The sequence below is a fragment of the Pseudomonas sp. 37 R 15 genome, assembly GCF_900004865.1.
Classification (GTDB): Bacteria; Pseudomonadota; Gammaproteobacteria; order Pseudomonadales; family Pseudomonadaceae; genus Aquipseudomonas; species Aquipseudomonas fluorescens_AM.
The window spans coordinates 1-112,513 of record NZ_CVTV01000013.1; the positions used below are offsets into that span (position 1 = coordinate 1).

Genomic DNA, 112,513 nt, shown 5'->3' on the forward strand with positions numbered 1-112,513 from the left:
TGTACGGGTCAACCACATGGGTTACAAAAAAGTGCACTCACATAGGTGACACTTTGATTGAGACATAACCGTTCTTTGCATCTCTCGCATTCACATGGCCCAAGATCACAGGACCGAAGATTACATTCCATACCCCATCACCGATCATCTCCATTCCGATGGTCTGGTGACAAAGTAGATTGCCAACATAAACCCGCATGCCTCCTCGATTGATGATTCCGCTACTGTCGGCCAGGTAACTCTCAATATGACTCGCATAGATCATTTCCGGTAGCGTCTCTGGGTACATTCGAGTTGAAGGCGTATAGCAAGCAGCAGGCGTTTTCTGGCCAAGCGCCTCATGTCCACGCTCGTAATTGTAGTGCTGCAGGAAGCGATCAAAGTGTCGCTGCTGGGCTTCCCACGCAATTGCCGACGGGTGAGGTAATGTACTTTTCAGCGTCCGGTGCATGCGCTCATGCCGCCCATTCTGATCTGGGCGACCTGGCTCGATCCTCTCAGGAATGATCCCAAGTCTCATCCACCAAATCGACAGCTGTGACAGCCCTGCACGACTGGTGCTGGCAAACGGTATCCCATTGTCAGTACGAATACGCTCTGGCAGGCCGTATTCGCGAAAAACCCTTTCGAAGGTTTGCTGGGTTTCCTTCAGATTGGTGCTGCTCATGCTCTGGCACGCCAGCAAAAACCGGCTGGCATGATCCATGATCGTCAGCGGATAACACCAAATCCCTGCTCCGGTCAGGTATTGGCCCTTGTAATCAGCGCTGAACAACTGGTTGGGATTTTCTGCCTTGCGTAAAGGCTTGGGATACACAGCCACCCGTCGGCGCAATGGCTTGGGGGTAATCAAATCAGCTGCCTTGAGAATGTTGTAAATGGTCGTCTTCGAGGGCGGATCCTGATCTGGGAAACGCTGCATGAGGCTATTCTGAATCTTTTTCGGGCCGGGGATCGTCTCGCCACTTAAGCGAAATTCAACGATTGCCTGTTTCACAGCCAAGGGCACCACGTAGGTTTGGTTGTGGCGGCAGCGGCTACGTTCATCAAGCCCACTCGGGCCCTCTGCCTCGTAACGCCTGATCCACTTATACCCAGTCTTGCGGCTGACCTCATAGTCCCGGCACAGCTGGCTAAGGCTGTGCTTCTGGGACAGGTAATCGGCAATGAACATTACTTTAAGGTCCATAGGTTTCAGCTCTTTCCAGGGCATGGTCAGATCCTCGCGAAATCGACCCTGCCAGTTAAAAACTGTTACCTATGTGCGTGAACTGATTTGTAACCCATGTGGGTGAGTCATACCCAAGAGCCTTTTTGGTTACTTTTGGGGCTCTTTTCCAAAAGTGACCCGCTGTAAAAGCGGAACCCATAGCAGCCGTTACGCAGAAACGGATATGTACTCGTTCCAATCCAGCATCCTGGTCGGCCCAGAGGCCGCCATCGGGGGCAAGCCCCCTCCCACAGGGTATCTGCGCTTAACTGACTGCATTGGGGGCAAGCCCCCTCCCACAAGGTATCTGCGCTTAACTGACTGGCATTGGGGCAAGCCCCCTGCCACCAGGGTTCTGCGTCAGGCTTCAGATCGAGACGAAGAAGAAACTCGCAATCAGCGCCATCCCCACCACCCACACCAGCGAACGCAACATCGCCCAGTCCGCCAGGTAGCAAATGATGTACAGCAGCCGGCTGGTGATGAACAACACTGCCAGCACATTGATCGTCACCAGCTCGGCCGTGCCGGCCAGGTGGGCGATGATCACCGCCGCCGCAAAGGCCGGGGTGACTTCAAAGCTGTTGAGTTGCGCATTGTGGGCACGCTTGGCAACGCCTTCGACCGTGTCCAGGAACGCGCGCGGGTCGTGATTATGGCGCGGCCCGAACTTGCCTCCACTGAACTTGGCCACACCCGTACACAGGTACGGCAGAAAGATCGCAATCAACACACACCAGAAAGCCACTGTCATCAGTCATTCCCTTTTTAGATTTATCAAGGCAGTCAGAGCTTCATCACCCACGTGCCGATCAGCCCCACCCACAAGCTAAGAGCCGTGGCCGACCGAAAGGTTCTTTCAGGTAATCGCACCTGTTTATACTAAACGACATCGCGACGCACGCTGTGCACCTCTATTTCCCCGCCCCAAGGACCCCGGATGCTTGAACTTGTTGCCGCCTTCATCTGCCTCACCACCCTGCTCACCTATGTGAACTTCCGTTTTATCGGCCTGCCGCCGACCATCGGCGTGATGGTCACTGCGCTGCTGTTTTCGCTGATCCTGCAAGGCCTCAGTTTTATCGGCTACCCCGGCCTGGAAGAGCGCATCCAGCAACTGATCGGCCAGATCGACTTCGGCGATTTGCTGATGAACTGGATGCTCTCGTTCCTGCTGTTTGCCGGCGCGTTGCACGTCAACTTGAACGACCTGCGCAGCTATCGCTGGCCCATCGGCCTGTTGGCGACCTTTGGCGTCTTGATCGCCACCGTGGTGATCGGCAGCCTGGCGTACTACATTTTTGCCCTGTTCGGCTGGCACGTGAGCTTCCTGTATTGCCTGCTGTTCGGTGCGCTGATCTCGCCCACCGACCCGATTGCGGTGCTGGGAGTGTTGCGTACCGCCAATGCCTCGAAACCGCTGAAAACCACCATCGTGGGCGAGTCGCTGTTCAACGACGGCACAGCGGTGGTGGTGTTTACCGTGCTGCTGGGCATCGCACAGTTGGGTGAAACACCGACCCTGGGCGCCACCGCAATGCTGTTCGCCCATGAGGCGATTGGCGGCGTGGTATTCGGCGGGCTGATCGGTTACCTCGTGTACCTGATGATCAAAAGCATCGAGCAACACCAGATCGAAGTCATGCTGACCCTGGCGCTGGTGATTGGCGGCTCGGCGATGGCTACCGAATTGCACGTCTCGGCACCGATTGCGATGGTGGTGGCCGGCCTGATCATCGGCAACCTGGGGCGCAAGCTGGCGATGAACGACATGACTCGGCGCTATCTGGACGGCTTCTGGGAATTGCTCGACGACATGCTCAACGCCTTGCTGTTCGCACTGATCGGCATGGAACTGCTGCTGTTACCCTTCAACTGGCTGCACGTATTGGCGGCCAGCTTGCTGGCAGTGGCCATCCTGCTGTCACGCCTGCTGACCGTGGCCCCCGCGATCCTCCTGCTGCGACGCTGGCGCACGGTCCCGCGCGGCACTATCCGCATCCTCACCTGGGGCGGGTTGCGCGGTGGCGTCTCGGTAGCGCTGGCCCTGGCATTGCCGCTGGGCCCGGAACGTGACCTGCTGCTGAGCATCACGTATATCGTGGTGTTGTCGTCAATTCTGCTCCAGGGGTTGAGCATCGGCCGGGTGGTGCGCAAGGTTGCCGACCCGGCTTAAGGCGGCGTCCAGGCCACTGCGCTTCTAGCTGCCGAGCAGTAGCCCAAGCAAATGCCGCATCGCCGATGGGCGGTGCGGCGTCGAATCATGCAACACCACAAGGTCACGCGAGTAGCACCGCCCTCCAGCGACCGGCAGCACACGCAACCCATCCAGTGCCATGCCGGCCCATTGCGGCACCAGCGAAACCCCCATTCCCTGTGCAACCAGCATCACAATGGTTTCCAGCGCATCCAACTCGCATACCACTTTCGGTTCAAAAGCCCGCTCATCAAGATAACGCTGGGCAATCTGCCCGCCCCAGGCCCGAGCGTCATAGCGAATGAACGGCTGCTCGCGCATCAGCGTCTCCACCGGCTGCGCGCAAAGACTGGCCGAGGTGATAAGAATGAGCGGCTCAGCCTTGAGCACCACCAGCGTCAAGGATTTTGGCGGCTGAAAAGGTGGCCTCACCAGAATCGCCGCGTCCAGCTCGCCGGTCAGCACTTTTTCATAAAGGCTTTTGGAATCGCCGGGAGTGATCGTCAGCTTCAGCGCGGGGGCCGACACCGCCAACCGCTCAATCAGGCGTGGCAGCACGCCAGTCAGTGCCGTTGATATCGCGCCAATCTTCATGTCCCCCGCTAACGCATCGTGCGCCAGATCGCTCTGCAGCGCCTGCACCTGCTCAACGATCAAACGGATTCTAGGCATCAGCGCCAGACATTGGTCCGAGGGGCGCGCCGCGTGCGCCGTGCGCTGTAACAACGTGCACCCTAACGCTCGTTCAAGGGCCTGGATGCGTTGGCTGATGGCCGCAGCAGTGCGATTCTCCCGGCGTGCAGCTGCTGCAATCGAACCGGTCTCAACCACCGAAATCAGGCTTTTAAGAAAGCGCACGTCCATAATTTTTCCTTTCGCTCAGCGCAACGCGAAGCTGTTTTACCCCGTCGTGCGGCCTGATTACCCTGGATGCTCATTGACTCGGGAAGCCCCCATGAACAGACCCTTTCACGCTGCATATCATGTTCGTGACCTGGACCAAGCGCGGATTTTTTATCGAGATGTGTTGGGTTGCCATGAAGGCCGCAGCGCCGACACCTGGATTGATTTCGACTTCTTCGGCAATCAGCTCTCTCTGCACCTGGGCACGCCCTTCAGCACGACCCGTACCGGCCAGGTCGGAGAGCACAGCGTGTTGATGCCGCATATCGGCGTCGTGTTGCCGCTGGATGAATGGCTGGCGCTGGCCGAACGCCTGACCCAGCTGGGCACTGCCTTCGAAATCCCCCCGGTGGTCCGGTTTGTGGGCGAAGCCGGCGAGCAACGCACGATGTTCTTTCTAGACCCCAGCGGCAACCCCATCGAAATCAAGGGATTCAAGGATTTCAACAACCTGTTCCACCCCTGAAATTCCCGCCCCCAAAACAATAAATAAAGGGATACAGCATGCGTACAAATACATCCTCCAGCCTGGTAACCCGCATCATGATAGGTCTCGCCGCCGGCGTGATCGTCGGCGTCCTTCTCAATCAGTTCCCGGAGCACAAGACCTGGTTTATCGACAACCTGCTGCAACCCGCCGGGGACTTGTTCATTCGGCTGATGAAGATGATCGTGGTGCCGCTGGTGTTCGCCTGCATGGTTGTCGGCATCGCCGGGGCGGGCAGTACTCGCGCCCTGGGTCGCGTCGGCCTGAAGACCTTCACGTACTTCTTCACCATTACCAGTATCGCCATCGTGTTCGGCCTGATCGTCGGCAATCTATTGCAGCCCGGCGTCGGCGCCGACTTCAGCAGTACCCTGCAAGCTCCGGTATCAGGCCTGGCCAGCGCCAGCGAGACGCAAAACCTGGGCCGAACCCTGGCCAACATCGTGCCGGACAACATCGTGTCAGCGATGTCGCAAGGCAAGCTGCTATCGGTGTTGTTCTTTGCCATCCTGTTCGGTTGCGCGTTATCACTGCTGCCGGCCCCGCAGAAAGCCCCTCTGGTGGCTGTGATGCAGGCAGTCTCGGACACCATGTTCAAAGTCACTCATCTGGTCATGCATTACTCACCCATTGGCATCTTTGGCTTGATCGCTGTGACAGTGGCCAGTTTCGGGCTCAGCGCTTTACTGCCCCTGGCCAAGCTGATCGGCATCACCTATGTCGCCGTGGCATTGTTTGCAATCTGTGTTCTAGGAGTGGTAGCGCGTGTCGCCGGAGTGGGCCTTTTTCACTTGATACGCGAAATCCGCAGCGAATTGTTGCTGGCGTACAGCAGCGCCGCGTCGGCCACGGTGATGCCGCAGCTGATCGAGAAAATGGAACGTTACGGCGCCCCCCGCTCGATCACCAGCATGGTCATCCCACTGGGGTACTCCTTCAACCTCGATGGCGCATCTCTGTTCGCTGCACTTGGCACATTGTTCATTGCCCAGGCCTACGGCATCGACCTCAGTCTTGCGGACCAGGCGATGCTGGTGCTGATCATGGTACTGACGTCAAAAGGGGCGGCGGGCGTGCCGGGCTTCATGTTCATCATCCTGACGGCAACCCTGACGACAGCGGGGTTGCCGGTGGAAGGCGTGGCGATCATCGCGGGCGTCTACCGGCTGATGGACATGCCGGTCACGGCGCTCAATGTGTTGGGCAATGCACTGGCACCGCTGGTCATCGCGCGCTGGGAGGGCCAGCTCGAAGCGCCGCGCAGTGACGCGCCGGCAAAGCCCGCCACTCCACCCTTGCAGGCGTGAAACACGCATTGATCATTTATCCTGTGCCGAATCGGAATGCTCCTTGGGGAGTTTACCGGGCGCCTGTTTACCCGAACTGGGCGCCTGGCCTTCACTGCGAATCTGCGCATGGCTGATCAACGCAAAGATAAAGCTGCCACCGATGATATTGCCGGCCAGGGTCGGGCCGGCGAATACCAGCCAGAAGTCATGCCACGACAGTTCGCCGGCAAACACCAGGTACGACACTTCCGCCGAGCCCACCACGATGTGAGTGAAATCGCCCAACGCCATCAGGTAGGTGATCAGGATGATGATCCACATCTTGGCGCTTTCCATCGACGGGATCATCCACACCATGGTGGCGATCATCCAGCCAGAGACGATGCCTTTGGCGAACATCTGGCCGGTGTCGTTTTCCATGATCTTGCGCCCGATTTCGAGGAAGGCCATGTCGGTCTTGGTGTCGAATATCGGCAGGTGCAGCATTACATAGGCCACCAGCAGGGTGCCACACAGGTTGCCCACCAGCACCACCGTCCACAGTCGCAACAGGCGCCCGGCATTGGCCAGGGTCGGTTTGCTCATCACCGGCAACACGGCGGTGAGGGTATTTTCGGTAAACAGCTGCTGGCGCGCGAGGATCACCGCCAGAAAACCCGCGCAATAGCCAAAGCTGGCGATGACCTTGAACGCTTCGCCGTCCGGCAGGCGTGAGTTGAGCAATCCCATGGCCATCAGCGACAGACCCATGGTCAACCCGGCAGCCAGGGCAGACCACCACAACGCCGCGACGCTGCGCTCCAGCTCCTGGTCGCCTTGAGTACGAATGATTTCATGCAGCACCGCCGCGCGGGGCGGCTGGTTTTTGTCTACGTCCTGCTGCTCTTCCTGCGACAGGTTGGGGGTTTTGCCTGCTTCGTCGGTGGCCATGATTATCCGGAGTCCAAGGGGGGCGTGTAGCTACGACACGCGGCCACCGTGGCTGTTCAGTGCCCAGGCAACTTAACCGGAATTCTCCAGGCCTGGGCCATTTCCACCGTGGTGGAACCGGACGCTTTATCCCAGGGTTTATTACGTGCTTTGTAACTGTCGCCGAGGGTGCCGAGCACACGATTGAACTCGGTGGGCGTGGTAGCCCACGCCAAGTCTTGAGCCGTACGCTGGAGCAGTTCGACATTGGCGCCGGGTTGGCCAGGCCGAAACAACGAAGGGTAGATCACCTCCCGCGTGAAGTTGTCTGCTTTCATCGCAATATCGCGCGCGCCCATCTGAGCGACAGCGCCGACAATGACTTTGGACACCGGCGGCGCACCGCCAGCGATCTGCCTGGCCGCCATTTGCAGCAACTGCTGAAAGTTACGCTGATCGGCGACATTGAGACGCCCTGCCAACCAGTCGACTTGCTCAGGCCGTCGTACAAGGGCATCCAGGTTGCGCAGCGCTGATAAAATTTGCGGCGTAAACAGTAGCGTATCGTGGGTCTGATTCGCTTCGGTGATCGCCTCATCCAGCACTTGCAACGCCTGCTGCGCATTGCTTCTGAACGTCAGCACATCCGCCGCGGCCGGGTCTTTTTGCAGCGCCGACTGTACGCTGGCGAGCAGTTGATCATCCATGGCCAACACGGCGTCATGCAGTGATTGAAACGCATGATGCCCAAGCGCTGTAGAGCGGCGTTCCAAATGCGTCTCTACCGCTTGACACGCCTTGGCCTGCAGATTTTGTTTTTGCTCATCCTGCATCGTGAAGTTGACGGTACCGCCGAGCAGGCCGCGAAAATCACCTTTTTCAGTCTTCAGGGGCAAAGTAACGATTTGATCGGCAAACGCTTCGAGCTTTTTCTCCTGGAAGGCTTCAGCAGCCGAATGTTCGACGCCGATGACGCGGTCAGCCACGCTGCTGAGAAAGCTGCCACTTCGCGCCGGTGTCTCGCTGACGCTGGACTCAAACTTGACGATCAACGCTTCAGGCTTGTTCAAGGGACTGTCAGCAAATACCTTCTGCACCACACCCGGCGCCGGGGTATTGAGCAATAAGCCACCGTCCTTGAACGCGGTGATTTCACCTGCGGCCTGGAAGCCATGACCTTGTTCCACGGGGCTTTTGAACACCACCGGCAAGGAACCGGAAATATGCGCCGCCCGAGCGATGTCCATCTGCGGGGTCAAGCTGGCATTGAACACCACCAACTGCGGGCGCCCAGCAAACATACCGGTACCGGTGATGCTCAGTTGCTTGATCGCGGGGATATGACGGTTCAACACCTCAAGGTCACCAAACGTCGGTGCGCCGCCGGCACTCAACTTGTCGGCAATCTTCATCACTTCAGCAGGCCGGGTTTCCCGAGGGCTTTGCGCGATATGCGCAAGCAGCGACCGGCGCGACTCATTTCGAATCAATTCCTCCAGAGGACAGGCTTCAGTTTGCAGGCGCGGCAACAATGTCACCAACAGCTGAGACACATTACCGACGGGGCCGGGTAACCGGCCAATGAGTTTGCCAAGTGTGGCACTGGCGTCCTGCATCCACGCCGTCACGGCATCCTTGCTATTGAGCAGGCTCGGCAGATCAATGCTATCGGACAACTTATCGAAGGCTGCCGCCCCCATACCACTGGCGATCAACGCCGCCGAAATCGCGCCGGCGGATGAGCCGCAAGCCAGTTGGATACCCTGCAGCTTTCCCGCTTGCTCAAGGGCCTGCACCACCCCCGAAAAAGCGATGCCCTTGGCCCCTCCGCCGCTGAGCACCAGGCTTGTGACAGGCGCAGCCGACAAAATCACTTCGACCCGCCCCAGGTCATCGCGCAGAAGCGTCACGTTGCGTTCGCCCACCCCTTCCAACAGAGGCGTCTTGGCGCTGGACTTGGCCGCAGACTGATCCTCTTTATCCAATAAGTGCTGAATCTGGGCACTTGGACTGAACACTTTCATACACAGGCTCTCCGTTGGGTGTGAGCCTGAGTGATGAAAGCCTCTCGCGACGATCCGTACGGAATGATTTGGTAAAGCAAATCACACCGCTACGTTGTCACTCGGAAAGACTGTCGTCCTTGAACTGATCCTTCACGTACTTGATTTCGGTACGACCATGAGGCGCAGGCAGGCCATCTTCACCGAGGTTGACGAAGACCATTTTCTCTACGGTCAGGATGCTCTTGCGGGTGATCTTGTTGCGCACTTCACAGGTCAGGGTGATGGAGGTGCGACCGAACTCGGTGGCGGTGATGCCCAGCTCGATGATGTCGCCCTGGCGCGAGGCGCTGACAAAGTTGATTTCGGAAATGTACTTGGTCACCACGCGCTGGTTGCCCAGTTGGACGATAGCGTAGATGGCGGCTTCTTCGTCGATCCAGCGCAGCAGGCTGCCGCCGAACAGGGTGCCGTTGGGGTTGAGGTCTTCGGGTTTTACCCATTTGCGGGTGTGGAAGTTCATAGGAGGCGGACTCTGAGGTGTTTTAAAGATATATTTCCCCCCTAGCTTCAAGTTTCAAGCTACAAGCTGCAAGTAAAAGCCGATTCGCTTTAAACTTGCCGCTTGCAGCTTGTCACTTGCGGCTCAAAGAAAGCTATAATCGCCCCCGATTTGGAACGGCCACCACCGTTCTCCCGCCACCTGTCCGAGGGGCGCTGCAGCAGGCTTGGCCTGTCAGGCTCGGATGGGGCGTTGTCCGGCCTGGTTTTGCAGCTGGATACTAAACGCACAACGGCGCCCATTCGCACACTACGAATGGAGGCTCTTCATGAGCGCTGTCAACACGCCTGCAGATTTCACCGACTACAAAGTCGCCGACATGTCCCTCGCCGCCTGGGGCCGTCGCGAAACCTTTATCGCCGAATCCGAAATGCCAGCCCTGATGGGCCTGCGTCGCAAGTACGCCGCCGAGCAGCCGCTCAAGGGCGCGAAGATTCTCGGCTGCATCCACATGACCATCCAGACCGCCGTGCTGATCGAAACCCTGGTTGCCCTGGGGGCCGAAGTGCGTTGGTCGTCCTGCAACATTTTCTCGACTCAGGACCAGGCCGCTGCCGCTATCGCCGCCGCCGGTATCCCGGTATTCGCCTGGAAAGGCGAAACCGAAGAAGAGTACGAGTGGTGCCTGGAGCAAACCATCCTCAAGGATGGCGCGCCTTGGGATGCCAACATGATCCTCGACGACGGCGGCGACCTGACCGAGCTGCTGCACAAGAAATACCCGCAGATCCTCGACCGCGTCCACGGTGTGACCGAAGAAACCACCACCGGCGTGCACCGCCTGCTGGACATGCTGGCCAAGGGCGAGCTGAAGATCCCGGCCATCAACGTCAACGATTCGGTGACCAAGAGCAAGAACGACAACAAGTACGGCTGCCGTCACAGCCTCAACGATGCGATCAAGCGCGGCACCGACCACCTGCTGTCGGGCAAGCAAGCCCTGGTGATCGGCTACGGCGACGTGGGCAAGGGTTCGTCCCAGTCCCTGCGTCAGGAAGGCATGATCGTTAAAGTTTCAGAAGTCGACCCCATCTGCGCCATGCAAGCCTGCATGGACGGTTTCGAAGTGGTGTCGCCGTTCATCGACGGCGTCAACGACGGCACCGAAGCGAGCATCGACAAGGCCCTGCTGGGCAAGATCGACCTGATCGTCACCACCACCGGTAACGTGAATGTTTGCGATGCGAACATGCTCAAGGCCCTGAAAAAACGTGCCGTGGTGTGCAACATCGGTCACTTCGACAACGAGATCGACACCGCTTTCATGCGCAAGCACTGGGCATGGGAAGAAGTGAAGCCGCAGGTCCACAAGGTTCACCGTACCGGTGCTGCCAAGTTCGACCCGCAGAACGATGACTACCTGATCCTGCTGGCCGAAGGCCGCCTGGTTAACCTGGGCAACGCCACCGGTCACCCAAGCCGCATCATGGACGGCTCGTTCGCCAACCAGGTACTGGCGCAGATCTTCCTGTTCCAGCAGAAGTACGCCGACCTGTCGCCTGCCCAGAAAGCCGAGCGCCTGACCGTGGAAGTACTGCCGAAGAAACTCGACGAAGAAGTGGCCCTGGAAATGGTTCGCGGTTTCGGCGGCGTTGTGACCCAACTGACCAAGACCCAGGCCGACTACATCGGCGTGACCGTTGAAGGTCCGTTCAAGCCGCACGCTTACCGCTACTGATAAGCCTGCTCCCCCTGTGGGGAGCTGGCTTCAAATGTGGGAGGGGGCTTGCCCCCGATGCGGTGGGTCAGTCGATATATTTACTGACTGACCGACCGCATCGGGGGCAAGCCCCCTCCCACATCGAAGGTGTACACACTCCGCAATTCTGAGTTTCAAAGGGTATTACCATGTCCCAAGACCGTCGCTACAGCTTCGAGTTCTTCCCGACCAAGACCGATGCTGGGCATGAAAAATTGATGGCCACCGCCAAGGTGCTGGCCAGCTACAACCCCGACTTTTTCTCCTGCACTTACGGCGCCGGCGGTTCGACCCGTGACCGCACGATCAACACCGTGCTGCAGCTGGAAAGTGAAGTCAAAATTCCCGCCGCTCCGCACTTGTCGTGCGTGGGCGACAGCAAAGCCGACCTGCGCGGCCTGCTGACCCAATACAAGGCCGCCGGCATCAAGCGCATCGTCGCCCTGCGTGGCGACCTGCCGTCCGGTATGGGCATGGCCAGCGGTGAGCTGCGCTACGCCAACGACCTGGTGAGCTTCATCCGCGAAGAAAGCGGCGATCACTTCCATATCGAAGTGGCGGCCTACCCGGAGATGCACCCCCAGGCGCGCAATTTCGAAGACGATCTCAAAAACTTCGTACGCAAGGCCGACGCCGGCGCCAATAGTGCGATCACCCAGTACTTCTTCAACGCCGACAGCTACTTTTATTTTGTCGAGCGTGTACAGGCCATGGGGGTGAACATCCCGATCGTGCCGGGCATCATGCCGATCACCAACTACAGCAAGCTGGCGCGCTTCTCCGACGCCTGCGGTGCCGAGATCCCACGTTGGGTGCGCAAGCAGCTGGAAGCCTATGGCGACGACGTCAAAAGCATCCAGGCATTCGGTGAGCAGGTCATCACCGAGATGTGTGAGCAATTGTTGCAAGGTGGCGCGCCAGGGTTGCACTTCTATACCCTGAACCAGGCAGAACCCAGCCTTGCCGTCTGGAACAACCTCAAGCTGCCACGCTAAGGCTTGTCCGGTTGTGCCAAGGCCCTCAAACGAGGGCCTTTGTCGTTTTACGTGACCCACGGAATCCCGCAGTCCATGAATACAGTGCCCTCCACTTCCCGTCCGCAGCTGGTCTACCTGGTCTTCGGCGCCGAGACCTACCATCAGGAAGCGGTATTCAGCATTGCCAGCGCGTTGGCCTTCCTGCAAGACGCCCCCGATGCGGCCATGGACATTCAGGTATTCAGCGACAACCCCGAACCCTATCGCCTGCTGCCGGTACGTGTGCGCCCGCTGGACGAGGCCACTCGCAAACGCTGGAGCGAGCCCCACGGTTATCATTTCCGCACCAAGCACGTGGTACTGCGCCAGGTACTGGAAGAGTCCGAGGTGGCGTTGCTGATCGACACCGACACGTTTTTTCACCGCTCTCCCCTGGCCTTGTTCGAGCGCGTACAGCCGGGCACGCTGCTGTGCAACGCCTTCTACACCAAGTACGGCGACAACCACGAAAGCATTCTCTACACCGCGCTTTACCAGCGCCTGCTCGACATGGGCGTGGCCGACGACGACATGATGACCCTCAACTCCGGCGTGATGGGCCTGACCCAGCAGGACGCGCACATCCTCGACCGCTCCATCGAGTTGATGGATGAACTGTTCCCCCATGCCCAGGGCGCCTACACCCTGGAAGAGTTCTGCCTGTCCATCGCAGCCTATCGCACGGTCAACGTGCGCGAATGCCCGGACCTGATCCACCATTACTGGAGCCGCAAGCAGCTGTTCCGGGCCAAGGTCAAGGCCTGGATCACCAAGCACGCCGCAGCGCCCATCAGCGCGCTGGCACTGGCCGACACGCGCCAGGTCTCCGCCCACCTGCCGCGCCCGCCGCGCTTGCAGCGCATGCTGTACAAGCTGATTACCCTGCTGCTGCCCAGGCACCAGCAGCAGTTCATTCGCGAAATCCTCTACGGTTGCTACGAACACGAAAACGAGTTCGACCAGGCCTGTGGCCCGGTTTGGTGGGACAAGGCGCGACAAAACCAGGAAGAGCGCCAGAAGCGTCCGCTTGATGCGCACCAGCTCGAACACTGGTTCGCCAATCCGGTGGTGCGCCTGATTCTCGGCGAGCGGCGTGCCGCAATCCACGCCCACTTGATGGACGCACCAACAAAATAAGGCGGCCCGCCAAAGCGCGCGCCAGAGCTTCTCTTTATGCCGGGAGCGTCGTAACCTCCGGGTATGCCCGTCATTTTCAAGTTGTTGATCGCTGCGCTTGTCACTTGCCTGAGCCTGGCCGCTCATGGCGAGAAATTGCGCATTGTCACCGAGCCATGGGCGCCCTACGTCTACGACGACAACGGCACCATGCGCGGCCTGGACTATGAAACCACGGTGATCGTGTTCCAGCGTCTCGGTGTGGATGTGCAATGGCAGTTCCTGCCGTGGAAGCGTTGCCTGGCCATGCTCGACCAAGGCCACGCCGACGGCGCACTGGACATTTTCCACAGCCACGAGCGCGACGCTTCGCTGCTCTACCCCAGCGAACCCCTGTCGGCAGTCGAGTTCGTCCTGTTCTACGCCAACGAACGCCCCCACCCCGCCGAAACCCTCGACGACCTGCGCGGCCTGACCGTGGGCGTCTCGCCCGGCTATCTGTATGGCGAAACATTCAGTGCGTCCGATGCCTTCGCCCGTGAACCCGCTCCCAGTCATGAAGCCAACTTCGGCAAGCTCATGCTGGGGCGCATCGACATGGTGGTCACTGACCGTCGCGTGGGCCAGCATGTGATCAAGGAGTTGGGTCTGGAAGACAAGGTCAGCCAGGCGCCCGTGGTGGTCAGCCGCCAGCAACAGTTTCTCGCCGTTCGCCGTGGCGCGGGCATGGACCTGCTGGTCCAGCGCTTCGCCGCTGAACTCAGGCGTTTCAAGCAAGAGCCGGCCTATGCCGCCTTGAGCGCCAAATACGGCGGTATCCTTGCGCAAACGGTGCCGATCAGCGCGTCCGAATACACCGTTGAGCAGCAGGAAAGCAGCGCGCAGTGATTGCTCTGTTATACTCCGGCCTTTCCGCCAGGCTTACGCCCGGCCGCTCGGGTCTTGAAAAAGGCACCCAACCCCGCTACAGCGCAGCTTTGCAGCCCGCGCGAGCCGGTGGAGTGCCCGCCAGACGCAGCAGGACCGGACGGGATTACGCTCCCCTAAGCGCCATTCACGCCCGGCAAGATTATCCCTTTGGGCCAAGCCCTAACTAAAACAGGATTACTCATGTCCTTTGCTTCCCTCGGTCTCTCCGAGGCTTTAGTCCGCGCCATCGAGGCGGCGGGCTATACCGAGCCTACTCCGGTGCAACAGCGGGCCATTCCCGCCGTGTTGCAAGGTCGCGACCTGATGGTTGCGGCGCAGACAGGTACCGGTAAAACCGGTGGTTTCGCCCTCCCGATTCTGGAGCGGTTGTTCCCCAACGGTCACCCGGACAAATCCCAGCGTCACGGCCCGCGTCAACCGCGTGTACTGGTCCTGACCCCCACCCGCGAACTCGCCGCCCAAGTGCACGACAGCTTCAAGCTGTATGCCCGCGACTTGAAGTTCGTCAGCGCCTGCATCTTCGGCGGCGTCGGCATGAACCCTCAGGTTCAGGCCATGTCCCGTGGTGTCGACGTGCTGGTGGCATGCCCGGGCCGTTTGCTCGACCTGTGCGGCCAAGGCAGCGTCGATCTGTCCCACGTGGAAATCCTCGTGCTGGACGAAGCCGACCGCATGCTCGACATGGGCTTTGTCCATGACGTGAAAAAAGTGCTCGCCCGCCTGCCGGCCAAACGTCAGAACCTGCTGTTCTCGGCAACGTTCTCCCAGGACATCACCGCCCTGGCCGGCAAGTTGCTGCACAACCCGGAACGCATCGAAGTCACGCCGCCGAACACCACGGTCGAGCGTATCGAACAACGCGTCTTCCGCCTGGCGGCCAGCCACAAGCGCTCGCTGCTGGCGCACCTGATCACCCACGGTGCCTGGGAACAGGTGCTGGTGTTCACCCGCACCAAGCACGGCGCCAACCGCCTGGCCGAGTACCTGGACAAGCACGGCCTCACCGCCGTCGCCATCCACGGTAACAAGAGCCAGAACGCGCGCACCAAGGCCCTGGCTGACTTCAAGGCCGGTTCCGTACGCATCCTGGTCGCCACCGATATCGCCGCCCGCGGCCTGGATATCGACCAACTGCCGCACGTGGTCAACTTCGAGCTGCCAAACGTCGATGAAGACTACGTGCACCGTATCGGTCGCACAGGCCGTGCCGGGCGTTCGGGCGAGGCCATTTCCCTGGTCGCGCCGGACGAAGAAAAACTGCTCAAAAGCATCGAGCGCATGACCAAGCAGAAAATCGCCGACGGCGACCTGATGGGCTTCGATGCCAGCGCTGTGGAGGCCGAAAAGCCAGAAGCGCGCGAGCGTCCGGACGTACGCAACCCCCGCAACCCACGCGGTCCGAAGGGCGATGGCCCGAACGGCGGCGGTGGTGGCGGTGGCCGTCGCGACAAGGGCAAGGACAAGGGCAAGGAAAAAACCGCGACCAGCAGCCGTGGCGAACGCCCGGCCCGCGAGCAGAAGCCGCGCGAAGGCACCCCGGCCCGCGAACAGCGCCAGCCGAGCCAGCCGCCACGCGCTGCAGCCGATCGTGCTCCGGACGAATTCCTTGATGACGATGTGGATAACTTCGGTAACCGCGTCGACTACGTGCCACAGGCCAAGCCTGCACAGGGCCGCGGCCGTCGCCCAGGCGCCCCGGCACAAGGCGCAGGCGCAGCCGCTCCACGTGGTGGTCAGCCACAAGGCGCCCGTCAGAATGGCCCGCGCAACAGCAGCGGCGGCACCACCGGTACGCCGCCAGCCAAGCGCAGCGGCCCACGCAACGGTGCCCCGCGTGACGGCCAGGCCCGTCGCGAGGACTCGCGCAGCAACAACCGCCGCCCGGCCCGTGACGAGCAGCCACGTTCGTCCGAGCCAGCGGTGCAAAACCCGCGCGGCGGCCCGGCGCCGAAGATTATCCACAAGGAGTCGAAAGCGGATCGCTTCCCGACACCCGAGCAGTTGGATCAACTGCCTGGCCGTCCTCGTGGTGAAAAACCAGCGCTGCTGACTCGCAACCGCTGAGTTTCAAAGCGCCATAAAAAATGCCCCGCCTCTTTCGAGACGGGGCATTTTTTTATGAGCTCAACAAACCGAATGTGGGAGGGGGCTTGCTCCCGATAGCGACATGCCAGTCAGCCTGTTGATACTGACACACCGCTATCGGGGGCAAGCCCCCTCCCACACTGAACGCATTGTCAGGCAGAAATTACTTCTGCTTCACGCCTTCCAGCGTGATGTCCAGGTCGACAGTCTGCGAAGTCGGGCCTGGGCCTTTCACGCCGAAGTCGTTCAGGTCGATCGTAGTCTTGGCGTTGAAGCCGGCACGTTCGCCGCCCCATGGATCCTTGCCTTCACCGTTGAAGGTGGCCTTGAAGGTCACCGGCTTGGTCACGCCGTGGAAGGTCAGGTCGCCGGTCACGTCAGCTGTCTTTTCGCCGGTGGGTTTAACGGCGGTGGACACGAACTTGGCGTCGGCAAACTTGGCCACGTCGATGAAGTCTTTGCTGGCGATGTGCTTGTCACGTTCAGCGTGGTTGGACCACAGGCTGGCGGTTTTCACGTCGACGGCGATTTTGCTGGCTTCAGGCTTGGTTGCGTCCCAGCTGAAGGTGCCATCCCAGTCCTTGAAGGTACCGTGGATATAGCTGTAGCCCAGGTGGCTGATTTTCCAATCGATGAAGGCGTGCTGGCCTTCCTTGTCGATCTTGTAGTCAGCAGCCATTACCTGCCCGGCGGACAGCAGCGCGGTACCGATTGCCAGAGCGGCGAGTGTCTTCTTCAACATGCTTTCTATTCCTTGTGAGTCGAGGTTGAACATCAGGCTTTGCGCCCCAGCATTCGCGTCAGGGTCACATCACGATCGATAAAATGGTGTTTCAGTGCCGCCACGCCGTGCAAGCCGGCGAACACCACCAACACCCAGGCCAGGTAGAAATGCACCCAGCCGGCGGTATCTGCCTGGTCCGGTAGACCGGAAACCACGGCAGGAATTTCAAACAGGCCAAACACCGGGATACCGACACCGTCTGCGGTGGAAATCAGGTAACCGGCAATCATCACGGCAAACAATCCGAGATACAGGAACGCGTGACCAAACGCGGCGCCGATACGGGTCAAGCGACTGTAGCTGGTCAACGGCGGGGGCGGCGGGCTGACCAGGCGCCAGACAATGCGTACCAGCATGATCGCGAACAGCGTAATGCCAATGCTCTTGTGCAGGTCCGGCGCGTCTTTGCGCCAGGCGCTGTAGTAATCGAGGCCGACCATCCACAGGCCCAGGGCGAACAATCCAAACACCACCAGGGCCACGCCCCAGTGCAAAACCATGCTGACCCAACCATAGCGGGCCGGTGAGTTGCGTAGCTGCATGTACTTAATCCCGTAAGAACTGTGCCCAAGACTAGCGTTTTACCTATCGAATTAAAGCGGAAAATTTCGCTTTGAAATATCGAGAAATACGATCTGGAGGCTATGCATAATAAATTAACAAGGGATTAAGACTATTCCCAGGAAACGTGACAGACCGTCCTGTATTTACCGCGAATTTCCCCACAATGGCTTGTGACCCACGTCACCATTGCATAGGCTTGCGCGATTGTTTCACCTGCGCAGGCCGCAGGACCGCTTCGAGGAGATCACCGATGGGCTTGAATAACCAGTGGATGCAACGCGACCTCGCGGTGCTGTGGCATCCCTGCACCCAGATGAAAGACCACCAGCAACTGCCCCTTGTGCCGATCAAGCGCGGTGAAGGCGTATGGCTGGAAGATTTCGAAGGCAAGCGCTACCTCGATGCCGTCAGTTCCTGGTGGGTCAACGTGTTCGGCCACGCCAACCCGCGCATCAACCAGCGCATCAAGGACCAGGTCGACCAACTGGAGCACGTGATCCTCGCCGGTTTCAGCCATCAGCCGGTGATCGAGCTGTCCGAGCGCCTGGTGGCAATGACGCCCGCAGGCCTGACCCGCTGCTTTTACGCCGACAATGGCTCGTCGTGCATCGAAGTCGCGCTGAAGATGAGCTTCCACTACTGGCTCAACCGTGGCCTGCCGAACAAAAAGCGCTTCGTCACCCTGACCAACAGCTACCACGGCGAAACAATCGCGGCGATGTCGGTGGGTGACGTGCCGCTGTTTACCGAAACCTATAAGGCGCTGTTGCTCGACACCCTCAAGGTGCCGAGCCCCGACTGCTACCTGCGCCCCGAGGGCATGAGCTGGGAAGAACACTCGCGCACGCTGTTCCTGGCGATGGAACAGACGCTGGCCGAGCACCACGACAGCGTCGCCGCCGTGATCGTCGAACCGCTGATCCAGGGCGCCGGTGGCATGCGCATGTATCATCCGGTGTACCTCAAGCTGCTGCGCGAAGCCTGCGACCGTTACGGCGTGCACCTGATCCACGACGAAATCGCTGTGGGCTTTGGCCGCACCGGCAGCATGTTCGCCTGCGAACAGGCCGGCATCCGCCCGGACTTCCTGTGCCTGTCCAAGGCCCTGACCGGCGGCTACCTGCCGCTGGCCGCCGTGGTCACCACCGATGACGTGTACGACGCCTTCTACGACGACTACCCGACCCTGCGCGCGTTCCTGCATTCCCACAGCTACACCGGCAACCCGCTGGCGTGCGCGGCGGCACTGGCGACCCTGGATATCTTCGAAGAAGACAACGTCATCGAAAACAACAAGGCCCTGGCCCAGCGCATGGCCAGCGCCACGGCGCACCTGGTGGACCACCCGCACGTGTCGGAAGTGCGCCAGACCGGCATGGTGCTGGCCATCGAGATGGTGCAGGACAAAGCCACCAAGACCGCTTACCCCTGGCAGGAACGCCGTGGCCTGAAGGTGTTCGAGCATGCCCTGGAACGTGGCGCGTTGTTGCGACCGCTGGGCAGCGTGGTGTACTTCCTGCCGCCGTATGTGATTACCCCGGAGCAGATTGACTTCCTCGCCGAAGTGGCCAGCGAAGGGATTGATATCGCCACTAACAGCAAAGTCAGTGTGGCGGTGCCGAAAGATTTTCACCCAGGCTTCCGCGATCCGGGTTGATTGCCTAAACCTTTGTAGGAGCGAGCTTGCTCGCGAAGGCATTCCAAGCGCATCGCTGCGTCGGATGTACGTTTTTCGCGAGCAAGCTCGCTCCTACCTACACCTCTTCAGAGAACAGAAATGAGACTGTCCCGCTTTTTCACCGACACCCCGCTGAGCCTCGGTGACCATGAGTTGCCGCAAGCCCAGGCGCATTACATCAGCCGTGTGTTGCGCATGGTCGAAGGCGACGCCGTGCAACTGTTCGACGGTTCCGGCCAGGAGTTTCTCGGCAGCCTGCTGGAAGTCGGTAAAAAGCGCGTCACCGTGCAACTGACGCAAAGCTTCAACGGCCAGGCCGAGTCGCCACTGCATATCCACCTCGGTCAGGGCCTGTCCCGTGGCGAGCGCATGGATTGGGCGATCCAGAAAGCCACCGAGCTGGGCGTCAACGCGATCACGCCGATTTTCAGCGAGCGCTGCGAAGTGCGCCTCAAGGACGAACGCGCCGACAAACGCCTGCTGCACTGGCGCCAGGTGGCGATCAGCGCGTGCGAGCAATGCGGGCGTTCGACAGTGCCGGCGATTCACCCGCCGCTGTTGCTGGCCGACTGGCTGAAACAGACCGAGGCCGACCTCAAGCTGGTCCTGCACCCGGTGGCCGAGCCGATGGTCAGTCATGCCAAGCCGTCGAGCCTGGCCTTCCTGATAGGGCCTGAGGGTGGGCTGACCGACGGCGAAGTCGACACCGCCCAAGGCGCCGGCTTCCACGCTGCCCGCCTCGGCCCACGGGTGTTGCGCACCGAAACCGCGCCGGTGGTGGCGCTGTCCGTGGCCCAACAGTTGTGGGGCGACTTCTGACCCTGCCGTGTAAACCCAATCAAAAATGTGGGAGGGGGCTTGCCCCCGATGGCGGTGAATCAGTCAACTTATAGGTAGCTGACCGACTGCTATCGGGAGCAAGCCCCCTCCCACAGTTGGATTGGGTTAGCACTTCTTACTCCACCGGGTCGCTGACCGGCTTGGCGATAATCGCCTTCAACTCGCTGGTCATCGGGAATTCCAGGTTCAAACCCTTGGGCGAAATCGCATACGCCTGTGTGCCCAACAAAAGCCCCAGGGTGCAGCCGGTCAACAGGATCTTTTTCATTGTTATTCTCCGTTGGTTCGCGGGGTAGAGACTCAAGCAGCGCAGGGGGCCAGGCCCTGCATGTCAATGGAAGGCGTGCGCTGATCGATCAGTTCGGCCAGCAGTTGGCCGCTGCCGCAGGCCAACGTAAAGCCAAGGGCGCCGTGGCCAAGGTTCAGCCACAGGTTGCGATAGCGACTTGCACCGATCAGCGGCACCCCCGTCGGCGTGGCAGGGCGCATGCCAGCCCATTCGACTGCGTGGGTGTAGTCACCGGCCAGAGGAAATGTCTCCAGGGCCTGACGTTTCATCAGGGCCAGACGTTTGGGTTCAAGCCCCGTGTCGAAACCAACGATATCCACCATGGCCGCGACCCGCAATTGCTCGCCGATACGTGCGTAGACGATCTTGCGATCATAGTCGGTAATGCTCAGGTTCGGCGCCCGGTGTTGCGCGCCAATCGGCACGCTCAGGCTATAGCCCTTGAGCGGATACAGCGGCAGCGCCAGCCCCGGCAAGCCCAATTCGGTGCTGCGATGCCCGGCCGCCAGCACCAGTTGCTCCACCGGCATCACTTCGCTGCCCAACTCGATGGCCTGCACTGCACCGTCGGCATGGTGGATCCCGGTGACCTTACGCCCGAGCCTGAACGTGCAGCGCCCCGAAGCCTCCAGCCGCGCTGCCAGGCGTTGGCAGAAAGCATGGCAATCGGCGACTTCCTCGTTCGGTGTGTAGATACCGCCGACAAAATCACCCGCCGCCAACGCCGGCTCCAAGCGCGCACAATCGCGCACGGACAACACCTGCTGCTGCAACATGTCCGTGACCTTGCTGCGCGCCTGCTCGAAGGTATTGGCATTACGGAACGTCACCAGCTTACCGTTACGTCGCCAATCGAAACCTTCCAGGCGATCATCGATGCGCCAATGCTGCAATGTGGCCTGGCTCAAGGATGCGAGGCGCAATAAGTGCGCGGCGTTGCGCCTATTCACCGAACCCCGGCAGGCGGCCATAAAGGCTCCCATCCAGCGCCATTGCTGGGGGTCGAGCCGTGGGCGCAGTTTCAATGGCGAGTCACGGCGCAGCAACCAGCCAATCGCCTGCAGCGGCACGCCTGCATCCGCCAGCGGTGCGACATAGCGATAGGACAACTGCCCGCCATTGGCGAAGCTGGTTTCGCTGCCCAGTCTGTCGCGCGCGTCGATCACCGTCACTGCATGGCCAGCACGCACCAGTGCATACGCGCTCGCCAAACCGATCACTCCACCCCCGATGATGCAAACCTGCGCGGCCATTCCCGCCTCCCGCCGTTGATTCAAGAAAGCTCAAGCGTAGAGGCAGGTGACAGCTCACCGACAATGAATAAAGATGGGTCACCTATAAACAAAGGTTATGGACTCGCCATGCGCTTGCGTCATATCGAAATCTTCCAGGCCATCCGCCAGACGGGCTCCATCAGCGCCGCCGCGCAGTTGCTGCATGTCTCGCAACCGGCGGTGACCAAGGTGTTGCAGCACGCCGAACTGCAGTTGGGCTTTGCACTGTTCCTGCGGGTACGCGGCAAATTGCAGCCCACGCCGGAAGCCCTGGCGCTGGAAAGCGAAGTCGAGAAAGTCACCGCAAGCCTGCAAGGCGTGCGGCGCCTGGCTAACAGCCTGCGCCGCGAACCTGGGCAGAGCATCCGTATCGGTGCGATCCCGGCGTTGGCGCTGTCGCTGCTGCCGCCGTCAATCCTGGAATGGAAGCGCGATTACCCGGACATGGCCTGCGAGCTGTCCAGCGACCATAGCCGCGAACTGGTGCAGAAGCTGTTGATGCGCGAGATCGACCTCGCGCTGACGCTCAACTTCTCCGGCCATCCGGGGCTCACGACCCAAGTGCTGGCCAACGGCGTGCTGGTGGCGTTGGCGTCCGAGGGTTATTGGCCGGAAGCCGAACGCTATCAGCCCCTGCCGTTGGCCGAGCTGGCCGGAGCGCCGTTGATCGGCCTGTCCAGCGCCGACCCGCTGGCAGCGAAGCTGGGCAGTCACCTGGAAAATATCGACCCGCCGCCACGGGTGACGATCTCGGTGCAAACCTATTCCCTGGCACGTGCGATGGTCGAGTCCGGCGCCGGTCTGACCGTGATCGATCCGTTCACCGCGCTGGGTGCCTCAACCGCCACCACCCAGATCCGCACGCTCACCCCACCGCTGCCCATCACCCTCTACGCCCTGACCCGCGCCAATGAGCCACCACCGCATATGCTGGCCAAGCTGCTGGAGATTTTCGGCAGTCGCGCCTGTGAACTATTGGCACGTCTCTAACAACACCGCAGATCCAGTGTGGGAGGGGGCTTGCCCCCGATAGCGATAGATCAGCCAGCACCTGCATCGACTGACTTCCCGCCATCGGGAGCAAGCCCCCTCCCACACTCAAAGCACGTAATGCATGATCGCCACAAAATGCAGCAGGCTGCCGCCGATCACAAACAAGTGCCAGATCCCATGGGAATGGCGCAGGCGGTCCTCCAGGGCAAAAAAGATAATGCCCACGGTGTACAGCACCCCGCCCGACGCCAGCCAGATAAACCCCGCCGTGCCCAACGCGGCGAGCAGCGGCTTGACCGCCACCAGCACGATCCAGCCCATCACCGCATAAATCACGATCGACAGAATGCGCGCCTCGGAACGCGGCTTGATCTCCTGCAAAATGCCGATCACCGCCAGCCCCCACACAATCCCGAACAGCGTCCAGCCCCACGGCCCGTGCAGCGTCACCAGGCAAAACGGGGTATAGCTGCCGGCGATCAACAGGTAGATCGAAAAGTGATCGACCTTCTGCATGATCTCTTTTCGCCGCCCCCGCACGCTGTGATACACCGTCGAGGCGCTGTACAGCACGATCAGCGTAAAGCCGTAAATCGCCACGCTGACGATCTTCCAGGGGCTCCCATCCAGGCTCGCCACCACCAGCATCCACACGGCGCCAATGCACGCCGCAACGGCACCGAGCAAATGGCTCCAGGCGTTGAATCGTTCTCCGTGGTACATCTGTCACCGACCTCCTGTAACCCCAAGCACATGCGGACAAGCGTCCTGCCTTGCGCATCAGAGTGCAAGCGCGTTATGACGTTCCGACGACGCCGCGCCGTTTTGCGGGCACAATCGAGGTCATGCGAACCAGAGCCACGGCCATGTTGATCGACGAAGAATTCACCCTCAAAAAGCTGGAAATCTTCCTGGCGTTCATGCGCACCGGCAACCTGGCCCGCGCTGCCGCCGAGTTGCAGACCAGCAACGTCAGCGTGCACCGCGCCATTCATTCGCTGGAAAATGCCCTGCGCTGCCCGCTGTTCAAACACGAGGGCCGCAACCTGACGCCGCTGGAAAGCGCCTATGTACTTGAAGAGCGCGCGCAGAAGCTGGTGGCCGACGTGGTCGACAGCGTGCGCCTCACCCGCGAAGCCGCCGGTTTCTCCGCCGAACGTTTCAAGCTGGGCTCGCTGTATTCGCTGACGGTCAAGACCGTCCCGCAACTGATCATGGGCCTGAAAATCCGCCGCAGCGAACTGAATATCGACCTGATCCTGGGTTCCAATTTCGACCTGCTCTACAAGCTCAAGAACATGGAAGTGGACGCGATCCTCATCTCCCTCGACGAGCACGCCAACGACCCGGACTGTGAGCAGATCGCACTGTTTTGCGACGACATCTTCCTCGCTACCCCGGCCGATTCCCCGTTCGACCGTGAGCGGCAAATCGACCTGGCCGACGTGCGCGATGCCACCTTCATCACCCTCACCCAGGGCTTCGCCACCCACCAGGACGGCAACCGGGTATTCAAGCAGGCGGGGTTCGAGCCGAAGGTGGCGATGCAGGTCAACGACATCTTCACGCTGCTGAGCATGGTCAGCTCGGGGGTGGGTTATGCGCTGTTGCCGGGCAGGATCGCGGCGGTGTACGAAAACCGCGTGAAGCTGATACCACTGCAGCCCAGGTATCGGTTGCAGCAGCATATCGGCGTGGTGTTCCTGAAGGCCAAGGAGCGCGATCCGAATTTGCTGGCGCTGTTGGCGGAGTGTCGGATGTATGCCAATCGCCAGGCCTGAGACCGCTATCGGGGGCAAGCCCCCTCCCACGCTTGACCGCGTTCCAACATGAGAATGCGGTCAACATGTGGGAGGGGGCTTGCCCCCGATGGCGCCCGACCAAACACCGCCGCCTCCAAAACTACCCGACCAATCCCCGCACGATGAAGTACAGCAACGAAGGCCCAAGCAGGCAGCCCAACCCGGTATGAAACGTCGCCGTCAGCGCGCCATACGGCACCAACCGCCGATCCGTCGCCGCCAGCCCCGCCGTTACTCCGCTCACGGTGCCGGCCAAGCCCCCGAACACCATCGCCGAGCGCGGGTTGTCCAAACCCATCCAGCGCGCCGCCACCGGCGTGCCGACCATCACCAGAATCGCCTTGATCAACCCGGTGGCAATCGACAGCGCCATCACATCCGAGGTCGCGCCAATCGCCGCACCGGTCACCGGGCCGACGATGTAAGTCACCGCGCCCGCCCCGATGGTGGTCATGCTGATCGCATCGCGATAGCCGAAGGCCCAGGCCATGCTCGCACCGACGATGAACGGCAGGATCGTACCCAGCAGCAGGGCAATCACGCCGATCATGCCGGCTTTGCGCGCCTCGGTGGCCTGCACTTCAAACGCCGTGGCGACGATGGCGAAATCCCGCAACATCGCGCCGCCCATCAGGCCGATACCGGAGAACAGTGCCAGGTCCGCCAGGCCCTTCTGCCCGCCCGTGAGCGTGCCGCCGACCCAGGCCAGCACCAGACCGATGACGATGGCAATCGCCGAGCCATGGATGCGCCCGAACGTCAGGCGCTTGGACAGCACCACCGAAATCCACATCACCACGCCCACAAAGGCGAACGCGGTGACCAGCCCGTTGTGTTCCAAACCTTTTTCGATGAGGTCCCACATATCAGCGACCTCCTGCAGCGAGGATCAGCGGCTCTTCGGGCGGCAAAGGCTCACCCTTGTGCGTGCGGCTGATCAGGGCAATGGTGCAACCACACACCACCACCGAACCGATGGCCGCCAGCACCGCAACCGGGCCGCCGTGCAATGCGGTGACCACGTTCTGTTGCGCGGCCATCGCCACGACCACGGGGATGTACATGGCGCCCCAGAAACCCACGCCCATCTCGCAATCCTTGGTCATGCCGCCGTGCTTTTGCATCCACAACCGCGCGCAGATCAGCAGGATCATCGCGATGCCCACGCCGCCCACATTGGATTTGACGCCCAGCAACACGCCGAGCATATCGCCCATGATCACGCCCGCGAGCGTGCAGATCGCCAGCAATGCCACACCGTAAATAATCATTGTTGTTGTCCTCAAAGTGCTCGATCGAAATTTTTGTTGTTGTGCTTCGAAAGCCTTGGGTCGTGCTTTATCGGTGGCGGCGCTCCTCCTCTTGCAGCAGCGCCTGCAAGGTATCCAGGCGTGCGCCTTCGCAGGCGATCACCGTGCCTTGTTCGAAGACGCGGCGTGACAGGCCGGTGAGCACCGCGCCCGGTGGCAGTTCGATCTGCAGGCGCACGCCGCGCTCGTAGGCGCTTTGCACGGTGCCGCGCCAGTCGACGACGCGGCACATGTTGAAGGCCAGGTCATCGCGCAGGTGCAGGGGGTTGTGAATGGGCCGCGCGCGCGTGCTGCTCAGGTAGGTGACGCGCGGCGCCTTGAGCGGGACGAAGGCCTGGGCGAGGACCTTGGCCGGTGCGTCCAGCAAGGCGCAGTGGGACGGTACGCTGACGGCCAGGCGCTTGGCGATGCCGTTGCCCTTGATGCGTTCGGCGACACGCTTCATCGCCGCGTCGCTGCCGGCAATGACCGTCTGGTTATCGGCATTGATATTGGCCAGGTACACCGGGGTCTGCGGGCTGTGGATTTCGGCGAGCAATGTTTCGACGGTGGCTAACTGCGGGCCGATGATCGCGGTCATTCCGTAGCCTTGTGGATAAGCGCTTTGCATCAGTTCGCCGCGCAGACTGACAAGTTTGATTGCATCGGCAAAGTCCAATGCGCCGGCGATGACAGCGGCGGGATAGGCGCCGACGGACAGGCCCGCGACGTAGTCCGGTGTGTGCTGCAACAGACGCGCATGCGCCACGCCAGCGATCAACAGGCAGAGCTGAACGGCGCGCGTCAACTCAAGGGCCTGTGCCGAATCGAGCCGGCGCACGTCTTCACCCAGGGCAGCGCTGGCCTCGTCAAGGACCTCGACGGGCAGCGACTGGAGCATGCCGACTCGCTGGGCGCCCTGCCCCGGAAATACCAACAGGCTGCTCATGCCACCGCCTGCCAGGGGTCGACGACAAGGTGCGCCCCGTTGGCCGTTTTCAGCAGCACTCGGCGGGAAGCGCCCGCCCATTCACGCAAGGCGACAGCGCCGACGGGGGTTTGCAGTTGCAGGTCGACGGTGCACGGTGCGCTATCGAGCATCGCCAATAGCGCGTGCGCCTGCTGACGCTCAAGCGGCTCGGGGGTGCGCAGGATCAAATCCAGATCGCTCGCGGCATGCAACGCTTCGATGCCGCTGGCCAATTCGAAGCCGGCACTGCCGCTGACGCCCCAGTCGTTATGCGCCAACAACGGCCGCAGTTGATCGAGTGCCCGCAGCGCCGGCAAATCCCGTGGCGAGGTCGCGTCCCGCAAAGCTTCGGGGGCCACACGCCGTTGTACCGCAGCAATGGGCATCTGCGCGGCAAAGCGCTGCTCACGCAAACGCCCCCGCACACCGACCGCCACATGGCCCGGCTCGACGATGGCGCGGCGCACCACCACCGGGTGGCCGGCGCTGAGCGCATCCACCACCCAGCCGGGCGCATCGGCGCGCAGATGCGCCGGGGTCATGCCCCAGAGCAGGTCGTGGGCGTTCACCATTGCTCCCGCAGCAACTGGCGCACGTGGCTGGACGCCGCACGATTGGACGCCCCCAGGCGCCCGCTCAGATCGGCGCTATCGATATCCTTGATCGCATTCACCAGGCAATCGCTGACCCGTGCCACATCGTCCGCCGTTGGCTGTTCAATCTGGCTGACCGTCAACGTCTCCCACAGCAACCCAAGGCTGGCATAGCTGGCGATGTCATACGCCATCGGCGGCACGCTGGCGGCCAGGGCTTCAAGCTCTTCGACGCTGCGCAGGGTGACCCGCGCCGCCGAGGCCTTGCCCATGGCATGCACCATCACGCCGGGGTCGCGCAGGGCAATCAGGCGATTGGCCTGGTAACCGTGGGCGAGGAACGCGCCGGACATGGCCTTGCCCACCAGCAGCGCAATCACCGGGTGCCCGGCCAGACGGGCGCGGGCGTAGCTGTCGGCGGCGGCGGCCAGGGCTTGATGGATGCCGAGGGCTTCTTCACGGCGGCCATAGGCTTGGCTGGGCACGTCGACGATAGCGATCAGCGGGCGTTTGTCGCCCCTGGCGATAGCGTCATCGACGGCCTTGGCGAGCCCCCAACCTTCCAGCAAGCCGACTTCGCCATTGCGTGCGCGCGCAAAGCGGTTGTTCGGGTCGGTGACCACCGCGAGAAAGCGCACGCTCTGGCCGTTCAATTGGCCATCGGCGACCTGGAGCGAGTCGGGCAGCCCTTGTACCGGCGTCGCACCGGTGCTCAGCGCGTTAAACCACTGCAAACCTCTCATGAGCGTTCTCCCTGATACAGCGCGCGCACCGTCGCCGGGTCGATCTGCGGCGTAGCGTCCAGCTCGGCCAGGCGCGCCAGATAAAAATCAGCGCGGCGGCTACGTTGTTGTTCGGGCGCGCCTTGCTGCAACAGCGCGCTGACGGTCTGCTGGATATGCACCACATCGTCGGCCACATAACGGTCGGCCAAACCACTGTTGAAGCGCTGTTCGCCACCCGTAAGGCTCCAGATAAACGGACGGTCGCGGGAGTCGTATTCGTCCAACCCGGCTTCCTGTTCGATCACCTGCGGGCCGTTCAAGCCCAGGCGCGCTTCACGGGTGACCACCAGATAGCTGCACAACCCTGCGGCAATGGACATGCCGCCGAAGCACCCCACACTCCCCGCCACCACGCCGATCACCGGCTGGTACTGGCGCAGATCGACAATCGCCGCGTGAATATCGGCAATGGCGGCCAGGCCGAGGTTGGCCTCCTGCAAGCGTACGCCACCGGTTTCCAGCAGCAGCACGGCGCGGGTCGGGATGCCGTTGCGGTTATCTTCAGCGGCCAGTTCCAGCGCTCCGGCGATCTTCGCGCCGCCGACTTCACCGAGGCTGCCGCCCTGGAAGTTACCTTCGATAGCGGCAATCACCACCGGCAGACCGGCAACGCTGCCTTTGGCGATGACCACCCCGTCATCCGCCTGGGGCACGACGCCCTGGCGGCTGAGCCACGGCGACATGACACGTTGAAATGGGTCGATCAGCTCGCGAAAGGTGCCGACATCCAGCAACGCCTTGGCGCGCTGCCGAGCACCGAGTTCAACGAAGCTGTGTTTGTTGAGCCAATCAGTCATGGCCGATCTCCTCGAAGCCTTGCTCCAGGCGCAAACGCACCACGCCGGGCGTGGCGCCGAAATCGTGGATATCAATGTTCAAGGCCGGTGGCGTCTGTTCCTGGAAGATGCGTTCGAACAGGTGCTGCCAACGTTGCTCGGCGCCATTGACCGAGGTTTGTACCTGGATGGTCAGCGTGCCGGCGGTGCCCGGTTCCAGCAGCACTTCAAGGTCGCCGGAGCCGACGCACCCCACCAGCGCACGGCCTTTTGGCGGCTGCCCGGCGGGGAATTCAAAGGATAGGGTTTGCATCACAACGCTCCGTCGAGGCGGTCGATAAACAGGCAGGCGGCCAACAGGTCGGCGGCACCGCCGGGGGAGGCATTCAGGGCCAGCAGTTGTTGGTCCAGCGCGTGCAGTTGGCGGCGGCCGGCCAGGGTTGCACTGCCGCCGGCGTCGAGCACGGCCTGGGCGCCCTGTTGCAGGGTGGTCAGGCCTTCGTAGCCGGCGCGGTAGAGCACGCAGGTGTCGGCCAGTTCGGTCATGATCGCGAGCAAGGCGTCCAGGCGTGCGTTCTGTTCTCCGGCGTTTTGCCGGCGGCTCTTGTGCAATTGCGGCAGGCCACGTTGCGTCACCGCGGGGAAGCCCAATTGCGCTTCTTCACGGGCACCGCGAGCGCCGTAACGTTGAGCGACCAGGACGCCGTGGCTCAGGGTTTGTGGCGCATGTCGGTCGTTGAGCAAGGCTAATCTGGCCGCGTTCAGCGTAACGGCGCCAGGGTCCAGGGCCGCTGCGGCGGTGAGCAGACCGAGTGCCCAGATCGCGCCGCGATGAGTATTTACGCCATTGGTGGTAATGAGCATCGCTTGCTCGCCTTCGCGGCCAATACGGCCGAGGGCTTCGCGCAGAGGCAGGCCGATTTCGCCGATTTCAAGCGCGGCCTCGGCCATTTCCTTGAACATCGGCCACAGCGACAGCGCCGAGGCGTGCATCAAGCCCAGGTGCAAATCGGTGTGAGCGCCGTTGCCTCGCCGGTCTACCAGGGCAGGTTTGGGCGACAAATCCGCTTCATCGATCAGCGCATCGACCGCCATATCCGCCAGGCGATCGGCCAGGCTCACTTCATGCAGTTTGAGGGCGCGCATCTACCAACTCCTGAATTTGGCGGGTGGGTTGTACAGGCCGCCGGACCAGTCCACCAGGTCGGCCACGCTCTTGGCGGCCAACAGCTCGCGGGTGGCGTCGGTGCGACGAATGCCAAGGTCTTCGGGCAGCGCAATCAAGCCTTCGCGGCGCATGCGGGCGGTGTCCTTGGGGTTGTGGCGCATACCGATGGCAGTGACCCCGGCGACGGCAGCGATCATTGCCTGGCGTTCTTCCAGGGAACGCGCCTTGTACAGGTAGGCGATGCCTTCTTCGGTGAGCAGGTGGGTGACGTCGTCGCCGTAGATCATGATCGGCGCCAGGGGCATGCCGCTTTTACGCGCCACTTCCACCGCGTCGAGGGTGTCGACGAAGGTGGGTTTGCCGCCTTCCTGGAAGGTCTCGACCATTTGCACGACGAGTTTTTTGCCGCGCTCAAGCAAGGCTTCCGGCGCGTCGTCGTGGCGCATGTCCAGCCAGGCCGGTGTGCCGTGGCGGCGACCGCGTGGGTCGTGGCCCATGTTCGGCGCGCCGCCAAAGCCGGCGAGGCGGCCACGGGTCACGGTGCTGGAATGCCCGTCACCGTCCACTTGCAGGGTGGCACCGATAAACAGGTCCACCGCGTACTGGCCGGCGAGTTGGCAGAACATGCGGTTGGAGCGCATGGAACCGTCGCGGCCGGTGAAGAACACATCCGGGCGTGCGGCGATGTAGTTTTCCATGCCCAGTTCAGTGCCGAAGCAATGCACGCTTTGCACCCAGCCGCTTTCAATCGCCGGGATCAGCGTGGGGTGCGGGTTGAGGGTCCAGTTGCGGCAGATCTTGCCCTTCAGGCCCAGGGATTCGCCGTAAGTGGGCAGGATCAGTTCGATGGCGGCGGTGTTGAAGCCGATGCCGTGGTTGAGCGACTGCACATTGTGTTTTTCGTAGATGCCACGGATCGCCATCATCGCCATCAGCACGTGTACCGGCTTGATATGACGTGGGTCACGGGTGAACAGCGGCTCGATGTAGAACGGCTTGTCGGCCACCACCACGAAATCCACCCAGCTGGCGGGGATGTCCACGCGCGGCAAGTCGGTGACGTCGTCCACCAACTGGTTGACCTGCACAATCACGATGCCATCGCTGAAGGCAGCCGGTTCGATCAGCGCGGGGGTGTCTTCGGTGCTGGCGCCGGTGTAAATGTTGCCGGCGCGGTCGGCCATAAAGCCGGCCGAAAGCACCACGTTGGGAATCAGGTCCACCACCAGGCGCGCATAGAGTTCGATGTAGGTATGGATCGCGCCGATTTCCAGCAGGCCGTCTTCCAGCAACTGGCTGATGCGCAGGGATTGGGTGCCGGCGAAGGAGAAATCCAGCTTGCGCGCGATGCCTTTTTCAAACAGGTCCAGGTGCTCGGAACGCCCGACACTGGGCATGATCATGTGCAAATCGTGGAGCTTTGCGGGGTCGGCCTTGGCCAGGGAACGCGAGAGGAAGTCGGCCTGCTTCTGGTTGTTGCCTTCCAGCACTACGCGGTCGCCGGGGAGGATCAGCGCTTCAAGGGCCTCGACGATCTTGTCGCCGGGCAGCACCGCCCCGTCTGCAAACTGTTTGACCAGCCCGAGCCGCCGCTGCTTCTCGTCGCGCCGCCGCGTCCAGCGCGAGTCGGGGGTGATGGTTGTTGTCATGGTTGCTCCACGGGGGGGTTGCTGTCGTGGGGCTTTACCTTAGGAGTGATTCTTGGGGCCATCAATCAAGCTGGGCAGCAAACCGTTACGCCTGGAGTAACGAAGACCAAAATGTGGGAGGGGGCTTGCCCCCGATGGCGGTGGGTCAGCTGATAAATAGGTGGCTGATACACCGCTATCGGGGGCAAGCCCCCTCCCACATTTGATCCGTAGCGCCTGCTAGATAGCGGTCCCAGAAAGGGAACGATCAGTCCCTGATTGGGACCGTTTCAAGAAGCTGGGGACGGGCTGACTTGCTCCAATGCTCTATCGACCAACAATTGCCCCAACTCTGCCATTTGCTGAATCCCGAGCATGATGGCGCGCTGGGAGGTGTCCAGATCGAAGGCCAGGCGCGCGGGCCTCTCATCACAAGTTCATGCACGGCCCAAAATCTTGCAGGAAAAGTCCGAGAGCCAGCTCATCACAACACCATCATCACCTTGACCTTCCCCAGGCCTTCCAGTGCATAACTGTGGTACTCATAGACTCTTCCCTGAATAACCAGCTGCAGGGCCCCCCCGTCATTATTGACTTGGACATCCGGCTCTTTTGTTTTGAGAAAAGGAGGTGCAGACACTAATGCGCTGAGTATTTCCTGATCACTTCCCAAATCCTTATGCACGTAATACCTGTAGGAAAACCCCACCGTCGCGCCACCTTGGCTATCTCGCGCACCATAGATCGACATACCGTTGCCCAGGGAATGCTTCAACACCACTTCATCCAGATCCGGTGTGCCAGGCGACAGGATCCAACTGCCGCCGATATAAATCAGGCAGACCACAAGCAGACAATTACGCAGAACAGGCATGAGGCGCTCAGTGGCCTTGCGAAATGGCATATTCAATACCTCTTCTTATCCAATAATATTAGTCCCGAGGGTCATCACCAAAAGGCTCACCGCCGCACCATGATTCAAAATCCGGCGGCATTAACAGTACAGCCATTTGCGGATCCTTGCTGGCAGTGAGGAACGCAGAAACTAACCACTCCACTCCGGCCTGAACACCCGCCTAATCCAAATCAGAACTCGCCTACAGCAACTCCATCCTATTCCGACATACCGCCCATTTATGGTTGTCGATGCAAAGTGCCTACGACTTATGTCAGGCCGAGCATCGGGAGCAGCCGGTGATTGAGCGATTTGCGCGGATTGATTGAGAATGGAGAAAGTGGGAGGGGCTTACCCCCGATAGCAGTGGGTCAGCTAACACATTTCTGGCTGATACACCGCTATCGGGGGCAAGCCTCCTCCCACATTTGCTCAGTAGCGCCTGAGAAGTTCATGCACGGCCCAAAATCTTGCAGGAAAAATCCGAAGGCCACCCGCAGTCTGTCAAACACCGATACTTTAATGTGGGAGGGGGCTTGCCCCCGATGGCAGTGGGTCAGCCAGAGTTTTATCAACTGACACTCTGTCATCGGGGGCAAGCCCCCTCCCACAGTGGATCTTCATAGGGCTCAGGCTCAGGCCAGGCCGGATTCGGCCAGCAGCGCTTCAAGCCCCATCAGGTCCGGCACCTTTGCCACATGTTCTCCCACTTGCACCGCCGCCAGTTCCAGCGGGCACAGCGGGACGTCCACGTAGCTCAATTCGCTGTCGAGTTTGTACGAGCGCGGTATTCCCTGGATTACCAGTGCGATGAACTTAAGCGTCGGCCGCCCGCCCAAGGCGTTCAACACTACGATCCGCGAGCGTTCGCCGGTCACACTGGCTTCGCCGCACACGGCTTCGAAGCTGATCAAGGGTATGTGCCGATCCCGCCAGGTGACTTGGCGCAGGTACCACGGCGGTGCATCACTGGCCGGTTCGCCGCGTTGGAAGTCGATCAGTTCGGCCACCGCGACATTCGGCAGGATCAGATGACGGTCAGCCAACGGCAGCAACAGCCCGGTGAGTTGGCTCGCGCGGTGGTCAAGCATGGGACTTGCTCCAGTAAGCGATGCTCTCCAGCAAGACCGACTCCTGGTACGGCTTGCCGAGGTAGTCGTTGACGCCGATGGCCATGGCGCGGTCGCGGTGTTTCTGGCCGGTGCGCGAGGTGATCATGATGATCGGCAGGCGCATCAGGCGCGCGTCGTTGCGCACCTGGATCGCCACTTCAAACCCGTCCATGCGCGGCATTTCGATGTCGAGCAGCATCAGGTCCGGGGTGTGTTCTTCAAGTAGGGCGAGGGCGTCGATGCCGTCCTTGGCGGTCAGCACGTTCATGCCGTTGCGCTCCAGCAGGCGGCTGGTGACTTTGCGCACGGTGACCGAATCGTCCACCACCAGCACCAGCAGCGGACGCTTTTTCAGCGGGTCGTTGAGGGTCAGTGGCGTGTCCACCGACTGCGCCGGCAAGGCCGGTGGCCGCGCGCGGATGTGCGCCAACAGGTCGATGATCAGCACCACGCGCCCATCGCCCAGGATCGTCGCGCCGGACAAGCCCTGCACCCCGGCAAATTGCGGCCCCAGGCCCTTGACCACGATCTCGCGCGTCCCCGCCATGGCATCCACATGCACCGCCACATGCCGCTCGTTGCACTGCATCAGCAACACCGGCACCGGCTGGTACTGGCCGAGCAGCTTGGGGCGACTGACGGTGTGCAACAGGTCGCCCAGGTAAAACAGTTCGTAGCGTTGGCCGGCATATTCATAACGCGGCGGATCCTGCTGGTAATGCCCCGCCAATTCATGGGGCAGCACACGTACCAGGCCTTCGATGGTATTGAGCGCAATCGCATATTGATCGTCCGCGCATTGCACCATCAGGGCGCGATTGACCGACACGGTAAACGGCAGGCGAATCCTGAAATGCACCCCCACACCCGGGATCGAGTCGATCACCATCGAGCCACCGAGTTGGCGCACTTCCTCATGCACCACGTCCATGCCCACGCCGCGTCCGGAAATCTGGGTGATCTTTTCCGCAGTGGAAAATCCCGGTTGCAGGATGAACTGCAGCACGTCGCGGTCGCTGATCTCTTGATTGGGGTCGAGCAGGCCGCGCTTGATCGCCTTGCGGCGTACGGCTTCAAGGGGCACACCAGCGCCGTCGTCGCGCATGTCGAAGACGATATCGCCGCCTTCGTGGGTCAGGTCCAGGCTGATGCGCCCCCTCTGCGGCTTGCCCGCTTGCAGGCGCACCTCGCGGGACTCAAGGCCATGGTCGACGGCGTTGCGCAGCATGTGTTCCAACGGCGCCGCCATACGCTCCAGCACGTTGCGATCCATCTCGCCCTCGGCATTGCCGACCACGAAATCCACGTCCTTGCCCAGCTCATCGGCCACCTGGCGCACGATGCGCTTGAGGCGCGGCAGCATGCGCTCGAACGGCACCATGCGCGTGCGCATCAGGCCTTCCTGCAATTGGGTGTTGATGCGCGCCTGTTGCTGCAACAGGTCGTGGGCGTCCTGGTTGCGGCGCTCGAGGGTTTCCTTGAGGTCGAGCAAATCGGAGGCGGATTCGGACAGCGCGCGGGACAATTGCTGCAATTGCGAATGGCGATCCATTTCCAGCGGGTCGAATTCCTCGTAGCCCAGGCGCTCGGCCTCGGCCTGCTGGCGACTGAAAAGACCGCTCTGGGTTTCGCTGTCGAGGCGGCGCAGTTGGTCGCGCATGCGCTCGATGGTGGTTTCCACTTCCGTGAGCGCGGTGCGCGCATCGTTGACCTGCTGCTCGATACGGCCACGGAAGATCGAGGTTTCGCCGGCCAGGTTGACCAGATCGTCGAGCAGTTCGGCGGAGATCTTCACCATGTCGGCAGCCGGATCGACCACCGCTTCCGCCTTAGCCGCCGGCAACGCCACCGGCACCACCGACTCTTCGCTTGGGTGCACCAGGCTCTTGATGCGCTCGATCAGCTTGTCCACCGAGCCTACCGGCAAGCCGTCCGCCACTGCATCGATCATCTGCGCCAGCCGGTCGTGGCAACCCTGCAACAGCGCGAACAGTTCGGACGACGGCGCCAGCAGCCCGGCGGACAGCCCCTCGTAGAGAAACTCCAGCTCGTGGGCCAGGTCGCCAATCGGGCCGATCTCGACCATGCGTGCGCCACCCTTGAGGGTGTGCAGGTCACGCAACAGGGTTTCGACTTCCTGGCGATTGCCGGGCTCGGCCTGCCAGCGCAGCAATGCACTGCCTGAACTGTCGAGAATATCGGCGGCTTCCTCGAGGAAAATATCCAGCAGCTCGGGGTCGGCGCCCCAGGGTTGCGGCGCAGCAACCGGGGCCGCCGAAACGCTGCTCTGGCGCAGTTCGCGCAACCTGGCGACCAGTTCGACACTGTCGCTCAAGGGTTGCTGCCGGTGCAGCTCGTCAAGTTGCAAGGCCAGGCGTTCATGACTGGCCATCAGTGCCTGGGACAGCTCGGTGGAATAACTGTAGCGACGGTCCACCAGGCCCTCATAGACGCATTCCAGCTCCTGGGCCAGATCGCCCACCGCGTCGATTTCGGCCATGCGCGCGCCGCCCTTGAGGGTGTGCAAATCGCGCTGCAACGAGGACAACGGCGCCATGCCATCGGGCTCCAGCAACCAGCGCTTGAGGGATTGCCCGGCGCTGTCGAGGATATCCACGGCCTCTTCAAGGAAGATGTCGACTATCTCATCGTCCATCGCCGTGTGCCGGCTCAGTTGCTCGGTCGCGGCGCCCAGCTCGGCGATGCTCGGGGCGCGGCTGCCGTGACTTTTGATCAGGCCGGTGGCGGACGGATCAAGGGCGTCATCGAGCAATTCGCGCAGCGCCTGGACCCGGGCCGGCGCCGGGCTGATTTCCTGCCCGGCTGCCAGTTGGTCGAGCATGGTGATCAACGCTTCATGGGCCTGCTCGGCCTCATGGAAAAACCGCTCGCTGACCGCCAGGCTGCTCTCTTCTACCGCGCCATAAAGGTCGAGCAAGGCTTCGCACAATTGATCGATAGGGTGCAGGTCGGCGAGGTGCGCGCCCTCGCCCAGGGTGGTCAGTTCGTCGAGCAGCGCGGTGAGTTCCTGGCGCTCGCCGGGGTGTTGCTGCCAGCGACGCAGCAGGCTTTCGGCGTCAAGCAGGATGTCCATGCCCCGGGCCAGGAAGTTGGTGATCAGGTGCGGATCGCGCTTGATGTGCAGGCCGGTGCTGGGGGCGTTGAGCAGTGCTTCGAGCTGTTGGTCCAACAGGCTTTGGGTGCGCTTGATCAAGTCCGCCGCGCCCTTGATCGGCGCCAGGGGATTGCTGTCCAGTTCGCGTAGCCCGCGCTGGAACACGCCTTCGGCTTCCAGCAACAGCTCGACTTCATCCAGGTCCAGCGGCAGACGATGCGCCTTGTATTCGCGGGTCAGATGGTCCAGCGGACGTGCCAGTTCAGCCATCGGCAACACGCCGGCCATGTAGGCGCTGCCCTTTAGGGTGTGCAGGGCGCGTTGCAGTTCATCACTGACTTGCAGCGGCACGTGTTCGGCGGCCTGTTGCAGGAACTGGTTGAGGCTGTCCAGATGGCTCTGGGCTTCGTTGCGGAAAATCTCCAGCAGCATCGGGTCGTGAGGCTCGACAGCCGCTTCCTGGGCGCCGCTGGCCAACGCGTGGGCGCGGGCAGCGAGGGCGTCGACCTCATCGCGCTGACGCTGTTGACCGGTGGCGAAGTCGGCGATCAGCGCCGGCAGCAGCGCCACCGCCTCATCCAGCACCTGCTGCACATCGGGGCCGATCGCCACGCTACGCTCCAGCACGCGGTTGAGCAGGTTTTCCACGGCCCAGGCCAGTTCGGCCACGACCAGGGCGCGGACCATGCGACCGCTGCCTTTCAAGGTGTGGAAGGCACGGCGCATTTCGCCCTGGGCGGTTTTGTCCGCGCAGTCGGGCAAATAACGGTGCAGCACCTGAAGGACTTCATCGGTCTCTTCGAGGAAGACTTCGCGCAACTCGTCGTCAATCGGCGCTTCATCGAGGGGAGGCGGCAGCAGACTGCCCGGACGTTGCAGGGCTGGCGGGTTGAGACGCGAAGTGGGGCTGGCCAGCGCATCGAACCGGGATTGGCTTGGCGCGGTGTCGCCGGACAAGACCCCCTCGGGTGCAGCCAAGGCCTGGCGCCAGGGTTTTTCCAGCGGCAGATAGCCCAGCTCACTCAGGGCCTGAGTAGCCAGTTCCAGGACTTTTTCCCCTGCTGCGTCGGAGTCCTGGAGCATGCGTTCCAGGTAGTATTCAAGGCTGCTGATCACGTCGGCAAAGCGCGCCAACTGCGCCTCACCGGGCGCGGTGTCGTTGACCATCAACTGCTCATCGACGTAATCGGTACACCCGCGCATCAGGCTCGCCGCGCGCGGCAGTGGAATCATCGCCAGTGCGCCGCGCACCTGGCTCAACAGCTCAGGCAGGGATTCGAGGCGCTGGCGGTCCCAGTCGGCCTCGATGCAGTCGATCACCAACTCCTTGGCCTGGCGCAGGCACTGGCAGGATTCGCGGATCACCAATTGGTGGATCTGGGTCAGGTCAGTGGTCGGCAGACGGCTGTCTTCACGGCTTTGCGGTTCGACGGTACCGACCATTCCGGCCAGCGTGGCCTCGACGTATAGCAACGCCCCGGCGACGTCCATCAATACGGCATCACTGGGTTCGCGCTGCCCCTGGACCAGGCTCAATACCACGGCGAGCTGGTCGATGATGACTTTGCGCGGCTGGCCGAAACCGAGCACCGCCAGGGTGTCGGCGATCTGGCGCAGCGGCGCCAGCAGCGGGTCAAGGTCCTGGGTGTGCTGGCGGTCGCTGCGCACGAACAGATCGAGGCGCTCCTTGACCCGTACCAGCTCTTCGCACAATGCGCCGAGTACCGAGCCCATGGCATTGCGGTCCGGCTCGGCCAGGCGCGCGCGCTCGGCATCGACCACGGCACTGTCGGGCAAGGCCTCATCCAGACCGTAGCGTTCCTTGAGACTTTGCATGCGCGGCGTCGGCCGAGTGACTTTGGCGACGTAGAACAGCAGGCTCTTGAGCAATTCATCCGGCGCCGGCTGGTTGATCCCGCCGATGCCCTGCGCCAGCAGGCGCTTGAGTTGCTTACCGCTGGCCTTGAGCAGGCTGCGCAGTGCCGGGCTGTTGGCGATCACGCCCGTCAGCATGCCTTCGACCAGCGCCGAGGTGACCTGCCACAGCGGCAACAGCGGCGCGCCCTGGCACAGCGCCTCCAGGCGCGCGAAGACCCGCGCCATGTCTTCCAGGTTGCTCGGGCCGTGGTCCTCGCGCAGCAAGCCGGCCAGGGCTTGTTGCAGCAATGCGTGCCATTGGCGCAATTGCGGGTGAAGGTCCGGCGGTGTGCGTTGAGTCAGTGCCTCATCGGGCAGCGCCGCGATGGTCAACAATTGTGGGCTGAACAGGCTGGTCTCCGACAGCAGGCTTTCACCGCGGGCGCTGCGCAGGTCGTTGAGCAGCGGCAACACCACCAGCGGCAGGTCGCGACGGGCGCTGTGCACGCGGTCCAGGTACAGCGGCAATTGGCCGAGGGCTTGTTGCAGCAGGCGGATGCTTTCGTCGCGCTGGCCGACGTGCCCGGCCTGCAGCGCGAGGGCCAGGGCTTCGATCTCTTCAGCCAGCAGGGCCGCGCCGTAGAACTCGACCATCTGCAGCGCGCCATGTACCTGATGGATACCGGCCAGGCACGCATCAAGGGCGTCGCCGGTTTCAACGTAAGCGTCCAGCGCCGAACGGGCCTGTTTCAGGGTTTCGGCAATGTCGCCCTTGACCCATTCGAGGGCCACGTAGTCGTGCCGATCAACCATAACTGCTCCGCTTGGAATTCATGGGTTGCTGGTCTCTCACAACAATGGAGAACCAATGTGGAGGGGGCTTGCCCCCGATGGCGGTGTGTCAGGCGACCAGCTTTTGACTGTTGGACTGCAATCGGGGGCAAGCCCCCTCCCACATTTGGAGCGCATTTCAGTCATCGGTCTGCCTGGCTGCCGGCAGGGTAAAACCCGACACCGACCGGCGCAACTGACTGGCCATTTTTGCCAGGTTACCAATGCTTTCGGCAGTCGCCGTGGAACCCGACGACGTCTGCGTGGTGATCTGCTGAATCACATTCATCGTCAACGAAATCTGCCCCGCCGATGAGGTCTGCTGCTGCGCCGCATTGGAAATGCTCTGGATCAGCGCCGCCAGGGTTTTCGACACGCCTTCGATCTCTTCCAGCGCCACTCCGGCGTCCTGGGCCAGCCGCGCACCGCGCACCACTTCGGTAGTGGTCTGCTCCATGGAGATGACGGCTTCGTTGGTATCGGCCTGGATCGCCCGCACCAGGGTTTCGATCTGCCGGGTGGCGGCCGAGGAGCGCTCGGCCAGCCGTTGCACTTCATCGGCCACCACCGCAAAACCGCGCCCGGCATCCCCGGCCATGCTCGCCTGGATAGCCGCGTTCAGGGCGAGGATGTTGGTCTGGTCGGCGATGTCGTCGATCAGGCTGACGATGTCGCCAATCTCCTGGGACGATTCACCCAGGCGCTTGATGCGCTTGGCGGTGTCCTGGATCTGTTCGCGGATGTTGTCCATGCCGTGGATGGTGTTGTGCACCACCTCATTGCCCTTGTTGGCAATCTCCACCGAACGCTCCGCCACCGCCGAGGACTCGGCGGCGTTGGCCGACACCTGATCGATGGACTGGGCCATCTGGTTGATTGCGGTGGAGGCTTCGGCGATCTGCTGGGCCTGATGCTCCGAGGCCTGGGCCAGGTGCATGGCGGTGGCCTGGGTGTCCTGCACCGCGCCGGCGACTTGCCCGGCGGTGAGGTTGATGGTGGCCACCAGGTCGCGCAGCTGGTCCACCGAATAGTTGATCGAGTCGGCAATGGTGCCGGTGAAATCTTCGGTGACCGAGGCCGTGACGGTCAGGTCGCCGTCGGCCAGGTCTTCGATTTCGTCCAGCAGGCGCATGATCGCGTTCTGATTGCGCTCGTTCTTTTCGGCGGTTTCGCGCAGCTGGCGGTTGGTCTCGCGCACCATCACCAGGCCGATCAGGATGATCGAGGCCAGCGCCAGCAGCCCCAGCACATAGCCGCCGAGCGTATCCAGGCTGCGCCCGCCGGCCAGGTTCTCGAAACCGGTGGCCAGGTGCGAGGCTTCATCGAGCAGGGTTTGCGACAGGTTGAAAATGTTGCTCGCCGACGCGCGTACCTGAAACAACTGCGGCGAGGTTTCGAGAATTTCATCCACGGAACCCGAGACGAATTCGAACAGTTCGGCGATCTCCGCTAACCGCGCGCGGGCGTCAGGGTCTTCGACCTGGGTGATGCGCAGGCCAGGGTTGCCGTTGAGCATGCCATTGAGCACCACGCCAAAACGATTGGCGTCGCGACCAAAGGCATCGGCGGCCTGCACGGCGGTTTCGTCGCCGGCGAGCACGGTATTGACCGCCCCCAGGATGCGCTCGGCCAGCAGTGACTGACGCTGGGCCAGCGCCACCTGGCTCGCGGGGGCGCCGCGCTGGAGCAGGATGTCGACGACTTTCTCCGACTCTATCTGCAACTGCGGCACGGTTTCGGCGAGGGTGGCGGCCACCTGGTGCAACGACAGTACGGTCTGTTCGCTGGCCAAAATGGCGTCAGTGTTTTTCAGCAGGGCTTCCCAGTCGGTCTGCACCGCGCGCATCTCAGCGCGTACGGCACTGGGCGCGGCCGGCAGGCCGGTTTGCGGGTCGCCTTTTTTCAGGTAGCCCCAGCGCTGGGCGAAGTCGTTGCGCGCCTCGCCCAGCAGCTTGAACGCGGCCGCCTTGCCGGCGGCGGCTTCGGTGGCGTTCTTGGCGATGCGCTGGGACAGCACCCGCAGTTCGCCCGCGTGGCCGATGTACTGTTTGTCGTAGGTGGACTGGGTGTTGAGGTACGCGAAGTTGGCGAACAACAGCATGATGAACACGATCAGTGCAATAAACAGCACGATGATCTGCGACCGGCTGCGCGAGGCAGCCTGAGGCTTGGGCGTGGTTACGGTGCTCATGCGGCCACATCCATGAAGCCCGGAGCCTGGGCCAGGGCGAAGGGGCTGAAGACCTGCCACTGCGGATCGCCATCGAACTGGCCCTGGATAAACGGCGCGCCGGAGGCGGTATTCGCCATCCACGCGTCGAGTGCAAAATGTTGCATGCCCACCACCTCGTCCACCAGCAACCCGACAAACAGATCGTTGTATTCCACCACCAGCACCCGCCGCTGCTTGCGCGCCTTGGACAGTTCCTGGCCGAGAAACCCGCCCAGGTCCATCACCGGCAACAAACGCCCGCGCAGGTTGGCCACGCCCTTGACCCAGGGCTTTACCCCAGGCATCAGGGTGCAGCGCGGCTCATGCAACACCTCGGCGACTTCGCCCATGGGCGCCACATACCAGTGCTGCCCCAGGCGAAAGCCGATCCCGCTCCAGCGTTGCAGGCGGGTTTCCTGGGACGGCAGGTCGGCGGCCAGCAGGCGGCAGCGGCGGTCGATGTCCAGCAGCAGCTCAAAGGCGGTTTGCGACTCGGTCATGATGGCGTGCCGTCAACCGGCCAGCACCTTGTTCAGCGTGGCGATCAGGGTTTCTTCGTCCACCGGCTTGGTCAGGTAATCCTTGGCACCCTGGCGTGCGCCCCAGATCTTGTCGGTTTCCTGGTCCTTGGTGGTGATGATGATGATCGGGATACCGTTGGTTTCCGGCTCCTTGGACAACTGGCGCGTGGCCTGGAAGCCATTGAGCCCCGGCATCACGATGTCCATCAGTACCGCGTCGGGCTTTTCCTGGCGGGCCAGGGCCACGCCGTCCGCGCCATTTTCGGCCTTCAATACCTGGTGGCCGTGCTTTTCCAGCATGCCGGTCAGTTTGTACATTTCGGTCGGCGAATCGTCGACGATCAGAACACGTGCCATGGTTTTCCCCACTACATTGGTCGGCGCCGGCCCTCGGGGGCGGCGTCAGTGTGCTTGTTCTACTGCGGCGAAGGCAGGCACATAGGCCTTGATCGCACCCAGCAGTTCTTCCTTGCTGAAAGGCTTGGTCAAAAACTGATCGACCCCCACGGTACGCCCCTTGGCCTTGTCGAACAGGCCGTCCCTGGAGGACAGCATAATCACCGGGATCGACTTGAATGCCGGGTTGTTCTTCACCAGGGCACAGGTCTGGTAGCCATCCAGGCGCGGCATCATGATGTCGACAAAGATAATGTGCGGGTGATGATCCACAATTCGCGCCAGGGCATCGAAACCGTCGATGGCCGTGATGACCTCGCACCCCGTGTTCTTCAACAGCGTCTCGGCGGTGCGGCGGATCGTTTTCGAATCGTCGATCACCATCACTCTCAAGGCGTTGGAATGCTGTTCCATAGTTGCTCTACCATCGCCACAGCGAATCGGTTTTCGGTGTGTACTGCCTGATGTGTCACAGGATGAGCCCCGCAGGCCTTGGAATTCAAGGGCTGCTGCGCCGTGGCAGTCTTTTTAGCACAGTCTCCGGGCGCAATCTATCGAGGCACTCGCCTGGTGGTTTTTCCTTGACCCGCAACAGCCGCAGCGCCACTCTGACGCCACTTTTATGCGCCCCAATTTGCCAGAGGAAATAACCCATGAGCGTTCGCGTCGGCATTGTCATGGACCCTATTGCCAGCATTTCCTATAAAAAGGACAGCTCGCTGGCCATGCTCCTGGCCGCCCAGGCCCGCGGCTGGAGCCTGTTCTATATGGAACAGCGCGACCTTTACCAGGGCGATGGCGAGGCCCGTGCGCGGATGCGTCCGTTGCAGGTATTCGCCAACCCCGAGAAGTGGTTCGAACTGCAGGATGAAATCGACAGCCCCCTGAGCGATCTGGACGTGATCCTGATGCGCAAGGACCCGCCGTTCGACATGGAATTCGTGTATTCCACCTACCTGCTGGAGCAGGCCGAGCGCGCCGGCGTATTGATCGTCAACAAGCCGCAAAGCCTGCGCGACTGCAATGAAAAACTGTTCGCCACGCTGTTTCCACAATGCACGCCGCCGACGGTGGTCAGCCGCCGCGCCGATGTACTGCGCGAGTTCGCCGCCAGGCATGGCGATGTGATCCTCAAGCCGCTGGACGGCATGGGCGGCACCTCGATCTTCCGTCACCGCGCAGGCGACCCGAACCTGTCGGTGATCCTGGAAACCCTGACCGCGCTGGGCACCCAGCAGATCATGGGCCAGGCCTACCTGCCGGCGATCAAGGACGGCGACAAGCGCATCCTGATGATCGACGGCGAGCCGGTGGATTACTGCCTGGCACGCATCCCGGCGGCCGGCGAGACCCGTGGCAACCTGGCGGCCGGTGGCCGTGGTGAAGCGCGACCGCTGTCGGACAAGGATCGTTGGATCGCCGCCCAAGTGGGCCCGACCCTTCGCGAAAAAGGTTTGCTGTTCGTAGGACTTGACGTAATCGGCGAGAACCTCACCGAAATCAATGTCACCAGCCCGACCTGTATTCGCGAGATTGATAACGCATTTGGCACCAATATCGGGGAAATGTTGATGGCTGTGATTGCCGAAAAGCTGCAAGTTGCAAGCGACAAGCCGCAAGTTTGAAGCAGACCGCGTTTAAGCTTGTAGCTGCAAGCCGGCCGCAAGCTTAAGGCAAACCGCGTTTAAGCTTGCAGCTTGTAACTTGTCGCTTGAAGCTAAAAACCAACATTGCGCTATCATGCCGAACCCCGATACAGGTGATGTTGGTTTTATGCCTCTGCCGTCCGAACTGCCCCCCGAACTCTCCCACAGCGGCGTGCGCCCGGCTGATCGGCTCGGATTTACCCTGTTTCTGGCGGCGCTGGTTCACCTCGCACTGATTCTGGGCGTGGGTTTCACGATGGTCGAACCCAAACAGATCACCAAGACCCTGGAAATCACGCTTGCCACCTTCAAGAGCGATAAAAAGCCCGAGAAGGCTGACTTTCTCGCCCAGGAAAACCAGCAAGGCAGCGGCACCCTCGACAAGAAAGCCGTACCCAAGACCACCGAAGTGGCACCGTTCCAGGACAACAAGGTCAACAAAGTCACCCCGCCGCCGGCCCCCAGACCGGAAGTCAAACAGGCTACGCCCAAGGCTGCCGTGACCACCGTTGCGCCCAAGCCGCAAAAAGCTCCTACCCAGCGCGAAAAAACCAAAACCGAGCCCAAACCCGAGCCCGTCAAGCCTGCGCCGACATTCGACAGCGCGACGCTGTCCGACGAAATTTCCAGCCTGGAAGCCGAATTGGCCCACGAACAGCAGCTCTACGCCAAGCGCCCACGCATCTACCGCTTGAACGCCGCCTCGACCATGCGCGACAAAGGCGCCTGGTATAAGGATGAATGGCGCAAGAAGGTCGAGCGCATCGGCAACCTCAACTATCCGGAAGAGGCGCGCCGCCAGCAGATCTATGGCAATTTGCGCCTGCTGGTGTCGATCAACCGCGACGGTTCGCTCTATGAAGTGCAGGTGCTGGAGTCATCCGGCCAGCCCTTGCTGGACCAGGCCGCCCAGCGCATCGTGCGCCTGGCCGCGCCCTTTGCGCCCTTTACCGGCGACCTGAACGACGTGGACCGCCTGGAAATCATCCGTACCTGGAAATTCGCCAGGGGCGATCGGCTGTCCAGCAACTGACTCCGGCACTTTCCTTCACTGTAGGAGCGAGCTTGCTCGCGAAAAACGCATAGGCGGCGCGGACTACCTGATAGCACTGCGTCATCGTTAACGACCTTCGCGAGCAAGGGCTAGCCGCCCGCCTCGCTCCTACAGAAAAGCAGACGGCGCTCTATTAGGGTCACGCTCAGCTTGTCAGTTCGCCCCTCCGACGCCACACTAGCGGACATGAAAAATGTCAGCCCGACCTACCTCAAGCACCACTTCCTGATCGCCATGCCCCATATGGCCGACCCGAACTTTGCGCAGACCTTGACCTACATCGTCGAGCACACGGCCAATGGTGCCATGGGGTTGGTGGTGAACCGCCCGCAGGAGCTGAACCTGGCCGATATCCTTGAGCAACTGCGCCCGGAAATCGATCCTCCCGCCAGTTGCCAGGGCGTACCGATCTACATCGGCGGGCCGGTGCAGACCGATCGCGGTTTCGTGTTGCACCCCACCGGGCCGAAATTCCAGGCCACGGTGGACCTTGAGGGCGTATCCCTGTCCACATCCCAGGATGTGTTGTTCGCGATTGCCGACGGCGTCGGCCCTGAACAAAGTGTGATTACCCTGGGATACGCCGGTTGGGAAGCCGGGCAACTGGAGGCCGAACTGGCCAGCAATGCCTGGCTGACCTGCCCCTTCGACGCCGACATCCTGTTCAACACCGCCAGCGAACTGCGCCTGGAAGCGGCCGCCGCCAAGCTGCGGGTCAACCTCAGCCTGTTGACCAGCCAGGCGGGGCACGCCTGATGGCTTTGCGTCTGATCCTGGGATTTGACTACGGCACCAAGCAGATCGGCGTTGCGGTCGGCCAGGTCATCACCGGCCAGGCCCGCGAGCTGTGCACATTGAAGGCCCAGAACGGCGTGCCGGACTGGAACCAGGTCGAAGCCCTGATCAAGGAATGGAAGCCCGATGCAGTCGTGGTCGGCCTGCCCTTGAACATGGATGGCACCCCCAGCGACATGTGCCTGCGCGCCGAAAAGTTCGCCCGCCGCCTCAACGGCCGCTACAACCTGCCCTTCTATACCCACGATGAACGCCTGACCACCTTTGAAGCCAAGGGCGAGCGACGCGACCGTGGCGGACAGAAAGGCAGTTACCGCGACAACCCCGTGGACGCCATCGCCGCCGCCCTGTTGTTGCAGGGCTGGCTGGATGAAAACACCGCTTTATTTGAATCCTGACCCGCCGCGATCCTGTGGGAGCGGGCTTGCCCGCGAAGAACGTTAACGATACCGCGTGAAGGCTGGATGAACGCGGTGCCCATGAGTTTTTCGCGAGCAAGCTCGCTCCTACACACTTAACAAGGAGCCACCATGAGCCTGCCCAATCCCGCCGAACTGATCAGCCAGATGGCGTTACACCTCAACGCGCACCTGGAGCATCGTGCCATCAGCGAACCGCGCTTCATTGGCATCCGCACCGGCGGTGTGTGGGTGGCCCAGGCCTTGTTGGAAGCGCTGGGCAGCGATTCGCCCCTGGGTACGCTGGATGTGTCCTTCTACCGTGACGATTTCAGCCAGAACGGCCTGCACCCGCAAGTGCAACCCTCGGCCCTGCCGTTCGAGGTCGAAGGCCAGCACCTGGTGCTGATCGACGACGTGCTGATGAGCGGCCGCACCATACGCGCAGCCATGAATGAGCTGTTCGACTACGGCCGCCCGGCCAGTATCACGCTGGTGTGCCTGCTGGACCTGGAGGCTGGCGAATTGCCGATCAGCCCGGATGTGGTTGGCGCGACGCTGTCTTTGCAAGCCCACCAGCGGGTAAAATTGTCCGGTCCCACGCCGCTCGAACTCGAACTGCAAGACCTTGCCCTTTAAACCGCCTTGTAAAGAGTCCCCGCGATGACGCCTCTAGATGCCAAGCGCCCGCTGCAGCTCAATGCTCAGGGCCAGTTGCAACACTTCCTGTCCCTCGATGGTTTGCCCCGCGAACTGCTCACCGAAATCCTCGACACCGCCGACTCGTTCCTCGAAGTCGGTGGCCGGGCGGTGAAGAAGGTCCCGCTGCTGCGCGGCAAGACCATCTGCAACGTGTTCTTCGAGAACTCCACGCGCACCCGCACCACCTTTGAACTGGCGGCGCAGCGGCTGTCGGCTGACGTGATCACGCTGAACGTGTCCACCTCGTCGGCCAGCAAGGGCGAAACCCTGCTCGACACCCTGCGCAACCTGGAGGCCATGGCCGCCGACATGTTCGTGGTCCGCCACGGAGACTCCGGCGCCGCGCATTTCATCGCCGAACACGTGTGCCCGAATGTGGCGATCATTAATGGCGGCGACGGCCGCCACGCCCACCCGACCCAGGGCATGCTCGACATGCTCACCATCCGTCGGCACAAGGGCGGCTTTGAAAACCTCTCGGTGGCCATTGTCGGTGACATCCTGCACTCGCGGGTCGCGCGCTCGAACATGCTGGCCCTGAAAACCCTGGGCTGCCCGGACATTCGTGTGATCGCCCCGAAAACGCTGCTGCCCATCGGCATCGAGCAGTACGGCGTGAAGGTCTATACCAACATGGCCGAAGGCCTCAAGGATGTGGACGTGGTGATCATGCTGCGCCTGCAACGCGAACGCATGGCGGGTGGCCTGCTGCCCAGCGAGGGCGAGTTCTACCGCCTGTTCGGCCTGACCACCGCGCGCCTGGCCAGCGCCAAGCCGGATGCGATCGTGATGCACCCGGGCCCGATCAACCGAGGGGTGGAAATCGAATCGGCGGTGGCCGACGGCCCGCAGTCGGTGATTCTCAACCAGGTGACCTACGGCATCGCCATCCGCATGGCCGTGCTGTCCATGGCCATGAGCGGGCAAACCGCGCAACGTCAATTCGAGCAGGAGAACGCCCAGTGAAGCTCAGCATTCTCGGCGCCCGAGTCATCGATCCGGCCAGCGGCCTGGATCACGTTACCGACCTTCACCTGGACGCCGGCAAGATTATCGCCATCGGTGCCGCGCCCGCAGGCTTCAGCGCAGTCGAAAGCATCGACGCCAAAGGCCTGATCGCAGCGCCTGGGCTGGTGGACCTCAACGTCGCCCTGCGCGAGCCGGGCTACAGCCGCAAAGGCAACATCACCAGCGAAACCCGCGCCGCCGCCGCCGGTGGCGTAACCAGCCTGTGCTGCCCGCCCAACACCAAGCCGGTCCTGGACACCTCGGCGGTCACCGAGCTGATCCTCGACCGCGCCCGTGAAGCGGGCAACTGCAAAGTGTTCCCTGTGGGCGCGCTGAGCAAAGGCCTGGAGGGCGAGCAACTGGCTGAACTGATCGCCTTGCGCGACGCCGGTTGCGTGGCGTTCAGCAACGGCCTGGAGAGCTTTCGCAGCACGCGCACCCTGTGCCGGGCCCTGGAATACGCGGCCACGTTCGACCTGACGGTGATCTTTCATTCCCAGGACCGCGACCTGGCTGAAGGCGGCCTGGCCCATGAAGGCGCGGTGGCCAGCTTCCTCGGCTTGCCGGGCATCCCGGAAACCGCAGAAACCGTGGCCCTGGCCCGTGACCTGTTGCTGGTGGAACAAAGCGGCGTACGCGCGCATTTCAGCCAGTTGACCAGCGCCCGCGGCGTCGCCCTGATCGCCCAGGCCCAGGCCCGTGGCTTGCCGGTGACGGCGGACGTGGCGCTGTACCAGTTGATCCTGACCGATGAGGCGCTGATCGACTTCTCCAGCCTCTACCACGTGCAACCGCCGCTGCGTACCCTGGCCGATCGTGAGGGTTTGCGTGCGGCGGTGAAGTCAGGCGTGGTCTCGGCGATCTCCAGCCACCACCAGCCCCACGAGCGCGATGCCAAGCTGGCGCCGTTTGGTGCCACCGAGCCTGGCATCAGCAGTGTCGAGTTGCTGCTGCCGTTGGCAATGACCTTGGTGGAGGATGGCCTGCTGGACCTGCCTACGCTGTTGGCCCGTCTGAGCGCGGGCCCGGCCGAGGCCTTACGCCTGCCGGCGGGTAAGTTGACGGTGGGTTCGGCGGCGGACCTGGTGCTGTTTGACCCGGCGAGTTCCACGGTGGCCGGGGAACACTGGCTGTCCAAAGGCGAAAACTGCCCGTTCATCGGCCACAGCCTGCCGGCCACGGTGCGCTACACACTGGTGGATGGGCGGATCAGCTACCAGGCTTGAGACAGCCCTCAAGTGGGCACAGTAAATGTGGGAGGGGGCAAGCCCCTTCCCACATGTGGTTCTCTATGTGGCCGAGAGATCAGCGTCCGCCATTGCGCTCGGCATTGCGGATCGAAACCTGGCTGTTCAACGTCCAGAAGTCGTACAGCACCCCAATCAGGAACAAGCCGCCGGTCAGCAGGTAGATCAGGCCGGTGATCCATTTGCCCTGGTACATCCGGTGCACGCCGAACACACCCAGGAACGCCAACAGAATCCAGGCCACGTTGTATTCGATGGGCCCGGCGGTAAAACGCAGGTCGGCTTCACGGTCCATCGCCGGGATCAGGAACAGGTCGATCAGCCAGCCAATACCCAGCAGGCCGAAGGTGAAAAACCAGATCGTCCCGGTGACCGGTTTGCCGTAATAAAAGCGATGCGCTCCGGTGAAACCGAAAATCCATAGCAGGTAACCGATCACCTTGCTGTGGGTGTCTTGCTGCGAAGCAACCTGTTGATAGGTGTTCATGAAGGACCTCTTTTCACTCAATAGATAAATTTGTTCATTTTTTTTGTGACTTTTTTACGGGCGCCCGACGCACGGTAAATGGTATCGTTCTGCCCTCAAACCCTTATGCCACCTGACTTGTGTAGGACAATTGCGGCTAATCGTCGCGTTTTTTCCGAATTTGCCCCCAAGGTTCAGTCGACAAACGGCCTGAGAACAGCACAAAAAGCTGTTATAAAGTTGCGCGCAAACCCATATGAGCCACGCCTAATGCGACCATTTATCAAGACATGGCTAACCATTTGCCTATTAATGCCACTGGCCGCCCACGCCACCAATCGTGAGCAACGTCTTCCAAACGTTAACGGTTTTACTCCCAAAGTTCATAGCACGCCCAGCACCGCCAAATCGGCAAAGCCCACCGTCAGCCGCCCGACTCAACTGAGCAAGGCCCACGGCAAAGTGCTTTCCACCCAGCTGGGCGTGAACACCAAGCAGAGCAGCAATGTCCTCAGCCGCGCCGTGAACGTGCTCGGTACTCCTTATCGTTGGGGCGGCAGCAGCCCAAGTAAAGGGTTCGACTGCAGCGGCCTGGTAAAATATGCATTCAACGACGTCAAGGCGGTGGATTTACCGCGTACGTCCAACGCCATGGCGGCCGGCCACGGCTTGAAAGTCGATCGCAAAGACCTGAAGCCGGGCGATTTGCTGTTCTTCAAGCTCAAGAGCCGCCAGGTCAACCACGTTGCCATCTATCTGGGTAACGACCGCTTTATCCACGCGCCGCGTCGCGGCAAGTCGGTGAGCATCGATACACTGAAAAAGCCGTTCTGGGACAAGAACTATGTGATCGCCAAGCGGGTGCTGCCCAAAGAGCAGAACAACACCCTGCGGATCGTGCAGCGCTGATTCCAGGCTCAAATGCAGTAAATGTGGGAGGGGGCTTGCCCCCGATGGCAGAGTATCAGTCAACAAATTCATTGGCTGATACACCGCTATCGGGGGCAAGCCCCCTCCCACATTTGTTTTGTGTTGGTCTTGCGAGCTATATATCTGCCGGCACCCTCGCCTTTTCCCGCGCCTGCTCCTGACTGATCACACCCTCGCTCACCAGCGCCTTCAAGCTCATGTCCAGCGTCTTCATCCCCAATGCACCACCCGTCTGGATAGCCGAGACCATCTGCGCCACTTTGTCTTCGCGGATCAGATTACGAATAGCCGGCGTGCTCAGCATGATTTCGTGAGCCGCGACACGTCCGCCGCCGATCTTCCTGACCAGCAACTGAGAGACCACCGCCTGCAACGACTCCGACAGCATCGAGCGGACCATGGCCTTTTCGCCGGCCGGGAACACGTCCACCAGCCGGTCTACCGTCTTTGCCGCCGAGGTGGTGTGCAAGGTGCCAAACACCAGATGCCCCGTCTCAGCGGCCGTCAGCGCCAGGCGGATGGTTTCCAGGTCACGGAGTTCGCCCACCAGGATCACGTCCGGGTCTTCGCGCAATGCCGAGCGCAGCGCCACCGAGAAGCTGTGGGTATCGCGATGCACCTGGCGCTGGTTGATCAGCGCCATTTTCGGCCTGTGGATAAACTCGATGGGGTCTTCCAGCGTGAGAATGTGCTGGCGTCGATGCCGATTCAGATAATCGATCATCGCCGCCAAGGTGGTGGACTTGCCTGAGCCGGTGGGCCCGGTCACCAGCACCAGGCCGCGCGGCAGCTGCGCGATACGCTGGAATACCTCGCCCAGGCCAAGGCTTTCCAGGCTCTGGATGTCGCTGGGAATAGTGCGAAACACCGCCCCCACTCCCCGCTCCTGCTGGAACACATTCACGCGAAAGCGCGCCACGCCGGGCAGCTCGAAGGCAAAGTCTGTTTCAAGAGATGTTTCGAAATCCTTTTGTTGGTGCTGGTTGAGCAAAGGGCTCAATAAATCCGCTACCTGCGACCCGGCCAGCACCGGGCAATCCAGCGGCCAGACCTCGCCATCGATGCGCAACATCGGCGCAAGGCCGGCCGACAGATGCAGGTCGGAAGCGCCACGGCGCACGCTGGCAGTCAGTAATTCAGTGATATCCATAGGGCTTTCCATTTCCAGTAGAATGCCGCGGACTCCATATCCACGGGCGCAACTTGAATGTCGACGATAGCAGACAACATCGGCTTGGTTAGCCAGCGCATCCGCGCCGCCGCCGACGCCGTGCAGCGTGACGCAAGCGGCATCCACCTGCTGGCGGTGAGCAAGACCAAACCGGCGCAAGCCGTACGCGAAGCCTATGCCGCAGGGATGCATGATTTTGGTGAAAACTACCTGCAGGAAGCCTTGGGCAAACAGGCGCAATTATCCGACCTGCCCTTGAGTTGGCACTTCATCGGCCCCATTCAATCGAACAAGACTCGCGCGATCGCCGAGAACTTCGCCTGGGTGCATTCCGTGGACCGCCTGAAAATCGCACAACGCCTGTCCGAACAACGCCCTGTCGACCTGCCTGCGCTGAATATCTGCATCCAGGTCAACGTCAGTGGCGAAGCCAGCAAGTCCGGCTGTACGCCCGCCGACCTGCCGGCCCTGGCCAACGCCATCAGCGCCCTGCCGCGCCTGAAGCTGCGGGGCTTGATGGCGATCCCCGAACCGACTGAAGATCGCGCTGCGCAAGATGCAGCGTTCGCCGCGGTGCGCGAGCTGCAAGGCAGCCTGGCCCTGGCGCTCGACACACTTTCCATGGGCATGAGCCACGACCTCGAGTCGGCCATCGCTCAAGGCGCCACCTGGGTGCGGATCGGTACCGCGCTGTTTGGTGCCCGTGACTACGGCCAGCCGTGAAATGGCTGACGTTCATTTAGCTAAGGACCTGTCATGAAAGACATGCGTATTGCCTTTATCGGCGCCGGTAACATGGCGGCCAGCCTGATCGGCGGCCTGCGGGCCAAGGGCCTGGAAGCTGCGCAGATTCGCGCCAGCGACCCGGGCGCCGAGACCCGTGCCCGTGTCAGCGCCGAACACGGCATTGAAACCTTTGCCGACAACGCCGAGGCCATCGAAGGCGTCGACGTGATCCTGCTGGCGGTCAAGCCCCAGGCCATGAAAGCCGTGTGCGAAAGCTTGCGCCCGAGCCTGCAGCCTCATCAACTGGTGGTGTCCATCGCTGCCGGTATCACCTGCGCCAGCATGAACAACTGGCTCGGCGCCCAGCCGATCGTACGCTGCATGCCGAATACTCCGTCGTTGTTGCGCCAGGGCGTGAGCGGTTTGTACGCCACCGCCGACGTCAGCGCCGCGCAGCGTGATCAAGCCCAGCAACTGTTATCCGCTGTGGGCATCGCTCTGTGGCTGGAGCATGAGCAGCAACTGGACGCGGTCACCGCCGTTTCCGGCAGCGGTCCGGCGTACTTTTTTCTGTTGATCGAAGCCATGACCGCCGCCGGCGTGAAACTGGGCCTGCCCGCCGACGTTGCCGAGCAACTGGCCGAGCAGACCGCCCTGGGCGCCGCGAAGATGGCGGTGTCCAGCGACGTGGATGCGGCCGAACTGCGCCGCCGGGTAACGTCCCCGGGCGGCACCACACACACCGCCATCGAATCGTTCCAGGCCGGGGGCTTTGAAGCCCTGGTGGAAAAAGCACTGGGTGCCGCGGCACATCGTTCAGCCGAAATGGCCGAACAACTGGGCAAATAGTCGTCCCTTACCAAGGTAATCAAACATGCTCGGAATCAATGACGCTGCCGTCTTCATCATCCAGACCCTGGGCAGCCTGTACCTGCTGATCGTGCTGATGCGCTTTATCCTGCAACTGGTGCGGGCGAACTTCTACAACCCGCTGTGCCAGTTCGTGGTCAAGGCCACCCAACCCCTGCTCAAGCCGCTGCGCCGGGTGATCCCGAGCCTGTTCGGGCTGGACATGTCGTCGCTGGTACTGGCACTGCTGTTGCAGATCCTGCTGTTTGTGGTGATCCTGATGCTCAACGGCTACCAGGCCTTCACGGTGCTGCTGCTGCCATGGGCGCTGATTGGCATTTTCTCGCTGTTCTTGAAGATCATCTTCTGGTCGATGATCATCAGCGTGATCCTTTCCTGGGTCGCACCGGGCAGCCGCAGTCCGGGCGCCGAGCTGGTGTATCAGATCACCGAGCCCGTATTGGCGCCATTCCGTCGCCTGATCCCGAACCTGGGCGGGCTGGATATTTCGCCGATCTTTGCGTTCATCGCGATCCAACTGATTCAGAGCTGGGTGATTCCGCGTTTGGCGTTCTATGCGTTCATGCCTAAAGAGCTGTTCGGCCTTATCTGAAATGCGCTAAAAAATGTGGGAGGGGGCTTGCCCCCCGATCGCGGTGGGTCAGTTACAAATAAGCTGACTGATCCACTGCTATCGGGGGCAAGCTCCCTCCCACATTTTGTATCCGTCTACTGATGCAGGCCATTGCTTGCCGCTGGGTCCCCCGCTCTTTAGACTTACGCCTCATTTAAACGAGAGCAGGGTCGATGCCAACTGCCTTCCCCCCCGATTCCGTTGGACTGGTCGTGCCTCAAGTGGCGCACTTCAGCGAACCGCTGGCCCTGGCCTGTGGCCGTTCGCTGCCAGCCTACGACCTGATCTACGAAACCTACGGCCAACTGAATGCCACGGCGAGCAACGCCGTGCTGATCTGCCACGCCTTGTCCGGCCACCATCACGCCGCGGGCTTCCACAGCGTCGACGAGCGCAAGCCCGGCTGGTGGGACAGCTGCATCGGCCCCGGCAAGCCCATCGACACCACTAAGTTCTTCGTGGTCAGCCTGAACAACCTCGGCGGCTGCAACGGTTCCACCGGTCCCAGCAGCCTCAACCCGGAAACCGGCAAGCCCTTCGGCGCCGACTTCCCGGTGCTGACCGTGGAGGACTGGGTGCACAGCCAGGCGCGCCTCGCCGACCTGCTGGGCATCGACCAATGGGCCGCCGTGATCGGCGGCAGCCTGGGCGGCATGCAGGCCCTGCAATGGACCATCACCTACCCGGATCGCGTGCGTCATTGCCTCGCAATCGCCTCGGCCCCCAAGTTGTCGGCGCAGAATATTGCCTTCAACGAAGTGGCGCGCCAGGCCATCCTCACCGACCCCGAGTTCCACGGTGGTTCGTTCCAGGAAGCCGGTGTGATCCCCAAACGCGGCCTGATGCTGGCGCGGATGGTCGGGCACATCACCTACCTGTCCGATGATTCCATGGGCGAAAAATTCGGCCGTGGGCTCAAGAGCGAAAAGCTCAACTACGACTTCCACAGCGTCGAGTTCCAGGTGGAAAGCTACCTGCGTTATCAGGGCGAGGAGTTCTCCGGGCGTTTCGACGCCAATACCTACCTGCTGATGACCAAGGCGCTGGACTACTTCGACCCGGCCGCGAACCATGACGACGACCTGGCGAAAACCTTCGAGCACGCCACGGCCAAGTTCTGCGTCATGTCGTTCACCACCGACTGGCGCTTCTCGCCGGCGCGCTCGCGCGAACTGGTGGACGCCCTGATGGCTGCGAAGAAAGACGTCTGCTATCTGGAGATCGATGCACCGCAGGGCCACGACGCCTTCCTGATTCCCATCCCCCGTTACTTGCAGGCGTTCAGCAATTACATGAACCGAATAGCGCTTATATGAATTGCTTACGCTTTGGGAGAACGCCATGAGAGCCGACCTGGAAATCATCCAAGACTGGATCCCCGCCGGCAGTCGCGTGCTCGACCTGGGCTGCGGCGATGGCGAGTTGCTGAGCTGGCTGCGCGACAACAAGCAAGTCACCGGCTACGGCCTGGAAAACGACCCGGACAACATCGCCCAGTGCGTGGCCAAGGGCATCAACGTGATCGAGCAGGACCTGGACAAGGGCCTTGGCAACTTTGCCAGCAACAGCTTCGACATCGTGGTGATGACTCAGGCGTTGCAAGCGGTGCACTACCCGGACCGTATCCTTGACGAAATGCTGCGCGTCGGCCGCCAATGCATCATCACTTTCCCCAACTTCGGTCACTGGCGCTGCCGCTGGTACCTGGCCACCAAGGGTCGCATGCCGGTGTCGGACTTCCTGCCGTACACCTGGTACAACACGCCGAACATCCACTTTTGCACTTTCGAAGACTTCGAAGCCCTGTGTGGCGAGCGTGAAGCCAAGGTGATCAACCGCCTTGCCGTCGATCAACAGCACCGCCACGGCTGGGCGAGTAAGCTATGGCCCAACCTGTTGGGCGAAATCGGTATCTACCGGGTCAGCAGTCCTGGCCTGACCGACCACAAGATTGCCGTCTAATCATTATCAAGAGGGACGCTCATGAATCGTCTGGCTGTTTTTCTACTGACCGCCTGCCTGGGCGCCAACGCCGTGGCTGCGGACGCTATCGACGCTAACCGCAAGAAAGATTTCGGCGATATCACGGTTCACTACAACACCTTTACCTCCAGTTTTCTGCCACCCGAGACCGCTCAAGACGTCGGCATAGTGCGCAGCAAAGAGAAGGGTTTGATCAATGTGACGGTGATCAAGGGCGTCACACCGGTCGCAGCCCAGGTCACCGGTACCATCAAGGACCTGGGCGGCAAAAGCGAGATCCTGACCTTCAAGCAAATCGAAGAGAAAGGCGGGATCAGCTACCTCGCGCCCTATTCGGTGACCCAGCGGGAATACAAGACGTTTACCATCAACGTTGAAACCGGTGGCAAAGCCCACGGCTTCCAATTCAACCAAGAACTGTTCCCGGCCGAATGATGAAGCTTACCCAACTCGTACTGGCCAGCCATAACGCCGGCAAACTCAAGGAACTGCAGGCCATGCTCGGTGAATCCGTGCAACTGCGTTCGATTGGCGAGTTCAGCCAGGTAGAACCGGAAGAAACCGGCTTGTCGTTCGTCGAGAACGCCATCCTCAAGGCGCGCAACGCCGCACGTATCTCCGGCCTGCCGGCCCTGGCGGATGACTCGGGCCTGGCGGTGGATTTCCTCGGCGGCGCGCCGGGCATCTATTCGGCACGCTACGCCGATGGCAAGGGCGACGCGGCCAATAATACCAAGCTGCTGGACGCCCTCAAGGACGTGCCCGACGCCGAGCGTGGCGCACAGTTTGTCTGCGTGCTGGCCCTGGTGCGACACGCCGATGACCCGCTGCCGATCCTGTGCGAAGGCTTGTGGCACGGGCGTATCCTGCATGCCGCCAGCGGTGAGCATGGCTTTGGCTACGACCCACTGTTCTGGGTGCCGGAGCGCAACGTCTCCAGCGCCGAATTGAGCCCGGCCGACAAGAACCAGATCAGCCACCGCGCCCGCGCCATGGCGTTACTGCGCCAGCGCCTGGGCTTGAAATGACCCAGAACACCTCTGCGCAGCCGCTGATCCACGGTGGCGCGCAAACACCCCGGGCGGCCTTGCCTGTGCTGCCGCCCCTGGCGTTGTACATCCACATTCCGTGGTGTGTGCGCAAATGCCCGTATTGCGACTTCAACTCCCATACCGCAAGCAAAGTATTGCCGGAAGAAGAGTACGTGGACGCGTTGCTCGCCGATCTCGATCAAGACCTGCACGCCGCCCATGGCCGCAAGCTGAGCTCGATCTTCTTCGGCGGCGGCACGCCCAGCCTGTTCAGCGCTGACGCGCTGGGGCGCCTGCTCAAAGGCGTGCAAGCGCGCATCCCGTTTGCCGGCGATATCGAAATCACCCTGGAAGCCAACCCAGGCACCTTCGAACAAGAGAAGTTCGTGGCGTACCGCAAGCTGGGGATCAATCGCCTGTCCATCGGGATCCAGAGCTTCCAGCAAGAGAAGCTTGAAGCCCTGGGCCGTATCCACAATGGCGACGAAGCGGTGCGCGCCGCTGGTATGGCGCGCCAGGCCGGGTTCGATAACTTCAACCTGGACTTGATGCACGGCCTGCCCAACCAGTCCCTTGACGACGCCCTGGGCGACCTGCGCCAGGCGATTGCGCTCAAACCGACGCACTTGTCCTGGTACCAACTGACCCTGGAACCCAATACCGTCTTCTGGAACCAGCCGCCCGCGCTGCCCGAAGACGATACGCTGTGGGATATCCAGGAAGCCGGCCAGGCGCTGCTCGCCGAGCACGGCTACCAGCAATATGAAGTGTCGGCCTACGCCCAACCGGGACGGCCGGCGCGGCATAACCTCAATTACTGGAGCTTTGGCGACTTCATCGGTATCGGCGCCGGCGCCCATGGCAAGCTCAGCCACCCCGACGGGCGCATCGTACGCACCTGGAAAACCCGCGCACCTAAGGACTACCTCAACCCGGCCAAAAGCTTCCAGGCCGGGGCGAAAGAGCTGACCAACGAAGAGCTGCCGTTCGAGTTCCTGATGAACGCCCTGCGCCTCACTGAAGGGGTCGACGCCAGGCTCTATGCCGAGCGCACCGGGCTTGACCTGGCGAGCCTCGACGAAGGGCGCCGCGAGGCAGAACAAAGTGGCTTAATGCAGGTCGAACCGTCACGCCTGGCGGCGACCGACCGCGGGCAACTCTTTCTCAATGACCTGTTGCAGACGTTTTTGAGCTGACGCTTTTTAAGGAAATCAAATGGACCTGGTACTCGACCTGCTCGCCACCGTATCCCGCTGGAGCCGTAGCAACCTGTCGGAAATCTCCCTGGCCCTGGTCGGCTGTCTGCTGGTGCTGTTCGGCGCCGACATCAAGGGCTGGGTCGAAGCCCGCCTGGGCAGCATTGCCGGTGCGTTGCGCGTGCCCTTGATGGCCCTGCTGTGCATGATAGGCAGCGGCGCGGCGTTGATCTACGCCACACCGTGGATTGTGCGAGGGCTGAGCCAGTTCAATAACTACAGCCTGGCGCCGGTGTTGGTGGTGGTGCTGGTGTTGATCGGCGTAGTCGCCGACCGCCGCTGATCTCAAGCCCAACACAAAACCAACTGTGGGAGGGGGCTTGCCCCCGATTGCAGTGGATCAGTCATCCAATCTTTGACTGATACACCGCTATCGGGGGCAAGCCCCCTCCCACATTTTTACTGCATTTCAAATTCGAAGCGGGTCTCAGGCCAGCTTCTCGAACTTCAAATCCCACACCCCATGCCCCAACCGCTCGCCACGGCGTTCGAACTTGGTGATCGGGCGCTCCGCCGGGCGCGGTACGCATTTGCCGTCTTCGGCCAGGTTGCGGTAGCCGGGGGCGACGTTCATCACTTCCAGCATGTAGTCGGCATACGGTTCCCAGTCGGTGGCCATGTGCAGGATGCCACCCACTTTCAGCTTGCTGCGCACCAGTTCCGCGAAGGAAGCCTGGACGATGCGACGCTTGTGGTGACGGGCCTTGTGCCAGGGGTCGGGGAAGAACAGCATCAGCCGGTCGAGACTGTTGTCGGCGATGCAGCGGTTGAGCACTTCAATCGCGTCGCAATCATAGACCCGCAGATTGGTCAGGCCCTGAGTCAGCACGCCGTTAAGCAACGCACCGACGCCTGGGCGGTGCACTTCCACACCGATGAAATCCTGCTCCGGCGCGGCCGCAGCCATTTCCAGCAGGGAATGCCCCATGCCGAAACCGATTTCCAGGGAGCGCGGGGCCGAACGGCCGAATACCTGGTCGTAGTCTACCGGCGCGTCGGCCAGCGGCAATACGAACAGAGGCGTGCCTTGCTCCAGGCCCTTTTGCTGGCCTTCGGTCATGCGACCGGCGCGCATCACAAAGCTCTTGATGCGGCGGTGCTTGGACTCGTCGCCCGCTTCCAGGGTGTTCGGCGTTTCGTTTGATTCAGTCATCAATAGCTCTTACTTGATCAGACCATCCAGCGGCGAAGAGGCGCTGGCATAGAGTTTTTTCGGCATGCGACCGGCGAGGTAGGCCAGGCGGCCCGCGACGATTGCGTGTTGCATGGCCTGGGCCATCATGATCGGTTGCTGGGCATGGGCGATGGCCGAGTTCATCAGCACCGCGTCGCAGCCCAGCTCCATGGCGATGGTGGCGTCGGAGGCCGTGCCCACGCCCGCGTCCACCAGCACCGGGATTTTGGCTTCTTCAAGGATGATCTGCAGGTTATACGGATTGCAGATACCCAGGCCGGAGCCGATCAAGCCGGCCAGCGGCATTACCGCAATGCAGCCGATTTCTGCCAGCTGGCGCGCGATGATCGGGTCATCGCTGGTGTAGACCATCACGTCAAAGCCTTCCTTGACCAGGGTTTCAGCGGCCTTGAGGGTTTCGATCACGTTGGGGAACAGGGTTTTCTGGTCGGCCAGCACTTCCAGCTTCACCAGATTGTGGCCGTCGAGCAACTCACGGGCCAGGCGGCAGGTGCGCACGGCTTCGATGGCGTCATAGCAGCCGGCGGTGTTCGGCAAAAAGGTGTAGCGCTGCGGCGACAGCACTTCGAGCAGGTTCGGCTCGCCCGCGATCTGGCCAAGGTTGGTGCGACGCACGGCGAAGGTAACGATGTCGGCGCCCGAGGCTTCGATGGCCAGACGGGTTTCTTCCATGTCGCGGTATTTGCCGGTGCCGACCAGCAGACGGGACGGGTAGGTACGACCGGCCAGGACGAAGGGCTTGTCGCTACGAACGATGCTCATGGGAAATCCTCGTAATGGGGTGAGGTTCTGCAGAATGCGTTACAGCCGGGGCGACTAGCCGCCGCCGATGGCGTGGACCACTTCGACCTGGTCACCCTCGCTGAGCGCGGCGCCTTCGTGCTGGCTGCGCGGGACGATATCCAGGTTGAGCTCCACTGCGACGCGACGCCCGGTCAAATCCAGGCGGGCCAGCAGGGCCGCAACGGTTTCACCGTCGGGCAGATCAAGGGGTTCGCCGTTCAACTGAATGCGCATGCCACGGGCCGCCATCGTTTTTAGGGGCCGGCATTCTAACGCGATTGGGACCTGAAGGTCAGCTCCAAGCGTCAAGCGGTCAAAGCTGCAAGCGCCACGCCGCCAAGCCCAGGAAGAACCAGCCGAGCAGGAAAGCCAGGCCGCCAAACGGCGTGATGATGCCCAGCTTGCTGATCCCGGTCATCGTCAACACATACAGGCTGCCGGAGAACAGCAAAATACCGACGACAAACGAAACACCCGCCCAGGTGACCAGTCGCCCGGGAATATGCGCGGCCAGCAGGGCCACCCCAAATAAAGCCAGGGTGTGCACCAGTTGATAGGTCACGCCGGTATGGAAGATCGCCAGGTAATCGGCGCTCAGGCGGTTCTTCAGGCCGTGGGCGGCGAAGGCGCCCAGGGCGACACCGGTGAAACCGAAAAAAGCAGCCAGCATCAGAAAGCTACGCAGCATGAGGAACTCCAGTCAGACTCATCGGGCAGGGTCTGTATAATGGCCCGCTCAACGGGTTCGGCCAAGCCATCTCTATGCTGCGTGTCCTCTTCAAACGCTTTCTCAACGTCCTGAAATGGTTCGCCATCGGCAGTGTGCTGCTGGTGCTGCTGTTTCGCGTCGTACCGCCGCCGTTCACTGCGTTGATGGTGGAACGCAAGGTCGAATCCTGGATCGACGGCGAGCCGATTGACCTGCAGCGCAGCTGGGTGCCGTGGGACGAGATTTCCGATGACCTCAAAGTGGCGGTGATGGCCGGTGAAGACCAGCGTTTCCCGCAGCACTGGGGCTTTGACTTTGGCGCGATCCAGGCAGCGATCCTGCACAACGAACGCGGCGGTTCGATCCGGGGAGCCAGTACGTTGAGCCAGCAGGTGTCGAAGAACCTGTTCCTGTGGACCGGGCGCAGCTATCTGCGCAAGGGCCTGGAAGCCTGGTTTACCGGATTGATCGAAGTGCTATGGCCCAAGCAGCGCATTCTTGAGGTGTACCTCAACAGCGTGGAGTGGGATGAGGGCGTGTTTGGCGCAGAAGCGGCGGCGCGGCATCACTTTGGCGTGAGCGCCAAGGGGCTCTCGCGGCAGCAGGCCAGCTATCTGGCGGCCGTATTGCCGAACCCGCGCGTCTGGAGCGCCAGCCATCCGACCGCCTATGTGGCGCGGCGCGCGGCGTGGATTCGCCAGCAGATGAGTCAACTGGGCGGCGAAGGTTATCTGGTTGAGCTGAACAACTCCCGCAAGGCCCCCTGGTCCGACTGACACAACACACAAACAAATGTGGGAGGGGGCTTGCCCCCGATAGCAGAGTATCAGTCGACATCTAAGTGACTGTTCCACTGCAATCGGGGGCAAGCCCCCTCCCACATTTTGACTCAGTGCTGCCAGCAGGTTTAGGCGGCGATCGACAGCTTCAGCTTGTTCATCGCGCTTTTCTCAAGCTGACGGATCCGCTCGGCCGACACGTTGTACTTCTGCGCCAGGTCGTGCAGCGTGGCTTTTTCTTCCGCCAGCCAACGCTGGTAGAGAATGTCACGGCTGCGGTCGTCCAGCACTTCCAGCGCTTCGTGCAGGTTGTGATTGGAGTTGTCGCTCCAGTCGGCATCTTCCAGTTGACGCGCCGGGTCGTACCGGTGGTCTTCCAGGTAATTGGCCGGCGATTGGAAGGCGCTGTCGTCGTCTGCTTCGGCAGCCGGGTCGAAGGCCATGTCATGGCCGGTCAGGCGGCTTTCCATCTCGCGCACTTCACGGGGCTCCACGCCGAGGCTTTCGGCCACGCGGTGGACTTCCTCATTGTTCAGCCACGCCAGGCGTTTTTTCTGGCTGCGCAGGTTGAAGAACAGCTTGCGCTGGGCCTTGGTGGTCGCCACTTTCACGATGCGCCAGTTGCGCAGGATGAACTCGTGGATTTCCGCCTTGATCCAGTGCACGGCAAACGATACCAGGCGCACGCCCATTTCAGGGTTGAAGCGCTTTACAGCCTTCATCAGGCCGACGTTGCCTTCCTGGATCAGGTCAGCCTGGGCCAGGCCGTAGCCGCTATAGCTACGGGCGATATGTACGACAAAACGCAGGTGGGCGAGCACCATCTGCCGAGCCGCCCCCAAATCCTGCTCATAGTAGAGACTCTCGGCCAGTTCACGCTCCTGCTCGGGCGTCAGCAATGGAATGCTGTTTACCGTGTGCACATAGGCTTCCAGGTTCGCACCCGGGACCAAGGCATAAGCAGGTTGCAAAGAAGTGGTCATACGAAAAAACCTCCGACTCACATAACTCGTGCAGTTCAGCACTGCGAAAATTGACCGGGGAACCGTAGGAAAAGTTCCCTAAACTGCTGACAAGGTCAATACAAACGAAACTACATTACCCTGACATTAACTATTTCGGTGCCAGCTCACGTAAATGCCGTGCGACCGCAATCCACGCACCGATATACCCCAACAGCACCGCACCAAGCAAGAGGCTCAGGCCATCGGCTACCGGCACGCCAGCCAGGGCAAAATCGCTGCCGTACAAGCCGGCCAGCCCGATAACCGCATCGTTCAGCCAGTCCAGGCCAAAAGCCAGCAAGCCCCAGGACAAAACCCCGGCACCGAAGCCATAAAGCGCGCCCATGTACAGAAAAGGACGACGCACATAGCTGTCCGTGCCGCCGACCAGTTTAATCACTTCTATCTCGGTGCGGCGGTTTTCAATATGAAGACGAATGGTATTACCTATCACCAAAAGTAATGCAGACACCAGCAACACCGTCAAACCGAACACGAAGCGGTCGCCCAGCTTGAGGATCGCGGCCAGGCGCTCTACCCAGACTAGATCAAGTTGGGCCTGTTGCACCTTGGGCAGCTCTGCAAGTTTCTGTCGCAGGGCTTCCAGGGCCGGCTTGTCCACCTCATTCGGTGTCACCAGCACCACGCCCGGCAACGGGTTCTGCGGCAGCTCCTTGAGCGCCTCGCCGAGGCCGGATTGTTGCTGGAACTCCTCAAGTGCCTGGTCGCGGCTGATGTATTCGGCCTCCGCCACGCCCGGCATGTTCTTGATATCGTCGCGCAGCGCTTCGCCTTGCTGGGTGCTGGCATCCAGGTTCAGGTACAGCGAAATCTGCGCTGCGCGCTGCCAGGAACCGCCCAGGCGCTCGACATTATTAAGCAGCAACGACAAGCCCATCGGCAGGCTCAGGGCCACGGCCATCACCAGGCAGGTGAAAAAGCTGCCGATCGGCTGCTTGCCCAGGCGGCGCAGACTGTCGAGCAGGCTGGCGCGGTGGCTTTCGATCCAGGCACGCAACAGGGTGCCAAAGTCCGGGCCGTCGTCATCGTCGCGCTTTTTCTTTTTCGGTTGCGGGTCGGCCGGTTTCGGCGCCACGCGTTCGGATACTTTAGGGCTGCGTGTTGCACTCATACGCCGGCCTCCCCGTCACCGATCAGGCGACCGCGTTGCAGGGTCAGCATGCGGTGGCGCATGCGGGCGATCAGGGCCAGGTCGTGGCTGGCGATCAATACGCTGGTGCCCAGGCGGTTGATGTCTTCGAACACCCCCATGATCTCGGCCGCCAGGCGCGGGTCGAGGTTACCGGTGGGTTCGTCCGCCAGCAGCAAGGCCGGGCGGTGGACGATGGCGCGGGCGATACCCACGCGCTGTTGCTGGCCGGTGGACAGGTCGCCGGGGTAGAGGTCGGTCTTGTCCGACAACGCCACGCGCTCCAGCGCCGAATCCACCCGTTTGACGATCTCGGCCTTGGACAGTCCTAGAATCTGCAGGGGCAAGGCGATGTTGTTGAACACTGTGCGATCAAACAGCAACTGGTGGTTCTGGAACACCACGCCGATCTGACGGCGCAGGAACGGGATCTGCGCATTGCTGATGGTGGCCAGGTCCTGGCCCGCCAGCAACAGCTTGCCGGTGGTCGGCCGCTCCATGGCCAGCAGCAGGCGCAACAACGTGCTCTTACCGGCGCCGGAGTGACCGGTTACAAACAAAAACTCGCCCCGCCGTACTCGAAAGCTCAGCTCATGCAAGCCCACATGCCCGTTGGCGTAGCGTTTACCGACCTGTTCGAATCGAATCATGAACGCTCCCGCTCGGCAAACAGTGCCTGTACAAAGGGTTCGGCTTCAAAAGTGCGCAGGTCGTCGATGCCTTCACCGACGCCGATGTAACGAATCGGCAACCCGAACTGTTTGGCCAGGGCGAAAATCACACCGCCCTTGGCCGTGCCGTCGAGCTTAGTCAAGGCCAGGCCGGTCAGTTGCACCGTCTGGTTGAATTGCTTGGCCTGGCTGATGGCGTTCTGGCCGGTACCGGCGTCCAGCACCAGCAGCACTTCATGGGGGGCATCGGCGTCGAGCTTGCCGATCACACGGCGGACTTTCTTCAGCTCTTCCATCAAGTTGTCTTTGGTGTGCAGGCGACCGGCGGTGTCGGCAATCAACACATCGATGTTACGGGCCTTGGCGGCCTGCACGGCATCGAAGATCACCGAAGCGGAGTCGGCACCCGTGTGCTGGGCGATCACCGGGATCTTGTTGCGCTCACCCCACACTTGCAGCTGCTCGACGGCAGCGGCACGGAAGGTGTCGCCGGCGGCGAGCATGACTTTCTTGCCCTCGCCCTGCAGCTTTTTGGCCAGCTTGCCGATGGTGGTGGTCTTGCCGGCGCCGTTGACGCCCACGACCAGGATCACGAAAGGTTTCTTCTGCGTAATCACCAGCGGCGCTTCAACGGGTTTGAGCATGGCGGCCAGCTCGGCCTGCAGGGATTTGTACAACGCGTCCGCGTCGGTCAGCTGCTTGCGCGCGACCTTCTGGGTCAGGCTCTGGATGATGACGGCGGTGGCTTCCACGCCCACGTCTGCGGTGAGCAGGCGGGTTTCAATGTCTTCCAGCAGCTCGTCATCGATGGTCTTTTTGCCGAGGAACAGGCTGGCCATGCCTTCGCCGATACTGGCGCTGGTTTTGCTCAGGCCCTGTTTAAGGCGGGCGAAGAAGCCGGTTTTACTGGTTTCGGCGGGTGCGGCGGGCTCTTCGATGACCGCAGGCACGGCAACTGCAGCTGGCACTTCAGCAGGGATTTCAGCAGGCATTTCGACTGCTGGGGGTGCCGTGACGACAACCTCTACCGGCGGCGCCACAGGAATGGGCGGCGTCACGTGTTCAGCCTGCACATCCTCAACCAGTGCCACCGGCTCCTCGGCTACCGGCAGCTCCAGCCACGGTTTGTGCTCGGGTTCAGGTTCAGGTTCAGGCGCAGGTTCTGCCTCGACCACCGGCTGCAACACCGGCTCCGCAATCGGCAACACCACCGGCGCCGGTGTTTCGGCAACCGGCTCGGCTTCTACTCTAGGCTCAGGGGTAAGTTCGGGTTGAACCTGCGGCTGTTCGACGACGGTTTCCTGCGGCTTTTTGCGCAGCCATCCGAACAGGCCTTTTTTCTCGCCAGCCGCAGCTGGGGTCTTCTTGTCGTCGTTGGAACCAAACATGGAGACGGCTATCTCAAGGTAGCGACGCGCCAAGCGGCGCTTCGGTAAATAAAATTCGATGCGTAACAGACTGTTTTTTAGCCAGCTCGTTCATGCGCAACATTTTGAAGGCCTAAATAGAGCCTTAACAGGACAGCCACAGTGGCCGTCCCTGAGTCGGATCAGTATCCTAGCACCTCCTCGCCCGCCGACGCTAAGACCAAGCGGGCAGTCCAACAGGTTAAAAAACGAATGAATGCTCTAGCCCGCCGCGCCGCAGGCCTGCTGCTCAGCACAGTTTGTCTGCCCCTTTCAGCTTTGGCTGCCGATCCACAACCCACCCACGAATTCACCCTCGACAACGGCCTCAAGGTCGTCGTGCGCGAAGATCATCGTGCGCCGGTGGTGGTTTCCCAAGTCTGGTACAAGGTGGGCTCGAGCTACGAAACCCCGGGCCAGACCGGTTTGTCCCACGCCCTGGAACACATGATGTTCAAGGGCAGCGCCAAAGTCGGCCCCGGCGAAGCCTCGCTGATCCTGCGCGACCTGGGCGCCGAAGAAAACGCGTTCACCAGTGACGACTACACCGCGTACTATCAGGTGCTGGCCCGTGACCGCCTGGGCGTGGCCTTCGAACTGGAAGCCGACCGCATGGCCAGCCTGCGCCTGCCGGCCGATGAGTTCAGCCGCGAAATCGAGGTGATCAAGGAAGAGCGCCGCCTGCGCACCGACGACAACCCGATGTCCAAGGCCTTTGAACGTTTCAAGGCCATGGCCTTCCCGGCCAGCGGCTATCACACGCCAACCATCGGCTGGATGGCCGACCTGGAACGCATGAAGGTCGAGGAACTGCGCCACTGGTACCAGGCCTGGTACGTACCGAACAACGCGACCCTGGTGGTGGTCGGCGATGTCACGCCGGGCGAGGTGAAAGCCCTCGCCCAGCGCTACTTCGGCCCGATCCCCAAGCGCGACGTCCCTCCCGCCAAGATTCCGATGGAGCTGGCCGAGCCCGGCGAGCGCCTGCTGACCCTGCACGTGCAAACCCAGTTGCCGAGCGTCATGCTCGGTTTCAATGTGCCCGGCCTTGCGACGGCCGAAGACAAGCGCTCGGTCCAAGCCCTGCGCCTGATCTCGGCCCTGCTCGACGGCGGCTACAGCGCGCGTATCTCCGAGCAGTTGGAGCGCGGTGAAGAACTGGTCTCCGCCGCCTCCACCAATTACGACGCCTATACCCGCGGCGATACCCTGTTCATGCTGAGCGCCACGCCTAACCAGCAGAAGAAAAAGACCGTCGCCCAAGCCGAAGCCGGCCTGTGGCGCCTGTTGGAAGAGCTCAAGGCCAAGCCGCCTACCGCCGAAGAACTCGAGCGCATCCGCGCCCAGGTAATAGCAGGCGTGGTCTACCAGCGCGACTCCATCACCAGCCAGGCCACGGCCATCGGTTCGCTGGAGACCGTCGGCCTGTCGTGGAAGCTGATGGACACTGAGCTTGCCGACCTGCAAAGCGTGACCCCGGAGGATATCCAAAAGGCGGCGCGCACTTATTTCACCCGCGAACGTCTGAGCGTCGCCCATGTTTTGCCTGAGGAGACCGCTCATGAGTGACCGCAAAAGCAGCCGCCTGATTCTGCCCGGCCTGATCGCCGTTACCCTGATCGCGGCCAGTGCCGTGTATTTGCTGCGCCCGAGCGAGTCCGTTGCCAGCCCGGCGCTGGACAAGGCTCAATCGGCCAGCAAGCTGCAATCGCTGGCTGAGCTGGACGGTAAAGCACCGACCAACCGCAAGCTCGACGTACAGACCTGGACCACCGCCGAAGGCGCCAAGGTGCTGTTCGTCGAAGCCCATGAATTGCCGATGTTCGACGTGCGCATCCTGTTCGCCGCCGGCAGCAGCCAGGACGGCAACGTGCCGGGACTGGCCTTGATGACCAACGCCATGCTCAACGAAGGCGTGCCGGGCAAGGACGTCAGCCAGATCGCCAGCGGCTTTGAAGGCCTGGGCGCCGATTTTGGCAATGGCGCCTACCGCGATATGGCCCTGGTGTCCCTGCGCAGCTTGAGCGACAGCGACAAGCGCGAGGCCGCACTGGCGCTGTTCGATGATGTGATCGGCAAGCCGACGTTCCCCGCCGACTCACTGGCCCGCATCAAGAACCAGATCCTGGCCGGCTTCGAATACCAAAAGCAGAACCCCGCCAAGCTGGCAAGCATCGAGCTGTTCAAGCGCCTGTACGGCGACCACCCGTATGCCCACCCAAGCGAAGGCACGCCTGAAAGCGTTCCGGCGATTACCGTGCAACAAATGCAGGCATTCCATGCCAAGGCCTACGCGGCGGGCAATGCCGTGATCGCGGTGGTCGGCGACCTGACCCGTGCCGAAGCCGAAGCCATGACTGCCAAGGTTTCTGCCGCGCTGCCCAAGGGCCCGGCCCTGGCGAAGATTGCCCAGCCGACGGAACCAAAGGCCGGCCTGAGCCGTATCGAGTTTCCGTCCAAGCAAACCCACCTGCTGTTCGCGCAGTTGGGCATCGACCGTGCAGACCCGGATTACGCAGCCTTGTCCCTGGGCAACCAGATTCTCGGCGGCGGTGGCTTCGGCACCCGTCTGATGAGCGAAGTGCGCGAAAAACGCGGCCTGACCTACGGCGTGTACTCCGGTTTCTCGCCGATGCAGGTGCGTGGCCCGTTCATGATCAACCTGCAGACCCGCGCCGAAATGAGCGGCGGCACCCTGCGCCTGGTTGAAGAGGTGGTGGCCGACTACCTCAAAAACGGCCCCACCCAGAAAGAACTCGATGATGCCAAGCGCGAACTGGCCGGCAGCTTTCCGCTGTCCACCGCCAGCAACGCCGATATCGTCGGGCAGTTGGGGGCCATGGGTTTCTACAACCTGCCGCTGAGCTATCTTGAAGATTTCATGAAACAATCCCAGGCGCTGACCGTAGAGCAGGTCAAGGCTGCAATGAACAAACACTTGAGCGCCGACAAGATGGTCATCGTGACCGCCGGCCCGACGATTGCGCAAAAGCCACTACCGCCCCCCACTGATAAACCCGCCGAGCAGCCGCTCGGGGTTCCGGAGCATTAATGGCCAGTTCATCTCGCCCGAAAAAACCTGTCCACAACGTGCATAACGGTGTGGGCCAACTGCGCATCATTGGCGGTGAATGGGGCAGCCGCAAGCTGAGCTTCCCCGATGTCGTGGGCCTGCGTCCGACGCCGGATCGCGTGCGCGAAACCCTGTTCAACTGGCTGGCGCCGTACATCGGCGGCGCCAAGGTACTTGACCCGTTTGCCGGCAGTGGCGCGTTGTTCCTGGAGGCGCTGTCCCGTGGCGCAGCCCAGGCACAAGCGCTGGATGCGAGCAATGTGGCGGTGTCCAGCCTCAAGGAACACTTGGGTACCTTGCGCTGCACCAATGGCCAGGTCCAGACCGCCGACGCCTTGCGCTACCTGGAAACCCAGGCTGCCAGCGAATACGACGTGGTGTTCCTCGACCCACCGTTCAACCAGAACCTGCTGCCGACCGTGTGCACGCTGCTGGAAGAACGACAGTGGCTGGCGCCGGATGCATGGATCTACACTGAAAGCGAAACCGCGCCGTCGACGCTCGGCCTGCCGGGCAGCTGGCGCCTGCACCGGGAGCAGAAATCCGGGCGGGTGTATTACGCGCTGTGGCACCGCGCCCTGTAAGAGCGAGCTTGCTCGCGAAGGTCGAACAGGCGACACGGGCTGCCTGATAGCGCTGCGTCATCGTTAACGTTTTTCGCGAGCAAGCTCGCTCCTACAGGAGTGCAGGCAAGCTCGTCCGGCAGCGAGTATTTCATGACTCCCTCTGTGGACCGCTTCAAACCCGCCTTCGGCCTCGGCAACCCCCACTTGCAGACACTGTGGGGGCCGCTGTGGCGCCCGACCACCCACATCGAGCGCCAACGCGAACGCCTGTGGCTGGAAGACGGCGACTTTCTCGACCTCGACTGGCACGGCCCCCACGACGTGCAGGCGCCGCTGGTGCTGGTGCTGCACGGGCTGACCGGTTCGTCCAATTCTCCTTACGTGGCCGGTTTGCAAAAAGTGCTCGCCGCCCAAGGCTGGGCCAGCGTGGCGTTGAACTGGCGCGGTTGTTCGGGCGAGCCGAACCTGTTGGCTCGCAGCTATCACTCCGGTGCCAGCGAAGACCTGGCGGCGGCGATCGCCCATCTGCGCGCCAAGCGACCTTTGGCGCCCGTGTATGCGGTGGGTTATTCCCTGGGCGGCAACGTGTTGCTCAAGCATTTGGGCGAAACCGGTGCGGCTTCGGGGCTGCAAGGCGCGGCGGCGGTATCGGTGCCGTTTCGCCTGGACCAATGCGCGGATCGCATCGGGCTGGGGTTTTCGCGGATCTACCAGAAGCACTTCATGCGCGAGATGCTGGCGTATATCCGCGTCAAGCAACGCCAGTTTCTGCAGGACGGGCGGCAAGACGGATTGAAAGCCCTGGAAGCTTTGGGTTCGCTGGAGAAAATGCGCACGTTCTGGGATTTCGACGGGCGGGTCACTGCGCCGCTGCACGGCTTCCAGAGCGCCGAGGATTATTACCGCAAGGCGTCGAGCCGCTACTATCTGGGCGCTATACGCACGCCAACCCTGATTATCCAGGCAGCTGATGATCCGTTTGTGTTTGCCCACAGCCTGCCCGAAGCCGGTGAGCTATCAGACTGTACGGAGTTTGAGCTGTTGGCCCAGGGTGGACATGTGGGATTCGTAGAGGGTTCGCTGAAACGCCCCGGCTACTATCTGGAACGCCGCATCCCCCAATGGCTACTGGCACAACACGGATAAAAAATGTGGGAGGGGGCTTGCCCCCGATAGCGGTGGGTCAGTAACAGATGTACTGACTGACACACCGCTATCGGGGGCAAGCCCCCTCCCACATTTTGATTGGGTTTGCAGATCTGGCCTTTAGTCGCCTGTCGCAATGTCACGAGCAGGATCCGTAATCCACTCACTCCACGAGCCCGCATACAACTTGCCCAGCGGGTACCCCGCCAAACTCAGCGCAAACAGGTTATGGCACGCCGTCACCCCGGAACCGCAGTACGCCACCAACGCCTGCGCCGGACGCCCCTGCAACTGCGCAGCAAAACGCTGCCTGAGCTGTTCAGCCGGTAAAAAGCACCCATCGCTGCCCAGGTTTTCATTGAATGCCGCGCACTGCGCGCCGGGAATATGCCCGGCAATCGGGTCGATGGGTTCTACTTCGCCGCGAAAACGCGCCTGGGCGCGGGCATCGATCAAGGTCATGCCCGGTTCGCCCAGGCGCTTTTTCAACTCATCGGCATCCAGGAACAGTCGATTATCCGGCGTAGCGGAAAAAGTGCCGGGTTCGACCACCGGCGCATCCAGGCTCAATGGGAAGCCCGCCGCATGCCAGGCCTTGAGACCGCCGTCCAGGATAAACACGCCATCGCGCTTGCCGAGCCAGGCCAGCAACCACCATGCCCGAGCCGCGTAGGCCCCTGGCCCATCGTCATACAACACCAGGTCGGTATCAGCGCTGACACCCCACGCCTGCAATTGCTCGATAAATGCGTCCGCCGCGGGCAGCGGGTGACGGCCGGTCACACCCTTGATCACCGGGCCGCTGAGGTGGCGCTCGAGATCGGCATATTGCGCCCCTTCGATATGCCCTTCGGCATAGCTGCACAGCCCGTAATCCGGGTCTTCCAGGGCAAAGCGGCAATCGAGGATCACCAGCCCGGCCGTCTTCTGGCGCTCGGCCAATTGTTGGGGGCTGATCAATTGGGCGAGCGGCATGACTGACTCCTGTGCATACAAAGGGGAAAGGTCCTACTTCACTTCTTCCAGTGCCTGGTTCAACGGCACGTAAAACTCTTTGAACAACGCATCCACCGCTGCTTTGGCCTGGGGCGTGACAAAACCCGCCTCAAGCACCAGCACCTGGTATACCCCACGCTTTATGGCTTCGGCGCTTAAATGAGTGGAGTTTTCATTGGTGGTGCACAGAAACCGCACCCAGGAGGTGAGGATAATCCAGGCATTAAGGGTCAGGGCTTCGGTTTGCACCGGGTCCATCGTGAGAATGCCGGCGTCGACAAAGCCCTGGTAGATCGCCCCGCCCTGAATCAGGCAGCGCTGGGAAAACCGTCGGTAGCCAGTGGCCAGCTCCGGGTCGCTCTCCAATAAATGCTCGAGATCGCGGTGCAGGAAGCGGTAGCGCCACATGCCGGCGAGTACGGCCTGCAGGTAAAAACGCTTGTCTTCCACCACCATCGCGCGCCCCTGGGGCGGGCGTAGGAAACTGTCCACCAACGCTTCGTATTCGCGAAACAGCACGGCGATGATCGCCTGCTTATTGGGGAAGTGGTAGTACAGGTTGCCCGGGGAAATTTCCATATGGGCAGCGATATGGTTGGTACTGACACTGCGCTCGCCCTGCTGGTTAAAAAGCTCCAGGCTGGTTTGCACGATGCGCTCGCTGGTCTTTACTCGTGGTGCCATAGGGATCAGCTTCCAAACACGGGATGGGGCATCTTACGGCCTATGCCGGTCAGGTTAAATCCAGATGTTACTGCAATGTTATTTGACAACTTAGAGCAATAACTCTAAAAATCCAGGCAGACCTATAACAATCGGGATCGCGCCATGTCTGCCAACGTTGCCTACCTGCAAGAATCCCAGACGCTGGATCATCTCCAGGACCTGTTCGAAGCGCAACGTCGCGCCTATGCCGCCAACCCGATGCCGCCGGCCGCGCAACGCCAGCAATGGCTCAAGGCCTTGCGCGATTTGCTCAGCGATGAACGCCAGGCGCTGATCAACGCGATCAGCCAGGACTTCAGCCATCGCAGCGCGGACGAAACCCTGTTTGCCGAGCTGATGCCCAGCCTGCATGGTATTCACTACGCCAGCAAGCACCTCAAAGCTTGGATGAAACCTTCCCGCCGCGCTGTAGGCATTGCCTTTCAGCCCGCGTCGGCCAAAGTCATCTACCAGCCGCTGGGTGTGGTCGGCGTCATCGTGCCGTGGAACTACCCGTTGTACCTGGCCATCGGCCCGCTGGTCGGAGCCTTGGCCGCCGGCAACCGGGTCATGCTCAAGCTCAGCGAATCCACGCCGGCCACCGGTGAACTGCTCAAGGCATTGCTGGCCAAGATCTTCCCCGAGGATCTGGTGTGCGTGGTGCTCGGCGAAGCCGAAGTCGGCATGGCGTTTTCCACGTTGCGTTTCGATCATTTGCTGTTCACCGGGGCCACCAGCATCGGCAGGCATGTGATGCGTGCGGCCGCCGAACACCTCACGCCGGTCACCCTGGAACTGGGCGGCAAATCACCAGCCATCGTCTCCGCCGATGTGCCGCTCAAGGATGCTGCCGAGCGTATCGCCTTCGGCAAGGCGTTGAACGCCGGGCAAACCTGCGTAGCACCGGACTATGTGCTGGTGCCGGAGGATCGTGTGGAAGGCTTCGTCGAGGCTTACTCCCATGCGATTCGTGAATTCTATCCGACCCTGGCCGACAACCCGGACTACACCGCCATCATCAACGAGCGGCAACTGGCCAGGCTCAATGCCTATGCCAGGGACGCCACCGACAAGGGCGCCACGCTGATTGCGCTGTACGACCAGGGCCAGGCACGGCGCATGCCTCACAGCCTGCTGCTGAATGTGAGTGACGAGATGACGGTGATGCAGGATGAGATCTTTGGTCCGCTGTTGCCGATCGTGCCCTATCGCGGCATTGATCAGGCCTTTGCCTACATCAACCAGCGCCCGCGTCCACTGGCCCTGTATTACTTCGGCTACAACAAGAGCGAACAGAACCGCGTGCTCCACGAGACCCACTCCGGCGGCGTGTGCCTGAATGACACCCTGCTGCAGGTGGCCCAGGATGACCTGCCGTTTGGTGGCATCGGCCCTTCTGGCATGGGCCATTACCACGGTCACGAAGGTTTCCTGACCTTCAGCAAGGCCAAGGGCGTGCTGGTCAAGCAGCGTCTGAACGCGGCGAAGTTGATCTATCCGCCCTATGGGAAATCAATCCAGAAACTGATCCAGAAGCTGTTTATCCGCTGATAACCGCCACCACCGGGACAATAAAAACAATGAACCCCAGCCTGACTGATTCACCTGCACTGTCGCGGCGCGGCGTCTTGAAAATCGGCCTGTGCGCCAGCGCCTTCCTGGCCACCGCCGGGCTGGGTGCCAGCCTCAGCGGTTGCTCGAGCAGCACGCCGGCGAGCGGCTTTGCGATGTTGCGCGCCAGTGACTTGCCGTTCCTGCGCGCGGTAATCCCGGTGCTGCTGGAAGGCGCGGCCAGCGCCCAGGCCGTCAGCGCGGGGATTGAAGACACCCTGAAAAAGCTCGACTACAGCCTTCAGCACCTGTCGCCGGAGATGTTCAAGCTCACCCAGCAGCTGTTCGACGTGTTGAGCATGGGCATTACCCGAGGACCGTTGACCGGCATCTGGGGCAGTTGGGAAAACGCCGGCAGCGAGCCGATCCGCAACTTCCTGCACCGCTGGGAAAACAGCTACCTGAACCTGCTGCGCATGGGCCAGGGCTCGCTGCTCAAGCTGGTGATCATGGCCTGGTACTTCCGGCCGGAGTCCTGGGCCCATTGCGGCTACCCCGGCCCGCCGAAGATCTGATCTGCATCCCTCACAATAAAAAGAGACGACCCTGATGCCCGTACCCGATCTGTTCCGCGACGGCCTGGCCCGTGGCTGGAAAACCCACAATGGCGCCGCCCTCGACAATGACCTGACCCTGGAAGCCGACGTGGCCATCATCGGCAGCGGCGCCGGTGGCGGCACCACGGCGCAAATTCTCAGCGCCGCCGGCTACAAGGTGCTGTTGATCGAAGAAGGCCCACTCAAGACCAGCAGCGACTTCAAGCTGCTGGAAGACGAAGCCTATGCCAGCCTGTACCAGGAAGGAATCGGGCGCATGAGCAAGGACGGTGCGATTACCATCCTGCAAGGCCGGGCGGTGGGCGGCACCACGCTGATCAACTGGACCTCCAGCTTCCGCACCCCCGATGCCACCCTCGCCCATTGGGCCAGCGAATACGCAGTGAAGGGCCATAGCAGCGCCGAGATGGCGCCGTGGTTCGAGACCATGGAACAGCGCCTGGGCATTGCGCCGTGGGCCCTGCCGCCGAATGCCAACAACGACGTGATCCGCAAAGGCTGCGAAAAGCTCGGCTACAGCTGGCACGTGATCCCGCGCAATGTGCGCGGCTGCTTCAACCTGGGTTATTGCGGCATGGGCTGCCCGGTCAACGCCAAGCAATCGATGCTGGTGACCACCATCCCCGCCACTCTGGAGAACGGCGGCGAGCTGCTCTACCTGGCGCGCGCCGAGCGTCTCACCTATAGCGGCGACACAATCAGCAGCCTGGAATGCGTGGCCATGGACGAACGCTGCGTGGCGCCTACCGGGCGCAGGATCAGCGTGAAGGCCAGACATTACGTACTCTCGGGCGGCGGCATCAACAGCCCGGCATTGCTGATGCGCTCCGACGCGCCCGACCCCCATTCGCGGCTGGGCAAGCGCACCTTCCTGCACCTGGTGAACTTCTCCGCCGGGTTGTTCGACGAAGTGATCAATCCGTTCTACGGCGCGCCGCAGTCGATCTATTCCGACCACTTCCAGTGGCAGGACGGCACTACCGGTAAAATGTCCTACAAGCTAGAAGCGCCGCCCTTACATCCAGGGCTGGCAAGCACCTTGTTTGGCGGCTACGGGGCGCAGAACGCCCTGGACATGAGCCGATTGCCCCATACCCACGCCATGCTCGCGCTGTTGCGCGACGGGTTTCATCCCGACAGCCCTGGCGGCACAGTGGAACTGCGCGGTGACGGTACGCCGGTGCTCGACTATCAGGTCTCGCCCTATGCCTGGGACGGCCTGCGCAGAGCCTTTCACAGCATGGCCGAGATTCAGTTCGCGGCGGGCGCCAAATCGGTCAAGCCCCTGCATCACGACGCCCGCTACGTGAACACTTTGGCCGAGGCGCGTAACGTGATTGACGGTTTGAACCTCGAGTTGCACCGGACCGCCCTGGGCAGCGCCCATGTGATGGGCGGCTGCGCCATGGGCGAAGACCCGAAAAACGCGGTAGCCGATAGCCTCGGGCGCCACCACCAACTGCGTAACCTGTCGATTCACGACGGTTCGCTGTTTCCCACCAGCATTGGGGCAAACCCCCAGTTGTCGGTGTATGGATTGAGCGCCCAACTGGCGTCAGCCTTGTCCGAACGTCTGAAAACAGCGTGAAAAACCGTTCGATTCACGGCATTTATCTACATAAGTCGACTTGGCCGACCGGGATGGCTGCGATACCATCCGATTCCCCAACGGACTCCGCCAGGACGACGCGATGAACCGAGTGTTGTACCCAGGTACCTTCGACCCGATTACCAAAGGCCATGGCGATCTGGTCGAACGCGCCTCTCGCCTGTTCGACCATGTGATCATCGCGGTAGCCGCCAGCCCCAAGAAAAACCCGTTGTTTCCCCTGGAACAACGCGTGGAGCTGGCACGTGAGGTCACCCGGCACCTGCCTAATGTAGAAGTGGTGGGCTTTTCGACACTGCTGGCACACTTTGCCAAGGAGCAGAACGCCAATGTGTTCCTGCGTGGCCTGCGCGCGGTGTCGGATTTCGAATATGAATTCCAGCTGGCCAACATGAACCGACAACTGGCGCCGGACGTGGAAAGCCTGTTCCTCACACCGTCGGAACGTTATTCGTTCATTTCCTCGACGTTGGTTCGCGAAATCGCCGCTTTGGGCGGAGATATCACCAAATTCGTGCACCCGGCCGTCGCAGACGCGCTGACGCTGCGCTTCAAGAAGTAAGACCGCTCACTCGGCGCCCGCTCGCACTGCGGGCGCCAATGCGGCACAATTGCGCGCATTCGTTTTCAGATGCCTTGGCTGACAGCCCTGGCAGGAGTTCTCATGTCCCTGATCATCACCGACGATTGCATCAATTGCGACGTCTGCGAACCCGAGTGCCCGAACGCTGCGATTTCCCAGGGTGAAGAGATCTACGTGATCGACCCCAACCTGTGCACCCAGTGTGTCGGCCACTACGATGAACCCCAGTGCCAGCAGGTGTGCCCGGTGGATTGCATTCCGCTGGATGAGGCGCATCCCGAGACTGAAGAGCAGTTGCTGGAGAAGTACCGCAAGATTACCGGTAAGGCCTGAGGTTCTTCACTGCCTGTAAGGGCCTCATCGGGGGCAAGCCCCCGATGGCTATAGCCGCCCTTACACAGCAATCAGCTCTGACACTTGGGGCAAAACACACTCGCCCGCTGCCCCAGCAGCACATTGCGCAATTCGGTCCCGCAGACCTTGCACGCCTCGCCGCCCCGGCCATACACGAACAGTTCCTGCTGGAAATAGCCCGGCTGCCCGTCGCCGCCAATAAAGTCGCGCAAGGTGGTACCGCCCCGCTCGATCGCCGCAGCCAGCACGCGCTTGATTTCAATCGCCAGCCTCAGGTAGCGCGCCCGCGAGATACCGCCCGCTGCGCGACGCGGATCGATGCCCGCCGCAAACAGCGCTTCGGTCGCATAGATATTGCCCACGCCCACCACCACTGCGTTATCCATGATGAACGGCTTCACCGCCATCGACCGTCCACGGGACTGCTGGAACAAGCGTTCGCCATCAAACAGCGCGGTCAACGGCTCGGGCCCCAGGCGGACCAGCAGCTCGTGATTATGCGGGTCCTGGCTCCAGAGCATTGCGCCAAAACGCCGGGGGTCGGTGTAGCGCAGGGCCAGGCCGGACTCCAGCTCGATGTCCACATGTTCATGCTTGGCCGCAGGCATGCCGACTTCCACCAGGCGCAGGTTGCCCGACATGCCCAGGTGGCTGATCAAGGTGCCCACTTCGGCGTTGATCAACAGGTACTTGGCTCGCCGCTCCACCAGCACGATGCGCTGGCCGGACAGGCGCACATCGAGGTCTTCGGGGATCGGCCAGCGCAGGCGACGCTCACGCACCACCACACGGCTGACGCGCTGGCCCTCCAGGTGCGGGGCAATCCCGCGCCGGGTGGTTTCGACTTCTGGTAACTCAGGCATGTGTACCTCGGGAAGAAAGGCTCAGTGCGCGCCCAGTTCGCGGATCGACAACTTCATGCTTTCGAAGTCGTAGTCCGACAGGCCCACGTAATCGAGCACCAGGTGGCTGATCGCATCCCACTCATGGTCAACGGCCTGATTGCCCAGCACGCGACAGGACGAACAGATGTGCTCGGCCATTTTCAGGATCGCCAGCAGGTTTTTAAGCACAGGGTTACGCGACGACTCATCGCTGAAAATCGCCAGGGCATTGTGGTGATTGGCGATGGCGTCGGTCACATGCTCCGGCAGGCGCCAGGACTTGGCGGTGTAGTAACCCACCACCGCATGGTTGGTGTTGAACGCGTTGTTCTCGGTGTCGACCACGCGGCAATCCGGGCCGGCATTGGCGTAGGCCTGCTCCAGCACCGTCATGTAGTTCGGGAACCGCTTGAGCATCAGCGGCACGCCGCAGTCGTGGAACAGGCCCAGGGCATAAGCTTCGTCAACCGCCTGGGAGCCGGTGCGCTTGGCCAGGCTCAGGCACGTCATTGCCACATCCTGGGCGGTGTCCCAGAAGCGGTTGAGCGTGACAATGGTGTCGTCGCTCATCTCGCCCTTGATCGACAGCGCATTGATCAGGTTGATGACCGAGCGGCTGCCCAGCAGGTTCACTGCGCGCTGAATCGAGGCGATCTTGTTGCTCAGGCCGTAATACGGCGAGTTGACGATCTTCAGCAACGCGCCGGACAGGCCCGGGTCCTGGGCGATCAACCGGGCGATCACTTCCAGGTCCGGGTCGGGCATGTACTGCTCCATCTGCAAATCCACCATGATTTGCGGCTGGGGCGGCACGCTGATGCCTTGCAGGACCTGCTGGATCTGTTCGGCGGAAAGCTCTTGGGACATAAGTACACACTCTGGGCTAGGTGTGGATTCTACCCTTTAAGCAGACCGGGCCGACACCCAATTGCCCGATTGAAACCGGACTAAATGTGGGAGGGGGCTTGCCCCCGATTGCGGTATCTCAGTGAAAGATGAACTGACTGATCCACCGCTATCGGGAGCAAGCCCCCTCCCACATGTCCGGCGGCGCGGTCAGTAACGACACAACAGGGTATACTCCCGCTCTTTTTTCCGGAGCGACGTCATGTCCCTGCCAAGCCTGCGTCTCAAAGCCAACGCCGATCGTCGTTTGCGCAACGGCCACCTGTGGGTCTACAGCAACGAAATCGACGTGGCCGCCACCCCACTTCACGGCTTTCAGGCAGGCGACCAGGCTATCCTGGAAGCGGCCGGTGGCAAGACCCTGGGCATCGTGGCCATGAGCCCGAACAACCTGATCTGCGCCCGCCTGCTGTCGCGTGATATCAAATTGCCGCTGGACAAGTCGCTGCTGGTGCACCGCCTGAACGTCGCCCTGTCCCTGCGTGACCGCCTGTTCGACAAGCCGTTCTACCGCCTGGTCTATGGCGACTCCGACCTGCTGCCGGGCCTGGTGGTCGACCGTTTCGGCGATATCCTGGTGGTACAGATCGCTTCGGCGACCATGGAAGCCCATAAAGAGGACGTAATCGCGGCCCTCACCCAAGTGCTCAAGCCCAGCGGCATCCTGTTCAAGAACGACTCTGCCGCGCGCGACGCCGAAGGCCTCAACCGCTATGTCGAAACCGTCTTCGGCCTGGTGCCGGAGTGGGTGGCACTGGAAGAAAACGGCGTGAAATTCGAAGCCCCGGTGATCCAGGGCCAGAAAACCGGCTGGTTCTACGACCACCGCATGAACCGCGCCCGCCTGGCGCCGTATGCCAAAGGCAAGCGCGTGCTCGACCTGTACAGCTACATCGGCGGCTGGGGCGTGCAAGCCGCCGCTTTCGGCGCCAGTGAAGTGTTCTGCGTCGACGCGTCGGCCTTCGCCCTCGATGGCGTGGAGCGCAACGCCGCGCTGAACGGCGTCGCCGAGAAGATGACCTGCATCGAAGGCGACGTCTTCGAAGCCTTGAAAGAACTGAAAGCCAGCGAAGAACGCTTCGACGTGATCGTCGCCGACCCACCGGCCTTCATCAAACGCAAAAAAGACATGAAAAACGGCGAAGGCGCCTACCGCCGCCTGAACGAGCAAGCCATGCGCCTGCTCAGCAAGGACGGCATCCTCGTCAGCGCCTCGTGCTCCATGCACCTGCCCGAAGACGACCTGCAAAACATCCTGCTCACCAGCGCCCGCCACCTGGACCGTAACATCCAGATGCTCGAACGCGGCGGCCAGGGCCCGGATCATCCGGTGCACCCGGCGATTGTCGAGACGCGGTATATCAAGAGCATTACGTGTCGGTTGCTGCCCAATAGCTGATTAACATCTGAATGGGGGATCCAAAATGGATCTCCCATGATTTCATTACATCTAAGCCATTCAACCCGACCGTATTTTACCGACTGCCTATTAAACATAGAACAACTATCCCACGCCACTTCGTAGTACCAATCCGACAAAAAAACTCGAATACTCCTACGCGTTTTTTTCTTGAAATTTCATCATTAAATCCTATTATTCAATTGTCACCGATGACGGCGACACTTTAATTAAATATAAAATTGAAAATAAGGAGATCCAAAATGAAAAATATCAAACTGGAAACTTCCCACATCGCCAACTTGGCTTTCTTGGTAGCATTGAAAGCCCGCTAAGCAACTAAAACGCTGGGGAGTGCCGGCTACCCAGCGTTTTTTTCCGCTCCGCACGGAGGCAGTGCAATGCATATAAACCCTTATATATTTATACTCCCCAAAACACCTACAGTGATAGTTTGGAACTATAAAAATCACAAACAATACGAGCTTAATCTAGAATACTCAGCACGACTCACCAAACTGATAAACGATCCAAAAATCTTCGATAATTCAAACCCAATAGACACTCAGCTATTAGAAGCCGAAATTTTGACAGACACACCTTCTACGCCAATTAATTGGGGCTGGGATGAGTTATCAAAAATTTTCCATATTGGCACCAAAAACATACCTTGTGATCAAGTGCCCGAAAACGCTGATGAATGGGCGAACATCTACCTAGACCATTGTAAAAAAACATTATCAACGTCTCCCCCTCCAGCCCGAATTCACACACACAAAGCTGACACTCTATTAATTCGTTTACCAACACCTGTTAATCTGTCAGAAAAATCACTTCAAAGTGCATTATTCACTCGAAAAACCTGTCGTACATTCACAGGCGAGTCCGTGGACTTGCAAACCATAAGTACAATACTTTATTTATGCTTAGGGCACTTAAAAGAAAGAGCCTATAATATTGATGAAAGTGTTGCGAAAGGACTTGAAGCGCGAAGGAGTAGCCCTTCCGGTGGAGGACTGAACGCGTGTGAAGGTTTTCTTTATGCTAAAAACATAGATGGATTGAAACCCGGCATTTACGCTTACAACGCACCCGACCACACTCTAAGCACCGTTAATACGCAACTGAATACAGCATTGGGACAAGTGCTTTCAGGACAGCACTTTATTAACGACCTCCCGACAGGTCTTTTCATTACCTGCCGATTTGACAAACTCTGGTGGAAATACGAGCACTCACGAGCTTATCGAATGGCTTATGTCGAAGCTGGCCATATTTCACAAACCTATCAACTCGTCGCGACAGCAATGGGATTGAACACTTGGTTAACGGGCGCACTTACGGACAATCAAGTTGAATCCTTATTAAGAGTTGAAGAAAACAACCCTGAACAAGTTTTATTTTTTGTCGGGTGCGGTAAAAGCGACGGACAAGTGATGTGCAAGGAACTAAAATCGCTGCTAAACAGCTGAGGGGAGAAATTATGGTTGAGCCGCTCATCGATTCTGGCCTGTGGAAAAACAGCTTCACTCTTGGGGACTGGAACACCCGCGCATCAGTACGAGCCAGTGATTACCAATACAAGTTGCCTCCAGATCTAGAAAAACAACTGGAGTCAAGAGATTGGTTCCCTCCCGCTCTACTTCCCTATCTTAGGCATCCTGAAGTCAGATTAGCCGATAAAGCCATCACTAAACGTCTTTGCGCTAATCACTTAGTAAATTTCCTGAACTACACAACACTACTTGAACACCGGATTGTTAATCGCTCCGTAGAGATAATAGTTCATGACGAGCTCGAATTTGCGATACCTTCTCGTATGAAAACGGCAGCACTGCAACTTTACACTGATGAAGGTTATCACGCGCTATTTTCCTACCAGCTTGCCGAACAAATTAGTGAGTTTTATGGCACAACTACTCCATCGACTATGCACAGACGAATAATAAAACTCAATCAATTAATCGACACCACCCCGGATGAGCAGAAATCGATCACATGGCTTCTAGTTGGTTTCGTATCGGAAACGATTATTGCAAAGGACCTACGTGACGTTTATCAAAAAACTTTAGTCTGCTGCGTTCAGGAGATGCTCAAAGAGCACCTAGCTGACGAGGCCCGGCACAGTCGCTATTTTAGCGAGGTTTTTCATTATCTGTGGCTTCAAATGAGTGACGAGCAACGCATCTCATCTGGCAGACAGCTCTTAGATATTATCCTGATCTTCTTTGAAACGGATCAAAAATGGCTCGAATGGAGTTTACGAAGCGTGCAATTAAGTGAGACCGCTGTCAAGCAAATCCTGACCATGATGGCTGACCCGCAGGCCCATATTCTTCGCGCTCGCGAAGGTGCTAGCCCCACATTTCAAGCTTTGAAAAAAGCAGGTTTTTTTAAACAACCTAAGATTCGTCAACTGTTCTCAAACATGGCGCTTATAGATGAATAAGACACGTACCGCTGTCGGTGACAAAAAAAGACAAAGATCGGCGATCATTCTATTAATGACTATGGTGTTACTTGGTGTTTTTCCTCTGGATGTCTTACTCCCTTCTTTTCCCGCACTAGCTGAACACTTTCATAATAAGCCTTCGGACATTGCGTTCTCTATCAGCCTTTTTGCTATCGGCATCTCCCTATCACAACTTTTAATCGGGCCACTCTCAGATATCATAGGCCGCAAGGGGTTATTGATTGGAGGGATGGTTGTAGCCATTGTAGGTGCCACCGGTTGCGTATTCTCGACCGAATATGGGTGGTTTCTGATATTTCGAATGGTCCAAGCCATCGGTTGCGGCTCCTTCGTACTGTCACAGGCGTTGGTTCAGGATATGTTTGAAGGTAAAGAAAGAGACCAACTGAGGATCCTGATGATCACGGCAAGCGGAGTTTTTATCTCAGTATCCCCTCTACTTGGTAGTGTACTGCAACAGTTTCTTGACTGGCCTGGGAGCTTTTTTCTTTTTATCGCATTGGCCCTTGGTGTTTTGTCAAAATCGTTTTTTTTATTGGATGATTATCACGTAACTCATCACCCGAATGGAGAGATTTTCCGCACTTATCAACGGGTACTCAGCAACCGCAGTTTCGTCGGTTACTGGCTAATTGCAGCAATTGCTTTCGCCTGCCACTTTTCATTCATCGTCATATCACCGCTCATCTTCATGGATCAGTTGCAGCTATCCACTTATGAATTCTCACTAACCTTGCTACTTTACGGCGCGGCCTATATTGCTGGCGGCATCGTAGCTCGCATACTCGCTAATAGGCTGGCGCCCAAGGTTCAAATCGTGCTCGGTTTGGCCCTGATTTTTTGTTCTGGGCTATTGATGCTCTTTTTTTCCAGCACTTTTGAGCTTTCAACGATGACAGTATTAATCCCAATGATCGTCTGCACCACCGGAACTACCATTTGTCGGCCCATCGCTACCTCTAAAGCTATGGACGTGTTTCCGGAAAATGCAGGCACCGCGGCGTCGGCAGGGAACACTTTAATTTTTATACTGGGTGGATTGATTAGCGCATTGATCAACATGAGTACAGATAACCCGCAGATGACCCTGGCATTAGCTTTTTTGCTGCTGAGTACAGCGGCCCTCGTGTTGAATTCATTGATTTCACGTCGCCTGGAATTGCTGAACGTCGGTTGAACCCGCCAATACACATGCGGCCATTCCCTCCAGCCGCCAGCGGTGTAGAATCGGCCCTATTCATCGCCAGTCATCCCCCGGCGGGTTTATGAGCTCGAGGCCCAAGCACGCGGCGATCCCGCGACGCGAGTGGCAACTTCCGGACACACGGCCATTTTCTGAGTGTTCCAGACGTCAATAGAAGCTCACTCCCTTTTGATACCGATTAGCCGCCCGGAGTGCTCCAATGCCTGATTACCGCTCGAAAACATCCACCCATGGCCGCAACATGGCCGGCGCCCGCGCATTGTGGCGTGCCACGGGGATGAAAGATGACGACTTCAAGAAGCCGATCATCGCGATTGCCAACTCGTTTACCCAGTTCGTACCCGGCCACGTCCACCTCAAGGACCTGGGCCAACTGGTCGCCCGCGAGATCGAACGCGCCGGTGGCGTGGCAAAAGAATTCAACACCATCGCCGTGGACGACGGCATCGCCATGGGCCATGACGGCATGCTGTATTCGCTGCCGAGCCGCGAGATCATCGCCGACTCCGTGGAGTACATGGTCAACGCCCACTGCGCCGATGCCATTGTGTGCATCTCCAACTGCGACAAGATCACCCCCGGCATGTTGATGGCCGCCCTGCGCCTGAACATTCCGGTGATCTTCGTCTCCGGCGGCCCGATGGAAGCCGGCAAGACCAAGCTTGCCTCCCATGGCCTGGACCTGGTCGACGCCATGGTCATCGCGGCCGATTCCAGCGCGTCTGACGAGAAGGTCGCGGAATACGAGCGCAGCGCCTGCCCGACCTGCGGTTCGTGCTCCGGCATGTTCACCGCCAACTCGATGAACTGCCTGGTGGAAGCCCTGGGCCTGGCCTTGCCGGGTAACGGTTCCACACTGGCCACCCACAGCGACCGCGAGCAACTGTTCCTGCAGGCCGGCCGCACCATCGTCGAGCTGTGCAAGCGTTACTACACCGAGAACGACGAGTCGGTGCTGCCGCGCAACATCGCCAACTTCAAGGCCTTCGAAAACGCTATGACCCTGGACATCGCCATGGGCGGTTCCACCAACACCATCCTGCATTTGCTGGCCGCCGCCCAGGAAGCCGAGATCGACTTCGACCTGCGCGACATCGACCGCCTGTCACGCCACGTGCCGCAACTGTGCAAGGTCGCGCCGAACATCCAGAAGTACCACATGGAAGACGTGCACCGCGCCGGCGGGATCTTCTCGATCCTGGGCTCCCTGGCCCGTGGCGGCCTGCTGCACACCGACCTGCCGACTGTGCACAGCAAGTCCATCGCCGAAGGCATCGCCAAGTGGGACATCACCCAGACCGACGACGAAGCCGTGCACACCTTCTTCAAGGCAGGCCCTGCAGGCATCCCGACCCAGACCGCGTTCAGCCAGTCGACCCGTTGGGACACCCTGGACGACGACCGTGAAAATGGCTGCATCCGCAGCGTCGAGCACGCCTACTCGCAAGAAGGCGGCCTGGCCGTGCTGTATGGCAACATCGCCCTCGACGGTTGCGTGGTGAAGACCGCGGGTGTGGATGAGTCCATCCACGTCTTCGAAGGGCGCGCCAAGATCTACGAAAGCCAGGACAGCTCGGTGCGCGGCATCCTCGCCGACGAAGTGAAAGAAGGCGACATCGTGATCATCCGCTACGAAGGCCCGAAAGGCGGCCCGGGTATGCAGGAAATGCTCTACCCCACGTCGTACCTCAAATCCAAAGGCCTGGGCAAGGCCTGCGCCCTGCTCACCGACGGCCGCTTCTCCGGCGGCACTTCGGGCCTGTCCATCGGCCACGCTTCGCCGGAAGCCGCTGCCGGTGGCGCGATTGGCCTGGTGCAGGATGGCGACAAGGTGTTGATCGACATCCCGAACCGTTCGATCAACTTGTTGATCAGCGATGAAGAACTGGCGGCGCGTCGGGTCGAGCAGGATAAGAAAGGCTGGAAGCCGGTGGAGAAGCGTCCACGTAAAGTGACCACTGCACTGAAGGCTTATGCGCTGCTGGCTACCAGCGCAGACAAAGGCGCAGTGCGCAACAAGGCAATGCTGGATGGGTTGTAAGTTTTAATCTGCCTTCGCCCAATCGTTGTCACGACAGAATGCCCCGCACACGCGGGGCATTTTTATACAGTCGCCTGACGTATCTCGTCTCTTGCACTGACATCAGGAACGCTTTCACCGAATCGCCCACCAACCGAGACGATCGACTTGGCTAAAAGGTGGAACAATGAAAATACTGGACGGCGTTTCTTCAGCTGAAGTGTGGCCCCAAGAACTCCCCCCCTCTCCACTTCAGCGTTCTCAAAACGGCATCAGGCGGTTATGCCCTGACGAGAAGGCCGCCACCTTGCTCGGCAAAACCATCAGCCCTGAAACTGCATTTCGGATGAGGGAGATGGTCACGGTGGACAGTCGAGGCATGATCACCAAGGTTCACGCCAAGCACTTGTCGAGCAGAAACTTTACAGACATCGCCGGTGCAATCACCTCTCCCCTGACTCATCGACCACAGCCTGCCGATGAGCTGATAAGGACACCCAAGGAAGTACTGCTGGCGTTGACGCTGGCGGTGGCAGAGTCGGCACTGGATGCCGCTGTCAAAACACCTATCATCGAGAACCTGAAAGCAAGCTGGCTGGGTAACGAAAGTTCAAAAGAAATTACGCACGCTCTTATTGAGCAGCTTCAGCTCGAACTGTCATCCGAACCGGAAAAAAACCAGGCATTGATCGCGCAGATAGAGACGATATCGACTACCTTGGAAAAGGAGTTCTATATCACCAAGCGCAATGACAATTACTATGGGCGCCTGTTCGATACGGCCTTTTCGGAATACGTTATTCATCATCCCTCGCCGGAATCGCACACTATCAATGAGATACTGACGCGCACACTGCTAAAGGACTTCAATAGTTACCACCCCTCCACGCAACACGTTCTGTGCGAGGACATCCATCGGCGGATGCGGGCTGACCCACCCGGCTGGCGCGAGCAGATCAGCGAATCTCAAAAGTTCCTTCAGAATCCCGAGCCGCAGAACTTTGCCGCCATGCTGCATAGCAGCGACCCGCATGCCATTGCGCTGACCTTGTCGCTGGCGGTGAAATATATGCTGGCGGCCCCCAACTTAAACCCCCTGACCAACGTGGCGACACAGCACTATGGGAATGTCATCAACGACCAGCGGCAGCTGATTAAATCTCTCAAAAATAGAAACTTTCGCAGCGACCAATATGGGCTGTTGCTACCTCATCAATCAGCGCCCCACCAACAGACCCATCTGCCGGGTACCCTGGGCATCAGGCCTATCGACCGTTATCAACCTGCCACACTGGGCATAACCTCACACAATCGAGCCGCGCTGCACGCCGAGCGCTCAATCGGCATCGGCATGTCCGGCAGCACTAACCTGTTGAACCATTTATTTAAAAAACTGGCCGAGGACGGCCAGGTATTCTCCATGGAACATGCGAAAGCCCTGACCGCCGCCTATCTCACCTTCAGTGGAGGCCACTCCCTTAACGAAGCCTATACGGTGTTTTCGTATGACGATAAGAAAGACTTCACACCCCTATGTTTCAATCAGCTGGCAAGTGCGGACCACTATAATGCCGACGCCGTGAATCACGCGTATCAGAACGTACTTGAAGCCTGCAAATTATTAAACACGTCGCGCTCTGGGTAGTAATGTTACAGGTGCTGTTTTAACGCTTAACATCAATGCCCCGCACTGGGCTGCGGCAATTTTTTTGCCTGAAAAATCACACTGACAAACACGATCAACGGTGGGTGGGGGCCTGCCCTTGATAGGGGCGTGTCAGCCAAGGATGAACTGACTGGTCGACCGCCATCGGGAGCAAGTCGAATCGTCGCCCCCCCCCTCCCACATTGTATTGCGCCCTGCCTGCTACTGGATGTCTTCCGGTTTGACGATCACCCAGTTCTTGTCCGCCGTTACCGGCAACCCTTCCTTGGCCTGCGCTGCCGCGTGCTTGGCGATCATGCCGTTAAGTTGGGTCATGTATTTGTCCTTGCGGTTGATCCATAGGTGAATGCCGCCCTTGGCCACATCCACGTCGTGGAAAAGCATGTAGCCATCGCTGGTCGGCGTGTCGCCGCCAACAATCACCGGTTTCTTCCATTCGTCGATATAGGTGAGGATCGCCGCGTGCTTGCCGGCCATCCAGGTCGCCGGGGTCCATAGGTAAGGCGTCAGTTCCAGGCCGAGGTTGGCCTTCTCGTCATACTTGCCGGCGGCAATCTGTTTGCGCGCGGTGGTCAGTTCGCCTGTGGTGCGGTCCTTGAGCAGGGTGGTCACACCGATCACATTCTCGGGTTTGACGTTGTAGCCGTACTTCGGGTCGGCGGCGACCATGCGCACCAGTTCCTCGGAGGCGGCGGTCATCACGTACACCTCGATGCCGTTCTCCATCAGCTTGTTGTACAGCTCGGCCTGGCCGGTGAAGACTTTCGGTGGCGGCACCTCGGACGTCTTCACCGTGTCGCCTTCAAAATAGCTGACGGGCACGGGTTTGCCGGAGGCCATCAACTCGTCAACCTGGACCTTGAGTTCCTTGAGAGTAAACCCGGAAAACACCTGGGCCACCCACGGGTAGCACACCATGTCGTCCACTTCGCAGAGGCGATAGTAGTAACTGAACAGGCTTTCCTTATGGTCGGGGGTGTCTTTGAACGGCATCAGCTTGAGCGACGGATCGAGGCTGTCGCGGGTGATCAGGCCCTTGTTTTCCATGTACGGCAGCAGGGACTCTTCAAGGTCGTAGCGGTAGCTGGTGTTGTCCATGTCGAACACCGCGAAGTTACCCTTGTTGGCATTGGCGGCGATCATCTCGTTCAACTGTTTGGCGGCGGGCGCCGGCCAGTGTTTCAACTCGGTGGCGGCGAACGCCTGGCTGGCAAGCCCGAGGCAAAGAGCGGCGGCAAGCAATTTCGGCGCGAGCTTCATAAGCGTTTCTTCCTGAATGAGAGACATCGACGCTAACAAATCCCTGTGACAGTTCCCGTGTCGAGCCCGACCCTGTGCGTCCTGATTCCGCCACAGTCGTATGTCAGAGCGTCAAACGCTTATTCCAAAAACGACAGTGGCCATTCCATATCGGTATTAAATCAATATATTTCAAGCTGTTAGGCTTCCCGGTTCGCAATCGCAGGCTCACGCGATTGGCTGCCTTCTCAACGGAGCTTCAATGAATCTTCCCCTGATTCTCAACTTACTGGTGTTCGTGGCCCTGTTGCTGGGCCTGGCACAAACCGGCCGTACGAACTGGAGCCTCGCCAAGAAGGTGCTGTTCGCCCTGGTGCTTGGCGTGGTGTTCGGCGTGGTGCTGCACGCCATCTATGGGGCCGGTCACCCGGTGCTCAAGGCCTCCATCGGCTGGTTCGACCTGGTCGGCAATGGCTATGTGCAATTGCTGCAAATGATCGTGATCCCGCTGGTGTTCGCCTCGATCCTCAGTGCCGTGGCGCGCCTGCACAACGCCTCGTCCCTGGGCAAGATCAGCTTCCTGACCATCGGCACCCTGCTGTTCACCACCGCGATCGCAGCGCTGATCGGTATCGGCCTGACCAACCTGTTCGGCCTGACCGCCGAAGGGCTGGTCGCCGGCACCCAGGAAATGGCGCGCCTGCAAGTGATCCAGAACGATTACGCGGGCAAGGTCGCCGACCTGAATATCCCGCAATTGCTGCTGTCGTTCGTGCCGGCCAACCCGTTCGCCGACCTGGCCCGGGCCAAGCCGACGTCGATCATCAGCGTGGTGATTTTCGCCGCGTTCCTGGGGGTTGCCGCGCTGCAACTGCTCAAGGATGACGTGGAAAAAGGCCAGAAGGTGCTCAACGCCATCGACACCCTGCAAGCCTGGGTGATGCGCCTGGTGCGCCTGGTCATGAAGCTGACCCCGTACGGTGTGCTGGCGCTGATGACCAAGGTGGTCGCCAGCTCCAACCTGCAGGACATCATCAAGCTCGGCAGCTTTGTCGTAGTGTCGTACCTGGCCCTGGGCCTGATGTTTGTGGTGCATGGCCTGTTACTGTCGCTGGCCGGGGTCAATCCGCTGCGCTTCTTGCGCAAGGTCTGGCCGGTACTGACCTTTGCCTTTACCAGCCGCTCCAGCGCCGCCTCGATCCCCTTGAGTATTGAAGCGCAGACCCGCCGCCTGGGTATCCCGCAGTCCGTTGCCGGTTTCGCCGCGTCGTTTGGTGCGACCATCGGCCAGAACGGCTGCGCAGGCCTCTATCCCGCGATGTTGGCGGTGATGGTCGCGCCGACCGTCGGCATCAATCCGCTGGACCCGCTGTGGATCGCCACGCTGGTAGCGATTGTGACCCTGAGTTCGGCGGGTGTGGCGGGCGTGGGCGGTGGTGCGACCTTCGCGGCCTTGATCGTACTGCCGGCCATGGGTTTGCCGGTGTCACTGGTGGCGCTGCTGATTTCCGTGGAGCCGCTGATCGACATGGGCCGTACGGCGCTGAACGTGAATGGCTCGATGACGGCAGGGGCGATTACCAGCCAGATCATGGGGCAGACGGATAAGGCGCTGCTCGATGCCGATGAGCATGCTGAATTAGCGCAAGTCTGATAGACCGCTATCGGGGGCAAGCCCCCTCCCACATTTTGATTTGTGAATACATTCAAGTGTGGGAGGGGGCTTGCCCCCGATGCTTTTAACCTTTTTCCCAGACTTCGAAGTTGTAAGCCGGCTTATCACCGTCGGCTGGGTTCTGCAGATTCGACACCAACGTCCATTGGTTCGCATCAAACGCCGGAAACCACGCATCCCCCTCCGGGCTCAACGCCACCCGCGTCAGGTACAGACGATCCGCCTGCGCCAGCCCCTGCGCATACAACTGCGCGCCACCGATCAACATCAGCTCGTCCACGCCCTGGGCCTTGGCCCATTCCTCAGCGCGCGCTATCGCCGCCTCCAACGACGGAAAAACTTCCGCACCTTCGAGCGCCAGGTCGGTCTGACGGCTGACCACAATATTCAGCCGCCCCGGCAATGGTCGGCCCAGGGAATCCCAGGTCTTGCGCCCCATGATGATCGGCTTGCCCAGGGTGGTGGCCTTGAAATATTTGAAATCCCCCGGCAAATGCCAGGGCATGCTGTTGTCGACGCCGATCACGCGGTTTTCACCGAGGGCTGCGATCAGGCTTAAAGGGAGAGTTTTTTTCATGGCCACGAGCATACCAGAGCCCCGCGCAGCTTTCCCCAACAGGGCGCACAGCGGTTATGCTCCAACCTCACGAACACAACAGGATGGCGCGTGACTGCACTGAACCCGCTGCACACACTCTGGCTGACCGAAGCCGTGCGCCTGCGCGAAGAACACGCCGGGCCCCTGGAGGACCTCGAAGCCAACCGGCTGGCCCGCACGGGCGGCGGTGATTTGCCGACGCGCATCGTGCATCGCGCGCTGCACCTGGCCGAACGCGATGGCCTGACGGGCGCGCTCACTCGCTGGTTGCAAGGCGCGCGCCTGGCCCTGGTACTGCTGGCGATAGTCGCGGTTATCAGCGGCGCCGGCCTGGCGTTTGCCGCGCTGGGCAATGGCCTGGCGCCGGTGAATGTGTTCTGGGCCCTGGGCAGCCTGCTCGGCCTGAACCTGATTGTGCTGCTCAGTTGGGCCCTGGGCCTGGTGTTTGCCGGCGAACACAGTGCCAGCCTCGGTCGCCTGTGGCTGTGGCTCAGTGAAAAACTCGCCCGCGACGCCAAGGCCGCGCAACTGGCGCCGGCGCTGCTGCTGTTGCTGCAACGCCAGAAACTCAACCGCTGGGCGGTCGGTGTGCTGGTCAATAGCCTGTGGTTGCTGGCGCTGCTCAGCGCGATGGTGATTTTGCTGATGCTGCTCGCCACCCGGCGTTACGGCTTTGTGTGGGAAACCACCATACTCGGTGCCGACACCTTCATCGCCGTCACCCAGGCCCTCGGCACCCTGCCCGCCCTGCTCGGTTTCACTGTACCGACAGTTGAAATGATCCGCGCCAGCGGCGATTCCGCCCTGAATATCGAAAGCGCCCGCCAAGCCTGGGCCGCCTGGTTGGTGGGCGTATTGCTGGTCTACGGCCTGCTGCCCCGGCTGATCCTCGCCCTGCTCTGCCTGTGGCGCTGGAAGATCGGGCGTGCGGCGTTGCGTCTGGACCTCAACCTGCCCGGCTACGCCCAACTGCGCGAACGCCTGATGCCCAGCAGCGAGCGGCTGGGCGTCAATGATGCGGCGCCGGAACACCTGCACCACGTGACCGGAGGCGTCAGCGAGCTGCAAAGCGATGGCGCGCTGCTGGTCGCCATCGAACTGGACGACCAGCGTCCCTGGCCACCCAAAATGCCCGGCAATGTGAAGAACGCCGGCATCCTCGACAGCCGCGAATCGCGCAACAAACTGCTGGAGCAGATCACGCGCTTCCCACCCGCGCGCCTGGCCATCGCCTGCGACCCACGCCGCTCGCCCGACCGCGGCAGCCTGGCGTTGATCGCCGAACTGGCGCGCAGCGCCACCGCCACGCGCGTGTGGCTGCTGCAAGCGCCGCCCGGCCAGGCGCTGGACGCCGAGCGCCTGGGCGACTGGCACAGCGCGCTGCAGCAACTGGAACTGCCCTTCGCTGACTGCGCGCCGCTGAACTGGCTGGAGACAGGTCATGACTAAACCGCTGAAGCTCGCCGTGGTCGGCCATACCAATGTGGGCAAGACCTCGCTGCTGCGCACCCTGACCCGCGATGTCGGGTTTGGCGAAGTCTCCCATCGCCCCAGCACCACGCGGCATGTGGAAGGCGCACGCTTGTCGGTGGACGGCGAAGCCTTGCTGGAGCTGTACGACACCCCCGGCCTGGAAGATGCCATCGCCCTGCTCGACTACCTGGAACGTCTGGACCGCCCCGGTGAACGCCTCGATGGTCCGGCACGCCTGGCGCGGTTCCTGGAGGGCAGCGAGGCGCGCCAACGTTTCGAACAGGAAGCCAAGGTGCTGCGCCAACTGCTGGCCTCGGACGCGGGCCTGTATGTGATCGATGCCCGCGAGCCCGTGCTGGCCAAGTACCGCGACGAGCTGCAAGTGCTGGCCAGTTGCGGCAAACCATTGCTGCCGGTGCTCAATTTCGTCAGCAGCGCCGACCACCGCGAACCGGACTGGCGCGAAGCCCTGGCCCGCCTCGGCCTGCATGCGCTGGTGCGTTTCGACAGCGTGGCGCCGCCGGAAGATGGCGAGCGCCGATTGTATGAAAGCCTGGCCCTGCTGCTGGAAAGCGCACGACCGCAGTTGCAACGGCTGATCCTTGATCAGGAGGCCCAGCGCCAGGCCCGCCAGCAAAGCGCCGCGCGCTTGATCGCCGAATTGCTGATTGACTGTGCCGCCTGCCGCCGAAGTGTGGTGACCGAAGATGAACCCCAAGCCATCAGCGATTTACGCAAGGCCGTGCGCCAGCGCGAGCAAAAGTGTGTTGAGGCTCTGCTCAAGCTGTTCGGCTTCCGCCCGCAGGATGCCGCCGCCAGCGACCTGCCGCTGCTGGATGGCCGCTGGGGCGATGATTTGTTCAACCCCGAAACCCTCAAGCAGCTCGGTGTGCGGGTCGGGGGCGGGATTGCCGCAGGCGCAGCGGCCGGTGCCGGTGTCGACCTGCTGGTCGGAGGCCTGACCCTGGGCGCTGCCGCCCTGGCCGGTGCAATTGCCGGCGGCGCGCTGCAAACGGCGCGCAGTTATGGCAGCCGCCTGCTGGGCAAGATCAAAGGCCAGCGCGAGCTGACTGTGGATGACAGCGTGCTGCGCCTGCTCGCCCTGCGCCAGCGCCAGTTGCTCAAGGCCTTGAACCTGCGCGGGCATGCGGCGATGCATAGCATCAAGGTCGATACCCCCCAGGACAAGACGTGGCGCGAAGGTAAAATGCCGGAACCGCTGAACAAGGCCCGGGCCTATCCGCAGTGGTCGTCGCTCAACGCCCACGCCAAACTGAGCCAGACGGAACGTCAGGAGCAGGTCGAAGCATTGTCCGCCCTGCTTGAAGACCCCGTGCTGGCGCCTTGAGGCGTGGCGTCTCGCGGCGCAATGGCCACATCAAGTCCCGCTGACGCGTTGGTCGTACCATTTGAACGCCAGGAAGTTACGGCACATCGAGCTGACCAATGCCTTGTCAGCCCTGTCGATCACGCCGTTTCTATCCATATCGGTACGGCTGAAAGACTCCAGCACCCCGTTACCGTCGGCATCATAGCCAGCAGCCTGGTACGCCAGCGTGGCTTTGCGCACCGGGCTGCGGCGGTCCAGGAAGTTCAGTTGAACGCCGCTGGGCGGACTCTCCTGATCGTCCTGGATCGCGGCAATGACCAGCGTACGCTGCCGACTTTCCCCCCTGTTGAACCAGTGCAATTGCAAAAAGGTATTAGCGAACGCCTTGAGCAGGTAACTATCAATGACATTGCTTTGCCCGTCGAAATTAATGTCCCCGGCGAATTGGAAATCCACCGCTTTATCGGCATTCATATCAACAGCCACCGCTTCATGGCATAACTGATCGATGCCATCGGGGGAGCTTTCATAGAAATGCAGAATCACGGTGTCAGCCAGGCCGTTGCCACCACGATCCTGGGCGGTGGCTTTTAAATAACGCATCAGTACGGCTCCGTTGATCAGAGCAAGCACCTTACTGAGCGCTGCAATGTTGATTCCAGACGCTGCGTCCGCGTCCACCGTCTGAATTGCGCCAATCTCTTGAAGGCAACCAAAAACCGTAGTGCCTTGGCCCTCATGGTGACACCGTTCCCCACAACGCTGCGATGTTTCGCTCGGCCAGCGCCGGCCCCACACTCATGCCTACGCCGGTATGCATGAGCACAACATTGAGCCCCGCAGCCACCTGCAAGACCGAGAACGGCGCCGGCCCACGCGAGCCATACACGCCCTGCCAACGCTCCACCACCTGGATTTTGCAGCCGAGGGTCTGCTCGGCCAGCTCGATCAGCCAGTCATCGACCTGCTCGGCGTTGAAGGGCGATGCATCGCTGCCATAATCGTGGGAATCGCCGATGATCAAGTCGCCATGGGGCGTGGGGCTGATCAGCAGGTGAATCCCGTGCGCCTGCAGGTGCGGCGTTTCGCGCAGGATCTGCGCCTGTACCGCGGCGGCCTCGGGCAAGTCGGCAAACGCACCGTAATGCACGCAGCTGAGGCCGGTCAGCAAGGCATGTTGCAGGTTCAGGTCATGCGCCGGCCGTGCCCGCAGCATTTGCAGGCGGCAGACTTGCGGGTTGAGTGCGGCCATCGATTCGGCCAGCAGGGTCTGGTAGTCGTGACCGGAACACACAATGATCTGCTCGCCGCGAAAACGCCCCGCCGTACTGTGCAACTGGCCCGGCTCGACATCATGCACCAGGGTGGAAAAGTGAAACTCCACGTTCAGCGCTTGCGCCAAATAGTTGATCAGCGCCGGGATCGCTTCGCGCGAATAGAGTTGCTGGTCGTCCCTGCCATGCAGCGCGGCGCGGTGATGGCGGAATTGGCCAGCGTACAGGTCATTCAAGGCCGCGCCTTGCAGCAGCTCGACGTTGTAGCCGTGCTCGCGGGCACGCCCGAGGCAAAAGGCTTCGAGCAGATGCGCTTCGGCTTCGGTACGGGCGAACAGGTAGGCGCCATTGCGCTTGAGCGCAAACCCGGCCACCTGCGCCCAATGCCCCCAGATATCGCGGCTTTGCCGCGCAAGATCGAGCATCGGCCCCGGCGGCTGGCCGGTGACCAGCGCCTGGCCGAAGTTGCGCACCGAAGCGCCCAATGGTGTGGCGCTGCGTTCGAAGACCTTGACCTTGAGACCGCGTTTGGCGGCAGCGTAGGCGTGGGAGAGGCCGAGGATGCCGGCGCCGACAATCAGCAGGTCGCTGTGGTGTGTCATGTAGTGATGTCCTGTTTTCAAGACCGCTATCGGGGGCAAGCCCCCTCCCACATTTGAACCGTGTTTGCAGATCAAGAGTGGGAGGGGGCTTGCCCCCGATGAGGCCATCAGCCCAAACCGAGAAATTACTGACCCGCCACCTTCTCCGACTTCCCGTCATAACGCTTGCGCCACTCAGCCAGGATGCTGTCGCGATTCTTCGACGCCCACACAAAGTCGTTCCTGATCAACCGTTGCTCATAGTCGGCCGGCAATTCGGTCTGCGGCTTGGCGATCCCCGGTTGGGCGAGCACGGCGAAATTGTCCTTGTACAGCGCCATCGCCGCCGGGCTTGCAGAGAAGTCCGCGAGTTTTTTCGCAGCCTCGGCATGGGTCGTGCCCTTGATCACCGCCGTCGCTTCGATCTCCCAGCCCAGGCCCTCTTTCGGCAGGATGATGTCCAGCGGTGCGCCCTGGCGCTTCAACTGCACGGCCGGGTATTCAAACGAAATCCCGATCGGGAACTCACCGGATGCCGCCAACTTGCACGGCTTGGAGCCGGAGTGAACGTACTGGCCGATGTTCTGGTGCAGGTCGTCCATGTACTGCCAGCCCTGCTTCTCACCGAAGGTCTGCAACCAGGCGCTCACGTCCAGGAAGCCGGTGCCGGAGGAGGCCGGGTTGGGCATCACGATCTTGCCCTTGTACTCAGGCTTGGTCAGGTCCTGCCAGCTCACCGGTTTGCTCAGGCCCTGCTTTTCGGCCTCCACCGTGTTGAAGCAAATGGTCGCAGCCCATACATCCATACCGACCCAGGCCGGCGGGTTGGCGGTGTCGCGGTAGTTTTTGCCGATCTTGTCCAAATCCTTGGGCGCGTAGTTGTCCAGCAGGCCTTGCTGGTCGAGTATCGCCAGGCTGGAGGCGGCCAGGCCCCAGACCACGTCAGCCTGTGGGCGGTCTTTCTCGGCCAGCAGCTTGGCGGTGATGATGCCGGTGGAGTCGCGCACCCACTTGATCTCGACGTCGGGGTTGGCCTGTTCGAAGGCCTTTTTGTAGGTCTTCAACTGTTCGGCTTCGAGCGCCGTGTACACGGTCAGCTCAGTCTTGGCAAAGGCATTCAGGCTCAATGCAGTGAGTACGGCAGCGACCAGCGCCAGGGGTTTGAACATGGAATACCTCCTTTGAAGGATCATTGCCCGGGCGCGGTCTGGCGCCAGGCCTGGGAGCGGCGCAAGGCGCCACGTGAAGCCCACGCCAGCAGCAGCGAGACACCGCCAGAGGTGAACAGAATCAGGGTCGACATGGCCGCCGCGCCGCCCACATTGCCGGCGTCGTCCATGTTCAATACGGCGACGGCGGCGAGGAGGGTGTCGGGGCTGTAGAGAAAGATCGCAGCGGAGACGGTGGTCATTGCCGACACGAACAGGTAACGCAGAATATCCAGCAACGCGGGCAGGCAGATCGGAACCGTCACTTTCAGGTAATGGCGGTAGAGCGGCGCCTTGAGGGACAACGCGGCGGCTTCGAACTCGGCGTCCAGCTGGCGCAGTGCGGTGGTGGCGGTCATTTGTGCAGTGGTCAGGTAGTGAGCAATGGTGCACACCACCAGCAGCGCCATGCTGCCGTAGAACACATGCAGCGGGTTGCCGCCGAGGTTGAAAAAGAACACGTAGCCCAGGCCGAGCACCAGGCCCGGCACGGCCATCGGCACAAAGCTGAGCAGGCGCAGGGCCAGATTCAGGCCCGTTTGGCCCTTGGTCTTTTCCATCAAATAGGCGCCGGTGAAGATCAGCACACTGCCGATCAGCGCCGTGCACAGCGCCATGGTCAGGCTGTTGCGATAGGCCAGCCAACCGCCGCCGGCGGTGTCTTCGAACTGATAGTGGTTGAGCGACAGCGACAGGTTATAGGGCCAGAATTTGACCAGCGAGGAATACACCGCCATGCCGAACACCAGCAGCAGCGCCGCGCAGATCAGCAGCACGATTGCCAGGTAGCAGCCATCCCTTGGACGCGACGGCAGCGGTTGAAAGACCTGGGCACGGCCGCTCATGGCATCACCGTGACGGCGGCGCAACCACGCATCCACGCCAAAGCTGAACAGCGCCGGCAACAGCAGCACCATGCCGATCAACGCGCCACGCCCGAATTGTTGCTGACCGACCACGGCCTTGTAGGCTTCCAGTGCCAGCACCTGGTAGTCCCCACCTACCACCACCGGCACGCCGAAGTCGGTGATGGTCAGGGTGAACACCAGGCAGAACGCCGCGAACACCGCCTGGCGCGTGGCCGGCCAGGTGATGCTGCGAAACGCCCGGGCGGGGCTGGCGCCCATGCTGGAGGCGGCGTCGAACAAGCGCGCATCCGCCAGCGACAAGGCGGACAGCAGAATCATCAGGGCGTGTGGGAAGGTGTAAATCACTTCGCCCAGAACAATGCCCCAGAAGCCGTAGATATTGTCCGAGAGCAACCCGCGCAAGAGCCCCTGGTTGCCGAACAGATACACCAACGCGATGCCCGGTAACATCGAGGGCGCCATCAATGGCAGCAGCGACACGCCGCGCCAGATGACTTTGCCGGGAATCAAGGTGCGCTGCAGCGCGTAGGCAAACAGATAGGCCAGCGGTACGACGATGGCCGCTACGCTCAAGGAGACTTTCAGGCTATTGCCCAGCAACCAGTGGAAATTGGCGCTGGTCAGCAATGCCCGTGCGGCGATCAGGCCACCGCCCTGCCCGGCTTCACTGCTCAAGCCACGCCAGAAGATCGCCAGCAGCGGCAGCAGCACCGCCACCACCAACAGGCCCAGCCAGAGCCATTTGCCGCCGACCACGAAGAGGCGGTCGCCCCACTCGGCGCGAGCCATCTGACGCGGCAGCGGCACGCTCATGACCGCAGCCATCTCAGGCAAACACCTGCAGGCTGCGCGGCGGCAACGCCACCCAGATATCCTGGCTGCCCAGGCGCGGCATGTCGTGTGGCGTAAGTTCGGCCAGCAATGCGTGGCCCGGTAGCTGCGCCAGTTCGAAGCTCATGCGGCAGCGGTTGCCCAGAAAAGTGATCTCGCGGACCTTGGCCGCAAACAGGTTTTCTTCATGCACCGGCGGATTCACGCTGATGGCTTCCGGTCGGCAGAACAGGCGCCCGGATGTGGCCATGCCGGCGTCGTCGGCCAGACGCATATTCAGGCCACCGACCTGGGCGTGGCTGGCGCTGTTGCGGCTGAACGGCAACCAATTGCCCTGGCCGACAAACTCCGCCACGAACGGCGTGGCCGGGCGGTTGTAGATATCCTGAGGCGTCGCGTATTGCTCGACCTTGCCGTTGTTCATCACGGCGATACGGTCGGCCATCAGCATGGCTTCGTCCTGATTGTGGGTGACCATCAGCGTGGTGATGCCCAGGCGTCGTTGCAGTTGGCGCAGTTCGGTGCAGAGGTGCTCGCGAACCTGGGCATCGAGGGCGGACATCGGTTCATCCAGCAGCAATAACGAAGGTGCCGGTGCCAGGGCACGCGCCAGGGCTACTCGCTGCTGTTGCCCGCCGGACAATTGGCCGGGGTATTTCTTTTCGCTGCCGAGCAGGCCGACCAGTTCAAGCATCTGCCCGACACGCTTGCGCACCTCATCGCGGCCGCTGCCGGTAAGGCCGTAGCCGATGTTCGCTTCTACGGTCAGGTTGGGAAACAGCGCGTAGGACTGGAACAAGATGCCGTAGTCCCGCGCCTGGGGCGGCAGCCGGGAAACATCGCGGTCACCCAGGTAAATTTCGCCGCCGTCCTGGCGCTCAAGGCCGGCGATGCAGCGCAGCATGGTGGTCTTGCCGCAGCCGGACGGGCCCAGCAGGCACACCAGCTCGCCGGCGGCGACATCCAGCGACACGTTGTCCAGCGCGGTAAAGGCGCCGAAGCGTTTCTGGATGCCGCGCACCTTCATCGGTGCGCCGGGGTGGGTCAGGGCTGTGTGCATGGTGGCGCCTCATCGAACGGATGAAGGCCATGCTAGGGGCGGAATACTTCGCTGATGTGGCAGAAGGGCAAAAGGGCGTGATAGGGGTATTGGTGGATTTGGGTTGTGCCTGATCTACCGCTATCGGGGGCAAGCCCCCTCCCACATTTTGACCACATTCTCATGTTGGAACTCGGTCAACTGTGGGAGGGGGCTTGCCCCCGATAGGCCCTCAAGCCAGTCACAACACCTGAAGTGGCGACATTTCCTGAGCCAGGCCAAGGAAAGCCGCCGGCAGTCGCGCACCTTTGCGCTCCTTGAGGCAGTACAGATACTCCGGAATCTGCGGCGCATTCTCAAGGGTCAGCACCTTCAGCTGTGGATCATGCGGCACTTCCTGTCGCGCAATGATGCTGATGCCGATATTGCGCAGCACCGCCTCGCGGATCGATTCACGACTGCCGATTTCCAGCAGCGGCCCATAGCTGACGCCAGCCCCCTGGAGCATGTCTTCCGTCAGCCTGCGGGTGGTGGACCCCGCTTCACGCATCAGCAGCGTATGCCCGGCCAGCGCAGTCAACGGCACATGATCAAGCCTGGCCAACGGATGGTTGCGATGCACCGCCAATACCAGAGGATCAGTGCCCAGCACGCGGCGCACCAGACGGGAGTCTTCCAGCAATTGCGACGAGGCGGCAACGTCAACGCGGTAGTCGTCCAGCGCTTCGAGCACCTGCTGGGAGTTGCCGATTTCCACCGACACTTCCACTTGCGGCAGGCGTTCGCGAAAGGCTTTGACCAGATCGAGAATGTAGTACGGCGCCGTCGCAGCAATGCGCAAGGTACCTTGAACCTGGCCGTTGTTACGCAGGAAAAACTCGATATCCGCTTCCTGTTGCAACAGCGCCTTGACCATCGGCAACAGCCGCGCGCCTTCATCGCTCACCGTCAGACGGCGACCGCCACGGTAGAACAGTTCAACGCCGTATTGGCTTTCCAGGTTGCGAATCTGGGTGGTGACCGTGGGCTGGCTCAGGCCGAGTTTTTTCGCCGCCTGGGTGATGCTGCCCAGGCGGGCGACCTTGTAAAACGCCTTCAGCTCAGCACTCAGCACACCGCCCTCTCATCGTCTATTTGCGCAACAGGCGCAGGCCATTGAACACCACCAGCAGGCTGACGCCCATGTCGGCGAACACCGCCATCCACATGGTCGCCATGCCCAGGAACGTGACCGCCAGGAAAATCGCCTTGATCACCAGCGCCAGGGCGATGTTCTGCTTGAGGATACTCGACGTTTGCCTGGAGAGCCGGATGAATGCGGGAATCTTGCGCAGGTCATCGTCCATCAATGCCACGTCGGCGGTCTCGATAGCGGTGTCGGTGCCCGCCGCGGCCATGGCAAAGCCGATTTCGGCACGGGCCAGGGCCGGAGCGTCGTTGATGCCGTCGCCGACCATGCCGACGCGGTAGCCCTGGCCGTAGAGCGTTTCAATCGCCTGCAGTTTATCGGTGGGCAACAAGTCGCCCCGGGCCTGATCGATACCAACCTGAGCCGCAATCGCCTGGGCGGTGTGGGTGTTATCACCGGTCAGCATCAACGTCTTGACGCCCAGGTCGTGCAGTTGCCGGATGGCTTCGCGGCTGCTGTCCTTGACGGTGTCGGCCACCGCGAACAATGCCAGCGGGCCGGACTTGTCGAGCAGCAACACCACGGATTTGCCCTGTTTTTCCAGGGCGAAGAGTTTCTCCTCCAGCGCCGGCGAGCACAGCCCGAGGTCTTCCACCAGACGGTGGTTGCCCAGATGGTAGGTTTCGCCGTTTATGTCACCGCGCACACCACGGCCGGGCAATGCCTCGAAGTTATCCACAACGTGGGACGGCAGATTTTTATCCACCGCCGCGTTGGCGATGGCCAGGGACACCGGGTGGTCGGAGCGTCCTGCCAGACTCGCGGCCAGGGCCGGCGCGCTGTCCTGCACGCTGTCGAACAGCGGCACATAGTCGGTTTGCACCGGCTTGCCGTGGGTGAGGGTGCCGGTCTTGTCCAGGGCCAGGTAGTCGAGCTTGTAACCGCCCTCCAGGTACACGCCGCCCTTGATCAGGATGCCTTTGCGCGCCGCCGCCGCAAGGCCGCTGACGATGGTCACCGGAGTGGAAATCACCAGGGCGCACGGGCACGCGACCACCAGCAACACCAGGGCGCGGTAGATCCAGTCGAACCAGAGGCCTGCCATGAACAGCGGCGGGATGACGGCCACGCCCAGGGCAAACAGGAACACCGCCGGGGTGTAGATTTTCGAGAAGCTGTCGACAAAACGCTGGGTCGGTGCGCGCGCGCCCTGGGCCTGCTCCACGGCGTGGATGATTCGTGCCAGGGTGGAGTTGTTGGCCGCCGCGGTCACTTTGTATTCCAGGGAACCGGCCTGGTTGATGGTACCGGCGAAGACTTTATCGCCCACGGTCTTTTCAATCGGCAAGCTTTCACCGGTGATCGGAGCCTGGTCGATGGTGGATTGACCAGCGCTCACCTCACCGTCGAGACCAATGCGCTCGCCAGGCTTAACCCGCACAATGGCGCCAAGATCGATGCTTTTGACGTCCTGTTCCATCCAGGAACCATCGGCTTGCCGCACGGTGGCCTGTTCCGGGGTCATCTGCATCAAGCCGCTGATGGCATTGCGCGCACGGTCCAGGGACTTGGCTTCGATCAACTCGGCCACCGTAAACAGGAACATCACCATCGCCGCTTCCGGCCACTGGCCAATCAGCACCGCACCGGTCACGGCGATACTCATCAGTGCGTTGATGTTCAGGTTGAGGTTTTTCAGGGCAATCCAGCCCTTTTTGTAGGTGGTGAGGCCGCCGCTGAGGATCGATACCAGCGCCACCAGGGCGATCACCCAGGTCGGTGCAATGCCGCTGAAATGCAGGACCTCGGCGCCCAACGCGCCCACGCCCGACACAGCCAGCGGCCACCAGTGTTTCTTGGCAGGCGGGGCGGCGGCAGGCGTGCCTTCTTCAATCGGGTCGGCCTGCATGCCGATGGATTTAATGGCGTCGATGATCGGCGCAGTGCTCGGCAGATCGTGGGTGACGCCGAGGATGCGGTTGATCAGGTTGAATTCCAACTGCTGCACGCCGGCAAGCTTGCCCAGTTTGTTCTGGATCAGCGTCTGTTCGGTAGGGCAGTCCATCGCTTCGATGCGGAAGGTACTCAGGCGCGAGCCGGCGGTGGGGGCGTCGCTCAGTTGCACCCGCGCAGGCGCCGGTGCGCCGGAACAGCAGGCGCCGCCGTGGTCATGCACCGGCTTGAGCGTGTGCTCGCCGTGATCGTGATCGTGATCGTGGTCGTGCTTGTGCGGGGTGTGGAGGGAATCGCTCATGGTGTCGCGTCCGGAAAGGTGCCTGTTGCCAAGTAAAGACCCTGTAGCCACTATAGGGTCAAGCACCCATTTGGAGATTGCTGCGATGAAGATCGGTGAACTGGCCAAACTGACCGACTGCCCGGTGGAAACCATCCGTTATTACGAGAAGGAAGGCCTGCTGCCACCCCCCGCGCGCACGGACGGCAACTACCGCGTGTACACCCAGGCGCATACCGAGCGGCTGATCTTTATCCGCAACTGCCGCAGCCTGGACATGACACTGGAAGAAATCCGCAGCCTGCTCAGCCTGCGCGACAGCCCTCAGGACCAATGTGAAAGCGTGAATGCGTTGATTGATGAGCACATCCACCATGTGAAAGCGCGGATCGATGGGCTGCTGGCGTTGCAGGAGCAATTGCTGGACTTGCGCCAGCGCTGCGGGGGTGGGGAGCCGTGTGGAATCCTGCAGCAGTTGGAAGTCAGCGGCGCGATTGCCGCCAGCGAGGCCGAGCCCTCGCACGTGGGCAGAAGCCACGGCCATTAGAGTGAACACAAATCAACTGTGGGAGGGGGCTTGCCCCCGATAGCAGTGTGTCAGTCAGAATATTGGGTACTGACACACCGTAATCGGGGGCAAGCCCCCTCCCACATTTTTGACCGAGACAGGCTTCAGATCGCGACTTCAGCCTTGATGCTCGGGTCGGCGTCATAGCCAACGATTTCAAAGTCTTCGAACCGGTAGTCGTAAATCGACTCAGGCTTACGCTTGATCACCAGTTCCGGCAGCTTTTTCGGCGTGCGCGCCAGCTGGGTCCGGATCTGTTCCATGTGGTTGCTGTAGGCGTGGGTATCGCCGGTGGTGACGATGATCTCGTGGGGGATCAGGTCGCACTGCTGCGCCAGCATATGGGTGAGCAACGCCAGCGCGGCGGTGTTGTAGGGCAGGCCAAGAAACACATCGGAGCTGCGGATGTACAACTGCATCGACAGATGGCCGTCGTGCACGAACGCCTGGTACAGCAGGTGACACGGCGGCAGCGCTTGCTTGCCGTTGCGCGCGTTTTCCTGGGGGCTCTTGGTTTCGTCCGGCAGGTATTCGACGTTCCAGCCGTGGAACAGGATGCGGCGGCTGTTGGGGTTGGTCTTGAGCGTGTGAACCATGTAGTCGATCTGGTTGATCGTGCCGCCGTCCTTGGTAGGCCAGGCGGTCCACTGCTCGCCGTACACCGGGCCCAGGTCGCCGTCTTCGGTGGCCCATTCATCCCAGATGCGCACGCCGTTTTCGTTAAGCCACTTGATATTGGTGTTGCCGCTCAACATCCAGATCAGCTCGTTGGCGATGCTTTTGAAGTGCAGTTTCTTGGTGGTCAGCAGCGGGAAGCCGTCGGCCAGGTTGTGCCGATACTGGCGGGCGAACACGGCCCGGGTGCCGGTGCCGGTACGATCGCCCTTGGTCAGGCCATTGGTCACGACGTCGTGCAGGAGTTCGAGGTATTGCTTCATGTAATTACCCGTATCGTTGAAGCCAGGACCTCCTGGTCCTGGCATTCGAATTTAAAGCGCGGCGTTCTTCAGCGGTTGCGGACGGTTGTACGCCCACCACAACAGGCCCAGGCCCGCCAGGATCATCGGAATACTGAGGACCTGGCCCATGGTCAGCCAGCCCCACGCCAGGTAGCCCAACTGCGCGTCCGGGACCCGCACGAACTCGACGATGAAGCGGAAGATCCCGTAGAACAGCGCGAACATCCCGGACACCGCCATGGTTGGGCGAGGTTTACGCGAAAAGAGGTAGAGGATGAGGAACAATGCCACACCTTCCAGGGCGAATTGGTACAGCTGCGACGGATGGCGCGGCAGTTGCGCCGGGTCGCTGAACGGCGGGAACACCATGGCCCACGGCACGTCGGTGGGCTTGCCCCACAGCTCGGCGTTGATGAAGTTACCGATGCGCCCGGCGCCCAGGCCGATAGGGACGAACGGTGCGACGAAGTCCATCAACTGGAAGAACGACTTGCCGTTGCGCCGGCCGAACCACCAGGCGGCGATCATCACGCCGACAAAGCCGCCATGGAACGCCATGCCGCCTTTCCACACTTCGAAGATCAGCGTCGGGTTGGCGATATACGCCGACAAATCGTAAAACAGCACATACCCCAGGCGCCCGCCGACGATTACCCCCATCGACATCCAGAACACCATGTCGGAGAGTTTCTCCTTGGTCCAGGTCGGGTCGAAACGGTTCAGGCGCCGGGAAGCCAGCAGCCAGGCACCGCCGATGCCGATCAGGTACATCAACCCGTACCAGTGGATTTTCAGCGGACCGATGGCCAGGGCCACCGGATCGATCTGCGGGTAAGGCAGCATTGCGACTCCTCGTTAAACATTTAGTCATGACGCATCGGACCATGCCGATGCGCGATTAAGCCTGCGTTACAGCTGCGAGATCAAATTAAGAAGTTCACATACACGCCCAACGGCCCGGCATGTTAACGGATGGAAGGTGCGCGGCCCAACTTCGTTGCGATGGAACGCTGGCCGTTGTGTGGGTAGAGTGAGAAAAAACACACGAGGGATCGCCCGATGTGCCTGATTGTCTTTGCCTGGCGGCCGGGCCACGCCCAGCCGCTGATCGTTGCGGCCAACCGCGATGAGTTCTACGCCCGGCCCAGCCTGCCGCTGGCGCAATGGCCGGATGAGCCCCGGGTCTACGCCGGCCGCGACCAGGAGGCGGGCGGCACCTGGCTGGGGGTTAACGCCGATGGGCGCTTTGCCGCGCTGACCAATATCCGCGACCCGCACCAGCCACCGTCGCGCAAGTCCCGCGGCGAGCTGGTGGCCCGCTTTCTCAGCGGTTCGCTGCCGATTGACGATTATCTGGCGGATGTTAACGGACGTTCGATCGAATACGCCGGGTTCAACCTGCTGGTGGGAACGCCGGATGAGTTGTGGCATTACAACGCCAACGAGGCCGAGCCGACGCGGTTGAAGGCCGGCGTGTATGGCTTGTCCAATGCCGGGCTGGATACGCCCTGGCCGAAGTTGCTCAAGGCCAGGGCGGCACTCGCAGACATCCTCGACAATCCGCAGCCGCAGGCGTTACTGGGGATTTTGAGCGACCCGCAGACCGCACCGTTCGTCGAGCTGCCGGATACCGGCGTCGGCCTGGCGACGGAAAGCCTGTTGTCGAGTGTGTTTATCGCCAGCCCCAGCTACGGAACACGGGCGAGCACGGCGCTGATTGTGAATGCCGACGGCACGCGGCGGATGGTGGAGCGCAGTTTCGGGCCGCAGGGAGGCCGCTTGGGCGAGGTCGAACTCAATGTCCGAACACTCTGAAAATCAAATGTGGGAGGGGGCTTGCCCCCGATTGCGGTGTACCAGTACCAGATACTCTGACTGACACACTGCTATCGGGGGCAAGCCCCCTCCCACGTTTTGCTTTGCGCCAGGCTTTAGAGGGTTTTCGCAGAAGCCGGATTGATCATCCGCGTCAGCCCCAGATTCTTCAGCGCCAATTGCAGCGAGCTGTGGATAACTTGCGGGTTGTCGATGGTCATCAGCTCGGCCAGCAAATCCTTGGCCATGCTCAATTCAACCTGGCGCAGCATCCACTTCACTTTCGGCAAGTTGGTGGCGTTCATCGACAGGCTGTCAAAGCCCATCGCCATCAACAGCACCGCCGCCGCCGGGTCGCCAGCCATTTCCCCGCAGATACTCACCGGCTTGCCTTCGGCATGGGCGTCGCGCACGACGTGTTGCAGCGCTTGCAGCACGGCCGGGTGCAGGTAGTCGTAAAGATCGGCGACCCGCGGGTTGTTGCGGTCCACGGCCAGCAGGTACTGGGTCAGGTCGTTGGAGCCGACGGACAGGAAGTCCACCTGCCGCGCCAGTTCCTTGGCCTGATACACCGCCGCCGGAATTTCGATCATCACGCCAATCGGCGGCATCGGCACGTCGGCGCCTTCGTCGCGCACTTCACCCCAGGCGCGGTGGATCAGGTGCAGGGCTTCTTCCAGCTCGTGGGTGCCGGAGATCATCGGCAGCAGGATACGCAGGTTGTTCAGGCCTTCGCTGGCCTTGAGCATGGCGCGGGTCTGCACCAGGAAAATTTCAGGATGGTCGAGGGTGACGCGAATACCGCGCCAGCCGAGGAAGGGGTTGTCTTCCTTGATCGGGAAATACGACAGTGACTTGTCGCCGCCGATATCCAGGCTGCGCATGGTCACCGGCAACGGGTGGAAGGCTTGCAGTTGCTCGCGATAAATCGCCAGCTGCTCCTTCTCACTCGGGAAACGCTGGTTGATCATGAACGGCACTTCGGTGCGGTACAGCCCGACCCCTTCCGCGCCGCGCTGTTGCGCACGAGCCACATCGGCCAGCAGGCCGGTATTGACCAGCAGCGGCACGCGGTGGCCGTCGATGGTCACGCACGGCAGTTCGCGCAATGAGTCCAGGCCCAGCGCCAGTTGTTTCTCTTCCTCGACCACTTCGGCGTATTGCTTGCGCAGCAATTCGCTGGGGTTGGTGAAGACTTCGCCGCGATGGCCATCGACGATCATGTCGATACCATCCACCTTGGAATACGGCAGGTCCACCAGGCCCATCACCGTCGGGATGCCCATGGCACGGGCCAGGATGGCCACGTGGGAGTTACCCGAACCCAATACCGAGACCAGGCCCACCAGTTTGCCCTCAGGCACTTCGCCGAGCATGGTGGCGGTCAGTTCTTCGCTGATCAGGATGGTGTTGTCGGGGTAGACCAGGTTGGTGGTGCGGTCTTCCTGCAGGTAGGCGAGCAGACGGCGACCCAGGTCACGCACATCCGAGGCCCGTTCGCGCAGGTAGGCGTCGTCCATCATTTCGAAACGGTTGACGTGATCGGTGACCACCTGGCGCAGTGCGCCCTGGGCCCACTGGCCGGTCTTGATCACGGTCTTGACTTCATTACCCAGGGACGCGTCGTCCAGCATCATCTGGTAGACATCGAACAGCGCACGCTCTTCGGGGCGCAACTGGGTCGCCAGCTTGGTCGACAGGTTGCGCATGTCGGCGCGCACGCCTTCCAGGGCGGTCTTGAACAGTTTGATTTCAGCGTCGATGTCATCGACGGTCTTGTCCGGCACCACGTCGAGGTCGGCCGGTGGCAGCATGACCACGGCGGTACCCACGGCGGCCCCCGGCGAACCCGGCACGCCGACGAACTTGGCTTCCTGGATGCCCTTGCCCTGGCGCCCCAGGCCGCGAATCGAGCCGGTGGCTTCGGCGTGGGCGATAACCCCGGCGAGCTGCGCGCTCATGGTCACCAGGAAGGCTTCTTCACCTTCGTCGAACTGACGGCGTTCTTTCTGTTGGATGACCAGCACGCCGACGACGCGGCGGTGGTGAATGATCGGTGCGCCGAGGAACGAGGCGTAGCGTTCTTCGCCGGTTTCGGCAAAGTAGCGATAACGCGGGTGATCGGCCGCATTTTCAAGGTTCAGGGGCTCTTCACGCGTCCCTACCAGGCCCACCAGACCTTCATTGGGCGCCATGCTGACTTTGCCGATGGAGCGCTTGTTCAAGCCCTCCGTGGCCATCAGCACAAAACGGTTGGTCTCGGGGTCCAGCAGGTAAACCGAGCAGACCTGGCTGCCCATGGCTTCCTTGACGCGCAACACAATAATCCCCAACGCCGCCTTGAGATCCTTGGCGGAGTTAACTTCCTGGACGATCTTGCGCAGCGTATTGAGCATGGCTCGGGGTCGAACTCCGTCGTCAGTCGCGCGATAAAAGGCGCGGGGCAAGCTCTTTGAGAGCGCGACGATAAACCTCGCGCTTGAATGTCACCACCTGGCCCAGCGGGTACCAATAACTGACCCAGCGCCAGCCATCGAACTCCGGTTTACCGGTCAAATCCATCCGCACCCGCTGCTCATTGGAGATCAGGCGCAGGAGAAACCATTTCTGCTTCTGGCCGATACACAGCGGTTGGCTGTGGGTACGCACCAGGCGTTGCGGCAAACGATAGCGCAACCAGCCACGGGTACAGGCCAGAATTTGCACATCTTCGCGCTCAAGGCCGACTTCTTCGTTCAACTCACGGTACAAGGCGTCTTCAGGGGTTTCGTCGGGGTTGATCCCACCTTGAGGAAACTGCCAGGCATCTTGGTTGATTCGGCGAGCCCATAGCACCTGTCCGGCATCATTCGTGAGAATAATCCCGACATTAGGACGGAAACCATCGGGGTCGATCACGGCAACAACCTCGCAAACGCATATCACCGCATTGTTCCACAAAGCTTCCTCCAGCGGCAACGAGGCTTCTTACCTTATGTGCACTCTTGTGAAAAGACCGTATTCTGGACGCCTTTTTACAGACTTTTCAGCGAGTAACTGCAATGCGCCTGGCTTTATTCGACTTGGACAACACCCTGATCGGCGGTGACAGCGACCACGCCTGGGGCGATTATCTGTGTGAACGCAAGATCCTCGACCCGGTGGCCTACAAGGCCCGCAACGACGCGTTCTACCAGGACTACCTGGCCGGCAAGCTGGACAACGCTGCTTACCTGAACTTCTGCCTGGAAATCCTCGGCCGCACCGAGATGGCTCAGTTGGACGAATGGCACAGCGACTATATGCGCGACTGCATCGAGCCGATCATATTGCCCAAGGCCATGGAACTGCTGGCCAAACACCGCGCCGCCGGCGACAAGCTGGTGATCATCACCGCCACCAACCGTTTCGTCACCGCGCCGATTGCCGCACGCCTGGGCGTTGACACCCTGATCGCCACCGAATGCGAGATGGAAAATGGCCGCTACACCGGACGCAGCACCGATGTGCCGTGCTTTCGCGAGGGCAAGGTGACGCGATTGAGCCGTTGGCTGGAGGAGACCGGGTATAGCCTGGAGGACAGCTACTTCTATAGCGATTCGATGAATGACCTGCCGCTGCTGGAGCAGGTGACGCACCCGGTGGCGGTGGACCCGGATCCCAATCTTCGCGCTGAGGCTGAACGGCGTGGTTGGCCGGTCATCACGCTGCGCAGCTGATAAAGCTATCGGGGGCAAGCCCCCTCCCACACTTGGAACGCATTTCAAAGGTGGGAGGGGGCTTGCCCCCGATGCAGGCGACGCGGTCTCAAGCCTTAAACCGGCTTGGCCCCCATCAACCCTGCAATCGCCACAAACCCCAGCAGGCTGACCACCGCCAGCACCAGGGTGAAATTCAGGCTACCACCCTCGCCCTTACGCAGCCGATTGAGCCGCGCCACCAGCCAGAACCACGCCAGCGCCGCCACGGTGTAGAGAATGCTGGAGCCCAGAATCCAGGTTTGCCCCAGCGGCCAGCCGGTCAGGTGCACCAGCCACCAACCGGTGAACGGCATGCTGACCAGGCAAATGCCCATCAGCAGCCACACGAACGCCCACGGGCGTTGTACCGTCACCGTCGGGCCGGCGCTGCGCTTGCGCCAGGCCAGTACCGCCAGGCCGATGCCGCTGAGCAGCAGCAACACCGTGGCGGCGATGTGGATAACCTTGAGGGTGGTCAGCGTTTCCATAGTCTCGATTCCTTGAAGGCCGCTCAGTCAGCTTAGTCGCTCAACCGAGGAACAACTGGTAGGCCGGGTTTTCGCTTTCATCCCAGTACGGGTAGCCGATTTGCGCCAGGGCCGCCGGCACCAGGTGGCGCTCGGCCGCCGGCACTTGCAGCCCGGCGACCACACGGCCATCGGCTGCGCCGTGGTTGCGATAGTGGAACATCGAGATGTTCCAGCGCCCGCCCAGTTTGTTAAGAAAGTTGAACAACGCCCCCGGCCGTTCCGGGAACTCGAAACGAAACACCAGTTCGTCGCTGACCTTGGCTGCATGCCCGCCCACCATATGGCGAATGTGTAACTTGGCCAATTCGTTTTCGGTCAGGTCCAGCACCGGGAAACCCTGGTCGGTGAGGCTTGCGATCAACGCCCTGCGCGGATCGTTTTCCGGGTGGGTCTGCACGCCGACGAAGATGTGCGCCTCGCTGCCGGTGTGATAGCGGTAGTTGAACTCGGTAATCTGGCGCTTGCCCACCGCCTCGCAGAACGCCTTGAAGCTGCCCGGCTTCTCGGGGATGGTCACGGCGATGATGGCTTCGCGGCCTTCACCCAGCTCGGCACGTTCGGCCACATGGCGCAGGCGGTCGAAGTTGACGTTGGCGCCCGAATCGATGGCGACGAAGGTCTGGCCGCTGACGCCCCGGGTCTCGACGTACTTCTTGATCCCGGCCACGCCCAATGCACCTGCCGGTTCGGTGATGGAGCGGGTGTCGTCGTAGATGTCCTTGATCGCTGCACAGATTTCATCGGTGCTAACGGTAATCACTTCATCCACATAGTCTTTGCAGATGTCGAAGGTGTGCTGGCCGATCTGCGCCACCGCCACGCCATCGGCGAAAATGCCGACGGTCGGCAACACCACGCGCTCACCGGCTGCCATCGCCGCTTGCAGGCAGTTGGAGTCGTCCGGCTCGACGCCGATGATCCTGATCTCCGGGCGCAGGTATTTCACGTACGCCGCAATACCGGCGATCAGCCCGCCGCCGCCCACCGGCACGAAGATCGCATCCAGCGGCCCGGGGTGCTGGCGCAGGATTTCCATCGCCACGGTGCCCTGCCCGGCAATGGTGTGCGGATCATCGTAGGGGTGAATGTAGACGTAGCCTTTTTCATCGACCAGCTTGAGCGAGTAGGCCAGCGCTTCCGGGAAGGAGTCACCGTGCAATACCACTTTGCCGCCACGGGAGCGCACGCCTTCGACCTTGATTTCCGGCGTGGTCTTGGGCATCACGATAGTCGCCTTGACCCCCAGCACCTTGGCCGCCAGGGCCAGGCCCTGGGCATGGTTGCCCGCCGAGGCGGTGACCACGCCACGTGCGCGCTCTT

105 protein-coding genes, 4 pseudogenes and 1 riboswitch (1 of these 110 cut by a window edge) are annotated in these 112,513 nt (G+C 61.1%); of the genes and pseudogenes, 52 read left to right on the forward strand and 57 right to left on the reverse strand.

Translation table 11 applies throughout. The features are described from left to right. Window positions 1-37: 37 nt before the first annotated feature. Window positions 38-1,213: an integrase core domain-containing protein gene (locus BFQ04_RS03105; protein ID WP_065949219.1), complete on the reverse strand. Its 1,176-nt coding sequence runs from the start codon at window positions 1,211-1,213 to the stop codon at window positions 38-40. A gap of 364 nt (window positions 1,214-1,577) precedes the next feature. Further along, entirely contained in the window at window positions 1,578-1,964 is a 387-nt protein-coding gene (locus tag BFQ04_RS03110) for an MAPEG family protein (protein ID WP_057723556.1), read from the reverse strand. A 186-nt stretch (window positions 1,965-2,150) separates the two neighbouring features. Between BFQ04_RS03110 and BFQ04_RS03115 the strand changes: the two genes are divergently transcribed. Continuing rightward, window positions 2,151-3,386, forward strand: coding sequence for a cation:proton antiporter (locus BFQ04_RS03115; protein ID WP_065949542.1), 1,236 nt, complete (start codon window positions 2,151-2,153; stop codon window positions 3,384-3,386). A 24-nt stretch (window positions 3,387-3,410) separates the two neighbouring features. Here the strand turns inward: BFQ04_RS03115 and BFQ04_RS03120 are convergent, their stop codons facing one another. Further along, window positions 3,411-4,271 carry a LysR family transcriptional regulator gene (locus tag BFQ04_RS03120; RefSeq protein ID WP_065949543.1) on the reverse strand — a complete coding sequence of 287 codons (861 nt, stop codon included), beginning with the start codon at window positions 4,269-4,271 and terminating at the stop codon, window positions 3,411-3,413. A gap of 91 nt (window positions 4,272-4,362) precedes the next feature. Between BFQ04_RS03120 and BFQ04_RS03125 the strand changes: the two genes are divergently transcribed. Both BFQ04_RS03125 and BFQ04_RS03130 read left to right on the forward strand, forming a co-directional pair. Beyond that, on the forward strand, window positions 4,363-4,776 hold the full coding sequence (locus tag BFQ04_RS03125) for a VOC family protein (RefSeq protein ID WP_065949544.1): 414 nt from the start codon (window positions 4,363-4,365) through the stop codon (window positions 4,774-4,776). Between the two features lie 38 nt (window positions 4,777-4,814). Further along, complete coding sequence (locus BFQ04_RS03130) at window positions 4,815-6,104, forward strand: cation:dicarboxylate symporter family transporter (protein WP_256544552.1); 1,290 nt, start codon at window positions 4,815-4,817, stop codon at window positions 6,102-6,104. A 12-nt stretch (window positions 6,105-6,116) separates the two neighbouring features. On the opposite strand, the gene BFQ04_RS03135 is transcribed toward BFQ04_RS03130, so the two are convergent. The 3 genes from BFQ04_RS03135 to BFQ04_RS03145 form a co-directional block, all read right to left on the reverse strand. Then, window positions 6,117-7,016: a formate/nitrite transporter family protein gene (locus BFQ04_RS03135; protein ID WP_065949546.1), complete on the reverse strand. Its 900-nt coding sequence runs from the start codon at window positions 7,014-7,016 to the stop codon at window positions 6,117-6,119. A gap of 56 nt (window positions 7,017-7,072) precedes the next feature. After that, window positions 7,073-9,019 carry a patatin-like phospholipase family protein gene (locus BFQ04_RS03140; protein WP_065949547.1) on the reverse strand — a complete coding sequence of 649 codons (1,947 nt, stop codon included), beginning with the start codon at window positions 9,017-9,019 and terminating at the stop codon, window positions 7,073-7,075. 97 nt (window positions 9,020-9,116) lie between these two features. Next, entirely contained in the window at window positions 9,117-9,521 is a 405-nt protein-coding gene (locus BFQ04_RS03145; RefSeq protein ID WP_065949548.1) for an acyl-CoA thioesterase, read from the reverse strand. A gap of 180 nt (window positions 9,522-9,701) precedes the next feature. Continuing rightward, window positions 9,702-9,807: riboswitch (S-adenosyl-L-homocysteine riboswitch) on the forward strand. Between the two features lie 21 nt (window positions 9,808-9,828). Here BFQ04_RS03145 and ahcY point away from each other — a divergent pair. From ahcY to BFQ04_RS03170, 5 genes are all read left to right on the forward strand, one after another. Further along, the gene (gene ahcY, locus BFQ04_RS03150; protein WP_065949549.1) at window positions 9,829-11,238 is read left to right on the forward strand and encodes an adenosylhomocysteinase; all 1,410 of its coding nucleotides are present in this window, start codon (window positions 9,829-9,831) and stop codon (window positions 11,236-11,238) included. A 170-nt stretch (window positions 11,239-11,408) separates the two neighbouring features. Continuing rightward, entirely contained in the window at window positions 11,409-12,254 is an 846-nt protein-coding gene (metF, locus tag BFQ04_RS03155) for a methylenetetrahydrofolate reductase [NAD(P)H] (protein WP_065949550.1), read from the forward strand. A 75-nt stretch (window positions 12,255-12,329) separates the two neighbouring features. Next, window positions 12,330-13,412, forward strand: coding sequence for a hypothetical protein (locus BFQ04_RS03160; RefSeq protein ID WP_065949551.1), 1,083 nt, complete (start codon window positions 12,330-12,332; stop codon window positions 13,410-13,412). A gap of 63 nt (window positions 13,413-13,475) precedes the next feature. After that, window positions 13,476-14,279 (forward strand): substrate-binding periplasmic protein, encoded by an 804-nt coding sequence (locus BFQ04_RS03165; RefSeq protein ID WP_065949552.1) that lies wholly within the window; start codon window positions 13,476-13,478, stop codon window positions 14,277-14,279. 222 nt (window positions 14,280-14,501) lie between these two features. Continuing rightward, a complete protein-coding gene (locus BFQ04_RS03170; RefSeq protein WP_065949553.1) occupies window positions 14,502-16,385 on the forward strand; it encodes a DEAD/DEAH box helicase in 1,884 nt (627 codons plus the stop codon). Window positions 16,386-16,569: 184 nt separating this feature from the next. Here the strand turns inward: BFQ04_RS03170 and BFQ04_RS03175 are convergent, their stop codons facing one another. Together BFQ04_RS03175 and BFQ04_RS03180 are read right to left on the reverse strand one after the other, a co-directional pair. Then, a complete protein-coding gene (locus tag BFQ04_RS03175) occupies window positions 16,570-17,148 on the reverse strand; it encodes a YceI family protein (protein ID WP_065949554.1) in 579 nt (192 codons plus the stop codon). A gap of 32 nt (window positions 17,149-17,180) precedes the next feature. Continuing rightward, window positions 17,181-17,732 (reverse strand): cytochrome b, encoded by a 552-nt coding sequence (locus tag BFQ04_RS03180; RefSeq protein ID WP_065949555.1) that lies wholly within the window; start codon window positions 17,730-17,732, stop codon window positions 17,181-17,183. A gap of 272 nt (window positions 17,733-18,004) precedes the next feature. Between BFQ04_RS03180 and BFQ04_RS03185 the strand changes: the two genes are divergently transcribed. Then, a complete protein-coding gene (locus BFQ04_RS03185) occupies window positions 18,005-19,411 on the forward strand; it encodes an adenosylmethionine--8-amino-7-oxononanoate transaminase (protein ID WP_065949556.1) in 1,407 nt (468 codons plus the stop codon). Between the two features lie 120 nt (window positions 19,412-19,531). After that, complete coding sequence (locus BFQ04_RS03190; protein WP_065949557.1) at window positions 19,532-20,251, forward strand: 16S rRNA (uracil(1498)-N(3))-methyltransferase; 720 nt, start codon at window positions 19,532-19,534, stop codon at window positions 20,249-20,251. A 136-nt stretch (window positions 20,252-20,387) separates the two neighbouring features. Here the strand turns inward: BFQ04_RS03190 and BFQ04_RS29885 are convergent. After that, window positions 20,388-20,477 (reverse strand): annotated as a pseudogene (locus BFQ04_RS29885) (hypothetical protein); the annotation flags it as partial. A 95-nt stretch (window positions 20,478-20,572) separates the two neighbouring features. Further along, window positions 20,573-21,814 (reverse strand): D-amino acid dehydrogenase, encoded by a 1,242-nt coding sequence (locus tag BFQ04_RS03195; protein ID WP_065949558.1) that lies wholly within the window; start codon window positions 21,812-21,814, stop codon window positions 20,573-20,575. 108 nt (window positions 21,815-21,922) lie between these two features. Between BFQ04_RS03195 and BFQ04_RS03200 the strand changes: the two genes are divergently transcribed. Further along, window positions 21,923-22,825: a LysR family transcriptional regulator gene (locus BFQ04_RS03200; RefSeq protein ID WP_065949559.1), complete on the forward strand. Its 903-nt coding sequence runs from the start codon at window positions 21,923-21,925 to the stop codon at window positions 22,823-22,825. Between the two features lie 108 nt (window positions 22,826-22,933). On the opposite strand, the gene BFQ04_RS03205 is transcribed toward BFQ04_RS03200, so the two are convergent. Then, on the reverse strand, window positions 22,934-23,551 hold the full coding sequence (locus BFQ04_RS03205) for a PAQR family membrane homeostasis protein TrhA (protein ID WP_065885378.1): 618 nt from the start codon (window positions 23,549-23,551) through the stop codon (window positions 22,934-22,936). Between the two features lie 143 nt (window positions 23,552-23,694). Between BFQ04_RS03205 and BFQ04_RS03210 the strand changes: the two genes are divergently transcribed. Continuing rightward, complete coding sequence (locus BFQ04_RS03210) at window positions 23,695-24,609, forward strand: LysR family transcriptional regulator (protein ID WP_065949560.1); 915 nt, start codon at window positions 23,695-23,697, stop codon at window positions 24,607-24,609. 121 nt (window positions 24,610-24,730) lie between these two features. Here the strand turns inward: BFQ04_RS03210 and madM are convergent, their stop codons facing one another. From madM to BFQ04_RS03260, 11 genes and pseudogenes are all read right to left on the reverse strand, one after another. Next, complete coding sequence (gene madM, locus BFQ04_RS03215; protein WP_065949561.1) at window positions 24,731-25,495, reverse strand: malonate transporter subunit MadM; 765 nt, start codon at window positions 25,493-25,495, stop codon at window positions 24,731-24,733. A 1-nt stretch (window position 25,496) separates the two neighbouring features. Beyond that, window positions 25,497-25,901 carry a malonate transporter subunit MadL gene (gene madL, locus BFQ04_RS03220; protein WP_065949562.1) on the reverse strand — a complete coding sequence of 135 codons (405 nt, stop codon included), beginning with the start codon at window positions 25,899-25,901 and terminating at the stop codon, window positions 25,497-25,499. Between the two features lie 67 nt (window positions 25,902-25,968). Beyond that, complete coding sequence (mdcH, locus tag BFQ04_RS03225) at window positions 25,969-26,868, reverse strand: malonate decarboxylase subunit epsilon (protein WP_065949563.1); 900 nt, start codon at window positions 26,866-26,868, stop codon at window positions 25,969-25,971. Next, a complete protein-coding gene (locus tag BFQ04_RS03230) occupies window positions 26,865-27,461 on the reverse strand; it encodes a malonate decarboxylase holo-ACP synthase (protein WP_065949564.1) in 597 nt (198 codons plus the stop codon). The genes mdcH and BFQ04_RS03230 overlap by 4 nt, the downstream gene beginning before the upstream one ends. Next, entirely contained in the window at window positions 27,455-28,225 is a 771-nt protein-coding gene (gene mdcE / locus BFQ04_RS03235; protein ID WP_065949565.1) for a biotin-independent malonate decarboxylase subunit gamma, read from the reverse strand. The genes BFQ04_RS03230 and mdcE overlap by 7 nt, the downstream gene beginning before the upstream one ends. Beyond that, on the reverse strand, window positions 28,222-29,064 hold the full coding sequence (locus tag BFQ04_RS03240) for a biotin-independent malonate decarboxylase subunit beta (protein WP_065949566.1): 843 nt from the start codon (window positions 29,062-29,064) through the stop codon (window positions 28,222-28,224). The genes mdcE and BFQ04_RS03240 overlap by 4 nt, the downstream gene beginning before the upstream one ends. Continuing rightward, on the reverse strand, window positions 29,057-29,356 hold the full coding sequence (locus BFQ04_RS03245) for a malonate decarboxylase subunit delta (protein ID WP_065949567.1): 300 nt from the start codon (window positions 29,354-29,356) through the stop codon (window positions 29,057-29,059). Before BFQ04_RS03245 ends, BFQ04_RS03240 begins: the two co-directional genes overlap by 8 nt. Continuing rightward, the gene (locus BFQ04_RS03250) at window positions 29,356-30,189 is read right to left on the reverse strand and encodes a triphosphoribosyl-dephospho-CoA synthase (RefSeq protein ID WP_065949568.1); all 834 of its coding nucleotides are present in this window, start codon (window positions 30,187-30,189) and stop codon (window positions 29,356-29,358) included. Before BFQ04_RS03250 ends, BFQ04_RS03245 begins: the two co-directional genes overlap by 1 nt. Beyond that, window positions 30,190-31,860, reverse strand: coding sequence for a malonate decarboxylase subunit alpha (gene mdcA, locus BFQ04_RS03255; protein WP_065949569.1), 1,671 nt, complete (start codon window positions 31,858-31,860; stop codon window positions 30,190-30,192). A gap of 269 nt (window positions 31,861-32,129) precedes the next feature. Then, window positions 32,130-32,252: pseudogene (locus BFQ04_RS30275) on the reverse strand (DUF6124 family protein); the annotation flags it as partial. A gap of 71 nt (window positions 32,253-32,323) precedes the next feature. Beyond that, window positions 32,324-32,743 (reverse strand): hypothetical protein, encoded by a 420-nt coding sequence (locus BFQ04_RS03260; RefSeq protein ID WP_065949570.1) that lies wholly within the window; start codon window positions 32,741-32,743, stop codon window positions 32,324-32,326. 224 nt (window positions 32,744-32,967) lie between these two features. On the opposite strand from BFQ04_RS03260, the pseudogene BFQ04_RS29890 reads away from it, so the two are divergent. After that, window positions 32,968-33,063, forward strand: a pseudogene (locus BFQ04_RS29890) (addiction module antidote protein, HigA family); the annotation flags it as partial. Window positions 33,064-33,369: 306 nt separating this feature from the next. Here BFQ04_RS29890 and BFQ04_RS03265 read toward each other — a convergent pair. The 6 genes from BFQ04_RS03265 to pilG all read right to left on the reverse strand — a co-directional run bounded on the left by BFQ04_RS03265 (window position 33,370) and on the right by pilG (window position 43,192). Then, a complete protein-coding gene (locus BFQ04_RS03265) occupies window positions 33,370-33,825 on the reverse strand; it encodes a chemotaxis protein CheW (protein ID WP_065885365.1) in 456 nt (151 codons plus the stop codon). After that, a complete protein-coding gene (locus tag BFQ04_RS03270) occupies window positions 33,818-39,631 on the reverse strand; it encodes an Hpt domain-containing protein (protein ID WP_065949571.1) in 5,814 nt (1,937 codons plus the stop codon). The genes BFQ04_RS03265 and BFQ04_RS03270 overlap by 8 nt, the downstream gene beginning before the upstream one ends. Window positions 39,632-39,788: 157 nt before the next feature. Then, complete coding sequence (locus tag BFQ04_RS03275) at window positions 39,789-41,840, reverse strand: methyl-accepting chemotaxis protein (RefSeq protein WP_065949572.1); 2,052 nt, start codon at window positions 41,838-41,840, stop codon at window positions 39,789-39,791. Next, window positions 41,837-42,361: a chemotaxis protein CheW gene (locus BFQ04_RS03280; protein WP_065949573.1), complete on the reverse strand. Its 525-nt coding sequence runs from the start codon at window positions 42,359-42,361 to the stop codon at window positions 41,837-41,839. The genes BFQ04_RS03275 and BFQ04_RS03280 overlap by 4 nt, the downstream gene beginning before the upstream one ends. A 12-nt stretch (window positions 42,362-42,373) precedes the next feature. After that, window positions 42,374-42,739, reverse strand: a complete 366-nt coding sequence (pilH, locus tag BFQ04_RS03285) for a twitching motility response regulator PilH (RefSeq protein WP_014720320.1) — start codon at window positions 42,737-42,739, stop codon at window positions 42,374-42,376. A 45-nt stretch (window positions 42,740-42,784) separates the two neighbouring features. Next, window positions 42,785-43,192, reverse strand: coding sequence for a twitching motility response regulator PilG (pilG, locus tag BFQ04_RS03290; protein ID WP_065949574.1), 408 nt, complete (start codon window positions 43,190-43,192; stop codon window positions 42,785-42,787). Between the two features lie 239 nt (window positions 43,193-43,431). Here pilG and gshB point away from each other — a divergent pair, with 239 nt between their 5' ends. The 7 genes from gshB to BFQ04_RS03325 all read left to right on the forward strand — a co-directional run bounded on the left by gshB (window position 43,432) and on the right by BFQ04_RS03325 (window position 49,607). Beyond that, window positions 43,432-44,403 carry a glutathione synthase gene (gene gshB / locus BFQ04_RS03295; protein ID WP_065949575.1) on the forward strand — a complete coding sequence of 324 codons (972 nt, stop codon included), beginning with the start codon at window positions 43,432-43,434 and terminating at the stop codon, window positions 44,401-44,403. Window positions 44,404-44,551: 148 nt separating this feature from the next. Continuing rightward, window positions 44,552-45,457: an energy transducer TonB gene (locus BFQ04_RS03300; RefSeq protein ID WP_065949576.1), complete on the forward strand. Its 906-nt coding sequence runs from the start codon at window positions 44,552-44,554 to the stop codon at window positions 45,455-45,457. Window positions 45,458-45,664: 207 nt separating this feature from the next. After that, complete coding sequence (locus BFQ04_RS03305) at window positions 45,665-46,234, forward strand: YqgE/AlgH family protein (protein ID WP_065891570.1); 570 nt, start codon at window positions 45,665-45,667, stop codon at window positions 46,232-46,234. After that, window positions 46,234-46,671, forward strand: a complete 438-nt coding sequence (ruvX, locus tag BFQ04_RS03310) for a Holliday junction resolvase RuvX (protein ID WP_003195067.1) — start codon at window positions 46,234-46,236, stop codon at window positions 46,669-46,671. The genes BFQ04_RS03305 and ruvX overlap by 1 nt, the downstream gene beginning before the upstream one ends. A gap of 132 nt (window positions 46,672-46,803) precedes the next feature. Continuing rightward, a complete protein-coding gene (pyrR, locus tag BFQ04_RS03315) occupies window positions 46,804-47,310 on the forward strand; it encodes a bifunctional pyr operon transcriptional regulator/uracil phosphoribosyltransferase PyrR (RefSeq protein ID WP_065949577.1) in 507 nt (168 codons plus the stop codon). Between the two features lie 24 nt (window positions 47,311-47,334). After that, window positions 47,335-48,339, forward strand: coding sequence for an aspartate carbamoyltransferase catalytic subunit (locus BFQ04_RS03320; protein ID WP_065949578.1), 1,005 nt, complete (start codon window positions 47,335-47,337; stop codon window positions 48,337-48,339). After that, the gene (locus BFQ04_RS03325; RefSeq protein WP_065949579.1) at window positions 48,336-49,607 is read left to right on the forward strand and encodes a dihydroorotase; all 1,272 of its coding nucleotides are present in this window, start codon (window positions 48,336-48,338) and stop codon (window positions 49,605-49,607) included. Before BFQ04_RS03320 ends, BFQ04_RS03325 begins: the two co-directional genes overlap by 4 nt. 79 nt (window positions 49,608-49,686) lie before the next feature. Here the strand turns inward: BFQ04_RS03325 and BFQ04_RS03330 are convergent, their stop codons facing one another. Continuing rightward, window positions 49,687-50,115 (reverse strand): NINE protein, encoded by a 429-nt coding sequence (locus BFQ04_RS03330; RefSeq protein WP_065885354.1) that lies wholly within the window; start codon window positions 50,113-50,115, stop codon window positions 49,687-49,689. Window positions 50,116-50,364: 249 nt separating this feature from the next. Between BFQ04_RS03330 and BFQ04_RS03335 the strand changes: the two genes are divergently transcribed. Beyond that, entirely contained in the window at window positions 50,365-51,003 is a 639-nt protein-coding gene (locus tag BFQ04_RS03335) for a C40 family peptidase (protein WP_065949580.1), read from the forward strand. A 136-nt stretch (window positions 51,004-51,139) separates the two neighbouring features. On the opposite strand, the gene BFQ04_RS03340 is transcribed toward BFQ04_RS03335, so the two are convergent. Then, entirely contained in the window at window positions 51,140-52,174 is a 1,035-nt protein-coding gene (locus BFQ04_RS03340) for a type IV pilus twitching motility protein PilT (RefSeq protein WP_065949581.1), read from the reverse strand. A 57-nt stretch (window positions 52,175-52,231) separates the two neighbouring features. Here BFQ04_RS03340 and BFQ04_RS03345 point away from each other — a divergent pair, with 57 nt between their 5' ends. The 9 genes from BFQ04_RS03345 to BFQ04_RS03385 all read left to right on the forward strand — a co-directional run bounded on the left by BFQ04_RS03345 (window position 52,232) and on the right by BFQ04_RS03385 (window position 58,957). Continuing rightward, window positions 52,232-52,918: a YggS family pyridoxal phosphate-dependent enzyme gene (locus BFQ04_RS03345; protein WP_065949582.1), complete on the forward strand. Its 687-nt coding sequence runs from the start codon at window positions 52,232-52,234 to the stop codon at window positions 52,916-52,918. 33 nt (window positions 52,919-52,951) lie between these two features. Continuing rightward, window positions 52,952-53,770 (forward strand): pyrroline-5-carboxylate reductase, encoded by an 819-nt coding sequence (proC, locus tag BFQ04_RS03350; protein WP_065949583.1) that lies wholly within the window; start codon window positions 52,952-52,954, stop codon window positions 53,768-53,770. A gap of 25 nt (window positions 53,771-53,795) precedes the next feature. Next, complete coding sequence (locus BFQ04_RS03355) at window positions 53,796-54,383, forward strand: YggT family protein (protein ID WP_057723513.1); 588 nt, start codon at window positions 53,796-53,798, stop codon at window positions 54,381-54,383. Between the two features lie 194 nt (window positions 54,384-54,577). After that, complete coding sequence (locus BFQ04_RS03360) at window positions 54,578-55,720, forward strand: homoserine O-succinyltransferase MetX (protein ID WP_065949584.1); 1,143 nt, start codon at window positions 54,578-54,580, stop codon at window positions 55,718-55,720. Window positions 55,721-55,745: 25 nt separating this feature from the next. Then, window positions 55,746-56,366 carry a methionine biosynthesis protein MetW gene (gene metW / locus BFQ04_RS03365; RefSeq protein ID WP_016972957.1) on the forward strand — a complete coding sequence of 207 codons (621 nt, stop codon included), beginning with the start codon at window positions 55,746-55,748 and terminating at the stop codon, window positions 56,364-56,366. A 21-nt stretch (window positions 56,367-56,387) separates the two neighbouring features. After that, window positions 56,388-56,822, forward strand: a complete 435-nt coding sequence (locus BFQ04_RS03370) for a DUF4426 domain-containing protein (RefSeq protein ID WP_065949585.1) — start codon at window positions 56,388-56,390, stop codon at window positions 56,820-56,822. Further along, on the forward strand, window positions 56,819-57,415 hold the full coding sequence (gene rdgB / locus BFQ04_RS03375) for an RdgB/HAM1 family non-canonical purine NTP pyrophosphatase (RefSeq protein ID WP_065949586.1): 597 nt from the start codon (window positions 56,819-56,821) through the stop codon (window positions 57,413-57,415). The genes BFQ04_RS03370 and rdgB overlap by 4 nt, the downstream gene beginning before the upstream one ends. Next, window positions 57,412-58,614, forward strand: a complete 1,203-nt coding sequence (gene hemW / locus BFQ04_RS03380; RefSeq protein WP_065949587.1) for a radical SAM family heme chaperone HemW — start codon at window positions 57,412-57,414, stop codon at window positions 58,612-58,614. The genes rdgB and hemW overlap by 4 nt, the downstream gene beginning before the upstream one ends. Before the next feature lie 19 nt (window positions 58,615-58,633). Further along, complete coding sequence (locus BFQ04_RS03385) at window positions 58,634-58,957, forward strand: DUF3392 domain-containing protein (RefSeq protein ID WP_003176691.1); 324 nt, start codon at window positions 58,634-58,636, stop codon at window positions 58,955-58,957. A gap of 144 nt (window positions 58,958-59,101) precedes the next feature. Here the strand turns inward: BFQ04_RS03385 and trmB are convergent, their stop codons facing one another. From trmB to BFQ04_RS03405, 4 genes are all read right to left on the reverse strand, one after another. Continuing rightward, on the reverse strand, window positions 59,102-59,827 hold the full coding sequence (trmB, locus tag BFQ04_RS03390; RefSeq protein WP_065949588.1) for a tRNA (guanosine(46)-N7)-methyltransferase TrmB: 726 nt from the start codon (window positions 59,825-59,827) through the stop codon (window positions 59,102-59,104). A gap of 9 nt (window positions 59,828-59,836) precedes the next feature. Next, the gene (locus tag BFQ04_RS03395; RefSeq protein ID WP_065949589.1) at window positions 59,837-60,631 is read right to left on the reverse strand and encodes a thiazole synthase; all 795 of its coding nucleotides are present in this window, start codon (window positions 60,629-60,631) and stop codon (window positions 59,837-59,839) included. A 54-nt stretch (window positions 60,632-60,685) separates the two neighbouring features. Next, complete coding sequence (gene thiS / locus BFQ04_RS03400; RefSeq protein WP_065949590.1) at window positions 60,686-60,886, reverse strand: sulfur carrier protein ThiS; 201 nt, start codon at window positions 60,884-60,886, stop codon at window positions 60,686-60,688. 79 nt (window positions 60,887-60,965) lie between these two features. Continuing rightward, complete coding sequence (locus BFQ04_RS03405) at window positions 60,966-61,340, reverse strand: DUF423 domain-containing protein (RefSeq protein WP_065949591.1); 375 nt, start codon at window positions 61,338-61,340, stop codon at window positions 60,966-60,968. A 74-nt stretch (window positions 61,341-61,414) separates the two neighbouring features. Between BFQ04_RS03405 and mtgA the strand changes: the two genes are divergently transcribed. Then, window positions 61,415-62,137: a monofunctional biosynthetic peptidoglycan transglycosylase gene (mtgA, locus tag BFQ04_RS03410; protein WP_065949592.1), complete on the forward strand. Its 723-nt coding sequence runs from the start codon at window positions 61,415-61,417 to the stop codon at window positions 62,135-62,137. Window positions 62,138-62,268: 131 nt separating this feature from the next. Here the strand turns inward: mtgA and rpoH are convergent, their stop codons facing one another. The 4 genes from rpoH to ftsY form a co-directional block, all read right to left on the reverse strand. After that, window positions 62,269-63,123, reverse strand: a complete 855-nt coding sequence (rpoH, locus tag BFQ04_RS03415; RefSeq protein ID WP_003176698.1) for an RNA polymerase sigma factor RpoH — start codon at window positions 63,121-63,123, stop codon at window positions 62,269-62,271. A 130-nt stretch (window positions 63,124-63,253) separates the two neighbouring features. After that, a complete protein-coding gene (gene ftsX / locus BFQ04_RS03420; protein ID WP_065949593.1) occupies window positions 63,254-64,276 on the reverse strand; it encodes a permease-like cell division protein FtsX in 1,023 nt (340 codons plus the stop codon). Further along, the gene (gene ftsE, locus BFQ04_RS03425) at window positions 64,273-64,944 is read right to left on the reverse strand and encodes a cell division ATP-binding protein FtsE (protein WP_003213784.1); all 672 of its coding nucleotides are present in this window, start codon (window positions 64,942-64,944) and stop codon (window positions 64,273-64,275) included. The genes ftsX and ftsE overlap by 4 nt, the downstream gene beginning before the upstream one ends. After that, window positions 64,941-66,353 carry a signal recognition particle-docking protein FtsY gene (ftsY, locus tag BFQ04_RS03430; protein WP_065949594.1) on the reverse strand — a complete coding sequence of 471 codons (1,413 nt, stop codon included), beginning with the start codon at window positions 66,351-66,353 and terminating at the stop codon, window positions 64,941-64,943. Before ftsY ends, ftsE begins: the two co-directional genes overlap by 4 nt. A 231-nt stretch (window positions 66,354-66,584) precedes the next feature. Between ftsY and BFQ04_RS03435 the strand changes: the two genes are divergently transcribed. From BFQ04_RS03435 to BFQ04_RS03450, 4 genes are all read left to right on the forward strand, one after another. Next, window positions 66,585-67,940: a M16 family metallopeptidase gene (locus BFQ04_RS03435; protein ID WP_065949595.1), complete on the forward strand. Its 1,356-nt coding sequence runs from the start codon at window positions 66,585-66,587 to the stop codon at window positions 67,938-67,940. Further along, window positions 67,933-69,423 carry a M16 family metallopeptidase gene (locus BFQ04_RS03440; RefSeq protein ID WP_065949596.1) on the forward strand — a complete coding sequence of 497 codons (1,491 nt, stop codon included), beginning with the start codon at window positions 67,933-67,935 and terminating at the stop codon, window positions 69,421-69,423. The genes BFQ04_RS03435 and BFQ04_RS03440 overlap by 8 nt, the downstream gene beginning before the upstream one ends. After that, window positions 69,423-70,028, forward strand: a complete 606-nt coding sequence (gene rsmD / locus BFQ04_RS03445; protein WP_065949597.1) for a 16S rRNA (guanine(966)-N(2))-methyltransferase RsmD — start codon at window positions 69,423-69,425, stop codon at window positions 70,026-70,028. Before BFQ04_RS03440 ends, rsmD begins: the two co-directional genes overlap by 1 nt. Before the next feature lie 132 nt (window positions 70,029-70,160). Then, a complete protein-coding gene (locus BFQ04_RS03450; protein WP_065949598.1) occupies window positions 70,161-71,156 on the forward strand; it encodes a hydrolase in 996 nt (331 codons plus the stop codon). A 120-nt stretch (window positions 71,157-71,276) separates the two neighbouring features. Here the strand turns inward: BFQ04_RS03450 and BFQ04_RS03455 are convergent, their stop codons facing one another. Then, a complete protein-coding gene (locus tag BFQ04_RS03455) occupies window positions 71,277-72,131 on the reverse strand; it encodes a sulfurtransferase (RefSeq protein ID WP_065949599.1) in 855 nt (284 codons plus the stop codon). A gap of 33 nt (window positions 72,132-72,164) precedes the next feature. Beyond that, window positions 72,165-72,836: a TetR/AcrR family transcriptional regulator gene (locus BFQ04_RS03460; protein ID WP_065949600.1), complete on the reverse strand. Its 672-nt coding sequence runs from the start codon at window positions 72,834-72,836 to the stop codon at window positions 72,165-72,167. A gap of 135 nt (window positions 72,837-72,971) precedes the next feature. Between BFQ04_RS03460 and BFQ04_RS03465 the strand changes: the two are divergent. From BFQ04_RS03465 to BFQ04_RS03485, 5 genes and pseudogenes are all read left to right on the forward strand, one after another. Continuing rightward, window positions 72,972-74,408: pseudogene (locus BFQ04_RS03465) on the forward strand (coniferyl aldehyde dehydrogenase); the annotation flags it as partial. 29 nt (window positions 74,409-74,437) lie between these two features. Continuing rightward, window positions 74,438-74,983, forward strand: coding sequence for a twin-arginine translocation pathway signal protein (locus BFQ04_RS03470; RefSeq protein WP_065949602.1), 546 nt, complete (start codon window positions 74,438-74,440; stop codon window positions 74,981-74,983). 34 nt (window positions 74,984-75,017) lie between these two features. Beyond that, window positions 75,018-76,613, forward strand: a complete 1,596-nt coding sequence (locus tag BFQ04_RS03475; protein ID WP_065949603.1) for a GMC family oxidoreductase — start codon at window positions 75,018-75,020, stop codon at window positions 76,611-76,613. Window positions 76,614-76,716: 103 nt separating this feature from the next. Next, window positions 76,717-77,196: a pantetheine-phosphate adenylyltransferase gene (coaD, locus tag BFQ04_RS03480; protein ID WP_003234650.1), complete on the forward strand. Its 480-nt coding sequence runs from the start codon at window positions 76,717-76,719 to the stop codon at window positions 77,194-77,196. 102 nt (window positions 77,197-77,298) lie between these two features. Continuing rightward, complete coding sequence (locus BFQ04_RS03485) at window positions 77,299-77,550, forward strand: YfhL family 4Fe-4S dicluster ferredoxin (protein WP_065949604.1); 252 nt, start codon at window positions 77,299-77,301, stop codon at window positions 77,548-77,550. 71 nt (window positions 77,551-77,621) lie between these two features. On the opposite strand, the gene mutM is transcribed toward BFQ04_RS03485, so the two are convergent. Continuing rightward, window positions 77,622-78,434: a bifunctional DNA-formamidopyrimidine glycosylase/DNA-(apurinic or apyrimidinic site) lyase gene (gene mutM / locus BFQ04_RS03490; RefSeq protein WP_065949605.1), complete on the reverse strand. Its 813-nt coding sequence runs from the start codon at window positions 78,432-78,434 to the stop codon at window positions 77,622-77,624. A 21-nt stretch (window positions 78,435-78,455) separates the two neighbouring features. Continuing rightward, window positions 78,456-79,268, reverse strand: coding sequence for an HDOD domain-containing protein (locus BFQ04_RS03495; RefSeq protein WP_175413240.1), 813 nt, complete (start codon window positions 79,266-79,268; stop codon window positions 78,456-78,458). Window positions 79,269-79,563: 295 nt separating this feature from the next. Between BFQ04_RS03495 and BFQ04_RS03500 the strand changes: the two genes are divergently transcribed. From BFQ04_RS03500 to BFQ04_RS03520, 6 genes are all read left to right on the forward strand, one after another. Continuing rightward, complete coding sequence (locus tag BFQ04_RS03500; RefSeq protein ID WP_015886370.1) at window positions 79,564-80,760, forward strand: class I SAM-dependent rRNA methyltransferase; 1,197 nt, start codon at window positions 79,564-79,566, stop codon at window positions 80,758-80,760. Between the two features lie 401 nt (window positions 80,761-81,161). Continuing rightward, window positions 81,162-82,232, forward strand: coding sequence for a SagB family peptide dehydrogenase (locus BFQ04_RS28225; RefSeq protein ID WP_083217912.1), 1,071 nt, complete (start codon window positions 81,162-81,164; stop codon window positions 82,230-82,232). A gap of 11 nt (window positions 82,233-82,243) precedes the next feature. Beyond that, window positions 82,244-83,209 (forward strand): diiron oxygenase, encoded by a 966-nt coding sequence (locus BFQ04_RS03505; RefSeq protein WP_065949635.1) that lies wholly within the window; start codon window positions 82,244-82,246, stop codon window positions 83,207-83,209. After that, entirely contained in the window at window positions 83,202-84,410 is a 1,209-nt protein-coding gene (locus tag BFQ04_RS03510) for a multidrug effflux MFS transporter (protein WP_065949607.1), read from the forward strand. The genes BFQ04_RS03505 and BFQ04_RS03510 overlap by 8 nt, the downstream gene beginning before the upstream one ends. A gap of 226 nt (window positions 84,411-84,636) precedes the next feature. Then, window positions 84,637-86,478 (forward strand): dihydroxy-acid dehydratase, encoded by a 1,842-nt coding sequence (gene ilvD, locus BFQ04_RS03515; RefSeq protein ID WP_010167756.1) that lies wholly within the window; start codon window positions 84,637-84,639, stop codon window positions 86,476-86,478. A 166-nt stretch (window positions 86,479-86,644) separates the two neighbouring features. Then, window positions 86,645-88,102, forward strand: a complete 1,458-nt coding sequence (locus tag BFQ04_RS03520) for a hypothetical protein (RefSeq protein WP_065949608.1) — start codon at window positions 86,645-86,647, stop codon at window positions 88,100-88,102. Between the two features lie 222 nt (window positions 88,103-88,324). On the opposite strand, the gene BFQ04_RS03525 is transcribed toward BFQ04_RS03520, so the two are convergent. After that, window positions 88,325-89,383, reverse strand: a complete 1,059-nt coding sequence (locus tag BFQ04_RS03525) for a phosphorylcholine phosphatase (protein ID WP_065949609.1) — start codon at window positions 89,381-89,383, stop codon at window positions 88,325-88,327. A gap of 241 nt (window positions 89,384-89,624) precedes the next feature. On the opposite strand from BFQ04_RS03525, the gene BFQ04_RS03530 reads away from it, so the two are divergent. After that, window positions 89,625-91,016, forward strand: coding sequence for an L-cystine transporter (locus BFQ04_RS03530; protein WP_065949610.1), 1,392 nt, complete (start codon window positions 89,625-89,627; stop codon window positions 91,014-91,016). Window positions 91,017-91,101: 85 nt separating this feature from the next. Here BFQ04_RS03530 and BFQ04_RS03535 read toward each other — a convergent pair whose 3' ends face one another. After that, window positions 91,102-91,614: a dihydrofolate reductase gene (locus tag BFQ04_RS03535; protein ID WP_065949636.1), complete on the reverse strand. Its 513-nt coding sequence runs from the start codon at window positions 91,612-91,614 to the stop codon at window positions 91,102-91,104. 90 nt (window positions 91,615-91,704) lie between these two features. On the opposite strand from BFQ04_RS03535, the gene BFQ04_RS03540 reads away from it, so the two are divergent. Together BFQ04_RS03540 and BFQ04_RS03545 are read left to right on the forward strand one after the other, a co-directional pair. After that, window positions 91,705-93,084: a DUF2868 domain-containing protein gene (locus BFQ04_RS03540; RefSeq protein WP_065949611.1), complete on the forward strand. Its 1,380-nt coding sequence runs from the start codon at window positions 91,705-91,707 to the stop codon at window positions 93,082-93,084. After that, on the forward strand, window positions 93,077-94,456 hold the full coding sequence (locus BFQ04_RS03545) for a DUF3482 domain-containing protein (protein ID WP_065949612.1): 1,380 nt from the start codon (window positions 93,077-93,079) through the stop codon (window positions 94,454-94,456). Before BFQ04_RS03540 ends, BFQ04_RS03545 begins: the two co-directional genes overlap by 8 nt. 30 nt (window positions 94,457-94,486) lie before the next feature. On the opposite strand, the gene BFQ04_RS03550 is transcribed toward BFQ04_RS03545, so the two are convergent. From BFQ04_RS03550 to BFQ04_RS03580, 7 genes are all read right to left on the reverse strand, one after another. After that, on the reverse strand, window positions 94,487-95,041 hold the full coding sequence (locus BFQ04_RS03550) for a hypothetical protein (RefSeq protein WP_065949613.1): 555 nt from the start codon (window positions 95,039-95,041) through the stop codon (window positions 94,487-94,489). A 133-nt stretch (window positions 95,042-95,174) separates the two neighbouring features. Further along, window positions 95,175-96,314 carry a TIGR03364 family FAD-dependent oxidoreductase gene (locus BFQ04_RS03555; protein WP_065949614.1) on the reverse strand — a complete coding sequence of 380 codons (1,140 nt, stop codon included), beginning with the start codon at window positions 96,312-96,314 and terminating at the stop codon, window positions 95,175-95,177. 125 nt (window positions 96,315-96,439) lie between these two features. Further along, complete coding sequence (locus BFQ04_RS03560; protein WP_065949615.1) at window positions 96,440-97,462, reverse strand: putative 2-aminoethylphosphonate ABC transporter substrate-binding protein; 1,023 nt, start codon at window positions 97,460-97,462, stop codon at window positions 96,440-96,442. 20 nt (window positions 97,463-97,482) lie between these two features. Continuing rightward, entirely contained in the window at window positions 97,483-99,195 is a 1,713-nt protein-coding gene (locus BFQ04_RS03565; protein ID WP_065949616.1) for a putative 2-aminoethylphosphonate ABC transporter permease subunit, read from the reverse strand. A 1-nt stretch (window position 99,196) separates the two neighbouring features. Then, window positions 99,197-100,261, reverse strand: coding sequence for a putative 2-aminoethylphosphonate ABC transporter ATP-binding protein (locus tag BFQ04_RS03570; protein ID WP_065949617.1), 1,065 nt, complete (start codon window positions 100,259-100,261; stop codon window positions 99,197-99,199). A 220-nt stretch (window positions 100,262-100,481) separates the two neighbouring features. Continuing rightward, window positions 100,482-101,354 (reverse strand): LysR family transcriptional regulator, encoded by an 873-nt coding sequence (locus BFQ04_RS03575; RefSeq protein WP_065949618.1) that lies wholly within the window; start codon window positions 101,352-101,354, stop codon window positions 100,482-100,484. Between the two features lie 16 nt (window positions 101,355-101,370). Next, window positions 101,371-103,623, reverse strand: a complete 2,253-nt coding sequence (locus tag BFQ04_RS03580) for a heavy metal translocating P-type ATPase (RefSeq protein ID WP_065949619.1) — start codon at window positions 103,621-103,623, stop codon at window positions 101,371-101,373. Between the two features lie 85 nt (window positions 103,624-103,708). Between BFQ04_RS03580 and cadR the strand changes: the two genes are divergently transcribed. Beyond that, entirely contained in the window at window positions 103,709-104,149 is a 441-nt protein-coding gene (gene cadR / locus BFQ04_RS03585; protein WP_065949620.1) for a Cd(II)/Pb(II)-responsive transcriptional regulator, read from the forward strand. 125 nt (window positions 104,150-104,274) lie between these two features. On the opposite strand, the gene BFQ04_RS03590 is transcribed toward cadR, so the two are convergent. Both BFQ04_RS03590 and lgt read right to left on the reverse strand, forming a co-directional pair. Beyond that, entirely contained in the window at window positions 104,275-105,108 is an 834-nt protein-coding gene (locus BFQ04_RS03590) for a thymidylate synthase (RefSeq protein ID WP_065949621.1), read from the reverse strand. Between the two features lie 51 nt (window positions 105,109-105,159). Beyond that, window positions 105,160-105,972, reverse strand: a complete 813-nt coding sequence (gene lgt / locus BFQ04_RS03595) for a prolipoprotein diacylglyceryl transferase (RefSeq protein WP_057723439.1) — start codon at window positions 105,970-105,972, stop codon at window positions 105,160-105,162. 216 nt (window positions 105,973-106,188) lie between these two features. On the opposite strand from lgt, the gene BFQ04_RS03600 reads away from it, so the two are divergent. Continuing rightward, a complete protein-coding gene (locus tag BFQ04_RS03600) occupies window positions 106,189-106,944 on the forward strand; it encodes an NRDE family protein (protein WP_065949622.1) in 756 nt (251 codons plus the stop codon). Between the two features lie 116 nt (window positions 106,945-107,060). Here BFQ04_RS03600 and ptsP read toward each other — a convergent pair whose 3' ends face one another. Both ptsP and BFQ04_RS03610 read right to left on the reverse strand, forming a co-directional pair. Continuing rightward, entirely contained in the window at window positions 107,061-109,340 is a 2,280-nt protein-coding gene (ptsP, locus tag BFQ04_RS03605; protein WP_065887067.1) for a phosphoenolpyruvate--protein phosphotransferase, read from the reverse strand. A gap of 22 nt (window positions 109,341-109,362) precedes the next feature. After that, window positions 109,363-109,842 carry an RNA pyrophosphohydrolase gene (locus BFQ04_RS03610; RefSeq protein WP_053128161.1) on the reverse strand — a complete coding sequence of 160 codons (480 nt, stop codon included), beginning with the start codon at window positions 109,840-109,842 and terminating at the stop codon, window positions 109,363-109,365. A gap of 143 nt (window positions 109,843-109,985) precedes the next feature. Between BFQ04_RS03610 and BFQ04_RS03615 the strand changes: the two genes are divergently transcribed. Then, entirely contained in the window at window positions 109,986-110,642 is a 657-nt protein-coding gene (locus BFQ04_RS03615) for a histidinol-phosphatase (protein ID WP_065949623.1), read from the forward strand. A gap of 95 nt (window positions 110,643-110,737) precedes the next feature. Here the strand turns inward: BFQ04_RS03615 and BFQ04_RS03620 are convergent, their stop codons facing one another. Further along, window positions 110,738-111,151, reverse strand: coding sequence for a DUF2269 family protein (locus BFQ04_RS03620; protein WP_065949624.1), 414 nt, complete (start codon window positions 111,149-111,151; stop codon window positions 110,738-110,740). Window positions 111,152-111,191: 40 nt separating this feature from the next. Next, window positions 111,192-112,513: the 3' portion of a threonine ammonia-lyase, biosynthetic gene (gene ilvA, locus BFQ04_RS03625; RefSeq protein WP_065949625.1), read on the reverse strand. Its footprint extends 193 nt past the window's final position; only the last 1,322 of its 1,515 coding nucleotides appear in the window; the start codon falls outside the window, past its right edge; its stop codon occupies window positions 111,192-111,194.

What these genes read in the sequence shown, in the direction of transcription:
- BFQ04_RS03105 (WP_065949219.1), bottom strand. Translation starts at nt 1,213, where the DNA reads ATGCCCTGGAAAGAGCTGAAACCTATGGACCTTAAAGTAATGTTCATT.
- BFQ04_RS03110 (WP_057723556.1), bottom strand. Translation starts at nt 1,964, where the DNA reads ATGACAGTGGCTTTCTGGTGTGTGTTGATTGCGATCTTTCTGCCGTAC.
- BFQ04_RS03115 (WP_065949542.1), top strand. Translation starts at nt 2,151, where the DNA reads ATGCTTGAACTTGTTGCCGCCTTCATCTGCCTCACCACCCTGCTCACC.
- BFQ04_RS03120 (WP_065949543.1), bottom strand. Translation starts at nt 4,271, where the DNA reads ATGGACGTGCGCTTTCTTAAAAGCCTGATTTCGGTGGTTGAGACCGGT.
- BFQ04_RS03125 (WP_065949544.1), top strand. Translation starts at nt 4,363, where the DNA reads ATGAACAGACCCTTTCACGCTGCATATCATGTTCGTGACCTGGACCAA.
- BFQ04_RS03130 (WP_256544552.1), top strand. Translation starts at nt 4,815, where the DNA reads ATGCGTACAAATACATCCTCCAGCCTGGTAACCCGCATCATGATAGGT.
- BFQ04_RS03135 (WP_065949546.1), bottom strand. Translation starts at nt 7,016, where the DNA reads ATGGCCACCGACGAAGCAGGCAAAACCCCCAACCTGTCGCAGGAAGAG.
- BFQ04_RS03140 (WP_065949547.1), bottom strand. Translation starts at nt 9,019, where the DNA reads ATGAAAGTGTTCAGTCCAAGTGCCCAGATTCAGCACTTATTGGATAAA.
- BFQ04_RS03145 (WP_065949548.1), bottom strand. Translation starts at nt 9,521, where the DNA reads ATGAACTTCCACACCCGCAAATGGGTAAAACCCGAAGACCTCAACCCC.
- ahcY (WP_065949549.1), top strand. Translation starts at nt 9,829, where the DNA reads ATGAGCGCTGTCAACACGCCTGCAGATTTCACCGACTACAAAGTCGCC.
- metF (WP_065949550.1), top strand. Translation starts at nt 11,409, where the DNA reads ATGTCCCAAGACCGTCGCTACAGCTTCGAGTTCTTCCCGACCAAGACC.
- BFQ04_RS03160 (WP_065949551.1), top strand. Translation starts at nt 12,330, where the DNA reads ATGAATACAGTGCCCTCCACTTCCCGTCCGCAGCTGGTCTACCTGGTC.
- BFQ04_RS03165 (WP_065949552.1), top strand. Translation starts at nt 13,476, where the DNA reads ATGCCCGTCATTTTCAAGTTGTTGATCGCTGCGCTTGTCACTTGCCTG.
- BFQ04_RS03170 (WP_065949553.1), top strand. Translation starts at nt 14,502, where the DNA reads ATGTCCTTTGCTTCCCTCGGTCTCTCCGAGGCTTTAGTCCGCGCCATC.
- BFQ04_RS03175 (WP_065949554.1), bottom strand. Translation starts at nt 17,148, where the DNA reads ATGTTGAAGAAGACACTCGCCGCTCTGGCAATCGGTACCGCGCTGCTG.
- BFQ04_RS03180 (WP_065949555.1), bottom strand. Translation starts at nt 17,732, where the DNA reads ATGCAGCTACGCAACTCACCGGCCCGCTATGGTTGGGTCAGCATGGTT.
- BFQ04_RS03185 (WP_065949556.1), top strand. Translation starts at nt 18,005, where the DNA reads ATGGGCTTGAATAACCAGTGGATGCAACGCGACCTCGCGGTGCTGTGG.
- BFQ04_RS03190 (WP_065949557.1), top strand. Translation starts at nt 19,532, where the DNA reads ATGAGACTGTCCCGCTTTTTCACCGACACCCCGCTGAGCCTCGGTGAC.
- BFQ04_RS03195 (WP_065949558.1), bottom strand. Translation starts at nt 21,814, where the DNA reads ATGGCCGCGCAGGTTTGCATCATCGGGGGTGGAGTGATCGGTTTGGCG.
- BFQ04_RS03200 (WP_065949559.1), top strand. Translation starts at nt 21,923, where the DNA reads ATGCGCTTGCGTCATATCGAAATCTTCCAGGCCATCCGCCAGACGGGC.
- BFQ04_RS03205 (WP_065885378.1), bottom strand. Translation starts at nt 23,551, where the DNA reads ATGTACCACGGAGAACGATTCAACGCCTGGAGCCATTTGCTCGGTGCC.
- BFQ04_RS03210 (WP_065949560.1), top strand. Translation starts at nt 23,695, where the DNA reads ATGTTGATCGACGAAGAATTCACCCTCAAAAAGCTGGAAATCTTCCTG.
- madM (WP_065949561.1), bottom strand. Translation starts at nt 25,495, where the DNA reads ATGTGGGACCTCATCGAAAAAGGTTTGGAACACAACGGGCTGGTCACC.
- madL (WP_065949562.1), bottom strand. Translation starts at nt 25,901, where the DNA reads ATGATTATTTACGGTGTGGCATTGCTGGCGATCTGCACGCTCGCGGGC.
- mdcH (WP_065949563.1), bottom strand. Translation starts at nt 26,868, where the DNA reads ATGAGCAGCCTGTTGGTATTTCCGGGGCAGGGCGCCCAGCGAGTCGGC.
- BFQ04_RS03230 (WP_065949564.1), bottom strand. Translation starts at nt 27,461, where the DNA reads ATGGTGAACGCCCACGACCTGCTCTGGGGCATGACCCCGGCGCATCTG.
- mdcE (WP_065949565.1), bottom strand. Translation starts at nt 28,225, where the DNA reads ATGAGAGGTTTGCAGTGGTTTAACGCGCTGAGCACCGGTGCGACGCCG.
- BFQ04_RS03240 (WP_065949566.1), bottom strand. Translation starts at nt 29,064, where the DNA reads ATGACTGATTGGCTCAACAAACACAGCTTCGTTGAACTCGGTGCTCGG.
- BFQ04_RS03245 (WP_065949567.1), bottom strand. Translation starts at nt 29,356, where the DNA reads ATGCAAACCCTATCCTTTGAATTCCCCGCCGGGCAGCCGCCAAAAGGC.
- BFQ04_RS03250 (WP_065949568.1), bottom strand. Translation starts at nt 30,189, where the DNA reads ATGCGCGCCCTCAAACTGCATGAAGTGAGCCTGGCCGATCGCCTGGCG.
- mdcA (WP_065949569.1), bottom strand. Translation starts at nt 31,860, where the DNA reads ATGACAACAACCATCACCCCCGACTCGCGCTGGACGCGGCGGCGCGAC.
- BFQ04_RS03260 (WP_065949570.1), bottom strand. Translation starts at nt 32,743, where the DNA reads ATGCCATTTCGCAAGGCCACTGAGCGCCTCATGCCTGTTCTGCGTAAT.
- BFQ04_RS03265 (WP_065885365.1), bottom strand. Translation starts at nt 33,825, where the DNA reads ATGCTTGACCACCGCGCGAGCCAACTCACCGGGCTGTTGCTGCCGTTG.
- BFQ04_RS03270 (WP_065949571.1), bottom strand. Translation starts at nt 39,631, where the DNA reads ATGGTTGATCGGCACGACTACGTGGCCCTCGAATGGGTCAAGGGCGAC.
- BFQ04_RS03275 (WP_065949572.1), bottom strand. Translation starts at nt 41,840, where the DNA reads ATGAGCACCGTAACCACGCCCAAGCCTCAGGCTGCCTCGCGCAGCCGG.
- BFQ04_RS03280 (WP_065949573.1), bottom strand. Translation starts at nt 42,361, where the DNA reads ATGACCGAGTCGCAAACCGCCTTTGAGCTGCTGCTGGACATCGACCGC.
- pilH (WP_014720320.1), bottom strand. Translation starts at nt 42,739, where the DNA reads ATGGCACGTGTTCTGATCGTCGACGATTCGCCGACCGAAATGTACAAA.
- pilG (WP_065949574.1), bottom strand. Translation starts at nt 43,192, where the DNA reads ATGGAACAGCATTCCAACGCCTTGAGAGTGATGGTGATCGACGATTCG.
- gshB (WP_065949575.1), top strand. Translation starts at nt 43,432, where the DNA reads ATGAGCGTTCGCGTCGGCATTGTCATGGACCCTATTGCCAGCATTTCC.
- BFQ04_RS03300 (WP_065949576.1), top strand. Translation starts at nt 44,552, where the DNA reads ATGCCTCTGCCGTCCGAACTGCCCCCCGAACTCTCCCACAGCGGCGTG.
- BFQ04_RS03305 (WP_065891570.1), top strand. Translation starts at nt 45,665, where the DNA reads ATGAAAAATGTCAGCCCGACCTACCTCAAGCACCACTTCCTGATCGCC.
- ruvX (WP_003195067.1), top strand. Translation starts at nt 46,234, where the DNA reads ATGGCTTTGCGTCTGATCCTGGGATTTGACTACGGCACCAAGCAGATC.
- pyrR (WP_065949577.1), top strand. Translation starts at nt 46,804, where the DNA reads ATGAGCCTGCCCAATCCCGCCGAACTGATCAGCCAGATGGCGTTACAC.
- BFQ04_RS03320 (WP_065949578.1), top strand. Translation starts at nt 47,335, where the DNA reads ATGACGCCTCTAGATGCCAAGCGCCCGCTGCAGCTCAATGCTCAGGGC.
- BFQ04_RS03330 (WP_065885354.1), bottom strand. Translation starts at nt 50,115, where the DNA reads ATGAACACCTATCAACAGGTTGCTTCGCAGCAAGACACCCACAGCAAG.
- BFQ04_RS03335 (WP_065949580.1), top strand. Translation starts at nt 50,365, where the DNA reads ATGCGACCATTTATCAAGACATGGCTAACCATTTGCCTATTAATGCCA.
- BFQ04_RS03340 (WP_065949581.1), bottom strand. Translation starts at nt 52,174, where the DNA reads ATGGATATCACTGAATTACTGACTGCCAGCGTGCGCCGTGGCGCTTCC.
- BFQ04_RS03345 (WP_065949582.1), top strand. Translation starts at nt 52,232, where the DNA reads ATGTCGACGATAGCAGACAACATCGGCTTGGTTAGCCAGCGCATCCGC.
- proC (WP_065949583.1), top strand. Translation starts at nt 52,952, where the DNA reads ATGAAAGACATGCGTATTGCCTTTATCGGCGCCGGTAACATGGCGGCC.
- BFQ04_RS03355 (WP_057723513.1), top strand. Translation starts at nt 53,796, where the DNA reads ATGCTCGGAATCAATGACGCTGCCGTCTTCATCATCCAGACCCTGGGC.
- BFQ04_RS03360 (WP_065949584.1), top strand. Translation starts at nt 54,578, where the DNA reads ATGCCAACTGCCTTCCCCCCCGATTCCGTTGGACTGGTCGTGCCTCAA.
- metW (WP_016972957.1), top strand. Translation starts at nt 55,746, where the DNA reads ATGAGAGCCGACCTGGAAATCATCCAAGACTGGATCCCCGCCGGCAGT.
- BFQ04_RS03370 (WP_065949585.1), top strand. Translation starts at nt 56,388, where the DNA reads ATGAATCGTCTGGCTGTTTTTCTACTGACCGCCTGCCTGGGCGCCAAC.
- rdgB (WP_065949586.1), top strand. Translation starts at nt 56,819, where the DNA reads ATGATGAAGCTTACCCAACTCGTACTGGCCAGCCATAACGCCGGCAAA.
- hemW (WP_065949587.1), top strand. Translation starts at nt 57,412, where the DNA reads ATGACCCAGAACACCTCTGCGCAGCCGCTGATCCACGGTGGCGCGCAA.
- BFQ04_RS03385 (WP_003176691.1), top strand. Translation starts at nt 58,634, where the DNA reads ATGGACCTGGTACTCGACCTGCTCGCCACCGTATCCCGCTGGAGCCGT.
- trmB (WP_065949588.1), bottom strand. Translation starts at nt 59,827, where the DNA reads ATGACTGAATCAAACGAAACGCCGAACACCCTGGAAGCGGGCGACGAG.
- BFQ04_RS03395 (WP_065949589.1), bottom strand. Translation starts at nt 60,631, where the DNA reads ATGAGCATCGTTCGTAGCGACAAGCCCTTCGTCCTGGCCGGTCGTACC.
- thiS (WP_065949590.1), bottom strand. Translation starts at nt 60,886, where the DNA reads ATGCGCATTCAGTTGAACGGCGAACCCCTTGATCTGCCCGACGGTGAA.
- BFQ04_RS03405 (WP_065949591.1), bottom strand. Translation starts at nt 61,340, where the DNA reads ATGCTGCGTAGCTTTCTGATGCTGGCTGCTTTTTTCGGTTTCACCGGT.
- mtgA (WP_065949592.1), top strand. Translation starts at nt 61,415, where the DNA reads ATGCTGCGTGTCCTCTTCAAACGCTTTCTCAACGTCCTGAAATGGTTC.
- rpoH (WP_003176698.1), bottom strand. Translation starts at nt 63,123, where the DNA reads ATGACCACTTCTTTGCAACCTGCTTATGCCTTGGTCCCGGGTGCGAAC.
- ftsX (WP_065949593.1), bottom strand. Translation starts at nt 64,276, where the DNA reads ATGAGTGCAACACGCAGCCCTAAAGTATCCGAACGCGTGGCGCCGAAA.
- ftsE (WP_003213784.1), bottom strand. Translation starts at nt 64,944, where the DNA reads ATGATTCGATTCGAACAGGTCGGTAAACGCTACGCCAACGGGCATGTG.
- ftsY (WP_065949594.1), bottom strand. Translation starts at nt 66,353, where the DNA reads ATGTTTGGTTCCAACGACGACAAGAAGACCCCAGCTGCGGCTGGCGAG.
- BFQ04_RS03435 (WP_065949595.1), top strand. Translation starts at nt 66,585, where the DNA reads ATGAATGCTCTAGCCCGCCGCGCCGCAGGCCTGCTGCTCAGCACAGTT.
- BFQ04_RS03440 (WP_065949596.1), top strand. Translation starts at nt 67,933, where the DNA reads ATGAGTGACCGCAAAAGCAGCCGCCTGATTCTGCCCGGCCTGATCGCC.
- rsmD (WP_065949597.1), top strand. Translation starts at nt 69,423, where the DNA reads ATGGCCAGTTCATCTCGCCCGAAAAAACCTGTCCACAACGTGCATAAC.
- BFQ04_RS03450 (WP_065949598.1), top strand. Translation starts at nt 70,161, where the DNA reads ATGACTCCCTCTGTGGACCGCTTCAAACCCGCCTTCGGCCTCGGCAAC.
- BFQ04_RS03455 (WP_065949599.1), bottom strand. Translation starts at nt 72,131, where the DNA reads ATGCCGCTCGCCCAATTGATCAGCCCCCAACAATTGGCCGAGCGCCAG.
- BFQ04_RS03460 (WP_065949600.1), bottom strand. Translation starts at nt 72,836, where the DNA reads ATGGCACCACGAGTAAAGACCAGCGAGCGCATCGTGCAAACCAGCCTG.
- BFQ04_RS03470 (WP_065949602.1), top strand. Translation starts at nt 74,438, where the DNA reads ATGAACCCCAGCCTGACTGATTCACCTGCACTGTCGCGGCGCGGCGTC.
- BFQ04_RS03475 (WP_065949603.1), top strand. Translation starts at nt 75,018, where the DNA reads ATGCCCGTACCCGATCTGTTCCGCGACGGCCTGGCCCGTGGCTGGAAA.
- coaD (WP_003234650.1), top strand. Translation starts at nt 76,717, where the DNA reads ATGAACCGAGTGTTGTACCCAGGTACCTTCGACCCGATTACCAAAGGC.
- BFQ04_RS03485 (WP_065949604.1), top strand. Translation starts at nt 77,299, where the DNA reads ATGTCCCTGATCATCACCGACGATTGCATCAATTGCGACGTCTGCGAA.
- mutM (WP_065949605.1), bottom strand. Translation starts at nt 78,434, where the DNA reads ATGCCTGAGTTACCAGAAGTCGAAACCACCCGGCGCGGGATTGCCCCG.
- BFQ04_RS03500 (WP_015886370.1), top strand. Translation starts at nt 79,564, where the DNA reads ATGTCCCTGCCAAGCCTGCGTCTCAAAGCCAACGCCGATCGTCGTTTG.
- BFQ04_RS28225 (WP_083217912.1), top strand. Translation starts at nt 81,162, where the DNA reads ATGCATATAAACCCTTATATATTTATACTCCCCAAAACACCTACAGTG.
- BFQ04_RS03505 (WP_065949635.1), top strand. Translation starts at nt 82,244, where the DNA reads ATGGTTGAGCCGCTCATCGATTCTGGCCTGTGGAAAAACAGCTTCACT.
- BFQ04_RS03510 (WP_065949607.1), top strand. Translation starts at nt 83,202, where the DNA reads ATGAATAAGACACGTACCGCTGTCGGTGACAAAAAAAGACAAAGATCG.
- ilvD (WP_010167756.1), top strand. Translation starts at nt 84,637, where the DNA reads ATGCCTGATTACCGCTCGAAAACATCCACCCATGGCCGCAACATGGCC.
- BFQ04_RS03520 (WP_065949608.1), top strand. Translation starts at nt 86,645, where the DNA reads ATGAAAATACTGGACGGCGTTTCTTCAGCTGAAGTGTGGCCCCAAGAA.
- BFQ04_RS03525 (WP_065949609.1), bottom strand. Translation starts at nt 89,383, where the DNA reads ATGAAGCTCGCGCCGAAATTGCTTGCCGCCGCTCTTTGCCTCGGGCTT.
- BFQ04_RS03530 (WP_065949610.1), top strand. Translation starts at nt 89,625, where the DNA reads ATGAATCTTCCCCTGATTCTCAACTTACTGGTGTTCGTGGCCCTGTTG.
- BFQ04_RS03535 (WP_065949636.1), bottom strand. Translation starts at nt 91,614, where the DNA reads ATGAAAAAAACTCTCCCTTTAAGCCTGATCGCAGCCCTCGGTGAAAAC.
- BFQ04_RS03545 (WP_065949612.1), top strand. Translation starts at nt 93,077, where the DNA reads ATGACTAAACCGCTGAAGCTCGCCGTGGTCGGCCATACCAATGTGGGC.
- BFQ04_RS03550 (WP_065949613.1), bottom strand. Translation starts at nt 95,041, where the DNA reads ATGCGTTATTTAAAAGCCACCGCCCAGGATCGTGGTGGCAACGGCCTG.
- BFQ04_RS03555 (WP_065949614.1), bottom strand. Translation starts at nt 96,314, where the DNA reads ATGACACACCACAGCGACCTGCTGATTGTCGGCGCCGGCATCCTCGGC.
- BFQ04_RS03560 (WP_065949615.1), bottom strand. Translation starts at nt 97,462, where the DNA reads ATGTTCAAACCCCTGGCGCTGGTCGCTGCCGTACTCACTGCATTGAGC.
- BFQ04_RS03565 (WP_065949616.1), bottom strand. Translation starts at nt 99,195, where the DNA reads ATGGCTGCGGTCATGAGCGTGCCGCTGCCGCGTCAGATGGCTCGCGCC.
- BFQ04_RS03570 (WP_065949617.1), bottom strand. Translation starts at nt 100,261, where the DNA reads ATGCACACAGCCCTGACCCACCCCGGCGCACCGATGAAGGTGCGCGGC.
- BFQ04_RS03580 (WP_065949619.1), bottom strand. Translation starts at nt 103,623, where the DNA reads ATGAGCGATTCCCTCCACACCCCGCACAAGCACGACCACGATCACGAT.
- cadR (WP_065949620.1), top strand. Translation starts at nt 103,709, where the DNA reads ATGAAGATCGGTGAACTGGCCAAACTGACCGACTGCCCGGTGGAAACC.
- BFQ04_RS03590 (WP_065949621.1), bottom strand. Translation starts at nt 105,108, where the DNA reads ATGAAGCAATACCTCGAACTCCTGCACGACGTCGTGACCAATGGCCTG.
- lgt (WP_057723439.1), bottom strand. Translation starts at nt 105,972, where the DNA reads ATGCTGCCTTACCCGCAGATCGATCCGGTGGCCCTGGCCATCGGTCCG.
- BFQ04_RS03600 (WP_065949622.1), top strand. Translation starts at nt 106,189, where the DNA reads ATGTGCCTGATTGTCTTTGCCTGGCGGCCGGGCCACGCCCAGCCGCTG.
- ptsP (WP_065887067.1), bottom strand. Translation starts at nt 109,340, where the DNA reads ATGCTCAATACGCTGCGCAAGATCGTCCAGGAAGTTAACTCCGCCAAG.
- BFQ04_RS03615 (WP_065949623.1), top strand. Translation starts at nt 109,986, where the DNA reads ATGCGCCTGGCTTTATTCGACTTGGACAACACCCTGATCGGCGGTGAC.
- BFQ04_RS03620 (WP_065949624.1), bottom strand. Translation starts at nt 111,151, where the DNA reads ATGGAAACGCTGACCACCCTCAAGGTTATCCACATCGCCGCCACGGTG.